General features: G+C 70.5%; 100 protein-coding genes, 1 pseudogene and 7 riboswitches (2 of these 108 cut by a window edge). Of the genes and pseudogenes, 52 read left to right on the forward strand and 49 right to left on the reverse strand.

From position 1 onward, the window contains the following. The 4 genes in view from YWM_RS0100530 to YWM_RS0100545 are tightly spaced (each overlapping or abutting the next) and all read left to right on the forward strand, a layout consistent with a single transcriptional unit that may run on beyond the window. A protein-coding gene (locus YWM_RS0100530) for an ArsA family ATPase (RefSeq protein ID WP_028849067.1) crosses the window boundary here: on the forward strand, positions 1–63 show its 3' portion. Its footprint begins 1,116 nt before the window's first position; only the last 63 of its 1,179 coding nucleotides appear in the window; its start codon lies beyond the left edge, outside the window; its stop codon occupies positions 61–63. Further along, on the forward strand, positions 60–554 hold the full coding sequence (locus YWM_RS26355; RefSeq protein ID WP_169720943.1) for a hypothetical protein: 495 nt from the start codon (positions 60–62) through the stop codon (positions 552–554). The genes YWM_RS0100530 and YWM_RS26355 overlap by 4 nt, the downstream gene beginning before the upstream one ends. Beyond that, on the forward strand, positions 551–1,543 hold the full coding sequence (locus YWM_RS21525; protein WP_211232412.1) for an ROK family protein: 993 nt from the start codon (positions 551–553) through the stop codon (positions 1,541–1,543). Before YWM_RS26355 ends, YWM_RS21525 begins: the two co-directional genes overlap by 4 nt. Beyond that, on the forward strand, positions 1,536–2,408 hold the full coding sequence (locus tag YWM_RS0100545) for an NUDIX domain-containing protein (protein ID WP_028849069.1): 873 nt from the start codon (positions 1,536–1,538) through the stop codon (positions 2,406–2,408). The genes YWM_RS21525 and YWM_RS0100545 overlap by 8 nt, the downstream gene beginning before the upstream one ends. On the opposite strand, the gene YWM_RS0100550 is transcribed toward YWM_RS0100545, so the two are convergent. Then, positions 2,409–3,305 carry a pseudouridine-5'-phosphate glycosidase gene (locus YWM_RS0100550; protein WP_043659238.1) on the reverse strand — a complete coding sequence of 299 codons (897 nt, stop codon included), beginning with the start codon at positions 3,303–3,305 and terminating at the stop codon, positions 2,409–2,411. 256 nt (positions 3,306–3,561) lie between these two features. On the opposite strand from YWM_RS0100550, the gene YWM_RS0100555 reads away from it, so the two are divergent. Further along, complete coding sequence (locus tag YWM_RS0100555) at positions 3,562–3,819, forward strand: DUF3039 domain-containing protein (protein WP_028849071.1); 258 nt, start codon at positions 3,562–3,564, stop codon at positions 3,817–3,819. On the opposite strand, the gene YWM_RS21530 is transcribed toward YWM_RS0100555, so the two are convergent. After that, entirely contained in the window at positions 3,780–4,994 is a 1,215-nt protein-coding gene (locus tag YWM_RS21530) for a YihY/virulence factor BrkB family protein (protein WP_245565867.1), read from the reverse strand. The two genes, YWM_RS0100555 and YWM_RS21530, sit on opposite strands and share 40 nt — an antisense overlap. A gap of 265 nt (positions 4,995–5,259) precedes the next feature. Between YWM_RS21530 and YWM_RS0100565 the strand changes: the two genes are divergently transcribed. Continuing rightward, the gene (locus tag YWM_RS0100565) at positions 5,260–7,011 is read left to right on the forward strand and encodes a DEAD/DEAH box helicase (RefSeq protein ID WP_245565868.1); all 1,752 of its coding nucleotides are present in this window, start codon (positions 5,260–5,262) and stop codon (positions 7,009–7,011) included. A 551-nt stretch (positions 7,012–7,562) separates the two neighbouring features. On the opposite strand, the gene YWM_RS0100575 is transcribed toward YWM_RS0100565, so the two are convergent. Further along, a complete protein-coding gene (locus YWM_RS0100575) occupies positions 7,563–7,745 on the reverse strand; it encodes a DUF7455 domain-containing protein (RefSeq protein ID WP_028849073.1) in 183 nt (60 codons plus the stop codon). Positions 7,746–7,956: 211 nt separating this feature from the next. Between YWM_RS0100575 and YWM_RS0100580 the strand changes: the two genes are divergently transcribed. Further along, positions 7,957–8,844, forward strand: a complete 888-nt coding sequence (locus YWM_RS0100580; protein WP_052344410.1) for an EamA family transporter — start codon at positions 7,957–7,959, stop codon at positions 8,842–8,844. Here YWM_RS0100580 and YWM_RS0100585 read toward each other — a convergent pair. The 4 genes from YWM_RS0100585 to YWM_RS0100600 all read right to left on the reverse strand — a co-directional run bounded on the left by YWM_RS0100585 (position 8,841) and on the right by YWM_RS0100600 (position 14,544). Beyond that, positions 8,841–10,910, reverse strand: coding sequence for an AMP-binding protein (locus YWM_RS0100585; RefSeq protein ID WP_028849075.1), 2,070 nt, complete (start codon positions 10,908–10,910; stop codon positions 8,841–8,843). The two genes, YWM_RS0100580 and YWM_RS0100585, sit on opposite strands and share 4 nt — an antisense overlap. Before the next feature lie 111 nt (positions 10,911–11,021). Continuing rightward, a complete protein-coding gene (locus YWM_RS21535) occupies positions 11,022–12,506 on the reverse strand; it encodes an APC family permease (RefSeq protein WP_052344411.1) in 1,485 nt (494 codons plus the stop codon). A gap of 119 nt (positions 12,507–12,625) precedes the next feature. Next, positions 12,626–13,318, reverse strand: coding sequence for a response regulator (locus YWM_RS21540; protein ID WP_052344412.1), 693 nt, complete (start codon positions 13,316–13,318; stop codon positions 12,626–12,628). Beyond that, positions 13,315–14,544: a sensor histidine kinase gene (locus YWM_RS0100600; RefSeq protein WP_043659020.1), complete on the reverse strand. Its 1,230-nt coding sequence runs from the start codon at positions 14,542–14,544 to the stop codon at positions 13,315–13,317. The genes YWM_RS21540 and YWM_RS0100600 overlap by 4 nt, the downstream gene beginning before the upstream one ends. Before the next feature lie 109 nt (positions 14,545–14,653). Between YWM_RS0100600 and YWM_RS26705 the strand changes: the two genes are divergently transcribed. Next, the gene (locus tag YWM_RS26705; protein WP_245565870.1) at positions 14,654–15,733 is read left to right on the forward strand and encodes a hypothetical protein; all 1,080 of its coding nucleotides are present in this window, start codon (positions 14,654–14,656) and stop codon (positions 15,731–15,733) included. Positions 15,734–15,825: 92 nt separating this feature from the next. On the opposite strand, the gene YWM_RS0100610 is transcribed toward YWM_RS26705, so the two are convergent. Together YWM_RS0100610 and ppgK are read right to left on the reverse strand one after the other, a co-directional pair. Continuing rightward, positions 15,826–17,127, reverse strand: a complete 1,302-nt coding sequence (locus YWM_RS0100610; protein WP_028849077.1) for an RNA polymerase sigma factor — start codon at positions 17,125–17,127, stop codon at positions 15,826–15,828. A 218-nt stretch (positions 17,128–17,345) separates the two neighbouring features. Further along, positions 17,346–18,095 (reverse strand): polyphosphate--glucose phosphotransferase, encoded by a 750-nt coding sequence (gene ppgK, locus YWM_RS0100615; protein ID WP_028849078.1) that lies wholly within the window; start codon positions 18,093–18,095, stop codon positions 17,346–17,348. A 202-nt stretch (positions 18,096–18,297) separates the two neighbouring features. Here ppgK and YWM_RS0100620 point away from each other — a divergent pair, with 202 nt between their 5' ends. After that, entirely contained in the window at positions 18,298–19,134 is an 837-nt protein-coding gene (locus tag YWM_RS0100620) for an inositol monophosphatase family protein (RefSeq protein WP_028849079.1), read from the forward strand. 292 nt (positions 19,135–19,426) lie between these two features. On the opposite strand, the gene cei is transcribed toward YWM_RS0100620, so the two are convergent. Continuing rightward, on the reverse strand, positions 19,427–20,104 hold the full coding sequence (cei, locus tag YWM_RS0100625) for an envelope integrity protein Cei (protein ID WP_028849080.1): 678 nt from the start codon (positions 20,102–20,104) through the stop codon (positions 19,427–19,429). A 475-nt stretch (positions 20,105–20,579) separates the two neighbouring features. On the opposite strand from cei, the gene YWM_RS0100630 reads away from it, so the two are divergent. Then, a complete protein-coding gene (locus tag YWM_RS0100630) occupies positions 20,580–20,888 on the forward strand; it encodes a DUF4193 domain-containing protein (RefSeq protein WP_028849081.1) in 309 nt (102 codons plus the stop codon). 135 nt (positions 20,889–21,023) lie between these two features. On the opposite strand, the gene YWM_RS0100635 is transcribed toward YWM_RS0100630, so the two are convergent. Beyond that, positions 21,024–21,551: a DUF3093 domain-containing protein gene (locus tag YWM_RS0100635; protein ID WP_084612110.1), complete on the reverse strand. Its 528-nt coding sequence runs from the start codon at positions 21,549–21,551 to the stop codon at positions 21,024–21,026. Positions 21,552–21,610: 59 nt separating this feature from the next. On the opposite strand from YWM_RS0100635, the gene dut reads away from it, so the two are divergent. Both dut and YWM_RS0100645 read left to right on the forward strand, forming a co-directional pair. Continuing rightward, positions 21,611–22,105 carry a dUTP diphosphatase gene (gene dut / locus YWM_RS0100640; RefSeq protein ID WP_028849083.1) on the forward strand — a complete coding sequence of 165 codons (495 nt, stop codon included), beginning with the start codon at positions 21,611–21,613 and terminating at the stop codon, positions 22,103–22,105. Between the two features lie 3 nt (positions 22,106–22,108). After that, positions 22,109–22,771 (forward strand): DUF3710 domain-containing protein, encoded by a 663-nt coding sequence (locus tag YWM_RS0100645; RefSeq protein WP_028849084.1) that lies wholly within the window; start codon positions 22,109–22,111, stop codon positions 22,769–22,771. On the opposite strand, the gene YWM_RS0100650 is transcribed toward YWM_RS0100645, so the two are convergent. After that, positions 22,762–23,478, reverse strand: coding sequence for an alpha/beta hydrolase (locus YWM_RS0100650; RefSeq protein ID WP_028849085.1), 717 nt, complete (start codon positions 23,476–23,478; stop codon positions 22,762–22,764). The two genes, YWM_RS0100645 and YWM_RS0100650, sit on opposite strands and share 10 nt — an antisense overlap. Before the next feature lie 326 nt (positions 23,479–23,804). Here YWM_RS0100650 and YWM_RS21550 point away from each other — a divergent pair, with 326 nt between their 5' ends. The 6 genes from YWM_RS21550 to YWM_RS0100680 all read left to right on the forward strand — a co-directional run bounded on the left by YWM_RS21550 (position 23,805) and on the right by YWM_RS0100680 (position 29,814). Next, positions 23,805–24,461, forward strand: a complete 657-nt coding sequence (locus tag YWM_RS21550) for a DUF3159 domain-containing protein (RefSeq protein ID WP_084612155.1) — start codon at positions 23,805–23,807, stop codon at positions 24,459–24,461. Positions 24,462–24,474: 13 nt separating this feature from the next. After that, complete coding sequence (locus YWM_RS0100660) at positions 24,475–25,704, forward strand: class I SAM-dependent RNA methyltransferase (RefSeq protein WP_028849086.1); 1,230 nt, start codon at positions 24,475–24,477, stop codon at positions 25,702–25,704. Positions 25,705–25,749: 45 nt separating this feature from the next. Continuing rightward, positions 25,750–25,942: riboswitch (cobalamin riboswitch) on the forward strand. Positions 25,943–26,000: 58 nt separating this feature from the next. Beyond that, positions 26,001–26,846: a nitrite reductase gene (locus YWM_RS0100665; RefSeq protein ID WP_028849087.1), complete on the forward strand. Its 846-nt coding sequence runs from the start codon at positions 26,001–26,003 to the stop codon at positions 26,844–26,846. Positions 26,847–26,897: 51 nt separating this feature from the next. After that, entirely contained in the window at positions 26,898–27,524 is a 627-nt protein-coding gene (locus tag YWM_RS21555; protein ID WP_052344413.1) for a precorrin-8X methylmutase, read from the forward strand. Continuing rightward, complete coding sequence (locus tag YWM_RS0100675) at positions 27,521–29,050, forward strand: precorrin-2 C(20)-methyltransferase (RefSeq protein ID WP_043659022.1); 1,530 nt, start codon at positions 27,521–27,523, stop codon at positions 29,048–29,050. Before YWM_RS21555 ends, YWM_RS0100675 begins: the two co-directional genes overlap by 4 nt. Further along, positions 29,047–29,814: a cobalt-precorrin-4/precorrin-4 C(11)-methyltransferase gene (locus tag YWM_RS0100680; protein WP_211232397.1), complete on the forward strand. Its 768-nt coding sequence runs from the start codon at positions 29,047–29,049 to the stop codon at positions 29,812–29,814. Before YWM_RS0100675 ends, YWM_RS0100680 begins: the two co-directional genes overlap by 4 nt. Before the next feature lie 33 nt (positions 29,815–29,847). Here the strand turns inward: YWM_RS0100680 and cbiE are convergent, their stop codons facing one another. Beyond that, positions 29,848–31,047, reverse strand: coding sequence for a precorrin-6y C5,15-methyltransferase (decarboxylating) subunit CbiE (gene cbiE, locus YWM_RS0100685; protein WP_245565872.1), 1,200 nt, complete (start codon positions 31,045–31,047; stop codon positions 29,848–29,850). A gap of 68 nt (positions 31,048–31,115) precedes the next feature. Further along, a riboswitch (cobalamin riboswitch) is annotated at positions 31,116–31,259 on the forward strand. A gap of 40 nt (positions 31,260–31,299) precedes the next feature. Here cbiE and YWM_RS0100690 point away from each other — a divergent pair. The 5 genes from YWM_RS0100690 to YWM_RS21565 are packed head-to-tail and all read left to right on the forward strand — an operon-like array spanning position 31,300 to position 38,243. Beyond that, the gene (locus YWM_RS0100690; RefSeq protein ID WP_028849091.1) at positions 31,300–33,405 is read left to right on the forward strand and encodes a VWA domain-containing protein; all 2,106 of its coding nucleotides are present in this window, start codon (positions 31,300–31,302) and stop codon (positions 33,403–33,405) included. Then, entirely contained in the window at positions 33,405–34,178 is a 774-nt protein-coding gene (gene cobA / locus YWM_RS21560; protein WP_051485421.1) for a uroporphyrinogen-III C-methyltransferase, read from the forward strand. Before YWM_RS0100690 ends, cobA (YWM_RS21560) begins: the two co-directional genes overlap by 1 nt. Beyond that, on the forward strand, positions 34,178–34,792 hold the full coding sequence (gene cobO, locus YWM_RS0100700; protein ID WP_028849092.1) for a cob(I)yrinic acid a,c-diamide adenosyltransferase: 615 nt from the start codon (positions 34,178–34,180) through the stop codon (positions 34,790–34,792). The genes cobA (YWM_RS21560) and cobO (YWM_RS0100700) overlap by 1 nt, the downstream gene beginning before the upstream one ends. Next, positions 34,789–37,266, forward strand: coding sequence for a bifunctional hydrogenobyrinic acid a,c-diamide synthase/histidinol phosphate aminotransferase CobBC (cobBC, locus tag YWM_RS0100705; protein WP_245565873.1), 2,478 nt, complete (start codon positions 34,789–34,791; stop codon positions 37,264–37,266). Before cobO (YWM_RS0100700) ends, cobBC (YWM_RS0100705) begins: the two co-directional genes overlap by 4 nt. Continuing rightward, entirely contained in the window at positions 37,263–38,243 is a 981-nt protein-coding gene (locus YWM_RS21565; protein ID WP_052344415.1) for a cobalamin biosynthesis protein, read from the forward strand. The genes cobBC (YWM_RS0100705) and YWM_RS21565 overlap by 4 nt, the downstream gene beginning before the upstream one ends. 15 nt (positions 38,244–38,258) lie before the next feature. Here YWM_RS21565 and YWM_RS0100715 read toward each other — a convergent pair whose 3' ends face one another. From YWM_RS0100715 to YWM_RS0100730, 4 genes are read right to left on the reverse strand one after another with little or no spacing between them, the layout of a single operon-like run. Then, positions 38,259–38,948 (reverse strand): (2Fe-2S) ferredoxin domain-containing protein, encoded by a 690-nt coding sequence (locus tag YWM_RS0100715; RefSeq protein WP_028849094.1) that lies wholly within the window; start codon positions 38,946–38,948, stop codon positions 38,259–38,261. Continuing rightward, a complete protein-coding gene (locus tag YWM_RS0100720) occupies positions 38,945–39,760 on the reverse strand; it encodes an ABC transporter ATP-binding protein (RefSeq protein WP_084612112.1) in 816 nt (271 codons plus the stop codon). Before YWM_RS0100720 ends, YWM_RS0100715 begins: the two co-directional genes overlap by 4 nt. After that, on the reverse strand, positions 39,757–40,761 hold the full coding sequence (locus YWM_RS0100725) for a FecCD family ABC transporter permease (RefSeq protein WP_028849096.1): 1,005 nt from the start codon (positions 40,759–40,761) through the stop codon (positions 39,757–39,759). The genes YWM_RS0100720 and YWM_RS0100725 overlap by 4 nt, the downstream gene beginning before the upstream one ends. Positions 40,762–40,796: 35 nt before the next feature. Further along, positions 40,797–41,795, reverse strand: a complete 999-nt coding sequence (locus YWM_RS0100730) for an ABC transporter substrate-binding protein (protein WP_028849097.1) — start codon at positions 41,793–41,795, stop codon at positions 40,797–40,799. A gap of 26 nt (positions 41,796–41,821) precedes the next feature. Continuing rightward, positions 41,822–42,009: riboswitch (cobalamin riboswitch) on the reverse strand. A gap of 184 nt (positions 42,010–42,193) precedes the next feature. Here YWM_RS0100730 and YWM_RS0100735 point away from each other — a divergent pair. Next, entirely contained in the window at positions 42,194–42,427 is a 234-nt protein-coding gene (locus YWM_RS0100735; RefSeq protein ID WP_028849098.1) for a CbtB domain-containing protein, read from the forward strand. A 148-nt stretch (positions 42,428–42,575) separates the two neighbouring features. Further along, positions 42,576–43,397, forward strand: coding sequence for a CbtA family protein (locus YWM_RS0100740; RefSeq protein ID WP_028849099.1), 822 nt, complete (start codon positions 42,576–42,578; stop codon positions 43,395–43,397). 1 nt (position 43,398) lies between these two features. Here the strand turns inward: YWM_RS0100740 and YWM_RS0100745 are convergent, their stop codons facing one another. The 4 genes from YWM_RS0100745 to cobN (YWM_RS0100760) are packed head-to-tail and all read right to left on the reverse strand — an operon-like array spanning position 43,399 to position 49,971. After that, on the reverse strand, positions 43,399–44,124 hold the full coding sequence (locus tag YWM_RS0100745; protein ID WP_028849100.1) for a cobalt-precorrin-6A reductase: 726 nt from the start codon (positions 44,122–44,124) through the stop codon (positions 43,399–43,401). Then, positions 44,121–45,617: a cobyric acid synthase gene (locus YWM_RS0100750; RefSeq protein ID WP_028849101.1), complete on the reverse strand. Its 1,497-nt coding sequence runs from the start codon at positions 45,615–45,617 to the stop codon at positions 44,121–44,123. The genes YWM_RS0100745 and YWM_RS0100750 overlap by 4 nt, the downstream gene beginning before the upstream one ends. Further along, a complete protein-coding gene (gene cobF / locus YWM_RS0100755) occupies positions 45,614–46,366 on the reverse strand; it encodes a precorrin-6A synthase (deacetylating) (protein WP_028849102.1) in 753 nt (250 codons plus the stop codon). The genes YWM_RS0100750 and cobF (YWM_RS0100755) overlap by 4 nt, the downstream gene beginning before the upstream one ends. Continuing rightward, positions 46,363–49,971, reverse strand: a complete 3,609-nt coding sequence (gene cobN, locus YWM_RS0100760) for a cobaltochelatase subunit CobN (RefSeq protein WP_028849103.1) — start codon at positions 49,969–49,971, stop codon at positions 46,363–46,365. Before cobN (YWM_RS0100760) ends, cobF (YWM_RS0100755) begins: the two co-directional genes overlap by 4 nt. Positions 49,972–50,009: 38 nt before the next feature. After that, positions 50,010–50,140: riboswitch (cobalamin riboswitch) on the reverse strand. On the opposite strand from cobN (YWM_RS0100760), the gene YWM_RS25000 reads away from it, so the two are divergent. From YWM_RS25000 to bluB, 6 genes are all read left to right on the forward strand, one after another. Beyond that, positions 50,140–50,679, forward strand: coding sequence for a histidine phosphatase family protein (locus YWM_RS25000; protein WP_169720945.1), 540 nt, complete (start codon positions 50,140–50,142; stop codon positions 50,677–50,679). (Overlaps the previous riboswitch by 1 nt.) A gap of 573 nt (positions 50,680–51,252) precedes the next feature. Beyond that, positions 51,253–51,436: riboswitch (cobalamin riboswitch) on the forward strand. 56 nt (positions 51,437–51,492) lie between these two features. Next, positions 51,493–52,338, forward strand: coding sequence for a sulfite reductase subunit beta (locus tag YWM_RS0100775; protein ID WP_211232398.1), 846 nt, complete (start codon positions 51,493–51,495; stop codon positions 52,336–52,338). Continuing rightward, the gene (locus YWM_RS0100780) at positions 52,335–53,000 is read left to right on the forward strand and encodes a precorrin-8X methylmutase (protein WP_028849105.1); all 666 of its coding nucleotides are present in this window, start codon (positions 52,335–52,337) and stop codon (positions 52,998–53,000) included. Before YWM_RS0100775 ends, YWM_RS0100780 begins: the two co-directional genes overlap by 4 nt. Beyond that, entirely contained in the window at positions 52,997–54,526 is a 1,530-nt protein-coding gene (cobJ, locus tag YWM_RS0100785; RefSeq protein ID WP_028849106.1) for a precorrin-3B C(17)-methyltransferase, read from the forward strand. The genes YWM_RS0100780 and cobJ overlap by 4 nt, the downstream gene beginning before the upstream one ends. Beyond that, positions 54,523–55,296 (forward strand): precorrin-4 C(11)-methyltransferase, encoded by a 774-nt coding sequence (cobM, locus tag YWM_RS0100790; RefSeq protein WP_028849107.1) that lies wholly within the window; start codon positions 54,523–54,525, stop codon positions 55,294–55,296. Before cobJ ends, cobM begins: the two co-directional genes overlap by 4 nt. After that, the gene (gene bluB / locus YWM_RS0100795) at positions 55,296–55,937 is read left to right on the forward strand and encodes a 5,6-dimethylbenzimidazole synthase (protein ID WP_028849108.1); all 642 of its coding nucleotides are present in this window, start codon (positions 55,296–55,298) and stop codon (positions 55,935–55,937) included. The genes cobM and bluB overlap by 1 nt, the downstream gene beginning before the upstream one ends. On the opposite strand, the gene YWM_RS0100800 is transcribed toward bluB, so the two are convergent. Beyond that, a complete protein-coding gene (locus YWM_RS0100800; RefSeq protein ID WP_028849109.1) occupies positions 55,912–57,123 on the reverse strand; it encodes a bifunctional cobalt-precorrin-7 (C(5))-methyltransferase/cobalt-precorrin-6B (C(15))-methyltransferase in 1,212 nt (403 codons plus the stop codon). The two genes, bluB and YWM_RS0100800, sit on opposite strands and share 26 nt — an antisense overlap. Before the next feature lie 56 nt (positions 57,124–57,179). Next, a riboswitch (cobalamin riboswitch) is annotated at positions 57,180–57,326 on the forward strand. A gap of 29 nt (positions 57,327–57,355) precedes the next feature. Between YWM_RS0100800 and YWM_RS0100805 the strand changes: the two genes are divergently transcribed. The 5 genes from YWM_RS0100805 to YWM_RS26710 are packed head-to-tail and all read left to right on the forward strand — an operon-like array spanning position 57,356 to position 64,275. Next, positions 57,356–59,419: a VWA domain-containing protein gene (locus tag YWM_RS0100805; RefSeq protein ID WP_028849110.1), complete on the forward strand. Its 2,064-nt coding sequence runs from the start codon at positions 57,356–57,358 to the stop codon at positions 59,417–59,419. After that, entirely contained in the window at positions 59,419–60,033 is a 615-nt protein-coding gene (gene cobO, locus YWM_RS0100810; protein ID WP_028849111.1) for a cob(I)yrinic acid a,c-diamide adenosyltransferase, read from the forward strand. The genes YWM_RS0100805 and cobO (YWM_RS0100810) overlap by 1 nt, the downstream gene beginning before the upstream one ends. Next, on the forward strand, positions 60,027–62,459 hold the full coding sequence (gene cobBC, locus YWM_RS0100815) for a bifunctional hydrogenobyrinic acid a,c-diamide synthase/histidinol phosphate aminotransferase CobBC (RefSeq protein WP_028849112.1): 2,433 nt from the start codon (positions 60,027–60,029) through the stop codon (positions 62,457–62,459). Before cobO (YWM_RS0100810) ends, cobBC (YWM_RS0100815) begins: the two co-directional genes overlap by 7 nt. 8 nt (positions 62,460–62,467) lie before the next feature. After that, on the forward strand, positions 62,468–63,508 hold the full coding sequence (cobT, locus tag YWM_RS0100820; protein ID WP_028849113.1) for a nicotinate-nucleotide--dimethylbenzimidazole phosphoribosyltransferase: 1,041 nt from the start codon (positions 62,468–62,470) through the stop codon (positions 63,506–63,508). Next, on the forward strand, positions 63,508–64,275 hold the full coding sequence (locus tag YWM_RS26710) for an adenosylcobinamide-GDP ribazoletransferase (RefSeq protein WP_028849114.1): 768 nt from the start codon (positions 63,508–63,510) through the stop codon (positions 64,273–64,275). The genes cobT and YWM_RS26710 overlap by 1 nt, the downstream gene beginning before the upstream one ends. A gap of 158 nt (positions 64,276–64,433) precedes the next feature. On the opposite strand, the pseudogene YWM_RS21575 reads toward YWM_RS26710, so the two are convergent. The 3 genes and pseudogenes from YWM_RS21575 to cobN (YWM_RS0100840) form a co-directional block, all read right to left on the reverse strand. After that, positions 64,434–65,525, reverse strand: a pseudogene (locus YWM_RS21575) (cobyric acid synthase); the annotation flags it as partial. Beyond that, positions 65,522–66,250 carry a precorrin-6A synthase (deacetylating) gene (cobF, locus tag YWM_RS0100835; protein ID WP_028849115.1) on the reverse strand — a complete coding sequence of 243 codons (729 nt, stop codon included), beginning with the start codon at positions 66,248–66,250 and terminating at the stop codon, positions 65,522–65,524. The pseudogene YWM_RS21575 and the gene cobF (YWM_RS0100835), both read right to left, overlap by 4 nt. Before the next feature lie 7 nt (positions 66,251–66,257). Beyond that, positions 66,258–69,878, reverse strand: coding sequence for a cobaltochelatase subunit CobN (gene cobN / locus YWM_RS0100840; RefSeq protein ID WP_028849116.1), 3,621 nt, complete (start codon positions 69,876–69,878; stop codon positions 66,258–66,260). Between the two features lie 35 nt (positions 69,879–69,913). Further along, a riboswitch (cobalamin riboswitch) is annotated at positions 69,914–70,022 on the reverse strand. Positions 70,023–70,080: 58 nt separating this feature from the next. Here cobN (YWM_RS0100840) and YWM_RS21580 point away from each other — a divergent pair. After that, entirely contained in the window at positions 70,081–70,605 is a 525-nt protein-coding gene (locus YWM_RS21580; protein ID WP_052344419.1) for a histidine phosphatase family protein, read from the forward strand. A 53-nt stretch (positions 70,606–70,658) separates the two neighbouring features. After that, positions 70,659–71,420: a uroporphyrinogen-III C-methyltransferase gene (cobA, locus tag YWM_RS21585; protein WP_052344420.1), complete on the forward strand. Its 762-nt coding sequence runs from the start codon at positions 70,659–70,661 to the stop codon at positions 71,418–71,420. Positions 71,421–71,499: 79 nt separating this feature from the next. Here the strand turns inward: cobA (YWM_RS21585) and YWM_RS26715 are convergent, their stop codons facing one another. The 3 genes from YWM_RS26715 to YWM_RS0100860 are packed head-to-tail and all read right to left on the reverse strand — an operon-like array spanning position 71,500 to position 72,148. Continuing rightward, the gene (locus YWM_RS26715; RefSeq protein WP_245565874.1) at positions 71,500–71,679 is read right to left on the reverse strand and encodes a PIN domain-containing protein; all 180 of its coding nucleotides are present in this window, start codon (positions 71,677–71,679) and stop codon (positions 71,500–71,502) included. Then, positions 71,654–71,929 carry a hypothetical protein gene (locus YWM_RS26720; RefSeq protein ID WP_245565875.1) on the reverse strand — a complete coding sequence of 92 codons (276 nt, stop codon included), beginning with the start codon at positions 71,927–71,929 and terminating at the stop codon, positions 71,654–71,656. Before YWM_RS26720 ends, YWM_RS26715 begins: the two co-directional genes overlap by 26 nt. Positions 71,930–71,932: 3 nt before the next feature. Next, positions 71,933–72,148 (reverse strand): hypothetical protein, encoded by a 216-nt coding sequence (locus YWM_RS0100860; RefSeq protein ID WP_028849117.1) that lies wholly within the window; start codon positions 72,146–72,148, stop codon positions 71,933–71,935. Positions 72,149–72,684: 536 nt separating this feature from the next. Between YWM_RS0100860 and dxs the strand changes: the two genes are divergently transcribed. The 3 genes from dxs to YWM_RS0100880 are packed head-to-tail and all read left to right on the forward strand — an operon-like array spanning position 72,685 to position 76,459. Then, on the forward strand, positions 72,685–74,583 hold the full coding sequence (gene dxs, locus YWM_RS0100870; RefSeq protein WP_028849118.1) for a 1-deoxy-D-xylulose-5-phosphate synthase: 1,899 nt from the start codon (positions 72,685–72,687) through the stop codon (positions 74,581–74,583). Positions 74,584–74,640: 57 nt separating this feature from the next. Next, positions 74,641–75,318 carry a response regulator transcription factor gene (locus YWM_RS0100875; RefSeq protein WP_028849119.1) on the forward strand — a complete coding sequence of 226 codons (678 nt, stop codon included), beginning with the start codon at positions 74,641–74,643 and terminating at the stop codon, positions 75,316–75,318. A gap of 25 nt (positions 75,319–75,343) precedes the next feature. Continuing rightward, positions 75,344–76,459: a sensor histidine kinase gene (locus tag YWM_RS0100880; protein WP_043659277.1), complete on the forward strand. Its 1,116-nt coding sequence runs from the start codon at positions 75,344–75,346 to the stop codon at positions 76,457–76,459. Positions 76,460–76,717: 258 nt separating this feature from the next. Here the strand turns inward: YWM_RS0100880 and YWM_RS21595 are convergent, their stop codons facing one another. The 3 genes from YWM_RS21595 to YWM_RS0100895 form a co-directional block, all read right to left on the reverse strand. Continuing rightward, complete coding sequence (locus YWM_RS21595; RefSeq protein ID WP_052344421.1) at positions 76,718–77,986, reverse strand: ribonuclease D; 1,269 nt, start codon at positions 77,984–77,986, stop codon at positions 76,718–76,720. A gap of 66 nt (positions 77,987–78,052) precedes the next feature. Beyond that, entirely contained in the window at positions 78,053–78,769 is a 717-nt protein-coding gene (locus YWM_RS21600; protein ID WP_043659027.1) for a LuxR C-terminal-related transcriptional regulator, read from the reverse strand. Between the two features lie 567 nt (positions 78,770–79,336). Further along, positions 79,337–79,900 carry a DUF3000 domain-containing protein gene (locus YWM_RS0100895; protein ID WP_028849122.1) on the reverse strand — a complete coding sequence of 188 codons (564 nt, stop codon included), beginning with the start codon at positions 79,898–79,900 and terminating at the stop codon, positions 79,337–79,339. 292 nt (positions 79,901–80,192) lie between these two features. On the opposite strand from YWM_RS0100895, the gene hemE reads away from it, so the two are divergent. Genes hemE through hemQ form a run of 3 tightly spaced genes read left to right on the forward strand, consistent with a single transcriptional unit; the run spans position 80,193 to position 83,371 of the window. Next, complete coding sequence (gene hemE / locus YWM_RS0100900; protein ID WP_028849123.1) at positions 80,193–81,260, forward strand: uroporphyrinogen decarboxylase; 1,068 nt, start codon at positions 80,193–80,195, stop codon at positions 81,258–81,260. 4 nt (positions 81,261–81,264) lie between these two features. After that, positions 81,265–82,662 carry a protoporphyrinogen oxidase gene (gene hemG, locus YWM_RS0100905; RefSeq protein WP_028849124.1) on the forward strand — a complete coding sequence of 466 codons (1,398 nt, stop codon included), beginning with the start codon at positions 81,265–81,267 and terminating at the stop codon, positions 82,660–82,662. A gap of 4 nt (positions 82,663–82,666) precedes the next feature. After that, positions 82,667–83,371, forward strand: a complete 705-nt coding sequence (gene hemQ / locus YWM_RS0100910) for a hydrogen peroxide-dependent heme synthase (protein WP_028849125.1) — start codon at positions 82,667–82,669, stop codon at positions 83,369–83,371. 380 nt (positions 83,372–83,751) lie between these two features. On the opposite strand, the gene msrB is transcribed toward hemQ, so the two are convergent. From msrB to YWM_RS0100940, 6 genes are all read right to left on the reverse strand, one after another. After that, positions 83,752–84,177 (reverse strand): peptide-methionine (R)-S-oxide reductase MsrB, encoded by a 426-nt coding sequence (gene msrB / locus YWM_RS0100915; RefSeq protein ID WP_028849126.1) that lies wholly within the window; start codon positions 84,175–84,177, stop codon positions 83,752–83,754. Between the two features lie 3 nt (positions 84,178–84,180). Beyond that, a complete protein-coding gene (locus YWM_RS0100920) occupies positions 84,181–84,471 on the reverse strand; it encodes a hypothetical protein (RefSeq protein ID WP_028849127.1) in 291 nt (96 codons plus the stop codon). Positions 84,472–84,524: 53 nt separating this feature from the next. After that, complete coding sequence (locus tag YWM_RS0100925) at positions 84,525–86,078, reverse strand: protein kinase domain-containing protein (RefSeq protein ID WP_084612113.1); 1,554 nt, start codon at positions 86,076–86,078, stop codon at positions 84,525–84,527. 103 nt (positions 86,079–86,181) lie between these two features. Next, on the reverse strand, positions 86,182–87,939 hold the full coding sequence (locus YWM_RS0100930) for a metallophosphoesterase family protein (protein ID WP_028849129.1): 1,758 nt from the start codon (positions 87,937–87,939) through the stop codon (positions 86,182–86,184). Positions 87,940–87,965: 26 nt separating this feature from the next. After that, on the reverse strand, positions 87,966–89,534 hold the full coding sequence (locus tag YWM_RS0100935; RefSeq protein ID WP_156914571.1) for an alpha/beta hydrolase: 1,569 nt from the start codon (positions 89,532–89,534) through the stop codon (positions 87,966–87,968). Positions 89,535–89,591: 57 nt separating this feature from the next. Further along, positions 89,592–90,338 (reverse strand): pyrimidine reductase family protein, encoded by a 747-nt coding sequence (locus YWM_RS0100940; protein ID WP_425426448.1) that lies wholly within the window; start codon positions 90,336–90,338, stop codon positions 89,592–89,594. Between the two features lie 71 nt (positions 90,339–90,409). On the opposite strand from YWM_RS0100940, the gene zapE reads away from it, so the two are divergent. After that, positions 90,410–91,432 (forward strand): cell division protein ZapE, encoded by a 1,023-nt coding sequence (gene zapE / locus YWM_RS0100945; RefSeq protein WP_028849132.1) that lies wholly within the window; start codon positions 90,410–90,412, stop codon positions 91,430–91,432. Here the strand turns inward: zapE and YWM_RS0100950 are convergent. Both YWM_RS0100950 and rocD read right to left on the reverse strand, forming a co-directional pair. Continuing rightward, positions 91,392–91,964 carry a phosphatase PAP2 family protein gene (locus YWM_RS0100950; protein ID WP_169720946.1) on the reverse strand — a complete coding sequence of 191 codons (573 nt, stop codon included), beginning with the start codon at positions 91,962–91,964 and terminating at the stop codon, positions 91,392–91,394. The genes zapE and YWM_RS0100950 overlap by 41 nt on opposite strands. A gap of 19 nt (positions 91,965–91,983) precedes the next feature. Then, on the reverse strand, positions 91,984–93,177 hold the full coding sequence (gene rocD, locus YWM_RS0100955; RefSeq protein ID WP_156914605.1) for an ornithine--oxo-acid transaminase: 1,194 nt from the start codon (positions 93,175–93,177) through the stop codon (positions 91,984–91,986). Positions 93,178–93,367: 190 nt separating this feature from the next. Between rocD and YWM_RS21605 the strand changes: the two genes are divergently transcribed. Then, on the forward strand, positions 93,368–95,521 hold the full coding sequence (locus tag YWM_RS21605; RefSeq protein WP_052344423.1) for a S9 family peptidase: 2,154 nt from the start codon (positions 93,368–93,370) through the stop codon (positions 95,519–95,521). On the opposite strand, the gene YWM_RS0100965 is transcribed toward YWM_RS21605, so the two are convergent. The 4 genes from YWM_RS0100965 to YWM_RS0100980 all read right to left on the reverse strand — a co-directional run bounded on the left by YWM_RS0100965 (position 95,438) and on the right by YWM_RS0100980 (position 98,589). Next, positions 95,438–95,791 (reverse strand): fluoride efflux transporter FluC, encoded by a 354-nt coding sequence (locus YWM_RS0100965; protein ID WP_028849135.1) that lies wholly within the window; start codon positions 95,789–95,791, stop codon positions 95,438–95,440. The genes YWM_RS21605 and YWM_RS0100965 overlap by 84 nt on opposite strands. Beyond that, entirely contained in the window at positions 95,788–96,168 is a 381-nt protein-coding gene (gene crcB, locus YWM_RS0100970; RefSeq protein ID WP_028849136.1) for a fluoride efflux transporter CrcB, read from the reverse strand. The genes YWM_RS0100965 and crcB overlap by 4 nt, the downstream gene beginning before the upstream one ends. Further along, a complete protein-coding gene (locus tag YWM_RS21610; RefSeq protein WP_043659035.1) occupies positions 96,165–97,421 on the reverse strand; it encodes a glycosyltransferase 87 family protein in 1,257 nt (418 codons plus the stop codon). The genes crcB and YWM_RS21610 overlap by 4 nt, the downstream gene beginning before the upstream one ends. A 103-nt stretch (positions 97,422–97,524) precedes the next feature. Then, on the reverse strand, positions 97,525–98,589 hold the full coding sequence (locus YWM_RS0100980) for an alcohol dehydrogenase (protein WP_028849137.1): 1,065 nt from the start codon (positions 98,587–98,589) through the stop codon (positions 97,525–97,527). A 125-nt stretch (positions 98,590–98,714) separates the two neighbouring features. On the opposite strand from YWM_RS0100980, the gene YWM_RS0100985 reads away from it, so the two are divergent. Continuing rightward, positions 98,715–100,088, forward strand: a complete 1,374-nt coding sequence (locus YWM_RS0100985; RefSeq protein ID WP_342664919.1) for an NAD-dependent succinate-semialdehyde dehydrogenase — start codon at positions 98,715–98,717, stop codon at positions 100,086–100,088. A gap of 268 nt (positions 100,089–100,356) precedes the next feature. Here YWM_RS0100985 and YWM_RS0100990 read toward each other — a convergent pair whose 3' ends face one another. After that, on the reverse strand, positions 100,357–102,087 hold the full coding sequence (locus YWM_RS0100990; RefSeq protein WP_028849139.1) for a sigma-54-dependent Fis family transcriptional regulator: 1,731 nt from the start codon (positions 102,085–102,087) through the stop codon (positions 100,357–100,359). A gap of 313 nt (positions 102,088–102,400) precedes the next feature. On the opposite strand from YWM_RS0100990, the gene YWM_RS0100995 reads away from it, so the two are divergent. After that, the gene (locus YWM_RS0100995; RefSeq protein ID WP_043659041.1) at positions 102,401–103,330 is read left to right on the forward strand and encodes an alpha/beta hydrolase; all 930 of its coding nucleotides are present in this window, start codon (positions 102,401–102,403) and stop codon (positions 103,328–103,330) included. Between the two features lie 34 nt (positions 103,331–103,364). Next, positions 103,365–104,990 carry a flavin-containing monooxygenase gene (locus YWM_RS0101000; protein ID WP_028849141.1) on the forward strand — a complete coding sequence of 542 codons (1,626 nt, stop codon included), beginning with the start codon at positions 103,365–103,367 and terminating at the stop codon, positions 104,988–104,990. Here YWM_RS0101000 and YWM_RS0101005 read toward each other — a convergent pair whose 3' ends face one another. After that, on the reverse strand, positions 104,991–105,911 hold the full coding sequence (locus tag YWM_RS0101005; RefSeq protein WP_028849142.1) for a LysR substrate-binding domain-containing protein: 921 nt from the start codon (positions 105,909–105,911) through the stop codon (positions 104,991–104,993). Between the two features lie 75 nt (positions 105,912–105,986). On the opposite strand from YWM_RS0101005, the gene YWM_RS0101010 reads away from it, so the two are divergent. The 3 genes from YWM_RS0101010 to YWM_RS0101020 are packed head-to-tail and all read left to right on the forward strand — an operon-like array spanning position 105,987 to position 109,565. After that, entirely contained in the window at positions 105,987–107,165 is a 1,179-nt protein-coding gene (locus YWM_RS0101010) for an acyl-CoA dehydrogenase family protein (protein ID WP_028849143.1), read from the forward strand. Next, positions 107,162–108,337, forward strand: a complete 1,176-nt coding sequence (locus YWM_RS0101015; protein WP_028849144.1) for a CaiB/BaiF CoA transferase family protein — start codon at positions 107,162–107,164, stop codon at positions 108,335–108,337. The genes YWM_RS0101010 and YWM_RS0101015 overlap by 4 nt, the downstream gene beginning before the upstream one ends. A 7-nt stretch (positions 108,338–108,344) precedes the next feature. Further along, positions 108,345–109,565, forward strand: coding sequence for a thiolase family protein (locus YWM_RS0101020; protein ID WP_028849145.1), 1,221 nt, complete (start codon positions 108,345–108,347; stop codon positions 109,563–109,565). Positions 109,566–109,882: 317 nt separating this feature from the next. Here the strand turns inward: YWM_RS0101020 and YWM_RS0101025 are convergent, their stop codons facing one another. From YWM_RS0101025 to YWM_RS0101040, 4 genes are all read right to left on the reverse strand, one after another. Then, complete coding sequence (locus YWM_RS0101025) at positions 109,883–112,306, reverse strand: GH92 family glycosyl hydrolase (RefSeq protein WP_028849146.1); 2,424 nt, start codon at positions 112,304–112,306, stop codon at positions 109,883–109,885. 102 nt (positions 112,307–112,408) lie between these two features. Continuing rightward, positions 112,409–113,989, reverse strand: coding sequence for a beta-N-acetylhexosaminidase (locus YWM_RS0101030; protein WP_028849147.1), 1,581 nt, complete (start codon positions 113,987–113,989; stop codon positions 112,409–112,411). A gap of 156 nt (positions 113,990–114,145) precedes the next feature. Then, positions 114,146–115,297 (reverse strand): hypothetical protein, encoded by a 1,152-nt coding sequence (locus YWM_RS25005; RefSeq protein WP_052344424.1) that lies wholly within the window; start codon positions 115,295–115,297, stop codon positions 114,146–114,148. Continuing rightward, on the reverse strand, positions 115,294–115,343 hold the end of the coding sequence (locus YWM_RS0101040) for a hypothetical protein (protein WP_043659044.1). 313 nt of this gene lie beyond the right edge of the window; 50 of the gene's 363 nt are visible here — the last part of the coding sequence; its start codon lies beyond the right edge, outside the window; its stop codon occupies positions 115,294–115,296. The genes YWM_RS25005 and YWM_RS0101040 overlap by 4 nt, the downstream gene beginning before the upstream one ends.

The raw sequence follows: 115,343 nt of genomic DNA on the forward strand, positions 1-115,343 counted from the left end.
GGCGCGGAATCCGACGCCGAAGGCATAGTGGTCCACTTGGGCGAACCGGAGGAGATCCGATGAGCACTGCTGGGTCCGACGAAACGGACACCGCGGCCGCGGGGACCCTCGGTCACGAGTTGCGGCTGCTCATCGAGATGATCATCGAGCGATCCGCGCCATGGCTGGAGCGGCTCCGCACGGGTGAGTCCGACGGCTTGGAGCACTCGGCGGAGCGGCACTGTGTTGGTTGGTGTCCCATCTGCACCGCGGCCACCATTGCCAAGAGCCAGGGTCCGGAGTTCAGCGCTCGGGCGTGCGAACAGGCTGCCCAGGCCGTCTCCCTGCTCCGCGCGGTGTTGGCCGACCGCTGGCATCCGGAACAGGGTGTGCACATGCCGGGATTCGACCCGCGGACTTCCGACGGCCCCACGGCGACGGACGCTGCGCCGGAGTCGGAGCCGGAGGCCACGCCTGCCGCCGAGGCGTCGGCGAACGGAAGCCGGCGCCGTTCCTCCCCGCGCGTACAGCGTGTCGCGGTGCGGAAGTCCGAGAACGGGGAGCGACTGCGCTGAACACAGTCACGATTGGGGTCGACGTCGGAGGAACGAGCGTTCGGGCCGGAGTTGTCGATGAGCGGGGTGCGATCATCGACAGTTGCCGGGTCGCGACGCCGGACGACGAGACCGCGTTGGAAAAGGCCATCGTCGGGGTCATCGCGAAGCTGCGCCGGGAGCACCCGGTCGCCGCGGTCGGCCTGAGCGTCGCCGGGTTCGTCGCGCCGGACGGCAAGACCGTGCAGTTCGCGCCGCACCTGGCCTGGCGGCAGGTGCCGGTGGCGGCACGGATCTCGTCCCGCACCGAGCTTCCGGTGACGCTGGAGCACGACGCGAACGCCGCGGCGCTGGCCGAGTACGTCTACGGAGCAGCAGCGGGAGCGTCGGTCGTCACGCTGGTGGCGTTGGGGACCGGAATCGGATGCGGCCTGCTGCTCGACGGCGAGATCTATCGCGGGGCCCATGGGGTGGCCCCCGAACTGGGTCATCTGCGCCTGGTGCCGGACGGCCGCCAGTGCTCGTGCGGCAAGCGCGGCTGCTGGGAGCGGTACTGCAGTGGGACCGCGCTGGCCATGACGGCGCTCGAGCTGCTGTCGCGCTACCCGGGCCGGTCGACCGTGCTGGCCAGGGAAGCCGCCGGCGATCCAGGTGCGGTCACCGGGCGGCGGGTCGCCGCGGCGGCACGGGACGGCGACGAGATCGGCATGATGGCGATGGCCGACCTGGCCAGATGGCTGGGGGAGGGGCTGGCGCTGGTCGCCGACATCTACGACCCTGAAATCGTGGTGATCGCCGGTGGCGTGTCGGAGTCGGCGACGTTGTTCCTGGACGAAGCGCGGGAACACTACGCCAGGGTGGTGACAGGGGCGGGTAACCGGCCGCTGGCCAGGATCCGCACGGCGCAGCTGGGTGACGACGCCGCCATCGTCGGCGGGGCGCTGCTGGCCAGGGAGGCGGTCACCGGAGAACCGGGTGCGTGGAGAGGGCGAAGACTGCGGAATGGATGACGGCGACGGCTTCGTCCGGTGTTCGTGCGGCCAGTGGCACTGGGGCAGGCACGGCGCCGCGGGGCTGTTGCTGAGCGATCCGAAGCGCGGCGTGCTGCTGCAGCACCGAGCGCGCTGGGTGCATCAAGGCCGCACGTGGGCGTTGCCCGGCGGTGCCATGCGGAGCACCGAGACGCCGTGGGACGCCGCGATCCGCGAAGCCCAGGAGGAAGCCGGAGTGCCGCCGGACGCGGTGCGGCCGACCGCGAGCGTGGTGGTCGATCACGGAAACTGGCGGTACACCACCGTGCTGGCCACGGTCCGTCGCCCGATTGCCGCTCGCGCGGTGTCCGCGGAAGCGGCAGGCATGCGCTGGGTGCAGCCGGACGAGGTCGCGGATTACCCGCTGCACAGCGAGTTCGCCAAAGCGTGGCCGACGCTGCGCGAGCAGCTCGGCCGCAAGCTGGTGCTGGTGGTGGACGCCGCCAACGTGGTGGGCTCGCGACCCGACGGTTGGTGGAAGGACCGGGCAGGAGCGGCCGCGCGTCTCCGGGACGAGCTGGCGCTGCTCGCTCGCTGCGGCGTACCCGCCGGCCACGACGCCCTGCCGGGTTGGGGGCAGTTCGGCTGGTGGCCGCACGTGACGCTGGTGGTGGAGGGAGCCGCACGCTCGACCGATCCGGTCGATGGCGTCGAGGTCGTCTCCGCTCCTCGCGACGGTGATTCGGCGATCGTCGACGAGGTCGAGCGGATTCGGGGCGAATGCGCAGACGATCACGTGGTCGTGGTGACCGCCGACCGGCAGCTGCGCGACCTGGTCGGCCGGGCAGGCGCGGCCGTCGTCGGGCCGGGGACGCTACACGCGATCCTGGACGGAGTGCGCTAGCTAGCCGGCCAGCTCGACGGCGACCTGCGCGGCCACCCGCGCGTTGGACAGTACGAGCGCTTCGTTCACCGCGACGCTGACGCCGTCGCTGGCCCGGTGGAAGTGTTCCAGCATCACCGGGGTGACGTCCGATCCACGGACGTCGCGGCTGCGCAGGATCTCCATCGCCTCGGCGAGCAGGCGGTCGTGCAGCCGGTGGTCCATCTCGGCATCCGTGGGCACCGGGTTGGCCAGCAGCATCCCGGAGTCACTGAGCTCGCGATGCGCCGCGAAGACGGCCGCCGCCTCCGCGGGACTGTCCACTCGCCACGGCACACGGTGCCCGGAGGAGCGGAGGTAGAACGCCGGGAAGTCGTCGCTGCGATAACCGACCACCGGGACCGATCGTGTCTCGAGGGCTTCCAGCTTGGCCGGAATGTCGAGCACCGACTTCACGCCCGAGCTGACCACCAGCACTCCGGTAGCGGCCAGAACGCCGATGTCCGCCGACACGTCCCAGCTCACCGGGTCGTCGCCCGCCGGGAGGTGCACTCCGCCGAGGCCACCGGTGGCGAACACGCCGATCCCCGCGGCGTGTGCCAACGCGGCCGTGCCGGCCACGGTGGTGGCTCCGGTCCGGCCCAGACCGATTGCCGGGCCGAGGTCACGCAACGACAGCTTGGCCACGTCGTCGCTGGTGCACAGCGTGTGGATCTGGTCGGCCGTGAGCCCGACCGTGGGCTTGCCGTCGAGGACGGCGATCGTGGCCGGGACGGCGCCTTCCTCGCGGACGGTCCGCTCCAGCTGGGCAGCGATGGCGAGGTTGTCGCCCGGCGGGAAACCATGAGCCAGCAGCGTGGACTCCAATGCGACGACGGCGCGTCCGGCGGAGATCGCGTCGGCCACTTCGTTCGACATCTCGATGCGCACGCACGCATCATGGCCCACCGCGCGAAAGTGCCGCTGTGCCACCCGACCGTGGGGACCGGGTCCGGCCGGCGATGATCTTCGCGTTCGGGTAGCGAGCCGGCTGGGACCACCCGTACCGGCCGGACCCGGGGCAACCCGCCCGACCGCTGCGCCGATGCACCGCCCCGCCACCGCGCGGGCCCGCGATCGCCGTACCGGCACGGGGCGCTGTCGACCATCCCCCGAGGTGCGGCAAAATGGACTCGTGGCTACTACTCAGGTTCTCCCCGACGTCGACACACGACCGGAAGGCACCGACGCCACCGACGACGACTCGCCGGAAGTATTCCACTACGTGCGCAAGAACAAGATCGCCGAGAGCGCGGTCCTCGGTACGCACGTGGTGGCGCTGTGCGGTGAGGTGTTCCCGGTGACCAAGTCGCCCAAGCCGGGGTCGCCCGTGTGCCCGCGGTGCAAGGAGATCTACGAAGGCTTGCCGCCGGGCGGCGACGACAACGACTGAGTCTGCCCGCCGCGGCCGGGGTCGTCCCCGGGCGGCGTGTTGTCGTCCCGGCGCGGTGACCCCTGGTTGTCAGTAGCCGCTTCGCGCGCCGTGGCTTGTTGGCTGGTGTCCTGTGCGTTCGTCTCGGGCTGCGCGTTGGTGTCGCGTTGCGCTCCGTGATTCGGCCTGCGCAGCGGTGCGGTGGTCCGCTCCCACAGGGAGCGGTTGCTGTCCGCCTTGAGTTTCTCGTTGGCGCGTTCCAGCTCGAGCTTGCGCCACCGTCGGCGCTGCCGCCGGGTCGGCTTGGCCGGCCACAGCTCCTGGATGGCGCTGTTGAAGTACGCCCCCACGACGATGGCCATGCCGATGAAGAACAAGAACAACAAAAACGCCACGAACGTGGCCAGCGCGCCGTAGGTGTAGCCGGTCGCGGTGATCACCTGCAGGTAGAACCGCAGGCCCGAGCTGGCCAGCAGGAAGATGGCCATGGCCAGGATCGCGCCGGGCAGTCCGCGGTGCCAGGGCAGTTTGCGGGGCAGCGCGAGTTTGTAGAGCGTGGCGAGGGCGAGCACGATCAGCACGCCGAGGGTGGGGAAGTACAGCACCGACACCCAGGTGGCGATCTCGTCCCGCACATCGGCCGGGAACAGCTCCGGCAGCAGCTCGGGTCCGATGGCGATCAGTGGCAGGCCGATGAGCAGCAGGATCAGGCTGGCCACGTACAGCAGCAACGCGAAGATGCGCTGCCAGACACTGTTGCGCACCCCGTACTGGTCGTGCGCGACCGTGATGGCGTCGACGAACGACGACATGGCCGACGAGCCGGCCCACAGGGCGATCACGAAACCGACCGAGGCGATCGCGCCCTTGCCCTCGGTGAGCATGTCCTCGACGGTGGGCGCCACGATGTTGCGGACGACTTCGTCGCTGAAAATGTTCTCGCAGAACGCGAGGATCTGCTCACCGACCCGGTCGGCCACGTCCCGGCCGAACCAGTCCTCCACGTAGCCGAGCAGCCCGAGCAGACCGAGCATCAGCGGGGCCAGCGACAGCGCTTGCCAGAATCCCGCTTCCGCGGATTCGGAGAAGAAGTTGCCGTCCCACGCCTTCTGCAACGTGCGCCCGATGAGCCTGCCTATGCCTTTGCGGCGCGCGGGCGGCTGGTCAGCCGAATTCTGCTCGCCCTGTGTCGTCATAGCGGGTCTAGCATGCTCCATTCGAGCCACTTTGGCTCGGTGACATTCTCGGCGTGTCCACCCCGGCCCCTCGGTGGGGGTGCCAGGTACGCTCGTCGAGCGCCCTCACGCGCGTGCTCGACAGGCCGGTCGATCGAATCAAGCGACCGGGCGAGCCGCCGCAGTGTGCCCGTCACCGTCGACGGTACCCGGTTCGTGAGGGTCTTCGTGTGTCCTACGTGTGTTGTTGCGCCCTGACGGGCACGAGCCTGCGAGGAGGATCGGCTTGTCCCAGGACGCGTTCGTCGCGCCGGAAGCAGCCAACGACGCCACCGTCCGCCCGTTGCGTGCCTGGCAGCGGCGCGCCTTGACGAAGTACCTGGCCACCAAGCCGCGGGACTTCCTGGCCGTGGCGACGCCCGGTGCCGGTAAGACGGTGTTCGGTTTGCGGATCGCCGGCGAGCTGCTGTCCGATCGCACGGTGGACGCCATCACCATCGTCACGCCGACCGAGCACCTCAAGCACCAGTGGGCGGCGTCCGCGGCCGAGGCCGGGATCGCCATCGACGCGAACTTCCGCAATTCCGACGGCGCCGTCTCGTCGGACTTCCGCGGGGTGGCCCTGACCTACGCGCAGGTGGCCGCCCATCCGACGTTGCACCGGGTGCGCACCGAGAATCGTCGGACGCTGGTCATCCTGGACGAGATCCACCACGGTGGAGACGCCCGCTCGTGGGGCGATGCCATCCGCGAGGCGTTCACGCCCGCGGTGCGGCGGCTGGCGCTGACCGGTACGCCGTTCCGCAGCGACGACTCGCCGATTCCGTTCGTCCGCTACGAACCGACCGGGGACGGCTCACTGCGCAGCGTCGCCGACCACACCTACGGCTACGCCGAGGCGCTCGCGGACGGCGTCGTGCGACCGGTGGTCTTCCTGGCCTACTCGGGCGAGGCGCAGTGGCGCACCAGTGCGGGGGAGGAGTTCACCGCGCGCCTGGGGGAACCGCTGACTGCCGAGCAGACCGCGCGGGCGTGGCGGACCGCGCTGGACCCCGCGGGCGAGTGGGTGCCGTCCGTGCTGCACGCCGCCGACGTGCGACTGGAGCAGCTGCGGGCGTCGGGCATCCCGGACGCCGGCGGACTGGTGATCGCCAGCGACCAGGAGTCGGCGCGCGCCTACGCGAAGCTGCTGCGCCGGGAGACCGGTGTGGACCCGGTGCTCGTCCTGTCCGACGACCCGAGCGCCACGCGCAAGATCGGTGAGTTCGCCGAGTCCGACGACAAGTGGATGATCGCCGTCCGAATGGTGTCCGAGGGCGTGGACGTGCCGCGCCTCGCCGTCGGCGTCTACGCCACCAGTGCGTCGACTCCGCTGTTCTTCGCGCAGGCCGTCGGGCGTTTCGTGCGGTCGCGGCGACCGGGGGAGACGGCCAGCATCTTCCTGCCGAGCGTGCCGGTGCTGCTCGAGCTCGCCAGCGAGCTGGAGGCGCAGCGGGACCACGTGCTCGGCAAGCCGCACCGGGAGAAGGACGGCTGGGACGACGAGCTGGTGGCCGCCGCGAACGCGCGCCGGGACGAGCCGGGGGAGCAGGAGAAGGGCTTTCAGTCGCTGCACGCTTCGGCCGAACTGGACCAGGTCATCTACGACGGGAACTCGTTCGGCACGGCGGCGTTCGCCGGATCCGAGGAGGAACAGGAGTACCTGGGGCTGCCGGGCTTACTCGAGCCGGAGCACGTGCGGGCTCTGCTGCGTAAGCGGCAGGAGGAGCAATTGGCGGCGGAGCGGCGGAAGGCCAAGCAGGCCGCCGAGGCCAAGCCGGAGCCTGCGCCGCGCAATGCGGGCCCGGCCAGCGCGAGCGAGCGCCGGAAGGCCCTGCGCAAGGAGCTGAACGCTCTGGTCGGGGTGTATCACCACCGGACGGGCAAGCCGCACGGGCAGATCCATGCGGCGCTGCGCGCGGCGTGCGGTGGACCTCCGACCGCGATGGCGACGATCGAGCAGCTCGAGGAGCGGATCGCCACGCTACGCAGCTGGTAGGGGACAGGGCAGGGCGAGCTGAGTGCCGCACAGCGCGCAGCGCCGGCAGGACCGTCCGCTGGACCTGATCGTGGGAATCCCCGCGGTCGATCGCAGCACCGCGGTCGCGGCGTGTTTGGTGGTGCCGGGCGCAACGCGTCTGGCGGTGCGACAGCACCCGTGGCGCGTCTCGCGATGCCGGCGGCAGAAAGTCTGACGGTACGGCCGCGGCACGTCCGGCGGTTCGGCCGCTACGGCAGCGCGTCCGGTAGTGCCGCCCGCAACACATCTTGCGGTACGGGCGCAGCCGCAGCCCGTCTGGTGGTCCAGCCGCAACGGCAGCGCGTCCGGTAGTGCCGCCCGCAGCCCGTCTGGCGGTGCGTCCGGCGGCGTCGGCGACTACGCGTCTCGGCGTCGGCCACAACGCGTCTTGGTGCAGGCCGCAGCCACCCTGTACCCGACCATGCCGCATCCGCCCGGGCGACCACCGTCAGCGCCCCCTCCGGGCAAATGCCGCGGGGCGGGGACCCTGGCTGGATCCCCGCCCCGCGGTAGGCCTTACTGTCCGGTTGTCAGCCCCGCTGAACCTCGGCTTCCAGCTCCTTGAGCTTGGACTCGTGCTGGCGCGCGTGGTGGCCGCAGAAAAGCAGCTCGCCGCCCGTGGGCAGGACGGCGCGAACCTTCGCGGCCGCTCCGCAGCGGTCGCAACGGTCGAGGGCGGTCAGGGCGGGGCGGGTGAGTGTCGATGGGGTCATTGAGGTCTCCCTCCATCCGTCCCGGCATCGGCGATGCCAGCGCGTAACGCGGGGGTGCGTTACCTCTACTCTTGCAGACGAATTTCGTGGGGCAAGTGTTCCCACAAAGCTGGGACGATAGTCACGCGTGAGCAGGCCGTGAGCCTTCCGTGATACTCCGAACAGCCGGATTCTTACCCCGCCGATCGGCTGTTTGCGCACGTCAGGCACCATGCGCAGGGTGAGGCGTATACCGGTGAAACATGCCTTGGCCCAGGCTCCGGCACCGGCTCTGTTCGTTATCAGCGGAATCTCCCTCTACCTCGGCGCGGCGTTGGCGGTGTTCCTGTTCGACGTCGTTTCGCCCGCAGGCGTCGCCTGGTTACGGTGTCTCGGCGCCTCGATCGTGCTGCTCGTGTGGCGCAGGCCGTCCCGCGCCGCCTGGCGCGGCAAGGCCCTGCTGCTTGCCGGAACGTTCGGCACCGTGACCGCGGGCATGAACGTGGTGTTCTACGAAGCGATCGCCCGGCTGCCACTGGGGACCGGAGTGGCCGTGGAGTTCGCCGGGCCGGTCGCCGTCGCCGCCCTCGGCTCGCGGCGCCTGCGTGACGTGGGGGCACTCGGCCTGGTTGCCGTCGGCGTGGTGCTCATCGCGGACGTGCAGCTGCGCGGCAGCCCGCTCGGCGTGGTGTTCGCGCTCGCGGCCGCGGCGGCCTGGGCGGCTTACATCGTTCTCGGCAAGCGGGTGGCTCTCGCGCCGCAAGGGGTGTCCGGTCAGGACAGCCTCGCCGTCGGGCTGACGGTGGCGACCGTGGTGCTGTCGCCGCTGGCCATCGGCACCGGCCCGGTCTGGGGATCGGCCGAGTTGCTGCTCGTCGGCGTCGGGGTCGGCGTGTTGTCCACCGTGGTGCCGTACGGCCTCGACCAGGTCGTGCTGCGGCGGGTCGGGCAGACGTCGTTCGCCCTGCTTCTTGCCCTGCTGCCGGTGACGGCCACGGTGATCGGACTCGTCGTTCTCGCGCAGGTCCCGTCGGCGGTGGAGGCGGTGGGAATTCTCGCCGTGGTGTGCGGACTGCTGGTTCGGTCCCGTGCGGACGACGGGCCGGGCGAGCCGCCCTAGTGCGAGACGCGGTCCACCAGGAGCCGCTTGAGGATCTTGCCGGTGGTGTTGCGCGGCAACCGGGTCAGGAACGTGACGTCGCGCGGCACGGAGAACCGGGAGAGTCGCTGGTGGATGTAGGAACGCACCATTGCCGGATCCAGCCGGGCACCGGGCTTGGGCACGATGAACGCCGCCAGCCGCTGGCCGTACTCCTGGTCCGGCACCCCGACCACCGCGACCTCGGCGACCTGCGGCAGTGCCGCCAACGCCTCCTCGACCGGGCGCGGGAAGACGTTCTCCCCACCGGAGATGATCATCTCGTCGTCGCGGCCGGAGACGAACAGTCTGCCGTCGGCGTCCAGATAACCGACGTCGCCGGTGTCCATCAGAGCGTCCTTGACCTCCGGCGGCTCGTCGGTGTCCGCGGTGTAGCCGTGGAACGGCTGTTCGTTGCCGACGAAGATGCGGCCGACCGCGCCGCGCGGAACGAGCAGCCCGTCGCGATCGAGGATGGCCACGGTCGACCCCAGCGGGGGATGGCCGGCCGTCGTCGGAGCGACCCGGAGATCCGTCGGTCCCGCGGTCGCGGCCTGGGACACCTCGGTCGAGCCGTAGAAGTTGTAGAGGATGTCGCCGAAGGTGTCCATGAACTCGGTGACCAGGCTGCCCGGCATGGCCGATCCGCTGCTGGCCACGATGCGCAAGCTTGACGTGTCGTACTTGGCGCGCACCTTCGCGGGCAGGTTGAGGATGCGCTGCAGCATGATCGGCACCGCCATCAGCGCGGTGACCCGATGCTCGTCGATCGCTTGCAGGCACTTCTCCGGGTCGAAGCGGTCCTGCAGGACGACGGTGGCGCGCAGCGGCGTGCTGATCTGCAGCGCGCCGAGACCCCACGTGTGGAAGATCGGCGCGGAGATCAACATGGTGTCCTCGGCCCGCAGCGGCAGCACCGACAGCATCGCGGCGATGCTGATCCAGCCTGCCGGGGTCGCGCGCTTGGCGCCCTTGGGGGTGCCGGTCGTGCCGGAGGTCAGCACGATCAGCAAACCTTCCCGCTCCGGTGCGCGCAGGTGACCTTTCGGGGCGTTCTCGATCAGCTCGTCGAGCGTCGTCCTGCCCTCGATGTCGGTGGGGGAGATGGTGCTGATCCTGCGCACCGTCGGTGGCAGGTACTGCACCAGCGGTTCGAACTCGTCGTCGGTGAACAGCACCCGGATGTCATGGCGATCGACCAGCTGCTCGATCTGCCTGCTGGCCAGCCCGGTGTTGAACAGCACGGCGTCGCAGCCGATCATCGCGCACGCGATCGCGGCCTGCACGAATCCGCTGTGGTTGCGCGCCATGATGCCGACCGTGGCCTGGCAGTCCACCCCCATCTCGGCGATGGCCTTGGCGAGCCGCTGCGACCGGTCGTACAGCTCGGCGAACGTCAGCGTGGTGCGGTCGTCGATGATCGCGATGTTGTCCGGGTTGCGCGCGGCGGCGGAGGCGTAGCCGCCGGCCACGGTGAATCCCCAGCGACGCAGCCTGCTGAGCTGACGCAGCCCGCGGATCGGATGCGACGCTTCGACGACACCGGCCTCCACCAGCGTGGAGAGGATCTTGCGCTGCAGACCTGCCGCCGAGCCGCCGGTGGTGATCGGAAAGTCCGGGACCCCGGACAGGTAGTCGTCGATCCGCTTCAAGCCCTCGCGGACCCAGCGCTGGATCGCGGTCCGACCGTGCTGGCCACCGAACTCCACACCTTGCGGCTTGGCCAGTACGACGGTGATCTTGGTGCCGCCGGAGTCGGCCTCCGACAGCGTCACGGACACCCAGCTGTCCGCCTCGCCCACACCGGCCAGCACCAGCTTCTCCTCGGGCCGGTTGGTCACCAGGCGGCCCAGGTACTCGGCGGGATGCCCGCCTGCGGACACCGCGGAGATCGAGTAGTGCGGGTCGCCCGTGTTGTTGGACAACCGCGTGATCGTGCCAAGGCCACGGAAGAACCGTGGGTACAGCTCAGGCTGGCCGAGGACCTCCCACAGCGCAGAGCATGGGTGGTCGGCCACCACCTCGACCGTCACGTAATCGGACGGCACCCCATGATGCTCCGGTCCAGTCACGCCTCACCCATCCGTCGCTTGGCAAACCACATTCCTAGCGAGAATGCACGTGCAAGGTCAAGTGCGGATGGGTGAGGCGTCGACCGGTCAGCCTGCTGAAACGTTCTCCTCTTCGGCCACGTCGCCGCCGTTACCCGGGGCGAGCCGCGAGTGCCGACGGCTGTAGGTGAAGTAGATGACCATCCCGATCACCAGCCACGCGCCGAACCGCAGCCACGTGATGACGTCCAAGTTGAGCATCAAATACAGGCAGGACACCGCCGCCAGCACCGGGACGACGGGGGAGAACGGCACCTTGAACGGGCGCTCCAGCTCGGGCCGCTGCCTGCGCAGGACCGGCACCGCGACCGCCACGATGATCATCGCGGACAGCGCGCCGATGGAGACCATGTCCGCCAGCTCGTCGATCGGCACCAGCGCGGCCAGCGCGCCGACCAGGACGGCGGCACCGATGGTCACACGGTGCGGCGTGCCCCACTTCGGGTGCACGGTGCCCAGCTGGCGCGGCAGCAGACCGTCGCGGCCCATGGAGAAGCCGATCCGCCCGATGGTGACCAGCTGGACCAGGATGACCGAGGTCAGGCCGGTGACCGCACCCAGCGAGATGATGCCGCCCACCCACGACAGGCCGACGGCGTCGAACGCCTTGGCCAACGGCGCGCCGGAGTCGATCTCGGCGTAGGGGACCATGCCGGTCAGCACCAGGGAGACCCCGATGTAGAGCAACGCGCAGATGCTCAGCGCGCCGAGCAGACCGATCTTCATGTCTCGTTGCGGCCGCCGCACTTCTTCCCCGAGGTTGGCCAGCGCTTCGAAGCCGGTGTAGGCGAAGAACACCACGGCGGCAGCGGTCAGCAGACCGATCGCGCCGTACATGGTCGGCTCGATACCCAGTCCCGCTTCGATGATCGGTTGCTTGAGCACGTCCGGTGACTCGGCCGTGCGGGACTCGGGGATGAACGGGCTCCAGTTGGCGGACGTGACGAAGAAGGCGCCGATACCGATCACCAGCACGCACACGGTGAGCTTGACGACCACCAACGTGTTGGTGAACAGCGCCGACATCTTGATACCCACCACGGCCACCACGGTCAGGACGGCCAGGATCAGCACCGCGCCGATGTTCACCACGGCTTCCTCGCCGAACAGCTCAGGCGGTAGCCCGAACAGATCGGCCAGGTAGCCGGACCAGCCACGGGAGACCACCGCGGCGCCGAGGGAGAACTCCAGCAGCAGGTCCCAGCCGATGATCCAGGCGAACCCCTCGCCGAGGGTGGCGAACGCATACGTGTAGGCGCTGCCCGCGGTCGGCACGCTGGAGGCCAGCTCGGCGTAGCAGACCGCGGCGAGACAGGCGACCACAGCGCCGATCAGGAACGACAGCGTCACCGCGGGCCCGGCATGTTGTTTCGCCTCGACACCGGCCAGGGTGAAGATGCCGGTGCCGATGATGATGCCGACGCCGAAGCCGATCATGTCCTTGGCTCCGAGGCGTTTGCGCAGGCCGTCGGGGTTTTGCCCTCTTTTCAGCACGGTGGAAACGTTGATCGTGCGGCGAAACGCGCTTGTCATGCGGGGAACGCTAGAAGATCCCCGGGTCCACCGCATCCCCGATGGCGAAATGTGTCATGACACGTCCGAATTGGCAGGCGTGGCGTTAGTTACACCTGGGTGCCGAGCTGATCGGTGAGTCATGTGGGGTCGCTCGACGAGCCACCCGTATCGGCATGCGGGGTGGCGGTCACCGCGCCGATCTCGCTGGCCAGGATGGCCGCCTGCACCCGGGACCGCACGCCGAGCTTGGCCAGCACCCGCGACACGTGGGTTTTCACCGTGGTCTCGCCGATCATGAGTTTTCTGGCGATCTGCGCGTTCGACAGCCCGGCCCCCAGACACTCCAGGACGTCTCGTTCCCGCTCGGTGAGCTCGTCCAGTCCGGTGGGTGGTGCGGGCTCAGGGCGGCTGTTCGCGGCGAACGCGTCGATCAGCGTGCGGGTGACCTGCGGCGCGAGGACCCCGTCACCCGCGGCCACCGAACGGATGGCTTCGACCAGCCGCGCAGGCTCGACCGACTTGAGCAAGAATCCGGCCGCGCCCGCACGCAGCGCGCCGTAGACGTACTCGTCCAGGTCGAACGTGGTGAGCACCAGAACCTGGCAGCCACCGAGCGCGGTGATCTCCCGGGTGGCCGCGATGCCGTCGAGTCCGGGCATCCGGACGTCCATCAGCACCACGTCCGGTCGCAGCGCGCGCACTTGCCGGATCGCGGCATTGCCGTCCGCGGCCTCACCGACCACGGTGATGTCGTCGGCCCCGTCCAGGACCATCGCCAGTCCTGCGCGAATCGCGCTGTGGTCGTCGGCCAGCAATACCCGGATGGTCATCGGGCACCTCGCGCCTCGGCGAGGCCCGAGGCGTTCAGCGGGAGCTGGGCCGACACCATCCAGCCCCGCCCGCCGGGCCCGACGCGTACCGTGCCGCCGACCGCCTCCGCGCGCTCACGCATGCTGATCAGCCCGACGCCGTCGGTGGCTGATGCGCCGATCTTGCCGGTCGCCTCGGACAGCTCGTTGGTCACCGTGATGTCCACCTTCCCGTCGCGTTGCCGCAGCATCAGCTCGGTATGGCACCCGGGCGCGTGCTTGACCGCGTTGGTCAGCGCCTCTTGGGCGATGCGGTAGGCCGTGAGGTCGACCGCGGCGGGCAACTCGGCCGACTCGTCCAGCTCGATCCGGACGTCGACCGTCGAGCCGCTGGCTCGCGCCGACTCCACCAGCTTGGTCAGATCGGCAAGGCCCGCGGGCACGGCCATGCCGTCGGCTTCCGCTCCTTCGGCGCGGAGCAGTCCGATCATCGCGCGCATCTCGGCAAGGGCGGCCACGCTGTTGTCTCGCACTGCCTGCAGAACGGTGGTCACCTGGCCCGCCCGATCAGGTCGTTCCGCCATGTCCAGTGCCGCGGCGGACTGGATGGCGATCGCGGAGAGGTGGCCTGCGACGACGTCGTGCAGGTCGCGCGCCATACGAGCCCGCTCGGCAGCCACCGCCGCTTGCCGGTCCAGTTGCGCGATTCGCGCCAGCTGCTCGGCGTTGGCGCGCTCCGTTTCGGCGACCTCCCGCTGCTGCCGGATGTTCATCGCCCACCAGACCGGGACCACGACGAACGGCACCGCCGCCACCGCCGCGGCCACCGCGGTGCGCCAGTCCGGCGCCACCATCAGCGCCAGGGCCAGCCCGCCGATGGTGGTCACCGCTGCCGCCGGCACCATCGCTCGGCTGAGTTGCCGCGAGCCGTACAGGGTCGCCGCATACAGCAGGTCCGAGAACGCCACCACGGCCGGCAGGGTCAACCCGAGTGCCGCGTCGACGGCCAGCAGCGCCACGCCGATGGCCAGCCCGGTGCCGGGGGCTCGGCGCCGCATAAACTCGACAAGACACAACAGGCCGAAAACCACGACGTGCCACCGAGGCAGCGGTTGCTCGGGCGGGCTGAACAGCCGATAGAAGTCGGTCGCGTAGAGCAGGCAGCCGAGCAGGAACGTGCTCGCGGCGATGACCGCGTCCTGCTGCCACGAACTGAGCGTGCGGTAGATGGACAGCGGGCTGGGCACGCCCCTATCTCAGCACACGACGCTCATCCGTCACGTCCTACGAAATGATGACCCCGATCTCGTGCCACTGACCGATGGCAAATGATCACAGCGCGTCATCATGGACGGCGTGCAGAAAATCGCCGAGTTCATCGCCGCGAACCCCATGGCCGCCGTCATCGCTGCCGGGGAGATCGGTTTCTGGGTGTGCATCCTGGCCGGTCTGATCAGTCGTTACGTGCTTCGCATGCGCCGGACGAGTACTGCGCTGCTGGCCGCCACGCCGCTGATCGATCTCATGGTGCTGATCGCCACCATGGTCGATCTGTCGCACGGTGCGCAGGCGTCGCTGGTGCACGGCCTGGCCGCGGTGTACCTGGGATTCAGCGTGGTGTTCGGCCCCGCCATGATTCGCTGGGCAGACGTGCGCTTCGCCCACCGGTTCGCCGGCGGGCCCGCGCCGCGCAAGCCCTACAGCAACCGGCACGAACGCCTCCGGTACGAGTGGCGCGAGTGGGGCAAGTGCCTGCTGGCGTGCGGTATCGCGGCGGCCGTCATGCTCGTGCTGATCTTCGCCGTGGGCACGCCGGAGCAGACCCGGCCGTTGTGGGCCGACGGCGGATGGTTGCCGAAACTGGGTTTGGTCGTGGTGATCTGGTTCGCCGTCGGACCGCTGTGGGCGTCGCTGTCGGGCCGATCCGCGGGTGAGGACGCCGCCGAGCACGAGGACACCGGCCGCGCGGTCGATTCCGCGGGTCGTGCGGAGGTCGACCTCGACCACGCGGCCTCCGGTTCGTCCCCCGAGACCGGGTACCGTCCGGGGCCGATCGAGCGCATCCCGGACACGGCCCTGCCCGCAGACACCACGCAGCCGGCCACCGCGCGGCTGGCCACGGCCACCTCACGTCGTGCTACCGAAACCGTCGACGGCTCCGGCCGGGCGGCCGCACAGCCCGCCGACCGCCCGTCGCGCCGCGATGCTCCAACGCAGAGAAAGGACAATTCGATGGCAGAACTGCTGGGGATTCTGGTGCTGATCCAAGGTGTAGGCGGGTTGATCAACCGCGTGGCGGGCAGCGACGCCAACAGCTGGTTCCTGCAGTTGCACCTGTTGCCGCCGAGTTGGCACATCGCGGCCAGCGCGGTGATGACGCTGATCGGTGCAGCGGTCGTGTTCCCCATATGGGCGAAACGGAAGCGACGCGCCTGACCACGCGGACCAGGCGACGCGCGTGCCCCGGACACGACACAGGGCCGGCGACCTTGCGGGTCGCCGGCCCTGTTGTCGATGCCTTCGTCCGGTCAGTCCAGGTAGTCGCGCAGTACCTGGGAGCGCGACGGGTGCCGCAGCTTCGACATCGTCTTCGACTCGATCTGCCGGATCCGCTCTCGGGTGACCCCGTAGACCTGACCGATCTCGTCCAGCGTGCGCGGCTGGCCGTCGGTGAGACCGAAGCGCAGCCGAACCACGCCCGCCTCACGCTCGGACAGCGTCTGCAGCACCGACTGCAGCTGATCCTGCAGCAGCGTGAACGACACCGCGTCGACCGCGACCACGGCCTCCGAGTCCTCGATGAAGTCGCCCAGCTGCGAGTCGCCCTCGTCGCCGATGGTCTGGTCCAGCGAGATCGGCTCGCGCGCGTACTGCTGGATCTCCAGGACCTTCTCCGGCGAGATGTCCATCTCCTTCGCGAGCTCCTCCGGGGTGGGCTCGCGACCCAGGTCCTGCAGCAGCTCGCGCTGGATGCGGCCGAGCTTGTTGATGACCTCGACCATGTGCACCGGGATGCGGATGGTGCGGGCCTGGTCGGCCATCGCGCGGGTGATCGCCTGGCGGATCCACCACGTCGCGTACGTGGAGAACTTGTAGCCCTTGGTGTAGTCGAACTTCTCCACCGCGCGGATCAGACCCAGGTTGCCTTCCTGGATCAGGTCCAAGAACGCCATACCGCGGCCGGTGTAGCGCTTGGCCAGCGAGACCACCAGCCGCAGGTTGGCCTCCAGCAGGTGGTTCTTGGCGCGCTCACCGTCCCGCACGATCCACATCAGGTCGCGGCGTAGCTGGGTGGGGAGCTTCTCGCCCTCCTCCTCGGCGACCCGCAGCCGTTCGGCGGCGTACAGCCCGGCCTCGATCCGCTTGGCGAGGTCGACCTCTTCCGCCGCGTTCAGCAGCGCCACCTTGCCGATCTGCTTCAGGTAGGCGCGCACCGAGTCGGCGGAGGCGGTCAGCTCGGCGTCCTTGCGTGCCTGCCGCAGCGCCTCGGACTCCTCCTCGTCCCAGACGAAGTCGTCGCCCTTGCCTTTCGACTTGGGCGTCTCCTCTTCGTCGACATCTTCCGCCAAGTCGCCTGCGACGACGTCGACCTCGACCTCGGCTTCGAGATCGGCGAGGTCCGGAGACTCGTCCTCGACGAAGTCGCCGTCGGCCACCTCGGGCTCGGTCGACTTCGCGGCCTTCCGGCTCTTGGCGCTCGATTTGCTCGTACGCTTGCGGCCCTTCGCCGCGCCGGACTTGCCGGCTTCGACGTCGGCGACGCCCTTGACGGCCTCGTCCTCCGTCGACGCCTTGGTCCCGCGCCTGGTTGCGGTCTTTGCGACAGCCACTGACACCCTTTCGCAGCTTCGTGATCTGCTACGCCGAGGAAAACGACCTCAGCTGCATCAGGTTTCGGGGTGGGCACCCGCCTGCGGCATGACATTCGACCGGTCCACCCGCCGACAGGGCCGTGTTCCATTGTAACGACGAACTGGTGTTCGTCTGCACTCCACGTGATCTCGTGGTCATCCTGCGATGTTGCCGCCACGGCTGCGGCATGGGGAAGCTAGTGGGCAATCCCTTCGGCGACCGCCGCCGCGGCTCCGATGATGCCCGCTTGGTTCTGCCGTGTCGCCACCGTGATCGGTGTGCGAATCTGCAACAACGGTACCCATTTTTCCGCTTTTCGGCTGACCCCGCCACCGACGATGATCAGATCCGGCCACACCAGGTTCTCCAGCACGGACAGATACCGATTGACCCGCCTGGCCCAGTCGGGATAGCTCAGGCCCTCGTTGTCCTTGGCCGACGCGGCCGCCCTCGACTCGCCGTCGTGCCCGTCGACCTCGATGTGGCCGAACTCGGTGTTCGGCACCAGCTGTCCGTCGACGAACAGCGCGCTGCCGATCCCGGTGCCGAACGTGAGCAACAGCACCACGCCCCGGCCGAAGCGCTCCTCGCCGAACCGGACCTCGGCGATGCCGGCCGCATCGGCGTCGTTGAGCACCCCGACGTCGTCCGGGTCCCGGCCCAGCCTGCGCGCGAACAACTCGTCGGCGTCCACTCCGACCCACGCGGGATCGATATTGGCCGCGGTGTGCGTGATGCCGCCCTTCACCACGCCGGGCACCGTGATGCCGATCGGGCCCTGCCAGTCGAACGTCTCCACGATCTCGGCGACCACGTCGGCGACCGCGTCCGGGGTGGCGGGGTGCGGTGTCGGGATCTTCAGCCGCTCCCCGTGCAGCCGGCCGGTGGACAGGTCGACCAGCGCACCTTTGATGCCGCTGCCGCCGATGTCGACGCCGAACCCCATGCCACCGTCGGCGGACGTGCCGTGCGCCTGTCTCGCGGCGGCAGCTGTCGTGCTGTGTCGGGCCATCCGGCCGGTCCTTTCCCGCTCCAGAGCTGAATGGATTCACTGCAGGTAGCTAAACCCGTCTGCTCGACTTTAGCCACACTCCCGGTGTGTCGGACGCGAGGTGTACGGCTGCGCGGTCGTGTGGTCCGATATCAGGGTGAGCACTGACGTATGGGCGGAACTCGCCACGATCGCCGAGCAGGTCGCCACCGAAGCCGGGCTTCACGTGTTGCGCGCACACCGCGAGCGGATGGAATCCGACGCGGAGGCCGCCGGGGCCGGGTTGGAGATCGGGACCAAGTCGACCATCACCGACCTGGTGACCGCGGTGGACAAGGAGTCCGAAGAGCTCATTCGTGCCCGGCTGAGCGAACTGCGGCCAGGGGAGCCGGTGCTGGGGGAGGAACAGGGCGCCGACGGCGAGGCCGAGCCCGGCCAGGTGGCGTGGGTGGTCGACCCGATCGACGGCACCGTCAACTTCGTCTACGGCCTGCCGCAGTTCGCGGTGTCCGTGGCCGCTCAGGTCGACGGCAGGTCGGTGGCAGGCGCGGTCGTCGACCCGGTCAGCGGCCGGACGTGGACCGCCTGGCGCGGCGGCGGCGCGTGGCTGGAGGGCAGGAAGCTGCAGGTCTCCTCGCCGGGGAAGCTCGAGCTGAGCCTGGTGGCCACGGGCTTCGCCTACGATCCGCGACGCAGGCTCAAGCAGGCCGATCTGGTGCGCGAGATGATCGGGCGGGTGCGCGACATCCGGCGCGGCGGCTCGGCGGCCCTGGATCTGTGCGCGGTCGCCACCGGCTGGGTGGACGCCTACTTCGAGAACGGGCTGTCCCGGTGGGACTGGGCGGCGGCCTCACTCATCGCCGAGGAAGCGGGCGCGAAGGTGATCAATCCGGGGCAGGATCCGCAGCTCGGGGACGGCACGTTCGCCGCGGCACCGGACATCGCCGACAAGCTGTACGAGCTGGTGGTGGCAGCGGGCGCGGCCGAGATCTGACCGCTGCACGGTCGACCCCGCCAGGTCGAGATCGCCGATGCCTGCTCGAGATCTGACGGTCGGACTCGCCGCCGCGGCGCACACGAGGACCGACGGCCGGGCTCGCGCTACAGCGCACGAGGACCGAGGACGGAATCTCCGCTGCCCGGCCGAGGCTCGAGGGGCCTCTCCTGCCGGTCGCGGTTAGCCGGCACTCGCTACTTCCCGGGGAAGGACCGACGGTCGGCATTCGCTACTGCCCGGGCGAGGTCGAACTGTCGGCACCCGCCGCCGGCCGGGCCGAGTCCGACGGTCAGCAGTCGCCGCTGCGGGCCGCATCCAGCAGCTCCTCGCTCAGCTGCGGGCCGTTGTCGTTCGCCGACAACTCGCTGGAGCGGCTGCGGTACTTGTCCGCCCACTGGCTCAGCGCCTCGAGGGCGGTCAGCGCTTCCCGGCGCGGCCTTACGTCGACGAAGTCCTCACCGATCGCGAGGTCGACGCTCGCGCCCTTACGGCCGTCCTTGACCAGCTCGAGGCACGGGTCGATCAAGCTCAGCGTGCGGGCCGCGGCCTCGCCGTTCTGGCCGAACCGGATCTGCCCACGGCACGCGGGCTTGTCGCGGTTCTCGTACGCCTTGTCGTTGGCGGGCTTGCCGGTCTTGGTGAAGCCGATGTTGCGCAGCGCCTCGGTCACCAGCGCCGCCTGTCCGCGCTTGCCGCTGGCGTTGAGCACCCGCACCGGGACCTCTTCCGGCGGGATCGGATCGACGTGGTCCAGCGCGTCATGGCTGAGCGAGGTGTAGATCATGCCGGGTGGGGCGGACGCGGGCGGATAACACCGGATGGCCTCGTCGATGTTGCTGCTGTCGTTGAGGACTTTGAACCAGATCAGCGCCGACGCGCCGCCGAGAATGGCGATCAGGATAAGCGCGGGCAGTGGTCGGTACTTCCGGTACGGGCGACTGTAGCCCCCTGAGATCCCCGACCGCACTGGTCCGCTTCCCTTCCGCCCGATCGCCTTGAACCCACCCACAATGTCTCTCTTCCTAGGGTATGCGTTACCGGCCGCAATTGCTGATGCGGACACCACGTGTCTCGCCAGTGATGTCGATCGCTTCCGCGATCGTGGGCGGTTGTGGCGTTGACCACGATATTGATCGGCGCAAGGGGGGCCACCGCGGGTCCGGATCACCGTCCGTGACCCCGTTTGTCGGCGCTCCGTAGTCACCCACCAGGGCTAATGTCGACGTGACACGGCTATCACTGCTGGGTGTGGCCTTGCCCAGCTCGAGCGGGCGTGAGCTACCCTCTGCTGGCTCCGGAGGGGTCGAGCGGAAATTTTCTGGTGGGCTCCGGGCACAAAATCGGGTACTGGAACGTTATCCAGCGCACGGGCATGACCCGAACGTCGGACGGGCCTGCCGCCGAAACGAGACGAGACAACGAGCAGCGCAGGGGTGAGAACAATGGCGACCGACTACGACGCTCCGCGCCGCAGTGAAGCCGACGAGCTGGCCGAGGACTCGTTGGAGGAGCTGAAGGCGCGCCGCAACGAGACCCAGTCGGGCGTGGTGGACGTCGACGAGGACGCGACCGCAGAGGGCTTCGAGCTTCCGGGTGCGGATCTTTCCGGACTGTCCGGCGAGGACCTCACGGTCAAGGTGGTGCCGAAGCAGGCCGACGAGTTCACCTGCTCGGTGTGCTTCCTGGTGCATCACCGCAGCAGGCTCAGCGAGGAACGCAACGGGCAGCCGGTCTGCCGCGATTGCGCCTGACGGCCCCGGCAACGCTGTGACGGCGGTTGGCTCGCGGGCCTGCTGAGCGAGGCCTGACGTCGAACGTTCCGGTCCCTCGGCCTCGTGGCCGGGGGACCGTCGCACGTCAAGAGAACTGTGTCGCGTCGAATCGCGTCAATCCGACGAACGGCTCGTCGAGCGGAGCAGCTCGGCGAGCCGTTCCGGTTTCCGGGTGCTGAACAACCAGTACGGGGTGGGGTCCCGCGGGTCGGTCAGCCGCACCCGCAGCATGGTGCCGACCCAGCCGCGGTGCACCACGTAGGCGGCCGGGTCCAGTTCGGGGCCCATGGCCTTGCGCTTGTGGTCCTTGTCGATGACCTCGACCTCGCCGACGAACCGCACCGGCAGCCGAGCGTCGCCGACGTGCAGCACGGTGTCGTCCGCGGTGCGTACCAGGGCAACTCTGGTGCGCCCCATCCGCAACAGCACCAGCACCGCCAATGGGATCAACACCGCGTACGGCAGCCACGCGCGCACACCCGGGTAGCCCTGGTGTATCGACGCCGACAGCACCGCGGCAACGGCCAGCGGTAACGGCCATGCCCACCAGGCGACGTACAGGCGCTCGAAGTGCAACGCCTGTCCCGCGTCGGCGGTGGCCACCGCCTTGTCCTCGCCCGGGGTGTGTGCGGAGTCGGCCATGGCGTTCAGAGTAATGTCGTGGCGAGCCAGCAGCCGAAGTGGTGTTCGAGGGAGTGTCTGTGTCGTCGGTAGAGGTCCGTCTGACCCGTCTGGACCCAGATGCTCCGCTTCCGACGTACGCGCGCCCGCACGACGCGGGTGCCGACCTGGTGACGATGACCGACGTGGTCATCCCGCCCGGCGAACGCGCCGTGGTCGGGACCGGCATCGCCATCGCGCTCCCGCCCGGATACGCGGCGTTCGTGCACCCGCGGTCCGGACTGGCGGCGCGGGCCGGTCTGTCGGTGGTCAACACGCCGGGAACGATCGACGCGGGCTACCGCGGTGAGATCAAGGTGTGTCTGATCAACCACGACCTGCGCGAGCCGATCACACTCTCCCGGGGGGATCGCATCGCGCAGCTGGTGGTGCAGAAGGTGGAGCAGGCGCGGTTCGTCGAGGTTCCGGCGGAGCAACTGGGCGAGAGCGAACGAGGCACCGGCGGTTACGGGTCGACCGGCGGGCACGCCAGCCTGTCCACGAGCAGCAGCTCGGGTAACGGAGAGGTGGGATAGCAGGTGGTCGGACGCAGGCGTCGCGGGCAGCATCGCCGGGGACGGCACGCGCTGCCGGAGAGCCAAGAGCCGACCTTCCGTCCGCAGGAGGCTCCCGACGTCGACGAGGACGAGGAGTTCGTCCCGGAGGAAGGGCCGTACGACGTCGAGGTCGCGCCGGAGGACGACATCCCACGGATGGATCTCGGCTCGGTGCGCGTTCCGGTGCCGGAGAACTGCCAGGTTCAGGTCGAGATGGACCAGGAGACCGGCAATGTGCGCGCGGTGCACGTGGTGACGCCGCACGGCCAGGTGACGATCAGCGCCTACGCCGCGCCGAAGACCTCCGAGCTGTGGCCCGAGGTGTGCGCCGAGCTCGCCGAGCAGCTGCGCTCGGACGGCGCGATCGTGCGGCAGTTGACCGGGGACTGGGGCAAGGAACTGTCCGCGAAGATGGGCGACGTGTCGCTGCACTTCGTCGGCGTCGACGGCCCGCGGTGGATGCTGCGTGGTGTCATCGCCGGTCCGCAACACGTGTCCGAAGGGGCGCCCGCGCAACTGCGCGCGCTGGTGCGGGAGACGATCGTGGTGCGGGGGAGCGGTCCGATGCCGGTGCGCACCCCGCTGCCGATCACGCTGCCACCTGCGATGGCCGAGGCGATCGCGGAACAGCGCGGTCAGGCCTGAGCGTCGCTCGCGTGGGCCAGGGCGTTCACCGCCGCGTGCCCGAGCGTCGAGCGGTCGGCGCCGAAGTCTGCGAAATCGATCTCGGTCAGTGCTGCTCGCGGGATGACCGACGCCCACTCGCGCGCGACCTGCACCGGATGCACGGCGTCGCCGGCGCAGCCGACCAGCCCAACCGGAACGTCCAGCCGTCGCAACTCGGCGAGTTCCGGACCGGGGTGCTCGGCGGCCGCGTCGAGCCCGTCGAGCAGCACGTCCTGCTGCCTGCGCCACGCACGGGTCAGTTCCTCCGCAAGCCACGCCGGAACGTCGGACGTGGCCACAGACAGCGCGTGGTCCAGGCCCTCGTTTCGCACCAGGTCGGCGGAGATGCGCGCGGCGACCGCAGCGGGCGCCGTAGGGGAGCGCCCGGTATAAGCGGGCAACACGGCGAGGACGCCGAGGCATTGTTTCGGGTGTCTTGCCGCCCACTGGGTGGCCACGTGCGCGCCCAGGGACACGCCGCCGACCAGCAGCCGGCCGTTGGTGGCGCCGGCCGCGTCGTCGAGCGCCCGCAGATAGTCCGACACGACCGACGGCCCGGGCCGGTGAGTGCGCAGCTCGATACCGGCGGCGGCCAGTGCGGGACCGAAGGCCTCCCGGATGAACACGTCGTCGGACCCGCTGCCGGGCAGCACGAGGGCGACCCGAGCGGGTGGCAATGCGGTCACGATGGCCGTCCGGTCGTCAGCACCGCCCTATTGTGCGCAATGCCGACCGGTCAGGACGGCGCGTGCCCGGCCGTCCGGCCAGGTCGTACCCTGAAGGTGCACCAGGCCGCCGACGCCCAGAGCCCGCGGCGCCCACCCCGGTGCCGCATCACGATCGACGACGAGCTGCAGGTAACTACGTGAGTGCTGACCCCGAGGCCACGCCCTCGAAGCCGGAACGACCGGACTCCTCCGACGAGGTGAGCGAGCAGGCGGAGAACCCCTCGACGGCCGCCCGCCCGGGTCCCGACGAGCAGGGCGAGCAGGAGCCGACGCTGTTCGAGCAGATGGGCGGCGTCGCCGGGATGATCTACTCGGCGGTCCCGGTCGTGGTGTTCGTGCTGGCCAATTCGCTGTGGGGACTCACCGCAGCCATCTGGTGCGCGCTCGGCAGCGCGGTCGTGATCACCATCGTGCGACTGCTGCGCAAGGAGTCGCTGCAGCCCGCGGTGTCGGGGTTCTTCGGGGTGGCCATCGCCGCGTTCATCGCCTACCGCACCGGCACGGCCAAGGGGTTCTTCCTGTTCGGCATCTGGCAGAGCTTGGTCTACGGCGGGGTGCTGGTGCTGTCGGTGCTGCTGCGCTGGCCGTTGGTCGGGGTGTTCTGGAACTTCATCAACGGCGCGGGGACTCGGTGGCGCAAGGATCGCCGCTCGGTGCGTGACTACGACATCGCCACGCTGGCGCTGGCGGCGGTGTTCGCCGCCCGGTTCGTGGTGCAGCGCTGGTTGTACGAGGAAGACCTGACCGGGTGGCTGGCGGTGGCCAAGATCAGCATGGGCTTCCCGCTGTTCGCGCTGGCGTTGCTGGTGATCGTGTGGGCCGTTCGCCGGTCCGACAAGCGGCTGGCGGAGGCGATCGCCGCCGAGCGGCGCACCGAGGCGGAGATCGAAGCCGACCTGCGGGCCCGCTACGGGGAAACACCGGCGCAAGAGCGCGGCTGAGCGCACCCGTCCGATGACCGAGCACGAGGACTGGACCGGTAGGCGGTTCGAGGTCGAGGTCGGACCGGTGGCGCACGGTGGCCATTGCGTCGCGCGCCACGAGGGACGAGTGGTGTTCGTCCGGCATGCACTGCCCGGCGAGCGCGTCGTCGTCGAGGTGACCGAGGACCGGCACAAGTCGTACTGCCGGGCGGACGCGGTGGACATCCGGCAGCCCGACGAGCGGCGGGTGCAGCCGCCGTGCCCGCTGGCCGTGCCGGGTGGGTGCGGCGGATGCGACTGGCAGCACGCCGACCCGTCGCTGCAGCGCGAACTGAAGGCCGCCGTGGTCGCCGAACAGCTGCACCGGCTCGCCGGTATCGACACCGACGTCGTGGTGGAGCCGCTCGAGCCCACGCCGCTGGAGTGGCGTAGCCGGGTGCGGCTGGCGGTCGGCCGCAACGGCAAGGCAGGGTTGCGGGCACACCGCAGCCACCAGGTCGTCCCGCTGGACGGCAACGGATGCCCGATCGTCGTCCCGGGGATGCTGGACGATGTTCTGACGCGCACGTGGCGGCCGCGAGCCGAGGTCGAGGTGACCGCGGACGGCGCGGGTCAAGTCCACGTGCAGGTGATCGAGCAGGTGCGCGGACGGCCGCGACGCAAGCAGCTGTCCGGCGGCCGGGCACGCGAGCACGCGGCGGGCCGGGACTGGCAGCTGTCGGCGCACGGTTTCTGGCAGGCGCACCCGGCCGCTGCGGACACCTACGCCCGCGTGGTCGCCGAATACGCGAAGGCCGAGCCCGGAGCGCAGGCATGGGACTTGTACGCGGGAGTCGGGCTCTTCGCCTCCGTGCTCGCCGAGCAGGTCGGGCGGACCGGGGGAGTGCTCGCGGTGGAGTCCTCGCGCTCGGCGGCGGCCGACGGCGAGCGGAACCTGGCTGATCTCCCGCACGTCCGGTGGCGCGCCGAGCGCGTCGAACGAGCGCTGCAGAACGAGACCAGTGAGCCGAACGTCGTGGTGCTGGATCCTCCACGCAAGGGCGCCGGCATCCCCGTCGTGCGGGCGATCGCCGAGCGCCGGCCGCAGCGTGTGGTGTACGTCGCTTGTGATCCTGCCGCCCTGGCCCGTGACGTGGCGACGTTCGCCGAGTCCGGCTATCAGCTCGCTGAGCTGCGCGCATTCGACGCGTTCCCGATGACCAGTCACACGGAGTGCGTTGCGCTGCTGGAGCCTGCGGACGTCTGCGCCCGGCCGCGCTGAACGATCGTGCAACAGGCCCGACAGCGGGCCGTCGTGCCGGCGCGGTATCGTCACGATCAGCCAGTCGTACTCCCACGTGGAGTCAGGGAATCCGGTGAGAATCCGGAGCTGACGCGCAGCGGTGAGGGGACGGGACGGACATGCCGGCAACGGCAGCCACTGGGGTCTGCGGATCCTGGGAAGGCGTCCGCGCCCGGTTGATCCAAGTCCGAAGACCTGCTGGCCCTGACGACAACCGTCGTCGGGTCATGGTGGGTCCCGCGTACGGACCCGGACTCGAAACATGGTGATCTCCGGTGACTCGTTCACGGCCCGACCGTTGCCCCGGCGCTCTGCGCCCCTGGTCCGCTGATGATGGACTCCTGGTCCGGTTGCGACTCCCCGGCGGCAACGTCAGTGCGGACGCGTTGCTGGCCCTGCTCGACGTGGCCGAGCGTCATGGCGATGGACACGTGCACGTGACCACGCGGACCAACCTGCAGATTCGGGGTCTACCCGCCAAGCCCGGCACCACACAGCTCGCCGAGCCCGCGCTCGCGGCCATCGAGGACACGGGCCTGCTGCCCAGCCGAACCCACGACCTGGCGCGCAACGTCATGGCGTCGCCCCAGACCGGGCTGGCCGGCGGGCGTGCAGACCTGCGCCCCGTGGTAGGTGCGCTGGACGCTGCGCTGCTGGCCGCACCTGCCCTCGGTGCACTCCCCGGGCGGTTCCTGTTCGTGCTCGACGACGGGCGCGGCGACCTGCTCGACCGCACCTGCGACCTCGGACTGGTCGCGCTCGGTCCCGACGAGGCGCAGCTGCGGATCGGCACCGGCTGGGGTCCGGTCGTCCCACTCGAGGGCGTCCAGGAGCGGCTGGTCCACCTGGCTCTGCGTTTCCTCGAGGTGCGCGGCGCGGGGCCGGGGGCTGCGTGGCACGTCCACGAACTGGCGTCGCAGCTGGTCGCCCCGGTGCCTGCCTCGGCGCAGTTGCCGGACCGGTCGCCCCCGCTGCCGTACGGCTCCGTCCCCGGCGGGGAGCACGTCCCCGTGCCGGAGGACGGCCTCGACCGTCCCGCCGTGGAGCGCCTGTGCGCCGCGGCGCCCGAACTCGTCGTCACCCCCTGGCGTGGCGTTCTCGTCCCCGAGGAGTCCTCATGAGCAACCTGTCCACGTTCCAGCTCTCGTCGTCCGGGGCGCCACTACCCGTACATCGACCGGGGTGCGGCGATCTACGTCGACTCGTTCGCCACGATCCGACGCGAGGCCGACCTCTCCCGGGTACCGGTGAGCGCCGAGAAGATGGCTGTGCGGATGATCCACGGCAGCGGACAGGTGGACCTGGTCGGTGACCTCGTGGTCCACCCGGACCTCGTCCCGGCGGCCCGCGCCGCCCTCGAGGCGGGTGCGCCCGTGCTCTGCGACGCGACGATGGTGGTGAAGGGCGTGACGCGTAGCCGCCTCCCCGCGGACAACGACGTGATCTGCACCCTCAACCACCCTGAGGTGCCTGCCCTGGCGGAAGAGTGGGGAACCACCCGCACCGCGGCGGCGGTCTCGCTCTGGGAGCCGTACCTCGAGGGTTCGGTGGTCGCCATCGGGAATGCGCCGACCGCCCTCTTCCACCTGCTGGAGATGCTCGTGGACGGCGCCCCGCGCCCTGCGGCGATCGTCGGCTGCCCGGTGGGGTTCATCGGTGCCGCCGAGTCGAAGCAGGCCCTCGAGGACTTCCGCGTCGACCACGGCATCGACATCCCGTTCGTCACCGTCCGCGGCCGCCGAGGTGGATCCGCCATGACGTCGTCGGCCCTCAACGCACTTGCCCAGGAGCAGGAATGAGCACGTCCACCTCCGCCATCGGCCACTTCGCCGGCGTCGGCGTCGGTCCCGGGGACCCCGAGCTGATCACCCGCAAGGCCGCGCGCCTGATCGGGGATGCAGACGTCATCGCCTACCACGCGGCGCGGGGCAAGCAGTCCAACGCGCGCCGCATCGCCGCCGAGCTCTTCCCGGCCGATGTCCCGGAGGAGGAGCTCATCTACCCGGTCACCACCGGCACGACCGACCACCCGGGCGGGTACGCCGGGGTCTTGGCGGAGTTCTACGAGGAGTCGGCCGACCGCCTGGCCGCCCACCTGCTCGCTGGTCGCAACGTCGTCCTGCTCTCGGAGGGGGACCCGCTCTTCTACGGCTCGTACATGTACATGCACGACCGCCTCGCCGACAGCTTCCCGACCGAGATCGTGCCCGGCGTCCCGGCCTTCCTGGCGGCCACAGCCGCGACCGGGAGTCCACTGGTCCGTCAGACCGACGTGCTCACCGTGTTGCCCGGCACGCTGCCCGAGCCCGAGCTCGCGCGACGGCTGGCCGACACCGACGGCGCGATCATCATGAAGCTGGGGCGGACGTTCCCCGCCGTACGTCGCGCGCTCGCCGCGGCTGGTCGCCTCGAGCACGCCTTGTACGTGGAGCGGGCGTCGATGCCGGAGGAACGCTGGATCCCGGTGACCGAGGTCGACGAAGCATCGGTCCCGTACTTCTCACTGATCGTGGTCACCGGGGACAGCCTCAACGGACGGCGCTCCCGCGAGACGAGCGACCTAACGGCGGTCGCGGCAACAGCCGACCAGGCCGGTCCGGCCGAACTGCTGGTCGTCGGCCTCGGCCCCGGCCCCGACGGTTGGTTGACCCCCGAGGTGAGCGCCGCGCTCGCCGACGTCGACCACGTCGTGGGCTACGCGCCGTACGTCAGCCGCGTGTCGCAGTGTGCCGGGCTGACCCGTCACGCCTCCGGCAACACGGTCGAGGTCGACCGGGCCGCGTTCGCGCTGGACCTGGCCAGGCGCGGTGAGAAGGTCGCCGTCGTGTCGGGTGGTGACGCCGGCGTCTTCGGCATGGCAGCAGCCGTCTTCGAGGCTGCCGAGGACCCCGCGTACGCCAAGGTCCCCGTCCGGGTGCTCCCGGGGGTGAGCGCCGTGCAGGCCGTGGCGGCCCGCGCCGGCGCCCCGGTCGGGGCCGACTTCGCGGTGATGAGCCTCTCCGACCGCCTCAAGCCCTGGGAGGTCGTCGAGAGGCGGCTGCGAGCCGTGGCCGAGGCCGACCTCGTCCTCGCCATCTACAACCCGGCCTCGCGCAGCCGCACCGAGCAGGTCGCCACGGCGCGCCGGGTGCTGCTGGAGCACAAGGACCCCGACACGGTCGTGGTGGTGGGCCGTGACGTCGGGAGGGCCGAGGAGGCGCTCACCGTGACTACCCTGGGCGCGCTCGATCCAGCCACGATCGACATGAAGTGCCTGCTGATCGTGGGCGCCTCATCGACCCGCGTTTCCTCGGCCGGCGTCTGGACCCCGAGGTACGTGCGGTGACCGTCCACTTCGTCGGTGCGGGTCCGGGGGCCGCCGACCTCCTGACGGTCCGCGCGACGCGACTGCTGGCTGACGCCGACGTCGTGCTCTACCCAGGGACCTACCTGGACCCCGAGGTCCTTTCCCACTGCGGTCCGCAGGCGACCCTGGTCGACACCCAGGACCTGGACCTCGACCAGATCACCGCGCACCTCGTCGACGGCTTCCACGCCGGCCACCAGGTCGTGCGCCTCACCTCGGGCGACCCGTCGCTGTACTCCGCCCTGCACGAGCAGACGAGTCGGCTCGACGCTGCCAGGGTCACCTGGCAGGTGACGCCCGGAGTCCCCGCGTACGCGTCGGCGGCCGCCCGGGTGGGCAGTGAGCTGACGGTGCCGCTGGTGGCGCAATCGGTGGTGCTGACCCGGACGCAGGCAAGGTCTACCCCGATGGGAGATGGCGAGTCGCTGACCCAGTTCGCCGCCACCGGCGCCACCCTGGTGCTGCACCTGGCGATCACCCGGACCCGGTCCCTGATGGCCGAGCTCGGACCGGTCGTCGGGGGAAGCTGCCCGGTGGTGATCGTCTACCGGGCCAGCCAGCCGGAGGAGCTGGTGCTGCGCGGAACCGTCGACACCATTGCCGATCAGGTGGATGCGGCTGGGCTGCGTCAGGCGGCTGTCATCCTGGTCGGACGCGCGCTGGCTGAGGCGCCTGCCCTTGCAGGAGGGGAGTCGTACCTGTACAGCCGCGAGCGGGACCGCCTCACGAAGCGACCCTCGTAGACCATGGTCGTTGCGTGACGCGTCCCTACGGGTTCAGAGGCGCAGGCTCCACTGCGTCACGGTCCGCAGGGGCGTCCAGCCGGTGAACGTGCCGACTGGGTGCGTCGTCTCGACCGCGAGGCGGGTGAGCTCGCCGCCGTGCGTCCGGTAGGCCTCGGCGAGGAGTGACTCCGTCTCGAGCGTCACACCGTGCACGACGAGGCGTCCGCCCGGACGCAGCGCAGCCAGGCACGCGTCGAGGACGCCGGGGCGCGTGGCTCCGCCGCCGATGAAGATCGCGTGCGGAGGCTCGAGACCTGCGAGCGCGTCAGGCGCGCGACCCTCCACCACACGGAGGTCGGGCACGCCGAGACGCGTCGCATTGCGTGCCACCCGTGCCGCCCTCTCCGAGTCAGCTTCCACCGCGGTCGTGCGGCAGGTGGGGTGGGCGCGCATCCACTCGATGCCGATCGAGCCGGCGCCTGCGCCGACGTCCCACAGGTGCTGACCGGGTGCCGGGGAAAGACGAGCCAGGGCCGAGGCCCGAAGGTCGCGCTTGGTGAGCTGCCCGTCGTTCTCGAAAGCCTCGTCGGGCAGGCCTGCCACCCACGACGAGCGCCACGCCGAGGCGCCCGCGGGGATCTCGATCGCCAGGACATGCAGCGGCGGGACGGTGTCGACGGCCGTCGCAGCCCACTCCTGGGCGGTCTTCGTGTACCGCGACTCGGTGTCGGTCCCGAGGTTCCCGAGCAGGGTGATGACAGCGTCAGGATGGCCCGCCTCGGTCAGCAGCCGGCCCACGCTCGCAACTGTCTGCGACCCGGACGTCAGGACGAGGATCCGTTGCCCTGGAGCGACCTCCCGCAGCACCCGTGCCTCGTGTCGTCCGACCAGCGTCACGACCACCGACTCCTCGGCTGACCAGCGCATACGTGCGCGTGCCAGGGCCACGGAGGAGATCGATGGGAGGACGTGGACGGCCTCGGCGCCAAGAGTGCGTACAAGCGTCGTTCCGATGCCCGAGAGCATTGGGTCGCCGGAGGCCAGCGCGACCACCTGGCGTCCGCGCAGCTCCGCCATCAGGGCGGGTAGTGCCGGGCCCAGGGGGGCGGGCCATAGACGCCGTTCCTGGCCCGCCACGGGAGCCACGAGCTCAAGATGGCGTCGACCGCCGAGGACCACGTCCGCCTCCCGAAGGAGCGTCTCCGCAGCTGGCTGGAGTGACCCGTCGGCCCCCACTCCGACCACGGTCACGAGGTGTCCACGGGGAGGGGCCGTCACGTCATCCACGAGTCGAGAGGCTATCGTCAGCCCAACACGTGAGGTGCCCCCGCGCCCCAGCCATCGGAAACGGTGGGGACGGGCAACGGGGAGAATCTGGGAAGCCGGTGAGAGTCCGGCACAGGCCCGCTGCGGTGAGTCGAGCACTCCGTCAGGAGTGACTCGGCAAGTCCGAAGACCGGCCTCGCGTGAGCCAATCCACGGCCTACGAGCGGGAGCCTCAACGTGCCACTGAAGTACCCATTTTCTGCCGTCGTCGGCTGCGAGTACGACCCCACGACCGCCTCCGGTCTCGACGACATGGGCCTCGCCCTCGTGCTGAGCTCGATCAGTCCGGAGATCGGCGGCGTGCTCGTCCGCGGCGAGAAGGGCACCGCCAAGTCGACGACGGTCCGGGGGCTGGCCGAGGTGCTGCCCTGGATCGACGTCCGCGACGGCGACCGGTTCTCCGCCGACCCGCACGACCCGGCCGCGACCTCGCCCGACCTCCTCGCCAGCTCCGGTGCGGTCGTGAGCCGTCCGGTCCGTCTGGTGGAGCTGCCGGTCGGGGCCACGGAGGACCGGGTGCTCGGCTCGCTCAACCTCGAGAAGGCGCTCACTGCCGGCGCCGTCGAGTTCGAGCCCGGGCTCCTGGCTCGCGCCCACCGCGGCGTCCTGTACGTCGACGAGGTCAACCTGCTCCACGACCACCTCGTCGACCTGCTGCTCGACGCCGCCGCCACCGGCCAGGTGACGGTCGAGCGGGACGGCGTCTCGATCGGCCACAGCGCCCGGTTCGTGCTGATCGGCACGATGAACCCGGAGGAGGGTGAGCTTCGCCCCCAGCTGCTCGACCGCTTCGGCCTCACCGTCGAGGTGGCCGCCCCACGCGATCCCGCCCTGCGCGTCGAGGTGGTGCGGCGCCGCCTCGACTTCGACCGCGACCCCGCGGGCTTCGTCGCGCGGTACGCGGCCAGCCAGGCCGAGCTCACCCGACGGATCGCGCTGGCTCGCGAGCGCGTCGAGGAGGTCACCCTGGGGGAGGCGGCGATGCTCAAGGTCGCCGAGGTCTGCGCCGCCTTCGAGGTGGACGGCCTGCGTGCCGACATCGTCACCGCCCGAACGGCCGTGGCGCACGCCGCCTGGGCCGGCCGTCGGTTCGTCACTCGAGCAGACATTCGCGCCGCGGCCCTGCTCGCACTTCCGCACCGCCGTCGCCGCAACCCCTTCGACGCCCCCGGCCTGGACGAGAAGCTGCTCGACGAGGTCCTTGGCGACGACGAGCTCCCCGAGCCGCCGCCGGAACCGGACGGGCCCACGGACCCCACCGACGGTCCCGAGGACAGCCAGGACCCGTCCGAGGACCCCGCGTCGCCGTCCGACGGCTCCGGGGCCGACGCCGGCAGCCCCGGCAGCCCCGACGAGGTCCCGACCGACGGCAGGGACGACGTGCCCGAACCGACCGGTGCCGAGGCGGACGTCCAGGCGCCATCCGCGCCGCCGGCGCCGCACCCCCCGGGGGAGGGCAGCTCCAGCACCGTGGCGGCCGAGTCCGCGTACCGACCGCGTCTGTTCACCGTCGACGGGGTCGGCCGAGGTACGCCGGGGCGCCGTAGCCGCGCCTTTGGCGCCAGCGGCCGCCGGGTCGGCGCCACCCGAGCTGGTGGGACCGGGACGCTCCACCTGGTGGAGACCCTGCGAGCCGCGGCGGAACGCTACGCCACCGGATCGACGCGTGGGCCGGGTGGGCGCTTCGCGCTCGCGGCGGTCGACCTGCGCACCGCCGTACGCGAGGGGAGGGAGGCCAACCTCCTGTTGTTCTGCGTGGACGCGTCCGGCTCGATGGCTGCCCGGCGTCGCATGGTCCAGGTGAAGACCGCGATCCTGTCGCTGCTCACCGATGCGTACCGACGCCGGGACAAGGTGGCGATGATCAGCTTCCGCGGCACTGACGCGGACGTGACCCTGCCACCCACCGGGTCGGTCGAGGTGGCCGCAGCCCTGCTCGACGAGCTCCCGGCCGGGGGGCGCACCCCTCTGGCGGAGGGTTTGCTGACCGCGGCGGACGTCGTCCGGCGGGAGCGGCTCCGGGACGACCGACTGCGGCCGCTGCTCGTGGTCGTGACGGACGGCCGCGCCACCTCCGGGGCCGACGCCGTCGACCGCTCCCGGCTGGCGGCGGCCCACGTCGCGGCGATGCGGGTCCCCAGCGTCGTCGTCGACTGCGAAGAGGGGCCGCTGCGGCTCGGGCTCGCGCGCATTCTCTCCGGCCACCTGCAGGCCGAGCACGTCCCCATGGCCCGGGTCAGCGCGACCGGCCTCGTCGACGTCGTGAACGGGCGGGTGGCCTGATGGGCTCGCTGGCGCCCCTGCTCCCCGGCACCGTCGCGCTGGTCGGCGGTGGCCCCGGCGACGCCGGCTTGATGACGGTCGCCGGACGGTCCGCCGTCGAGCAGGCAGACGTCCTGCTGGTCGACCATCTCGCGCCGGAGGAGGCGCTGGCCTGGGCCCGACCCGACGCGCTCGTCGTGGACGTCGCGAAGCTGCCGCGCGGGGCCTTCACCCCGCAGGAACGCATCAACGACCTCCTGGTGGAGCACGCTCGACGCGGTCGCCGCGTCGTCCGTCTCAAGGGTGGCGACGGGTTCGTCTTCGGCCGCGGGATGGAGGAGGTCCTCGCCTGCACCGAGGCGGACGTCCCGGTGCGTGTCATCCCCGGCGTCACCTCGTCGGTGGCCGTCCCCGCGCTCGGCGGCATCCCGGTCACCCACCGCGGAGTCGTCCAGGGCTTCAGCGTCATCTCCGGCCACGTGCCGCCCGGGCACCCCGCCTCCACTCTCGACTACGGCGCCCTCGCTCGCTCCGGCACCACGCTGATCGTCCTCATGGGCGTGGCCACCCTGCCGGCGATCACCGAGGCACTGATGGAGAACGGGCTTGACCCAGCCACGCCTGCGGCGGTCATCGCACGTGGGGGCCACCCGGACCAGCAAGTGGTGAGCGGGTCCGTCGCCGACATCGCCGTCCGGGCAGCCCATGTCGAACCGCCTGCCATCACCGTCATCGGAGAGGTCGCCTCGTTCGCGGCCGCCACCGACACCCACGTTCTGGAAGAGGTCATCTGATGCCCCAGGGCCAGCCGCTCACCGTCCCTGATGACGGTCTCTCCACGCGCCAGCGCCGCAACCGCCCGCTCCTGATGGTCCACACCGGGGATGGCAAGGGGAAGTCCACCGCCGCCTTCGGGCTCTCCATCAGGGCGTGGAACCAGGGCTGGAACATAGGCGTCTTCCAGTTCGTGAAGTCCGCCAAGTGGCGCATCGGGGAGCAGACCGTCCTCGAGCGCCTCGGTCGCCTGCACGAGGAGAGTGGCGAGGGCGGACCGGTCGAGTGGCACAAGATGGGCGCGGGCTGGTCCTGGACGAAGAAGCAGGGCGCCGCCGAGGACCACGCACGGACCGCAGCCGAGGGATGGCAGGAGATCAAGCGCCGTCTCGCCGCCGAGACGCACGACCTGTACGTCCTCGACGAGTTCACCTACCCGATCGCCTGGGGCTGGGTCGACCTCGAGGACGTCGTCACCACCCTGCGTGACCGCCCCGGCAAGCAGCACGTCGTCATCACCGGCCGCCGCGCCGCCCCTGAGCTGATCGAGGTGGCCGATCTCGTCACCGACATGGGCAAGATCAAGCACCCCATGGACGTGGGCCAGAAGGGCCAACGGGGAATCGAGTGGTGACGGTGCCCGACCTCACGAGATCCCAGCCGGGATCGTCGGGCCCGACCACCCTGCCGCGCGTTGTGGTGGCCGCCCCGTCGACGGGCCAGGGCAAGACCACCATCTCCACCGGCCTCATGGCCGCCTTCCGGTCCCGCGGCCTGGAGGTGTCTGGCCACAAGGTCGGGCCCGACTACATCGACCCCGGCTACCACGCCCTGGCGACCGGACGCCCCGGCCGCAACCTCGACCCGCACCTGGTGGGGGAGGAGCGCATCACCCCGCTGCTGCTGCACGGCGCCCGAGGCGCCGACGTCGCGGTCGTCGAAGGGGTGATGGGGCTGCATGACGGCCGGATCGGCACCGACGGGTTCGCCTCGACGGCCCACGTCGCGAAGCTCACCCGTACGCCGGTGGTGCTGGTCGTGGACATCGCCCGGATGTCGCGCTCCGTGGGGGCCGTCGTCGCGGGCATGGCCGCCTACGACGCGGAGGTCGACGTCGTCGGCGTGATCCTCAACCGGGCCGGTTCCCCGCGCAACGTCGCCGAGGTCGAGCGAAGCCTGCGCCTGCCCGTGCTCGGCGTCGTCCCTCGTGACGACTCGATCTCCTCACCGTCACGCCACCTCGGGCTGGTCCCGGCAGGGGAGCGGCACGAGTCCGTCGAGGTGGTCGCCCGCCTCGGGGAGCAGGTGGCACGCCACGTCGACCTCGACGCCGTGCTCGAAGTCGCGCGTCGAGCCCCCGACCTCACCGACGCGGTGTGGGACCCGTTTCGCGAGGTACGCCGGGTGGAGGGCGAGTCTCCGGTCGTGGCCGTTGCTGGCGGACGAGCGTTCACCTTCGCGTACGCCGAGACGGAGGAGCTGCTGCGGGCAGCCGGCTGCACCGTCGTCCCGTTCGACCCCCTGCGTGACCGCTCGCTCCCCGAGGGGACCAGGGCTTTGCTGCTCGGCGGCGGGTTCCCCGAGGTGCACGTTCAGCAGCTGGCCCGGAACCGGGCCCTGCTCGACCAGGTGCGCGACGCCGTGCGGGGCGCTCTCCCGACGGTCGCCGAGTGCGCCGGACTGCTCTACCTCCTGGACGACCTGGACGGGTCCACGATGGCCGGTGTCATCGGGACCGGTGCCGCCATGTCGAAGCGCCTGACCCTGCGTTACCCGGCGGCAGTCGCTGCCGGCGACAACCTGCTCACGCGGGCCGGCGAGCGGGTGCACGGCCACGAGTTCCACCGCACCACCCTGACCGCCCCCACCCGGGGGTGGGCGCCCGCCTGGGAGGTCGACGGCGAGCTCATCGGCGTCGCCACCCCCACCCTCCATGCCTCCTACCTCCACACCCACTGGGCCGGGCACCCGGTGATGGCCGAGCGGCTGGCGCACGCGGCGTCCAGGGCAACGCCGGTCGTGGCTCCCGCCCCCCAGGCCGCGGCCGTGCCTCGCCCGAGGTCGGACGACGCCGTCGTTGATCCGCTGCTCCACCACGGGGATGTCGAGACCGGACGTGGACTGCTCGACTTTGCGGTGAACGTCCATCCCGAGCCTCGGCCCTCGTGGCTCGAGGCGGCGTTGCGGGACGGCCTCGAGCACTCGACCAAGTACCCGGACGTGACCCCGGCCCGCGAGGCCATCGCGGACCTGCATCACCGACGCGCCGACGAGGTTCTCGTGACTGCCGGCGCGGCCGAGGCGTTCGAGCTGATCGCCCGGTGGAAGCAGTGGCGGCACCCCGTCGTGGTGCACCCCCAGTTCACCGAGCCCCACGCCGCGCTCGAGCGCGCAGGTCACCAGGTGACCGTCGTCAGCTGCCGCCCCGAGGACGCCTTCCGTCTCGACGCCTCGGCCGTCCCCGAGACCGCCGACCTGGTGTTCGTGGGCAACCCGACCAACCCCACGGGGGTCCTGCACCCGGCCGAGGAGATCCTCAAGCTGCGCCGGCCCAAGCGCGTCGTCGTCGTGGACGAGGCGTTCATGGACGCCGTGACCGACCAGGGCCAGTCACTCTCGACGGACCGCCGGCGGGGCCTCCTGGTCGTGCGGAGCCTGACCAAGCACTGGTCGATCCCAGGCATCCGGGCCGGCTACGTGCTCGGGAACGAGCGCGCCATCGCGGGGCTCGCTGCCAGGCAGGTGCCTTGGTCGGTCTCCACGCCAGCCATCGCCGCGGCCATCGCCTGCACCGCCGGGGAGGCCGCGGCCGAGGCGGCGCGTCGGGCAGAGCGGGTCGAGCAGTGGCGCACCGGGCTCGTCGCAGCCCTGAAGCATCGGGGGTACGAGGTCGTGGACTCACGCACGTCCTTCGTGCTCGCGCGCCTGGGCTGCGGAACGCGCGAGGCGCTGCGCGCCCACGGCGTCGCCGTACGCCGCGCCGACACCTTTCCCGGGCTGGACGGCGCGTGGGCCAGAATCGCTGTCCGACCGCCGGACACGATGGCCGAGCTGCTCCGGGCGCTCGACGACGTCCCGGTGGGCCAGCCGTCCGCCATCGGCGCATGAACGGGTCGCGAGGCCTGTCCAGGTCGTCGGGCCTGTTGCTCGGCTTCGCCGCAGACCGCCTCCTGGGCGACCCGCGTCGGGGCCACCCCGTGGCGGCTTTCGGCACGGTCGCAGCCCGTCTCGAGCGGAGCCTGCACGCCGACTCTCGAGCGCGCGGGGTGCTGTACACCTCGCTCCTCGTGGGTGGGTGCGCGGCGCTCGGGGTCGGAGTCGAGCGGGCCACACGGGGCCGGCCCGTGCTGCACGCCGCGGTCACGGCCGCGGCCACCTGGACCGTCCTGGGCGGACGCAGCCTCGAGCGGGAGGCCCTGGCGGTGCACCGGTTCCTGGACGAGGACGACCTCGACGGCGCACGCCACCGGCTGACCTACCTGGTGGGACGTGACACCAGCTCGCTCTCGCCGCAGCAGATCACCCGGGCGGTGGTCGAGTCGGTCGCCGAGAACACCTCGGACGCCGTCACGGCCCCGCTGGTCTGGGGCGCCGTGGCAGGGGTACCGGGCCTGCTGGCCCACCGGGCGTCGAACACCCTGGACGCGATGGTGGGGTACCGCAACGCCCGTCACCAGAACTTCGGCTGGGCCTCGGCCCGGCTCGACGACCTGCTCAACCTTCCCGGTTCACGGCTTGCGGGTCTCGCCGTGCTGGGCGCAGCGCCCTCGCACGCCCGGGAGGCGTGGCGGGTCTGGAGGCGGGACGCAGCCGGCCACCCCAGCCCGAACGGCGGCGTCGTGGAGTCAGCCTTTGCCGGTGCGCTGGAGATCGTGCTGGGTGGTACGAACAGGTACGGCGAACGCGTCGAGCACCGTCCCACGATGGGGGACGGGCCGCCGCCGACCCCCGGGGACATCCCGAGGGCCACGGACCTGGCGACACGCGTCGGCGCAGCGGCCGCCGTCGCGACGAGTGCGCTCGCGGCGGTCACCGGTCGCTCGTCGTGGCGGTGGCGTGCCGGCGGCGCACGCCCAGCCGGCTGACGTCGAGCGCGACCGTCACTCCTTGCGGCGGCGGGGGAGTCGGAGCCGCTCCACCGGCACCCCGGCCACCAGGTGCTGCGAGACGATGGCGCCGGCTGCCTCCTCGTCGACGCTCCCGTACCAGACGTCGTCCGGCTGGACAGTGACCACCGGAGCGTGGTTGCACGGAAACTGGCACCCGGTCTGGGTGACGAGGACGTCGTCGTCGCCGAGACCGGCTCCCATGAGCCCCAGCACGACTCCCTTCCAGGCCGGCTCCGCGCCGGCCGCCGTGCAGCGCGGGCCACGGCAGACGAACACCTGGTGACGGTGCTCGGGGACGTCCTCCCACGCGGCCGACGTCAGTCCCGGGCCGCCGTGGGTGATCGGGCGTGCCAGCTCGACCAGCGCCCGCCACTGCGAGGTCTCCTCCATCAAGGCGGGCGCGGTGCTGACCCGGGGCGCGCCATCGCCGAACGCCCGCCACCAGTCGGCCGCGACCCGTCGCAGCCAGGAGACTCCCGGACCACCCGGGCCGCCAGAGACACCGACGAGCACCACCTCGGCCTCGCGGCTCCTCGCGAGTCGTTCGAGGACGTCTCCCAGCGTGGGGGAGGCCAGCTGCAGGAACGCGAGCTCGGCGTCGAGCTCGTCGGCGAGCGCCGCCAGCTCCGCGCGCCGGGCGGCGTCGGCAGGCGATGTGCCCACGAGGACGTGGACAGTCATGAGTTCTCCTCGACATGGCCGTCCCAGACCAGGTGATGACGGTCCAGGCGGGGGTGGGGGTCCAGCGAAGCGTCGACGTGGTAGACCTCGCGCAGCAACGAGGCGGTGAGGGTGGAGGTCACCGGCCCCTGGCCGTGCACACGGCCGTGGTTGAGCACGACCACGTCGTCGCAGAAGGCCGTCGCCAGCTCGAGGTCGTGCAAGGCGGCGACCGTGGTCAGACCGAGGTCTCGAGCCAGAGCGAGGAACCGCAGCTGCTGCCCGAGATCCAGATGGTTGGTCGGCTCGTCCAGGAGCAGGACCGCCGGCTGCTGGGCCAGGGTGCGGGCCAGGTGGGCGCGCTGGCGCTCACCGCCAGACAGCGTGGTCCACCCGCGGTCGGCAAGGTGCGTGAGCCCGACGAGGTCCATGACCGTGTCGACGACTTCGGCACCCGAGTCGCCGCGCGCGCCCAGCATCCGTCGGTGGGGGAGGCGACCCAGCGCGACCACCTGGCGCACGGTGAGGTCCGTGGTCGTGGTCGCATGCTGCTCGACCAGGGCGACGGTCTGGGCACGGCGGCGGTGCGACAACGAGCGGATCGCAACGTCTCCGACCAGGACGGTGCCGCGGTCGGGCTTCCGCAGGCCGGCGAGAACGTGCAGCAGGGTCGTCTTGCCGGACCCGTTGGGCCCCAGCAGTGCGGTGACCCGGCCGCCCCGGGCGAGGACGTCGACGTCGTCGAGCACGACGTCGACGCCGAGCCGGACGACGATTCCGCTCGCGCGCAGGTCGGGGGTCGATGAGTGCACGCACAGGTCGCGATGTGTCATGCGCGAGGCCTCCTTGCCATCAGCCAGACCAGGACGGGTGCGCCGAGCAAGGCGGTCAGCGCACCCACGGGGACTTCTTGACGGTCGACCAACGAGCGTGCGGCGGTGTCGGCCCACATCAGCAGGAGAGATCCGCCCGCTGCCGACGCGAGCAGGACGGCCCTGTGCCGGTTGCCCACCAGGGGGCGGACGAGGTGAGGAACCACCAACCCCACGAAGCCGATCACTCCGACGTAGGCAACCGTGGTCGCGGTCACCACGGCGGTGCCCACCATGAGCACCCAGCGCGTCGAGGTGACGGGCACGCCCAAGGACTGCGCGGACACCTCCCCGAAGGTGAAGGCGTCCAGCCGCTCGGCATAGGCGAAGAACCAGACCAACGCCACCAGCGCCGCGCCCAGCAGCACGAGGGTGCTGTCCCACCGGAGCCCCGCGAGCGAGCCGAGCGTCCAGCTCAGAACCCTGCGGGCGGCATCGCCCTCGCCGTGCATGATGACCACGACCGAGGTGTAAGCGCTGCACAGGTAGGCCACCGCGACGCCGGCCAGCACGGTGCGGTGCGGGCTCAGCCCCCGACCGCCGGCGGACGCGATCACCAGGACCACGGCGAGCGCGGCCAGCGCCCCGGCAAATGCGGCCACGGACACGGCCGCGCTGGCGACGAGCCCGCCTACTCCGATGCCCAGGACCATGATGGTCACCGCGCCCACCGTGGCGCCGCTCGAGACGCCGAGGAGGAAGGGGTCGGCCAGGTCGTTCCGCGTGAGGGACTGGAGGACGGCCCCGCACAGGGCGAGGACCGCCCCTGCCGCTATCGCCCCCATCACTCGTGGCAGCCTCAGCTGCCAGACGAGCTGGTCCTCCAGGACCGTGACCTCCCCGCCCGCCCCGAGCCGGCGCAGGAGAACGGCCAGGACGCGTGCCACGGGCACGTCCACCGATCCCAGGGAGAGCGCCACCGCAGCGCTGGCCACGAGTGCCGCCGCCGTGAGCGTCACCACGACGACTGCCCGGCCCGCTGCGAGGCGGGCCACACTCACGGCCGGAGGTCGAGATCCGCCAGCTGGCTGGCCACCGAGGCCGCGCCGTCGACCATGCGAACTCCGGGCGTGGCCTCGGAGTAGGCCACGGTCACGAACGCGCCCTTCTTCACGGCGGTGAGCTCGCTCAGCACGGGGTCCTTCTCCAGGTAGGCCCTCTTCTCCTCGGCCGACGACCAGCTGGCGTCCGCCAGGACGATGACGTCGGGGTCGGTTGCCAGAACGTCCTCCCAGCTGCCCTCGCCCCAACCCCGCTCGATGTCGTCGAACATGTTCTCGGCACCGACCGCGTCGAGGATCAGCTGTGGTCCGCTCTGGCCGCCGCCGACCAGCGGCGTCTTGTCACCTGAGTCGTACCACAGGGCAGTCAGGCCCTGACCGGGTGCAGCGTCGCGGATGCTCTCGAGCGTCTCCTTCTGCTCGGACACGAGCGCCTTCGAGGTGCCGGGCTCGCCGAGCAATTCCGCGACGTCGTCCAGCTCCTGCCACACGGCGTCGAAGGTCGGGGCCGGGCGCTGGCTCTTGTCCGGGCAGCCGAAGGGGGACAGGTACGACTGGATTCCCGAGCCAGCCAGGACGGTGCGGTCACCCGCCACGCCCTTGTCGAAGGCGGAGGCGTACGACGCGTACACCAGGTCGGGTTCTGCCTCCAGGAGAGCCTCGTTCGTGGGGTACTCCGCGGCCAGCACCGGTACCTGCTCGTACTCCTGGGCCCACCGGTCCGAGATCGCGTCGTCGAGGTAGGCGGTGCCGACGAGGCGGTCACCCAGCCCGAGGGCGAGCACCACCTCGGTGGCGCCCTGGTTCAGAGTCACCACACGCTCGGGCGTGGACGCCACGACGACCTCGTGGTCGCAGTTGACCAGCTCAACAGGGAAGCGGTCGCCGCTCTCAGCGGTCGCCGTCTCCTTCTCTGGCGCGCCGGCGCAACCGGCGAGGAGCAGGACGGCGCCTGCGGCGAGTGACAGTCCGGGCATGGCGGCACGGCGAATCATGGGATCTTTCTCCAAGGACCTCGTTGGATACGAAACGCGCCGTGGCCGGTCTCCTGGCTCGCGCATCGCCGTCCTGCGACCGACCTTCCCAGGTGTGCACCCAGTGGTCCCGACACCGGAGTGTCGGTGAGGTCGCGGAACTCCGCGCTCACAGTGGCGAGGGCCGCGCCGGTCTTCCACCGGCTTCCCGTGCACCACGGCACCGGCACCGTACCAGTCCGTGGGTCGGCGTCCTCAGGGGGCGGCACGCCGCGTACGCTGGCCCCAGCGAATGCCATGGAAGCCGGTGAGAGTCCGGCACAGTCGCGCTGCTGTGACACCGTCCTCGGAGGGTGAAGTCAGACCCGGGCGTTCGTCCATCCCCACATCACCAGGGCGCAGAACCCTGAGGAGGAAACATGTCGCACGCTGTTGCCGCGCCATTGTCCGGTGCCACCGCCATTCCCGCCGTCGAGATCCCGACGGTCGACCTTCGTGAGCTCGCCCCGTGGGCACTGTTCTTCGGCCTGCTGTCCGTGCTGGTCGTCTTCTTCGTCAGCATCGACCAGGGTGCGGTTTCACTCTTCGCCGGCACCGCCGTGCACGAGTGGGTCCACGACGGTCGTCACCTGCTTGGCTACCCCTGCCACTGACCCCTCGCTGGGTCAGCACAGCTGAGCTCCGACCGCCCTTGAGTGCGGTCTCCCTTCCCGACCCCTGCGCCGATCACGGCGCTGGGGCGTCGGGCGCGTCGTGCTGCGTGCACGGCTCATTCGACGACCACAGAAACAGGAATCACAAGTGAACGCACGTACTTTCCTGGTCCGCGGCCTGCTCGCGGGCCTCATCGCCGGCATCGTGGCCTTCGGCGTGGCCTTCACGGTCGGCGAGCCGCCGATCGACACCGCCATCGGCCTGGAGGAGGCCGCGGCAGCGGAGGTTCCGGCCGAGAGCGGCGCGGACGAGGTCCACACCCACGCCGAGGGCGACGGCGACCACACGCACGCCGCGGCTGCCACGGAGGAGGGGCACGCCCACTCGCACGGTGACGAGGAGGAGGGCGGCATCACCCGCACCACCCAGAAGACCTGGGGCCTGGCCACTGCGACGATCGCCATCGGCGTCGCCCTGGGCGGGATCATCGCCCTCATCGCCGCCGCCGTCGCTGGACGTCTGGGACGTCTGACGATCGTCGGCTCGACCGCACTGGTCACCGCACTCGGCTTCGTCGCCTACGCGCTGGTGCCCTTCCTGAAGTACCCGGCTGCTCCGCCGGCCGTGGGCAGCGGTGACACCATCGGGTCGCGCACCGCGTACTACTTCGCCTTCGCGCTGATCTCCATCGTCGCGATGGTCGCAACGGTGTTCCTGGGCCGCTGGCTCGCCGCCGCACGTGGCGCGTGGACCGGTGTCGTCGTGGCCGGGGTCGCCTACGTCATCGTGGTCGCCGTCGCGGCACTCGCCATGCCGACGGTCAACGAGCTCGGTGCCTTCCCCGCCGACGTGCTGTGGGAGTTCCGGATCTCCTCGGTCCTCACCCTGGCCGCGCTCTGGGGCGCCCTGGGCGTGGCCCTGACGTGGCTGCTCGGGCGGGTCGACACCACCGCGAAGGCGGTCGTCTGAGTCAGCGGTGCGACAGCACCCACTCGAGAGCCGGGCCCACCGCGTGCACGACCTGCGCGCGGGGGTCCGGCTCCGGCCGTTCCACGACGACCACAGGGACACCGAGCTGCGCAGCGGCCTGCATCTTGGGCCAGGTGTACGTCCCGCCGGAGTCCTTGGTGACCAGGACGTCGCTGCCGTGGTCGGCCATGACCGCGAGGTCGCCCTCGAGCGTGTACGGCCCGCGGCTGGTGAGCAGCCGCCACCGCGCAGGGAGGTCGACGTCGGGGGCGTCCACGACACGGGCCAGGACCGGAGCCTCGCGCAGCTCGGGCACGAAGCGGGCGAGCTCCTGCCGTCCGACGGTCAGGAAGGGACGTTGCCCCAGTGTTGCCGCCACCTGCGCTGCTTCGGCGTGTGTGCGCACGTACCGCCAGGCCGGATCCGGCTCCCAGCCGGGACGCTCGAAGCGCAGCAGCGGTACCTGCTCGGCCGCGCAGGCCTCGACGGCGTTGGCGCTCATGCCACGGGCGAACGGGTGGGTGGCGTCCACGACCAGGTCGTAGTCGGCCAGCGCGGTCCGCAAGCCCGCGACGCCGCCGAAACCGCCGATGCGGACCGGTCCCACCGGTAGGCGCGGACGTGCCACGCGCCCGGCGAGCGACGAGGTGACGTCCACCCGGGCCTCCACCAGGAGCTGGGCCAGGTCGCGCGCCTCCGCAGTGCCTCCGAGCAGCAGGACCCTCATCGTGCACCTTCCTGTGGGAGAGCGGGGACGGTGAGCACCGGCAGCGAAGCAGGCGCTCCGTCACGGGCCAGCGCCAGCAGCATCTCGACGTCGAGGTGCTCCTCGACGAGGTCGGCGAGGAGCTCCATCCGGCGCTCCCGTGCGGCCGGGAAGCTGGCGCCGGAGGGGGCCAGGGCGGCGACCTCGGCGAGGAAGGCGGCCCGGAAGGCGTCCCCCTCCAGGCTGCCGTGCCACATCGTGCCGAACACCTGACCGGAGCGGGCCCCGCCGAGGAACTCCTCAGCGCCTGCGTCGCGGCTGATCCGCCCGTGGTGGATCTCGTAGCCGGTCGTGGCCGCCCCGAGCGCCTCGCCGACGGGCAGGCGCAGCGCCTTCTCCACGGCGAACGTGGTGGTCACGGGGAGCAGGCCCAGCCCCTCGGCGTGCGCGCCGACGGCCCCCTCGACGCCGTTGGGGTCGCTGACCGTGCGGCCGAGCATCTGGAAGCCGCCGCAGATGCCGAGCACCGGACGACCCGCCGCGGCGTGGGCCTTGATCGCGGCGTCGAGCCCGCGCGAGCGCAGCCACGCGAGGTCGGCGAGCGTGGCGCGCGTACCCGGCAGCACCACGAGGTGAGCGTCGGCGAGGTCGCGGGGGTCGGAGACGAAGACGACGTCGAGGTCCGGCTCCAGACCCAGGGCGTCGACGTCGGTGAAGTTGCTGATCCGGGGGAGCCGTACGACCGCGACCCGCACTCGGGCGCCGTCCTTGCCGCGGCGACCCTCCAGGTCGAGGGCGTCCTCGGAGTCGAGCCACAGGTCGGGGTGCCACGGCAGCACTCCGTGCACGGGACGACCGGTCATCCGCTCCAGCTGGTCCAGGCCCGGGCGCAGCAGTCCGAGGTCGCCGCGGAACTTGTTGACCACAAAGCCAGCCAGCAGCGCCTGGTCCGCCGGCTCCAGCAACACCAGGGTGCCGAACATCGAGGCGAAGAGGCCGCCCCGGTCGATGTCGCCGACCATGACCACCGGGAGGTCGGCGTGGCGGGCCAGGCCCATGTTGACGTAGTCGCTGGAGCGCAGGTTGATCTCGGCCGGGCTGCCCGCTCCTTCGGCCACGACAACGTCGAACCGTTCCGCGAGGTCGTCGTACGCGGCGTGCGCCGCCGCAGCGAGGTGCCGTCGCCCGGTGGCGAAGTCGGTGGCGGAGACCTCCCCGGCGGGTTGCCCCATGACCACGACGTGGCTGCGTCGGTCGGAACCGGGCTTGAGCAGGACGGGGTTCATGGCGGGCTCGGGAGTCACCTGGGCGGCGAGCGCCTGGACCCACTGGGCCCGGCCGATCTCGGCGGTGCCTCCCGCGGGGTCCTGGCAGACCATGGAGTTGTTGGACATGTTCTGCGCCTTGTACGGCGCCACCCGGACCCCGCGGCGCGCGAAGGCCCGGCACAGCCCGGTGGTCACCACCGACTTGCCGGCGTCCGAGGTGGTCCCGGCTACCAACAGCCCGCTCATGCGGGGCCCTCCGGGGCGCGGAGCAGGTACACGTCCATCACCCAACCGGCGAGCTCTCGGGCTCGGGCGCGGGCCTCGCGCACCTGCGGCAGGACGTGGCGGACCGTGCCGGCCACCAGCTGTTCGCCGTCCGAGCCGAGATTGGCGCCCCACCAGATCTGCCAGCCGGGGAGCTCCTCGAGCTGGTCGAGGCTGGCCTCGGAGCCAAGCATGACCAGCACGTTGCGCTGGCCCGCAGCGACGGTGTCGCGCAGGCGACGGGCGGTGGTGACGTGCACTGGCGTGCCGACCGGGTGCAGCACGATGCGGTGCCGGGCGGCCAGCAGCTGGGGAGCGCTGATGCCGGGCACGACGTCCCAGGTGAGACCGGCCAGGCGGGGATCGGCCGCCATGCCCTCGACCACGCGCAGGGTCGAGTCGTACAGCGACGGGTCACCCCACACCAGGAAGGTCGCCCGCCCACCCCGCTCGGCCACCGCGTCGGCGAAGGCCGCCACCCGGGCGGCGTGCCAGTCGCGCACTGCGGCGGGGTAGTCGCTTGGGTCGTCCCGGTCACGCTGCGGGTCGGGCACCTCGACCAGCTCGACCTCGAACTCCTCGCAGATCGCGCGGCGCACCTGCAGCAGCTCGTCGTCCTCGTGCTTGCGCACGGCGAGCACGTAGTCGGTGTCCAGCAGGGCGCGGACGGCGTCCCGGGTCAGGTGGTCGGGACCCGTGCCGAAGCCGACAACGTGCAGGTGGGCACTCACGCCTCGTCCTCCAGGTCCCCCTCGACCTCGAGGTACACCTTCTGCAGCTGCGACAGCGTCTCCGGGTCGGGCTCCGCCCACAGGCCACGCTCGGCGGCCTCGTGCAGCCGCTCGACGATGCCGCGCAGGGCCCACGGGTTCGAGGTACGCAGGAACGCTTGGTTGGTCTCGTCCAGCACGTATGAACTGGCGAGCGACTCGTACATCCAGTCGTGGACGACCCCGGCGGTGGCGTCGAACCCGAACAGGTAGTCGACGGTGGCTGCGAGCTCGAATGCGCCCTTGTAGCCGTGGCGCTGCATCGCCCCGATCCAGCGGGGGTTGACCACGCGAGCCCGGAAGACCCGGTTCGTCTCCTCCTGCAGCGAGCGCGTCCGGACGGCGTCGGGGGAGGTCGAGTCGCCGACGTAGGCCTTCGGGTCGGAGCCGGTGAGCGCGCGCACGGTGGCCACCATGCCGCCGTGGTACTGGAAGTAGTCGTCGGAGTCCGCGATGTCGTGCTCAGCGCTGTCGACGTTCTTCGCAGCCACCTTGATCCGTCGGTACGCGGTGCGCATGTCCTCGGCCGCGGCGATTCCGTCCAGGCCTCGGCCGTATGCGAAACCGCCCCACGCGGTGTACACCTCGGCCAGGTCGTTGTCGTCGCGCCACGAGCCCGACTCGACCACCTGGAGGATGCCCGCACCGTAGGAGCCGGGCTTGGAGCCGAAGATGCGAGTCGTGGCCCGGCGCTCGTCCCCGTGCTCAGCCAGGTCGGCCCGGCTGTGGGCGCGGACGAAGTTCATCTCGTCCGGCTCGTCCAGGGCGGCGACCAGCTGCACCGCGTCGTCCAGCATCGACACCACGTGCGGGAAGGCGTCGCGGAAGAAGCCCGAGATGCGGACGGTGACGTCGATGCGCGGACGGCCGAGTTCGGCCAGGTCGATCACCTGCAGGTTGTTCACCCGGCGGGACATGTCGTCCCACTCGGGCCGTACACCGAGCAGCGCGAGCACCTCGGCCACGTCGTCACCGGAGGTGCGCATCGCGCTGGTGCCCCACACCGACAGGCCGACGGAGCTCGGGTACTCGCCGGTCTCGTCCAGGTAGCGCTGCACGAGGGACTCGGCCATCGCCTGACCGGTCTGCCAGGCCAGGCGCGAGGGGATGGCGCGGGGATCGACTGTGTAGAAGTTGCGGCCGGTCGGCAGCACGTTGACCAGGCCGCGCAGCGGCGAGCCGGACGGGCCGGCGGGCACGTAGCCGCCCTCGAGGGCGTGCAGCAGCACGTCCATCTCATCGGTCGTGCTGGCCAGGCGCGGCACCACCTCGGTGGCGGCGAAGCTCAGCGCGGCCCGCACGTCGGCGTCCTCGTGGAGCTGGGGCACCACTGTGGGGTCCCAGTTCGCTGCGGCCAAGGCCTCCACGAGACCCCGTGCCTCGGCCTCGAAGGCGTCCACCTGCGCGGTCGAGGCGCCGTCGGAGAGGCCGAGTGCTGCTCGGAGCCCGGGGACGGCGTTGCCGACCCCGCCCCAGACCTGCGAGGCGCGCAGCACCGCGAGGACCAGGTTCACCAGGGCCTCGTCGGAGGGTGCCTGACCCAGGACGTGGAGTCCGTCGCGGATCTGGACGTCCTTGATCTCGCACAACCAGCCGTCGACGTGCAGCAGGAAGTCGTCGAACTCCTCGTCGCCGGGGCGCTCGTCGAGACCGAGGTCCCGGTGCATCTCGGCGGCCTTCATCAGCTGCCAGATCTCCCCGCGGATCGCGGGCAGCTTGGCCGGGTCCATCGCGGCGATGTTGCCGTACTCGTCCAGCAGCTGCTCCAGGCGGGCGATGTCGCCGTACGTCTCGGCGCGCGCCATCGGCGGGATCAGGTGGTCGACGATGGTGGCGTGGGCGCGTCGCTTCGCCTGTGCGCCCTCGCCGGGGTCATTGACGAGGAACGGGTAGAAGAGGGGCAGGTTGCCCAGCACCGCGTCGGTGCCGCACTCGGCGGAGAGCGCCGCGTTCTTGCCCGGCAGCCACTCCAGGGAACCGTGCTTGCCGACGTGCACGACGGCGTGCGCGCCGAAGCCGCCGGACTCCGGGGACTCCTCCAACCAGCGGTAGGCCGCCATGTAGTGGTGGGTCGGGGCGAGGTCGGGGTCGTGGTAGATCGCCACGGGGTTCTCGCCGAAGCCGCGGGGCGGTTGGATCATGATGACCACGTTCCCGGCGACGAGCGTGGCGATCACGATCTCACCGGCGTCGTTGACGAAGAGGGAACCAGGAGCCTCCCCCCACGCCTCGGTCATGGAGTCGCGCAGGGCCTGCGGCAGGTGGGCGGTCCAGCGGCGGTAATGGTCGGCGTCGATGCGCACGTGCGCATCGGTGAGCTGTCCGGACGTCAGCCACTCCTCGTCCTGCCCACCCGCGGCGATCATCGCGTGGATCAGGGCGTCACCCGCCTGTGTGTCGTCCTCGAGGTCGAGGCCTGGTACCGCGCCGGGGCCGCCCAGGTCGTACCCGGCGTCTCGGAGTCGTCGGAGCAGGCGGATCGTGGAGACCGGGGTGTCCAGTCCGACGGCGTTGCCGATACGGGAGTGCTTGGTCGGGTACGCCGACAGGACGAGTGCGACCTTCTTCTCTGCGTTCGGGACGTGACGCAGTCGCGCGTGGTTGACCGCGATGGCGGCCACGCGGGCGCAACGCTCGGGGTCGGCGACGTAACGGGGGAGACCTTCGTCATCGATCTCCTTGAAGGAGAACGGTGCGGTGATGATGCGCCCGTCGAACTCCGGAATGGCGATCTGGTTCGCGGAGTCGAGCGGCGTGACGCCGTCGTCGTTGGCTTCCCACTCCTCACGGCTGCTGGTCAGGCACAGTCCCTGGAGGACGGGGATGTCGAGGGCGGCGATGCGCTCGACGTCCCAGGTTTCGTCGTCGCCGCCGGCACTGACCGAGGCCGGGACGCTGCCGCCGGCGGCCAGGACGGTCACCACGACGGCATCGAGCTGGCCGAGAGCTTCGAAGAGCTCGTCGGGCGCACTGCGCAGCGAGCCGGCGAAGATGGGTACGCCCACGGCCTGACCGGTGGCGTCGACGGCGTCCGCCAGGGCGTGCGCGAAGGCGGTGTTCCCGCTGGCCTGGTGGGCGCGGTAGTAGAGGATGCCGACCTTCGGCAGTGAGGGGTCGGAGGGTGCGCCTCGCTCGGCGAAGCCCCATGACGGCACGACCGCCGGGGGCTCGAAGCCCTCACCGGTGAGCAGGACGGTGTCGGAGAGGAACGCGTGCATCTGGGCCAAGTTGGCCGGCCCGCCCTCGGCCAGGTAGCGGTGCGCCTCGGTCGCGACGCCGATCGGGACGGTGCTGAGCTCCATCAGCTCGGCGCTGGGCTGCTGCTCACCGCCGAGGACCACCAACGGTGTGCCGGCGGCGCGGACGGCCGCCAGTCCCTCCCACAGGTCATGGGGCGAGCCCAGATGACGTACGACGACGAGGTCGGCACCCGCGAGGACCGCATCCAGCTCGCTGCTCGTGCTGCGCGACGGGTTGGCGAGCGCGAAGCTCGAGCCGCTGGCCCGGGCCGAGAGCAGGTCGGTGTCGGACGTGGAGAGCAGGCAGATGTGTGCGGACGCGGCCATGTGCCGGGTTCCTCCTCCGGGGTTCTCGCCCCGTGTAGCGGTCGGATTCACCCACGGCCAGTGTCTGGCTTCGAGCACGCGTGCTCGATCACAGTGGCGGAACCGCCCCGGAGTCTCACCGGGTTCCTGCGCCGTGGATCTTCCGCAGCCTACGGGAGAATGGCGCGCGTGAAGCAGCCGGTCTACCTCCTGAGGCACGGAGAGTCGGAGTGGAACGCGCAAGGCGTTACACAGGGACAGACGCCACATCCGCGGCTCACAGGTGCTGGGCGTGCCCAGATGGTCGAGGCCGCTGATTTCCTCGCCCTATGTCTGACGTCCACAGACGCGGTGCGCGTGACCTCGAGCGACCTCACCCGGGCGGTCGAAGGGGGCGAGGTGGTGGCGGCCCGTCTGGGAGCCAGCCAACTTGTCGACGAACGTCTTCGGGAACGGCACTTCGGCCTCTTCCAGGGGACGAACCACCGACGCACGGTCTCCTGGACCGGACGGGCCTCGGCTGTCGCGCTCGCCCATGGTGGCGTGGAGCGCCGAGCTGAGGTCGTGCGCAGGACATTGGCTGCCCTTGCCGACCTCGACCCGGCGATGACGCACGTCGTGGTGGCGCACGGTGAGCTGTTCCGTCTCCTGCCCGGGGGCTCCGCGGTGGGGGAGGTCGCCAACGGCCAGGTCCTCCTCTGGGACGGCCGATCCGTCCAGCGGCTGTGACGTCGACGATCGGGGAGGGGCGTGTGACGGCCGTCGGGGGCTCGTCGCGCGCACCTCACGCGGACCATGAAAATCGGTCAGAACCGACCGACCTGCGGTACGGATTGGGTTCCAGATTCGGTGGCGAGTCGAGGGCCTGATCGAAAGGCTCCGAGAGTGCGTCGCTGCGGCGCTGCAACCGCGGTTTGGGTGCCCTCGTAGGCAGCTGTCGACGGGAGGGCTCGGATTGGGCTCGCTTTGATTCGCAAAGGTCTGCGACCCCGCGCCGACGCCCACAAGGGTCGAGAACGACATCGCTGCAGGTCAGGTGCGGTTTCTGGGATACGAAGGCGTCCGATCGCAAATGATCGCGTTGACGCTCAGGGGGCCGAACCTGTTCCCGATGACCGGTCACGTGGAGGTCGTCGCGCTCCTGGAGAAAGCGGGTTCTGACCTGCAGGGGAGCGACCTGACCTGACGGTCCCAACGCCCTCCGAATGCACCTTGGAGCGCACCTCGGGCTCGCTTTGCGCGACACGCGGTGGTCGGGACCAGCTTGGTCACAGGCGCCAGTTCTCCCCGTCGTGGCGAGGTGCTAGTGTGCTCGGTGCCAGTCGTACTTCACTCGTGGAGTCAGGGAACCCGGTGAGATTCCGGGACTGACGCGCAGCGGTGAGGGTGACGGGCGAGGCAACACGCCACTGGAGCAGTGCTCTGGGAAGGTGCCTCGCGCCGGTTGATCCCGAGTCCGAAGACCTGCTGGCACTGGTGACAACCGTCGCCAGGTCGTACGTGGACTCCGCGACAGGGTCCCTGACCAGATAGGTCCTGGCAGTGTCAGCCTCCCGCACTCGCGCCGACCGGTGTCCTGGCGCCCTCCGACCATGGCAGGCGGCCGACGGCCTCCTCGTCCGGCTTCGGCTGATCGGGGGCCGAGTTCCCTCGACAGCGCTGAGGTCGCTCGTCGAGGTTGCTGAGGAGTACGGCGACGGAAGCGTGCACACGACGTCGCGGGCGAACCTTCAGGTGCGTGCCTTTCCCGGCTCCGAAGGCCGGCTGTCGTCCGAGGCGCTCGCCGCCCTCGAGCGAACCGGCCTCCTGCCGACCAGGACCCACGAGCTGGCCCGCAATGTGATGGTGTCCCCGCAAACCGGCTTGGCCGGGGGCCGCGCCGACCTCCGGGCAGTCGCACGCGAGCTCGACGACCGGTTGTGCGCCGACCCGGATCTCGCGGCCCTGCCGGGACGGTTCTTGTTCGTGCTCGACGACGGACGCGGCGACCTTCTGGCTCGAAGCTGCGATCTCGGGCTGGCGGCACTCGACTCGACGCGGGTTCAGCTGCGGATCGGGACCGGGTGGGGGACGATCGTGCCGCTCGAGGAGGCGGCAGGGCGGATGGTCGATCTGACGCAGGAGTTCGTCGTACGCCGGGGCAACGGCCCGGACGCGGCCTGGCATGTATCCGAGCTGACGGAGCCCCTCGTCCCACCGAGCCCGCCCGACCCAGGCCTGCCCGACCCGGCGGAGCCGCTGCCATTCGGACTGGTGGCCGGCGGGCGTCATGTCGAGGTTTCCGAGACCGGTCTCGACCGCCAGGTCATCGAAGACCTGACCGCAGCAGTCGATCACGTGGTCGTCACACCGTGGCGTGGCGTGCTCATTCCCGAGGAGAGCAGATGACCAACCTGCGCAGGCCACCGCGCCGTTACGAGTACGTCGACTCCGGACCCGCGATCTATGTCGACTCCTTCGCCACCATCCGGCGAGAGGCCGACCTGCGAGCGGTTCCGGCTGATGCCGAGAAGCTCGCGGTCCGCATGATCCACGGCAGCGGGCAGGTCGACCTCGCTGATGACCTGATCGTGCATCCGCTGATGGTGTCGACTGCCCGGGCCGCGCTGGAGTCGGGCGCGCCGATCCTGTGCGATGCAACCATGGTCGCGACCGGCGTCACCCGCAGTAGACTGCCGAAGGACAACGACGTCGTCTGCCTGCTCAACGACCCGCGGGTGCCCGGGCTGGCCCGCGAGTGGCGCACCACCCGTACCGCCGCCGCCGTTTCGCTGTGGGAGCCGCGCCTGGACGGTGCCGTTGTAGCCATCGGCAACGCTCCGACTGCACTGTTCCACCTGCTGGAGATGATTATCGACGGTGGCCCGCGACCTGCGGCGATCGTCGGCTGCCCGGTCGGCTTCATCGGCGCCGCCGAATCCAAGCAGGCTCTCGTGGACCTCCACGCCGAGCACGGCATCGACATCCCCTACGCCACGGTCCGCGGCCGTCGCGGGGGATCGGCGATGACCTCCTCAGCACTCAACGCACTCGCCCAGGAGACAGAATGACCGGCCGTTTCACGGTCGTCGGCATCGGCCCCGGCGACCCGGAGCTCATGACGCTCAAGGCAGCTCGGATCATCGGCGCGTCCGACGTCGTCGCGTACCACGCGGGCGTGAAGAAGAAGTCCCACGCGCGCCGCATCGCCGACGGCGTCATTCCGGCCGACGCCATCGAGGAGGAGCTGCGCTATCCGGTCACCACCGGCACCACCGACCACCCCGGCGGGTATGTCGGGGCGATGGCCGAGTTCTACGAGTCCTGCGCGGTGCGGCTCTCGGCTCACCTCGACGAGGGTCGCGACGTGGTCCTGCTCTCGGAGGGCGACCCGCTCTTCTACGGCTCGTCGATGTACCTGCACGACCGGTTCAAGGAGATCTACCCGACCGAGGTGGTGCCGGGCGTGCCCGCGTTCGCGGCGGCGGCAGCGGCGATCTCTGGCAGCTCAGGCCCGCTGGTCCGACAGACGGATGTCCTGACCGTCCTCCCCGGAACGCTGCCCGAGCCGGAACTCGCGAGACGGCTGGCCGACACAGAGGCCGCGGTCATCATGAAGCTCGGCCGGACGTTCCCGGCCGTGCGCTCCGCGCTGGCGCAGGCCGGGCGGCTCGAGGGCGCCTGGTACGTCGAGCGGGCGTCGCAGTCCGAGGAGCGTTGGCTGCCGGTCGCCGAGGTCGACCCGGACTCCGTGCCCTACTTCTCCCTGATCGTCGTCCCCGGCGACACCGCCAGCCGGCCGACCGCTGACCGGCTGCGCGCTCGCGACGCGGAGCCGAGTGGATCCGCCGCGACGGACGACGAGCGGACCGCTGAGCTCCTGGTCGTCGGCCTCGGTCCCGGCCCCGACGACTGGCTCACGCCGGAGGTCTCGGCGGCGTTGGGCGAGGTCGACCACGTGGTCGGCTACGCCCCGTACGTGGCTCGCGTCCCGCAGCGTGCCGGACTGACCCGCCACGCGTCGGGCAACACCGTCGAGGTCGACCGGGCTCGTGTCGCGCTCGACCTGGCCAAGGCGGGGGAGAGGGTCGCGGTCGTCTCGGGTGGCGACGCTGGCGTCTTCGGGATGGCGGCAGCCGTCTTCGAGGCGGCCGAGGACCCGGCGTACGCGGGCGTGCCGATCCGGGTGCTGCCGGGGGTCAGCGCCGTGCAGGCGGTGGCCGCCCGTGCCGGTGCGCCCATCGGGGCGGACTTCGCCGTCGTCTCGCTCTCCGACAGGCTCAAGGCGTGGGAGGTCGTGGAACGGCGCCTCCGCGCCGTCGCCGACGCCGACCTCGTGCTAGCGATCTACAACCCGGCCTCCCGCTCCCGGACCGAGCAGATTGCCACCGCCCACCGTGTCCTGCTGGAGCATCGCAAGCCGGAGACCGTCGTCATCGTCGGGCGCGACGTCGGGCGCGACGAGGAGTCGCTGACCGTCACGACGCTGGCCGACCTGGACCCGGAGACGATCGACATGAAGTGCCTGCTGATCGTGGGTGCCGAGAGCACGCGGGTGAGCCGCGCCGGCGTGTGGACGCCGAGGTACGTGCGGTGAGTGCTGCCGTCCACTTCGTCGGCGCCGGTCCGGGCGCGGCCGACCTGCTGACCGTGCGCGCGACGCACCTGCTGGCGCAGGCGGACCTGGTGCTCTATCCCGGCACCTACCTCGATCCCGACGTGCTCGCCCACGTCGGCCCGAGCGCAGAGCTCGTCGACACCCAGGACCTCGACCTCGACACGATGGTCGCGCGGATGGTCGGCGCAGCTGGCGCGGGGCAGACGGTGGTGCGGCTGACGTCCGGCGACCCGTCTCTCTATTCCGCGCTGCACGAGCAGACCCGCCGGCTCGATGCTGCCGGGGTTGCCTGGTCGGTGACGCCCGGGGTGCCCGCCTATGCTGCCGCTGCTGCGCTGGTCGGGAGCGAGCTGACGGTGCCGCTGGTGGCGCAGTCGGTGGTGCTGACCCGCACCCAGGCCCGCTCTACCGCGATGCCGGAGTCCGAGTCGCTGGCGGCGTTCGCTGCGACCCGCTCGACGCTCGTGCTGCATCTGGCGATCACGCGGGTGCGCGAGCTGATGGCCGAGATCGAGCCGGAGTACGGCGGGGACTGCCCGGTGGCCGTCGTCTACCGAGCGAGCCAGCCCGGGGAGCAGGTGCTGCGTGGCACGGTGGCGACCATCTCGGAGGTGGTGGAGGCGGCAGGGCTGCGCCAGGCGGCCGTGATCCTGGTCGGCTGGGCGCTGGCCCGCGAGGGCGGCGAGTCCTATCTCTACGACGCGGCCCGCGACCGGAGCTCGAAGCGACGCGGTGATCGGGGGCTCTGATGGAGCTCTACGACGTCATCAACCGTCGTCGTGACACTCGCCGAGAATTCACGGGTGAGCCGTTGGCGGCCGAGGTGCTGGAGCGGCTGCTGTCGGCGGCTCACTGTGCACCCAGCGTCGGCATGAGCCAACCGTGGGACTTCGTGCTGGTCCGCTCGCCAGCCACGCTCAGCGCTTTCGCCGACCACGTCGCGCTCGAGCGGGACGCGTTCGCGGCGACGCTCAGCGGTGAGCGCGCCGAGACGTTCTCGCGGATCAAGGTCGAAGGGATCCGTGAGTCGCGGCTCGGGATCGTGGTCGGCTACGACCCGACTCGCGGCGGGCCGAGTGTGCTCGGGCGACACGCCATCGCCGATGCCGGGCTCTACTCGGTGGTTTGCGCGATCCAGAACCTGTGGCTCGCCGCGACGGCCGAGGGCCTCGGGGTGGGGTGGGTCAGTTTCTACCGCGAGGAGTTCCTGCGCGATCTCGTCGGCATGCCGGAGCACGTGCGGCCGGTGGCGTGGCTCTGCGTCGGTGCCGTCTCGGAGCTGCCGGAGGTACCTGATCTGGAGCGCTACGGCTGGCGGCACCGCTCGCCGTTGGCGAGTGTCTTGCATGAGGAGAGGTACGGCTTCAGCGCGTCAGTGCCCACTGGGTGACGGTACGGGCCGGAGTCCAGCCGGTGAAGGTGCCGACAGGTGCGCTGGTCTCGACCGAGACTCGGGTCAGTTCGCCGCCGTGCTGCAGGTAGAGCCGACCGAGCAGCATCTCGGTCTCGAGGGTCACGCCGTGCGCGACCAGCCGGCCGCCCGGCCGGAGCGCCGTCAGGCAGGCGTCGATCACGCCGTCGCGGGTGGCGCCTCCGCCGACGAAGATCGCGTCGGGCGTGCGCAGTCCGGCGAGGGCGTCGGGGGCGCGGCCGTGCACGATTTCGAGTCCCGGCACGCCGAGACGCGCGGCGTTGCGGCTGATCCTCGTGGCGCGGTCGGCGTCGGCCTCAACGGCGGTGGTCATGCAGGACGGGTGGGCGCGCATCCACTCGATCCCGACCGAGCCGGCGCCGGCCCCGACGTCCCACAGGTGCTCGCCCGGGACGGGGGCGAGCCGTGCGAGGGCGCTGGCACGCAGGTCGCGCTTGGTCAACTGGCCGTCGTGCTCGAAGGCGTCGTCGGGCAGACCGGCGACCCAACCGCCGAGGGCCGGGCCGACGCAGTCGATCGCGACGACGTTGAGCCGAGGCAGATCGAGCTCAGTGCCGGTGAGGATGACGGCGCTCTCGAACCGGAACGAGCTCTGCTCCGGCCCGCCGAGGTCACCGAGCACGGTGACCTCGCTGTCGCCGTACCCCTCGGCGACCAAGAGCCCCGCAATGTCCCTCGGGGTCTGCTCATCGGACGAGAGCACCAGGATCCGACGGCCAGGGGCGAGCTCGCGGCGCACCAGCGCGACGTCTCGACCCACGACGCTCACGACGGCATGGCTCTCTGCCGGCCAGCGCATCGCCGCCCGTGCGAGGGCGACTGAGGAGATCGCCGGGACCACTGTCACCTCGTCGGTCCCGAGGAGGTCGATGAGGGTCGTGGCGATCCCGGACACGAGCGGGTCGCCGGAGGCGAGGGCGACGACGTGTCCGGCGGCTGCTTCTTCGGCCAGGGATGCGAGCAGTGCTGGCAGCCGGTCACGCATCGGGGAGGGCCAGGGCTCGCGGCGCTGCCCCGGCACGTCGGGCAGGAGGTCGAGGTGCCGGGGTCCACCGAGCACCACGCGGGCGCTCTCGACCAGGGTGCGGCCCGCCTCGCAGATGCCGTCCCATCCGTCGGCGCCGATACCCACCACAGTGATCACGCGAGCAGATGCTATCGTGAGCCCCGCAAGGCGAGAGGTGCCCCAACGGCCCATCCATCGGAAACGGTGGGGACGGTGGACGGGGAGAATCTGGGAAGCCGGTGAGATTCCGGCACAGGCCCGCTGCGGTGAACCGAGCCTCCACTCACGAGTTGAGCGGAGGACTCGGCAAGTCCGAAGACCGGCCTCCCGCCCGACCAGTCACTGCTGGCGAACAGAGCGGGAGCCTCACATGCCACAGTACTACCCATTTTCAGCCGTCCTCGGTTGCGAGACCGACGCCCTGGACGACATGGGCCTCGCGCTCGTCCTCACGACGATCTCGCCGGAGATCGGTGGCGTCCTCGTCCGCGGCGAGAAGGGCACCGCCAAGTCGACGGCCGTGAGGGCGCTAGCGGCCGTGCTGCCGCCGATCGAGGTGTACGCGGCCGACAGGTTCTCCGTGGACCCTGCCGACCCGGCAGCCACATCGCCCGACGGCCCGTTCGGCACCGAGACGGAGACCATCGTCCGTCCGGTGCGGCTCGTCGAGCTCCCCGTTGGCGCGACCGAGGACCGGGTCCTCGGCTCCCTCCACCTCGAGCGGGCGCTGTCGCACGGCAAGGTGGAGTACGAGCCCGGACTGCTCGCGAGAGCACACCGCGGCATCCTCTACGTCGACGAGGTCAACCTGCTGCACGACCACCTCGTCGACCTGCTCCTCGATGCTGCGGCGATGGGTCAGGTCACCGTTGAACGCGACGGCGTCTCGGTCGAGCACGCGGCCCGGTTCGTGCTGATCGGCACGATGAACCCCGAGGAGGGGGAGCTGCGCCCGCAGTTGCTCGACCGCTTCGGGCTCACCGTCGAGGTCGCTGCCCCGCGGGAGCCGGCGCTCCGCGCCGAGGTCGTGCGGCGGCGGATGGCCTACGACGCCGATCCGGTCGCGTTCGCCGCGCGCTACCGCGACGCCGACCGGGCCCTGACCGAGCGCGTCGAATCGGCCCGCGAGCGTCTCGCCAAGGTGCGGCTCACGGAGTCTGCGCTCATGAAGATCGCCGAGGTCTGTGCCGCGTTCGAGGTCGACGGGCTTCGCGCCGACATCGTCACCGCCCGCACCGCGGTCGCCCACGCCGCCTGGGAGGGCCGCGACGAGGTCACCCGCGCTGACATCCGACGCGCCGCATTGCTGGCGCTGCCGCACCGGCGCCGCCGCAACCCCTTCGACGCTCCCGGTCTCGACGAGGACCTGCTCGACCAGGTCCTGGGCGACGACGAGCTACCGCCCGAGCCGCCGGAGGGACCGGCGCCCGATGACCCGCAGAGCCCACCCGAAGACCACACACCAGATCAGGCGCACGCTGACGGACCGCGGGACGAGGCCGGTGAGGGCGACAGTGGTCAGGCGCCGACCGACAGCCTGGCGGAGACTCCGGCCGAGCCTGACCTTGAGCAGCCGATGACGCCGCCCGCAGGCACCGAGGCGGGTTCGACGGTTCGTGCCACCGCGCCGTACCGACCCCGGCTGCTCAAGGTGCAGGGGCTCGGGGAGGGCGAGGCCGGACGACGCAGTCGAGCCCTCGCGAGCACCGGTCGCCGTGTCGGCGCCCGGCGACCGGACGGACCCACGGGATCACTCCACCTCGTGGAGACTCTGCTGGCGGCCGCTGGCAAGCAGTCCTCGCGCGGACGCACGACCGGACGCGTGGAGCTGCGCAACGAGGACCTCCGGGTTGCCGTGCGGGAGGGGCGGGAGGCGAATCTTGTGCTGTTCTGCGTTGACGCCTCCGGGTCCATGGCCGCGCGTAAGCGGATGACCCAGGTGAAGACCGCGATCCTCTCGCTTCTGCTCGATGCGTACCGCCGCCGTGACAAGGTCGGCCTGGTCACCTTCCGGGGCACCGAGGCGACGGTCGCGCTGCCGCCCACACATTCCGTCGACATCGCTGCCGCGCGGCTCGATGAAGTTCCGGCAGGGGGACGCACGCCGCTGGCCGAAGGGCTGCTCGAAGCCGCTCGCGTGCTGACCCGTGAGCGAATGCGCGATCCACGGCTGCGACCACTCCTGGTGGTGGTGACGGACGGTCGCGCGACGGGCGGAAGGGACGCTGTCGCGCGGTCACAGCAGGCTGCGGAGTACGTCGCCGGGCTCGGTGTGACGACGGTCGTCATCGATGGCGAGGGCGGCCCCCTGCGTCTTGGCCTCGCACTGCGACTCGCGGAGCTGCTGGGCGCCGAACACCTGCCCGTGGCCGAGGTCAGTGCTGAGGCGCTGGCCGGCACGGTCCGATCCCGCACGCAGAAGGGAGCGGCCTGATGCCCCAGGGCAAGCCTGCTGTCGTTCCCGACGACGGCCTGACGACGAAGCAGCGCCGCAACCGGCCTCTGCTCGTGGTGCACACCGGCGACGGCAAGGGGAAGTCCACCGCCGCCTTCGGGCTCGCGCTTCGCGGGTGGAACCAGGGCTGGAAGATCGGTGTCTTCCAGTTCGTGAAGTCGGCCAAGTGGCGCATCGGCGAGCAGACCGTTCTGGAGCGACTGGGCCGGCTGCACGAGGAGACGGGCGAGGGCGGCCCGGTCGAGTGGCACAAGATGGGTTCCGGCTGGTCGTGGACCCGAAAGCAGGGTGACGCCGAGGACCACGAGACCGCGGCTCTGCAGGGATGGCAGGAGATCAAGCGCCGCCTGGCCGACGAGAGCCACGACCTGCTGATCCTCGACGAGTTCACCTACCCGATGAAGTGGGGCTGGTTCGACGTCGACGACGTCGTAGAGACGCTGCGAAACCGGCCGGGCTTCCAGCACGTGATCATCACGGGCCGCAACGCGGATCCCCGCCTCATTGAGGCTGCCGACCTAGTCACGGAGATGAGCAAGGTCAAGCATCCGATGGACGTCGGCCAGAAGGGCCAGAGGGGCATCGAGTGGTAGCCCTGCCCCGGCTGGTCGTCTCCGCGCCGTCCACCGGCCAGGGCAAGACCACGATCGCCACCGGGCTCATGGCCGCTCTCCGGATGGCCGGCCACGAGGTGAGCGGTCACAAGGTCGGTCCGGACTACATCGACCCCGGCTACCACGCCTTGGCGACCGGCCGCCCCGGCCGCAACCTCGACCCGCACCTCGTGGGCGAGGAGCGGCTCGTCCCGATGTTGCTGCACGGTGCGTCCGGCGCGGACATCGCGGTGATCGAGGGCGTCATGGGCCTGTACGACGGACGACTGGGCACCGACGGATTCGCCTCCACCGCGCACGTCGCCACCCTCACCCGGACGCCAGTCGTGCTCGTGATCGACGTCGCCAAGCTGTCCCGCTCCGCGGGCGCGATCGCCCTCGGCATGGCGAGCTTCGACGCCGGAGTCCGGGTGGCCGGTGTCGTCCTCAACCAGGCGGGATCGGACCGCAACACCGCCGAGATCATCGGCTCGCTCGAGCAAACGGGTCTACCGGTCCTTGGCGTGATGCCGCGCGACGTCCGGCTCTCCACACCCTCACGCCACCTGGGGCTCGTCCCCGCCGCCGAACGGGACGGCTCCATCCGGATGATCGAACAGCTCGGGGAGCAGGTGGCCCGCCATGTGAACCTCGACGCGATCGTCGAGGTGGCCCGCTCGGCGCCGGATCTGGACGACGAGGCGTGGAACCCCGCGCGAGAGGTGATGTCGGTCGGGGCCAGCGAGCACAGGCCAGTCGTCGCGATGGCCGGCGGGCGCGCCTTCACCTTCCGCTACGCGGAGACCGAAGAGCTGTTGACCGCTGCCGGCTGCGAGGTCGTCACCTTCGATCCGCTCGCTGACCGGGCGCTCCCGGCCGGCACGCAGGGCATCTACCTCGGCGGCGGGTTCCCCGAGGTGTACGCCGCCGAGCTCGCCGCCAACCGCGGTCTGCTGGAGGATCTGCGTAGCGCCGTGGCCGCCGGGATCCCGACGGTCGCCGAGTGCGCCGGGTTGCTCTATCTGGCCGAGTCGCTCGACGGCGTACCCATGGCGGGCATTGTCCCGACCACAGCTGCGATGGCAGAGCGGCTCGTGCTGCGTTACCCGGCTGCGATCGCCGCGACCGACTCGCTCCTCACCAAGGCAGGGGAGGAGGTCACCGGTCACGAGTTCCACCGCACCCGGACCACCCCGGCCGCCGGGGCGAGCGCGGCCTGGACGATCGACGGCGAACCCGTCGGCTATGCCAGCGGGAACCTCCACGCGTCCTACCTCCACCTCCACTGGGCCGGGCACCCTCAACTCGCCCAGCGATTCGCCGACGCCGTCCATGCTGCGCCGACGCACGTGGTCTCGCCCGCTCCGCCTGCGGCGTCCGTAAAGCGGCCCCGCAACCGTGTGGCCGACCCTTTGCGCCATCACGGCGACGTCGAGACGGGAGAGGGCCTCCTGGACTTCGCGGTCAATGTCTTCGACGGCGACCGGCCTGGGTGGCTGGATCGTGCGATGCGCGACAGCCTCGCCGCGGCCGCGGCCTATCCCGACGCCGAGCCGGCTCGCGCCGCGATCGCCCAGCGGCACGGACGTAAGCTCGAGGAGGTCCTTCCGACCGCCGGCGCTGCCGAGGCGTTCACGCTGATCGCCCAGCTGCGCCCGTGGCGGCGCCCGGTCGTCGTGCACCCGCAGTTCACCGAGCCACATGCCGCGCTCGAACAGGCCGGACACACCGTGACGACGGTCGTGTGCCGACCGAGGGACGGCTTCGCCTTGGATCCCGACGCGATCCCCGAAGACGCGGACCTCGTCGTCATCGGGAACCCCACCAATCCGACCGGTGTCCTTCACCCCGCAGAGCTGCTCCGCGGTCTGCGCCGGAGAGGTCGACTCGTCGTGGTCGACGAGGCGTTCATGGACGCGGTGCCCTGCGAGACCGGCTCCCTGGCCCGCGAGCAACTCAAGGGCCTGGTGGTCGTCCGGAGTCTCACCAAGCACTGGTCCATCCCGGGAATCCGAGCCGGCTACATCGTCGGCGATCGCACGCAGGTCCGTTGGTTGGCCGACCGGCAGACGCCTTGGTCCGTCTCGGCACCGGCCATCGCGGCAACGATCGCGTGCACCAGCCGGACAGCAACCCCTGAGGCCCGCGACCGCGCGGCCACACTGGCGCGCTGGCGCGACTTCCTCGAAGGCGGTCTTCGCGGACGCGGGATCGACTACGCGCCATCGGCGGCGCCCTTCGTCCTGGCGCGGCTGGGACGGGGCGCTCATGCGGCGCTGCGGGAGCGCGGCGTCGCCGTACGCCGGGCCGACACGTTCCCGGGGCTCGACTCCACCTGGGTCCGCATCGCCGTGCGTCCACCGGGGATGACGAACCAACTCTTCACCGCGCTCGACGCGGTCCGCCTTCTCCAGCCCACCTCGTGAGGTCCGCCATGCCCTACGTCTCCGCCCCGTCCGACATCGCCCGCGATCATGCGGCCAAGCGCTTGGCGGCGCTGGCCACCCCGCCCGGTGCCCTCGGCCGCCTCGGCGAGCTGGGCATCTGGCTCGCGTCCTGCCAGGGCCATGTACCTCCGAAGCCGGTGAATGACGTCCGGCTGGTCATCTTTGCCGGCGACCATGGCGTCGCCTCGCACGGTGTCTCCGCGTTCCCGCCCGCGATCACCGGTGCGATGGTCCGCACCTTCCTAGCCGGCAAGGCGGCTGTGAATGCCTTGGCAGCCACCCACGGCGTCGCGGTCCGCGTGCTAGACCTGGGAGTCGACGACGACTTCGCCGATCTCGACGAGGCGACTCGCGCGGCGCTGACCGTCCACAAAGTCCGTCGGTCCAGCGGCGCCATTCATCTCGAGGACGCCCTCACGTCGGAGCAGACCCGGCAGGCCCTCGACGCCGGAGCGGCGATCGCACGCGAGGAGATGCGGGCGGGCGCCCAGCTGCTGCTCAGCGGAGACATGGGCATCGGCAACACCACCCCCGCTGCGGCCCTGGTCGCCGCCGGCCTGGGGCTTCCCGCTCGCGAGGTGGTCGGCCGCGGTACGGGGATCGACGACGCGACGCTGGCGCACAAGACCGAGGTCATCGACATCGCCCTCCGGCGTGCCGGCACCCGGGCCGGCGACCCGGTCGAGACACTGACAGCCTTGGGAAGCGCAGACCTGGCCGCCACCACCGGCTACCTCCTTGCCGCAGCCCAGGACGGCGTACCGGTGCTGCTCGACGGACTCATGAGCGTGGCCTGTGCCCTCACCGCCGACCGGATCGAGCCCGGCGCCGCCGCCTGGTACGCCGCCGGCCACCGGTCGACCGAGCCCGCCCAGTCGCTCGCGCTCGCCAAGATGGGCCGAGAACCGCTGCTCGACCTCGGCATGCGGCTGGGGGAGGGATCGGGCGCTGTCGCGGCCGTGCCGATGGTGCGCAGCGCCTCCGCCGTGCTCCGCGAGGTGGCGTTGCTGTCCGAGCTCCGGGCGTGATGCTGCTCGACGCGTGGCGGCTGGCCCTCGGCACACTCACCGCTATCCCCGTCGCCCCACCGGCCCTCGTCGACCGACGCCGGGCCGGCATGGCCATGGTGCTCGCACCGCTGGCAGTCCTGCCGCTCGCGGTGGCGGTGACTCTGGTGGCCCTGGCCGGGCATGGCCTCGACCTGCCGATCCCCGTGGCGGCTCTGCTGGCGCTGGGCGCAACCATCCTCGGCAACCGCGCCTTCCACCTCGACGGGCTCTCCGACACCGTCGACGGCATGGCGGCCTCCTACGACCGCGAGCGGTCGCTGGAGGTGATGAAAAGCGGTATGTCGGGCCCGGCTGGTGTCGTCGCGGTCGTGCTCGTCCTCGGGCTGCAGGCTGCCGGCCTGGGCGCCGTACTTGCCTCGCCGCACCCTGTGCGCGCCGCCGTCCTCGCCGGCTGCGCGCTCTGCGTCTCGCGTGTCGCGCTCGCCACCTGCTGCGCCCGAGGTGTGCCGTCCGCACGACCCGGTGGGCTCGGTGACACCTACACCGGCACCGTGGCCCTGGCAGTCGTGGTGCTCATGTGGCTGACGTGCGCCGCCGTTCTCTCGCTCGCCGGCGCTTGGTCCGGACTCGCCTGGTGGCGAGGAGCGCTGGCCAGCGCGACGGCGTTCGCCGTGGGCGCCGTCGTCGTCGCTCGCGCGGTACGGCGGCTCGGCGGCGTCACCGGCGACGTCTTCGGCGCAGCGATCGAGCTGTCGCTCGCTGCCCTTCTTGTGGCTCTCTCGTGAGCGCCCGAGCCGTCGGTCTCTTGCTCGGGTTCGCCGCGGACCGCGTGCTCGGAGACCCACAGCGTCTCCATCCCGTTGCCGGCTTCGGCAACGCGGCCGCAGCGCTGGAGCGTCCGCTCTACGCCGACTCCCGGCCGCGGGGCGCGGCCCACACGGCGGAGCAACCCCAGGCCCTCGACCTCGGCACCCGCCACGCCCTCGACACCGGCAGGGTCGCTGATGGTGCGGCCGAGCATCTGGAAGCCGCCGCAGATGCCGAGCACCGGGCGACCTCGGCGGGCGTGGTCGAGGATCGCGGCGTCCAGTCCCCGTGCGCGCAGCCAGGCCAGGTCGCTGATCGTCGAGCGGGTCCCCGGCACCACGATCACGTCGGCATCGGCGACGTCGCGGGGGTCGGAGACGAAGACGACGTCGAGGTCGGGCTCCAGACCGAGCGCGTCGACGTCGGTGAAGTTGCTGATCCGCGGCAGCCGCACGACCGCGATCCGGAAGGCGGCCTCACCGCTGGAGCGACGACCGTCGAGGTCGAGGGCGTCCTCGGAGTCCAGCCACAGGCTCGGATCCCACGGCAGTACGCCGAACACGCGACGGCCCGTCAACCGCTCCAGGGAGTCCGGGCCGGGAGAGAGGAGCGCGAGTTCGCCACGGAACTTGTTGACCACGAAGCCGGCCACCAGCCTCTGGTCCGCGGGCTCCAGGAGCGCGACCGTGCCGTACATCGCGGCGAAGACACCGCCGCGGTCGATGTCGCCCACAACCACGGTGTGCAGCGATGCGTGCCGGGCCAGCCCCATGTTGACGTTGTCGCCGGCGCGCAGGTTGATCTCGGCCGGGCTCCCTGCTCCCTCGGCCACGATGACGTCGAAACGCGCCGCCAGGTCGTCGTATGCAGTGTGTGCGGCCGTGGCCAGGTGACGTCGGCCCGTCTCCCAGTCCGCCGACGAGAGCTCGCCGGCTGGATGGCCCATCAGGACGACATGACTGCGCCGGTCGCTGCCGGGCTTGAGCAGCATCGGATTCATCGCCGGCTCAGGGGCAACGCGGGCAGCCAGTGCCTGGACCCACTGGGCTCGGCCGATCTCGGCGGTCGTGCCGTCGGCGGCGGCGCAGACCATCGAGTTGTTCGACATGTTCTGGGCCTTGTACGGCGCCACCTTCACGCCACGTCTCGCGAAGACGCGGCACAGGCCGGTGGTGACGACCGACTTGCCGGCGTCCGAGGTCGTCCCGGCGACGAGCAGACCGCTCACGGCTGCGCCTCCCGAGCCCGCAGCAGGTAGACGTCCATCACCCAGCCGGCCGCTGCCTTCGCCCGCTCGCGCGCTGCTTCGATCGAGGGCAGCACCTCGGCGACCCGCCCCGCGACGAGCTCCTCGGAGTCGGTGCCGAGGTTGGCACCCCACCAGATCGACCAGTCGTCAAGCCCGGCCAGGTCGAGGGTGCCGGTGAGCATGACGCACAGGTTGGTCTGGCCGGCCGCGACGTCCTCGCGGAGCCGCCGGCCGGTAGTGATGTGGACGGGCTGGGCGACCGGGTGCAGCACGATCCGGTGACGGGCGGCCAACAGCTGCGGTGCGCTGATGCCCGGTAGCACGTCGTACTCCAGCGGCATCCGCTCGGCGAGCCGGTCCACGACCCGGATCGTCGAGTCGTAGAGCGACGGATCACCCCACACGAGGAACGCTGCCGTGCCATCCCGCTCGCGCAGGACCCGCTCGTAGGCCGTCACACGAGCCTCGTGCCAGTCCTTGACTGCCTTCGCATAGTCGACCGGATCGGCCCGATCCCGCTCGGGATCGGGGACGGCGACCACCTCGAGACCATGCTCGACCGCAATGGCTCGGCGGACCGAGAGCAGGCCATCGTCCTCGCGCTTCTCGGCGGCGAGGACGTAGTCGCACGACCGGAGCGCGTCGGCCACTTCCGGGGTGACATGCTGCGGCCCCATTCCGACGCCGAGAACGCGGACCCTCACCGGGCGCTCACTCGCGGTCCTCCAGGTCGCCCTCCACCTCGAGGTAGACCTGCTGCATCGCGGCCAGGGTGTCGGCGTCGGGCTCGGCCCACAGGCCGCGCTCGGCGGCCTCGTGGAGTCGCTCGACGATGCCGCGCAGTGCCCACGGGTTCGACTTGCGCAGGAACTCCTGGTTGGTCTCGTCGAGGACGTACTCCTGGGCGAGCTTGTCGTACATCCAGTCGTGCACCACACCGGCGGTGGCGTCGAATCCGAAGAGGTAGTCGACGGTGGCGGCCAGCTCGAAGGCGCCCTTGTAGCCGTGCCGCTGCATGGCGGCGATCCAGCGCGGGTTGACCACCCGGGTGCGGAAGACGCGCGCGGTCTCCTCCGACAGGGTGCGGGTGCGGATCGCGTCCGGCGAGGTTGAGTCGCCGACGTACGCCTTCGGATCGGCACCGGTCAGCGCGCGGACCGTGGCGACCATGCCGCCGTGGTACTGGAAGTAGTCGTCGGAGTCGGCGATGTCGTGCTCGGCGGAGTCGACGTTCTTGGCGGCGACCTTGATACGGCGGTAGTTGGCGCGCATGTCGTCGGCGGCCGGTACACCGTCGAGGTCGCGGCCGTAGGCGAAGCCGCCCCAGGCGGTGTAGACCTCGGCGAGGTCGCTGTCGTCGCGCCAGGTGCCGGACTCGATGACCTGCAGGATGCCGGCGCCGTACGACCCGGGCTTGGAGCCGAAGATGCGGGTCCTCGCGCGGCGGGCGTCGCCGTGCTCGGCCAGGTCGGCGGCGAAGTGGGCGCGCACGTAGTTCGCCTCGGCCGGCTCGTCGAGGTCGGCCACCATCCGCACCGCGTCGTCGAGCATCGCCACGACGTGGGGGAACGCGTCGCGGAAGAAGCCCGAGATCCGGACGGTGACGTCGATGCGCGGGCGGCCGAGTTCCTCGAGCGGAACGACGGCCAGTTCACGGACCCGGCGGGACTCCGCGTCCCACTCCGGGCGCACCCCGAGCAGCGCCAGCACCTCGGCGACGTCGTCACCGGAGGTTCGCATCGCGCTGGTGCCCCACACCGACAGCCCGACCGAGGTGGGGTAGGTGCCGGTCTCGTCGAGGTACTTCTGCACCAGCGAGTCGGCCATCGCCTGGCCGGTCTGCCAGGCCAGCCTGCTGGGGACGGCCCGCGGGTCGACGGTGTAGAAGTTGCGGCCCGTCGGCAGCACGTTCACCAGACCCCGCAGGGGAGAGCCGGAGGGCCCGGCCGGCACGAACCCGCCGGCGAGCGCGTGGAGGACCGCGTCGAGCTCGCCGGTCGTTCCGGCCAGGCGGGGGACGACCTGCTCGGCCGCGAACCTCAGCACCTGCTGGACCTCCGGCGCGTCATGCAGTCTGGACGCTTCCGTCGGGTCCCAGCCGGCCACCTCCATCGCCTCGACCAGCGCCCGCGCCCGCGCCTCCGTCTCATCGACCGCCTGGAGATCGGCGCCATCCTTGAGGCCGAGCGCGGCCCGCAGGCCGGGGACCGCGTTGCCGACGCCGCCCCAGACCTGCGCGGCGCGCAGGATGGAGAGCACCAGGTTGACCCGGGCCTCCCCGGTCGGTGCCGCGCCCAGGACGTGGAGGCCGTCGCGGATCTGGGCGTCCTTGATCTCGCACAGCCAGCCGTCGACGTGGAGCAGGAAGTCGTCGAACTCCTCGTCGTCGGGGCGTTCCTCCAGGCCGAGGTCACGGTGCAGCTGGGCAGCGTGCATGAGCTGCCAGATCTCACCCCGGATGGCCGCCAGCTTGGCGGGGTCCATCGCGGAGATCTTGTCGTACTCCTCGAGCAGGCCCTCGAGTCGTGCGATGTCGCCGTAGGACTCCGCGCGCGCCATGGGCGGCACGAGGTGGTCGACGATGGTGGCGTGCGCGCGGCGCTTGGCCTGCGCGCCCTCGCCGGGGTCGTTGACCAGGAACGGGTAGATCAGCGGCAGGTTCGCGATGGCGGCGTCCGGGCCGCAGGCGGCGGACAGCGCGGCGTTCTTGCCGGGCGGCCACTCCATCGAGCCGTGCTTGCCCAGGTGTACGACGGCGTGTGCCCCGAAGCCCCCGGTCTGGACATCCGCCCCGAGCCAGCGGTAGGCCGCGAGGTAGTGGTGGCTGGGCACCAGGTCGGGGTCGTGGTAGATCGCGACCGGGCTCTCGCCGAAGCCGCGCGGGGGCTGGATCAGGATCACGACGTTGCCGGCCTGCAGGGTGGCGAGCACGATCTCGCCGTCATCGTTCACGAACAGGCCGCCCGGTGACTCGCCCCACGCCTCGACCATGGCATCACGCAGAGACGCCGGGAGGTCGGACGTCCAGGCGTCGTACGCCGCCTTGCCGATGCGCACATGCGCGTCGGTGAGGTGTGCGCTGGTCAGCCACTCCTCGTCCTGCCCACCGGCGGCGATGAGGGCATGGATCAGGGCGTCGCCGGCCCGGGTGTCGCCTGGGTCGTCGGGCAGGTCCAGGAGCGGCAGCACCGGGTTGTCGGTGCCAAGGTCGTAGCCGTCCTCACGCAGACGGCGCAGCAGCCGGATGGCCGAGACCGGCGTGTCGAGGCCGACCGCGTTGCCGATCCGCGCGTGCTTCGTGGGATAGGCGCTCAGCATCAGCGCGATCCGCTTCTCGCCGTTGGGCACCCGGCGCAGGACGGCGTGGTTGACCGCGATGCCGGCGACGCGGGCGCAGCGCTCGGGGTCGGCGACGTAGGACGGAAGACCCTCGGCGTCGATCTCCTTGAACGAGAACGGTGCCGTCGTGATCCGGCCGTCGAACTCCGGGATGGCGATCTGGCTGGCGTAGTCGAGCGGGCTGATCCCGTCGTCGGACGCCTCCCACTCCGCCCGGCTGTTGGTCAGGCACAAGCCGTGCAGCACCGGGATGTCGAGGGCTGCCATCCGCTCCACGTCCCACGCCTCGTCGTCACCGCCGGCACTGGCCGTGGCCGGAGCGCTGCCACCGGCCGCAAGCACCGTCACCACGAGGGCGTCGAGCGTCCCGAGCGCCTCGTAGAGGTCATCGGGCGCCGAGCGGAGCGACCCGGCGAAGATCGGGACGCCGACCGCTCGGCCGGTCGCGTCGATCGCGTCGGCGAGGGTGTGCGCGAACGCGTTGTTGCCGCTGGCCTCGTGCGCGCGGTAGTAGAGCACGCCCACGCGCGGCAGGTCGCCGTCGCCGGCCGTAGGTCGGTCGGCGTACCCCCACGCCGGGATGGCGACCGGAGGCTCGAACCCCTCCCCGGTCAGCAGCACGGTGTCGGAGAGGAAGGCGTGCAGCTGGGTGAGGTTGGCCGGACCGCCCTCGGCCAGGTAGCGGTGGGCTTCGGCTGCCGTCCCCATCGGCACAGTGGAGAGCTCCATCAGCTCGGCGTTGGGCTGCTGCTCCCCGCCGAGTACGACCAGCGGCTTCCCATCCTCACGCACGGCGGCGAGGCCGGGCCACAGGTCGTGAGGCGAGCCGAGCAGGCGTACGACGACGAGGTCGACCCCGGCGACGAGCGCCGTGAGCTCGGCGTCGGTGCTGCGGGCGGGGTTCGCCCAGACGTAGCCGGCGCCGCTGGCGCGAGCAGACAGCAGGTCCGTGTCAGAAGTCGACAGCAGTGCGATGCGGGTAGGCGCAGCCATGGGCCGGTTTCCTGCGGGGTTCTCGCCCCGTCAATCGGTCGGATCAGCCCATGGCCAGTGTCTGGCTGCGTCTTGTCGACGTCACAGTGGCGGAACCGCCCCGAACTCCCACCGGGTTCCTGCACCACGAGCAGTCCGCAGCCTACGGGAGAATCACCGCCATGCCTCACCCGGTCTACCTCGTCCGCCACGGCCAGTCGCAGTGGAACCTCCGCCGCCTGACCCAAGGACAGACGGCATTCCGCCACTGACCGAACTCGGCCGTTCGCAGTCGGCCGCGGCGGCAGAGCTGATCGCAGCCGACCTGGACGACTTGGGACTGGCCGCCGAGCGCCTCGTCAGCAGCGACCTGACCCGCGCCGTCGAGACCGCGGAGATCATCGGCGTCCGACTGCAACTGACCGTGGAGACCGACTCGCGGCTGCGTGAGCAGCATCTGGGCGAGCTGGAGGGCCGCTCCTACGTTGAGACCTGGGCGGCAGCGGAAGAGTTCGACTGGTCCGACCCGACACTGCCCATCGCGGGTGGTGAATCTCTGATGGACGTCTACGACCGGATGGCCGCCGTCCTCGAGGAGATCGACCCCGCCGGGGTTGCCATCCTGGTCTCGCACGGGGACGCGATCCGCGCCGCAGTCGCCTACCTCAATGGAGTCAAGCCCCATGAGTCCGACTGGGTCGAGGTCGCGAACGGTGCGGTTGCGCGCATCGACGGCACGATCACCTAGCTGGGTTGAGCACCGATTCGGGAACGACGCCCGGGCCCCTGCAAGATCTGCCCATGCCTCGCAGTAACACGATCACGCTCGCCCCCTCGGACTTCCGCGGCGTCACCCTCGTCGGTGGAGGGCCGGGGGACGCCGACCTGATCACTGTGGCAGGCATCAAGGCACTCCTGGCCGCAGACGTGGTCGTCACGGACCGGCTCGCGCCTCGCGAACTCCTCGCCGATCTCGACCCCAGCATCGAGGTCATCGACGTCGCCAAGGTGCCCCGCAGCCGGTTCACCGCTCAAGAGGAGATCAACCGGCTCCTCGTCGAGCGGGCTCGCGCGGGCAAGAACGTCGTGCGACTCAAGGGTGGCGATGGCTACGTCTTCGGGCGCGGCTTCGAGGAACTGCTCGCGCTCCAGGAGGCGGGGGTCCCGGTCCGTGTCATCCCCGGGCTCTCATCATCGATCTCCGTGCCGGCGCTCGCCGGCATCCCGGTCACCCACCGAGGCGTCGTGCACGAGTTCACCGTCGTCTCCGGGCACCTCCCACCCGACCACCCCGGCAGCCTGATCGACTGGCCCGGCCTGGCGCAGATGCGCGGCACCCTCGTGCTGTTGATGGCTGTCGAGAACGCCGGCGCCATCGCCGCGGCGCTGATAGATGGTGGTCGGAGTGCCGATACTCCCGCGGCGGTGATCTGCGACGGTTCGCTGCCGACGGAACGCACCATCATCTCGTCCCTGGGCGGACTCGGCTCCGACATCGCAGGAGAGAACATCGAGCCACCCGCAATCATCGTGATCGGCGAGGTCGTGACCTTGGCGGGCTGACTCGCCCGTGCCCGTTCAAGCCGCGGGTTCGCCGGTGCCGATCGACGCGGGCGTCCTGGGGCGGGAATGAGGGAAGGGATCAGCCAAGCCGCTCGGGGAGCAGGGTCAGGTGATCGACGTGGTGGACGCGAACGGCAGCGAAGTGACGGCGGTCGGTGGTCGCAATCTCGGTCACGTCCAAGCGTTCAGCGAGGGCGAGGACGGATGCATCGGTCGTACCGAGCGGGAAATCGTCATAGCGTCTGGCGAGCTCGGCCATTCGCGTAGTCCTCGGGCAGGAGGTCAACCGGCTCGAAGTCGCCGTCGGCGACACTCGCCAGGAATCGGGCTTCCTCACCGGACCCGGCGTAGTGGCTGATGAGGTACCCGGCTTCGGCGGCGACCGTAGCGGGGAGGAGCAGGCGACGGTTGGCCAGCCGCGCGCTCGAGAGCAACTCGGTGCATGAGTGGTGGTTCGCGTCGCGGTCCACAGCGGGCGCGACGATGACGCCCGAGTCGATCAGGATCATCGATCAGCGGCCGAAGCCCTGGGCCAGTACCGCGTCGATCGCCTCCGGAGACGAGGCGTTCCTCGGCCCGTCCTTGATCATCCCGAACCACTCGAACGGCTCGGTGGTTCGCGGCGGCCGCGGAGTCGCGCGCCGCTTCACGTCGGCGAGCACGGCAGCAACCTGATCGTCGGGCAGGTCGTCGATCAGGTCGTGAAGTTCATCGCGACTCGTGCTCATGCGAGCAAGTCTAGATCGCGTGTCCGACGTGGCACTGGACCTTCGTTTGCGCGGCGACGCGCCTGTCGGCCAGCGGGGAACGAGCATGGGCGTTCCTCGTCATGCGGCCGGGAGCCTCGGCAACAGTGACCCCCGGCGGCAGCAGCCGCACAGTGCGCTTGTCGGGGCAGCTCGCTGCGCTCGCTGCGGACGTTTGCGACCGTCGGTGGGAGGGCTCGGTTTGGGCTCGCTTTGATTCGCAAAGGTCTGCGACCCCGCGCCGACGCCCACAAGGGTCGAGAACGACATCGCTGCAGGTCAGGTGCGGTTTCTGGGATACGAAGGCGTCCGATCGCAAATGATCGCGTTGACGCTCAGGGGGCCGAACCTGTTCCCGATGACGCACCACGTCGAGTGCATCGCTCTGCTCGCCGCACGTTGATCACGGGTAGCGTGGTGCCGGACCGGACGAATCCGCGCTTCTACACTTGGGGGAACTGCCGGGGCGAGGTATCGCGCGCTACGCCTGGCGATCGGCACGAAGAGCGAGGTGGGACATGACGCTGCTGGACCAGGTACGCGGCCCGGGCGACCTGAAGCGCATGAATCAGGTCGAGCTGGCCGCACTGGCCGCCGAGATCCGCGCTTTCCTGGTGGACAAGGTCTGCCAGGCGGGCGGGCACCTCGGCCCGAACCTGGGCGTCGTGGAGCTCACCCTGGCGCTGCACCGGGTGTTCGACTCGCCGCGTGAGCCGCTGCTGTGGGACGTCGGGCACCAGAGCTACGTGCACAAGATCGTCACCGGCAGGCAGAAGGGCTTCGACCTGCTGCGGCAGCGCGGCGGTGTGAGCGGCTACCCGGCGCGGGCGGAGAGCGAGCACGACTTCGTCGAGAACAGCCACGCGTCCACCGCGTTGTCCTACGCCGACGGGCTGTCCAAGGCGTTCGAGCTGCGCGGTGAGCAGCGCTGCGTGGTCGCGGTCGTCGGCGACGGTGCGCTGACCGGCGGCATGTGCTGGGAGGCGTTGAACAACATCGCCGCGGCCGACCGCCCGGTGGTCATCGTGGTCAACGACAACGGCCGCTCCTACCTGCCGACCATCGGCGGGTTCGCCGAGCATCTGGCGTCGCTGCGGCTGCAGCCGTCGTACGAGAAGGTGCTGCAGCGTGGCAAGGACATGCTGCGGCACACCCCGGTGGTCGGCAAGCCGCTGTACGCCGCGGCGCACGCGGCCAAAGCCGGCCTGAAGGACGCGCTGAGCCCGCAGGCGATGTTCTCCGATCTCGGCCTGAAATACCTCGGGCCGGTCGACGGACACGACATCCAGCAGCTGGAGTCGGCGCTGACCAAGGCGAAGGCCTACGGCGGCCCGGTGATCGTGCACGCGGTCACGCAGAAGGGCCACGGCTACCCGCCCGCGGTCAACGACGAGATCGACCAGATGCACCAGACCGCGCCCGCGGCGTCCGGGTCGGGCAAGTCCGGCAAGAGCTGGACGTCGATCTTCAGCGACGAGCTGGCCACGCTGGCGGACGAGCGTCCGGATCTGGTGGCCGTCACGGCGGCCATGCTGCACTCCACCGGCCTGCACGCGTTCGCGGAGAAGTACCCGGAGCGGGTTTTCGACGTCGGTATCGCCGAGCAGCACGCGGCCACGTCCGCGGCCGGCCTGGCGATGGGCGGCCTGCACCCGGTGGTGGCGATCTACGCGACGTTCCTCAACCGCGCGTTCGACCAGGTGTTGATGGATGTCGCGCTGCACCGGCAGGGCGTGACGTTCGTGCTGGACCGGGCGGGCATCACCGGGCCGGACGGCCCGAGCCACCACGGCATGTGGGACCTGTCGCTGCTGGGTGTCGTCCCCGGCATGAAGGTCGCCGCGCCGCGTGACGAGGCCACGTTGCGGGAGGAGCTGCGCGAGGCGGTCGCCGTGTCCGACGGCCCGACGGCGCTGCGGTTCTCCCGCGGCAGTGTCGGTGCGCCGATCAAGGCCGAGCGCCGCGTGGGAACGGTGGACATCCTGCGCACGCCGGCAGGCGACGCCGAGGCGGACGTCCTCCTGGTGGCCGTCGGAGCGTTCGGCGAACTGGGCGTGCGGGCCGCGGAGAAGCTCGAGGACCAGGGCATCGGCGTGACGGTGGTGGACCCGCGATGGGTGCTGCCCGTGCCGGAGGAGCTGGTCGAGCTGGCCGGCGAGCACCGGCTGGTGGTCACCGTCGAGGACGGTGGCAGGCACGGTGGCTTCGGCTCGGCACTGGCCGCGTTGCTGCGCGACCACGAGTGCGACGTCCCGCTGCGTGACATCGGTGTGCCCCAGCGCTTCCACCAGCACGGCACCCGCGGCGAGGTGCTCGCCGACCTCGGGCTGACCGCCCAGGACGTGGCGCGGCAGGTGACCGGTTGGGCCGCGTCACTGCAGGACATCGACGTGCCGGAGACCGCGGAGCACCACTAGCGCGCGATCACCCAGGGTTGTCAGCATCTTCTCAGGCTGTTGTGGCACGGTGAAAACGTGCGAGTTCTGGTAGTTGAGGACGAAGAACCCCTTGCCGACGCGGTGGCCCGCGGCCTGCGGCGGGAAGGCATGGCCGTCGACGTGGCGTTGACCGGCGACGAGGGCCACGAGAAGGCCATGATCACCCGCTACGACGTGGTGGTGCTGGATCGCGACCTGCCCGGCATGTCCGGCGACCAGCTCTGCGAGGAGATCATCGCCTCCGGCGAACTCACCCGCGTGCTGATGCTGACGGCCAGCGGCACCGTGGCGGACCGGGTCGACGGCCTGTCCCGCGGGGCCGACGACTACCTGGCCAAGCCGTTCGCGTTCCCCGAATTGGTCGCGCGCGTGCGCGCGCTGGCTCGGCGCGCCACGCCCGCGACCCCACCGCTGCTGAAGGCGCGGGACGTGACGCTGGATCCGGCCAAGCGGACGGTGACGCGTGCCAGCGGACCGATCGAGCTGACCCGCAAGGAGTTCGGGGTGCTCGAGGTCCTGATGGCGGCTGGGGGATCGGTGGTCTCCAGCGAGGAGTTGCTGGAGCGAGTGTGGGACGAGAACGCCGACCCGTTCACCACCACGGTGCGGGTGACGGTCATGACGTTGCGCAAGAAGCTGGGCGAGCCGGGCATCATCGACACGGTCGTGGGCTCCGGGTACCGGATCCCAGAGGCCGGTACCGTGTCCCAGTGATCCGGTCGTGATCGTCAAGCGCGCGATGTCGCAGCTGCGCGGGCTGCGTGGGCGCTTCACGCTGCTCGCCGTGGTGTTGACCGCGGCGACCAGCATCGTGCTGCTGACGCTGGCGTGGATGCTGGTGCGCGACGCCGCCGCCGGGGTGCCGCAGCTTCCGCCGGGCACGACCGTCCGGGTCAACGGGTCCAAGGTGGACGCCGCCGTGCTGACTGCGCAGCTGCAGGAGCAGGCGCAGGACAACGTGATCGTGGCGGGCGTCATCGCGTTCGGTTGTGTCGTGCTGGCCGCCGGCATCTTGGCGTGGGCGCTGACCTCGCGCGTGCTGAGGCCGCTGGCGGAGATCAGTGCGACCGCGCGTCGGCTTTCGGCCGAATCGCTGGACGAACGCATCGGGCCGATCCGGCCGCGGGACGAGCTGGCTCAGCTGGCCGAGACGATCGACGACATGCTGGACCGGCTGGCCAACGCGTTCGACGCGCAGCGCCGGTTCGTGGCGAACGCCTCGCACGAGCTGCGGACCCCGTTGACGGTCATCCGCACCGAACTCGATGTCACGCTCTCCGACCCGGACGCCGACGAGGCGGAGTACCGCAGGATGGCCGAGGTGGTGCGGGCTGCCGTGCAGCGCGCGGAGCACCTGGTGGGCGCGCTGCTGCTGCTGGCGAGGACGGATGCGGCGGGGTTGGCGGCGCGCGAGCCGGTGGACCTGGCCGCGGTCGTGCGTGACGCGTGGGACGCCACCCGGCCGGAAGCCGAGGAGCGAGGGCTGCGGGTGGAGATGAACATCGAGCCGGCGCCGACGATGGGTGATCCAGCGCTGCTGGAGCGCGTGGCGGGCAACCTGCTGGAGAACGCGGTGCGGCACAACGTCGACGGCGGCTGGCTCTCGGTGAGCACGGCGGCGGACGCTGCTTCGGCGCAGCTGACCGTGCGTTCGTCGGGCCGGATGATCGACCCGGAGACGGTGCACGAACTGTTCGAGCCGTTCCACCGCGGGACCGAGCGGGTCGGCAAGTCCGGCGCCGGGCTCGGGCTGTCCATCGTGCGGGCGGCCGTCGAGGCGCATTCCGGCACGGTGCGGGCCGAGCCGGTGGTGGGTGGCGGCCTGGCCGTGACCGTCACCGTGCCCAGTACTTGAGGCCCGGTCCGCCGGTCGGTTCGGCCGACGCCGATAGTTGGCGCCTGGTCCGCGGGTCAGTTCGGCCGGTGCCGGTACTTGGCGCCTGGTCCGCCGGTAGTTCAGCCGGTGCCCTGTACTTGAGGCCCGGTCCGCCGATCGGATCGGCCGGTGCCGGTACTTGGCGCCTGGTCCGCAGGTCGGTTCGGCCGGTGCCCAGTAGTTGAGGCCCGGTCCGCCAGTTGGTCCAGTGCCCGGTGCTTGGGGTCCGGTCCTCAGTCAGCCCTGGCCGGTACCTGAGGCTCGATCGGCCGGTCGGTCAGCCCTGGCCTGCAGTGCGTCGCTGAGCAGCCCGGCGGTCAGCTCGACCTGCCACGGCCGAGCGCCCCACTCGGACAGCAACCTCGCCACCGAATCGGCGTCGGTCTCCGCGGGCGGCTGCCAGCACAGTCGGCGCACGAACTCCGGCAGCACGAGGTTTTCCACCGGGATGCGGTGCTTGTCCGACAGTTCGGCCAGCCCCGCGCGTGCGGCAGCCAGCCGGGCGGCCGCTTCCGGGTCCCGATCGGCCCAGCGGCTCGGCGGTGGTGGTCCACCGTTGGGCTGGCTCGGGCTGGGCAGCTGGTCCGCAGGCAGGCGGCGCGCCTGTTCGATGTGGCGCATCCAGAGCGCGGACAGCGCTCGCTGTCGCTTGCCGCCGAACGTGCCGAGTGCGCGCAGCTCTTCGATCGTGCGTGGGTTGTTCTGCGCCGCGGCCACGATGGCGCTGTCCGGCAGCACCCTGCCCGGCGCCCGGTCGCGGTTCCGCGCCAGCTCGTCGCGGGCCTGCCACAAGGCACGTACCACGGCCAGCGCGCGCGGGGAGCGGATCTTGTGGATGCCCGACGTTCGCCGCCACGGCTCCGGGCGCGGCTCGGGCGGGGGAGCGGTCAGGATCGCGGCGAACTCCTGCTCGGCCCAGTCCAGCTTGCCCTGCTCGGCCAGTTCGGCGGCGAGCTTGTCGCGCAGCGGCAGGAGCAGCTCGACGTCCAACGCTGCGTAGCTCAGCCACGCAGCGGGAAGCGGCCGGGTGGACCAGTCCGCCGCGCTGTGCCCCTTCTCCAGCCGGTAGCCGAGCAGCTGCTCGACCATCGTGCCCAGCGCGACACGGTGGTATCCGGCCAGTCTGGCGGCGAGTTCGGTGTCGAACAGACCTCTCGGCCGCAGCCCGAGCTCGGTCAGGCACGGCATGTCCTGGGATGCCGCATGCAGCACCCACTCGGCGTCGTTGAGCACCGCACGCAGCGGGTCCAGCTTGCCTGCCAGCGCGATCGGGTCGATCAGGTGCGTGCCCGCGCCGTCCCGGCGCAGCTGGATCAGGTAAGCCTTCGGCCAATAGCGGTAGCCCGAAGCGCGTTCGGTGTCCACCGCGATGGCTCCGCTGCCGCCCGCCAGCGCAGCACAAGCTTCGGCCAGGGCTTGCTCGTCCGCGACGACGTCGGGGACGCCTTCGCGGGGTTCGCGAAGCAGAACGGCCTCGGCCGGTGGCTCGTCAGCTGTGTCACTCACGGCCCGCAACCCTACGCCGACAGCGCACTGTCGGCGTAGGGTCCGGCCGTATCGACAAGCACGATGTCAGCGGATGACCCCCGCCCGCATGGCCAGCGCGACCATTTGGGCCCGGTCACCGGTGCCGAGCTTGCGCCCGATCCGCGACAGGTGGGATTTCACCGTCAGCGCGGACAGGTTCAGCGCTTCACCGATTTCCTTGTTGGACTGGCCATCTGCCACGAGCTGGAGCACCTGCACCTCACGCGAGGACAGCTCGCGCGGGGTGTTGTCGGTGCCCGGTACCCGCGTTCCGGTGGCCAGTACCGGCGCGACGCCCGGGTCGGCGTAGACGCCTCCCTCGAGCACCCTGCGCACGCCGTCGGTCACCGCGACCGGTGACGCCGACTTGAGCAGGTACGCCTGAGCACCAGCCTGGAACGCGGCCCGTACGGCGTACGGGTCGTCCGACGACGCCAGCACGACGACCCGAGGCCAGCCGTTGCTGCGTAGTTCGGATACCAGCTCGATGCCGCTGCCGTCCGGCAGTCCGAGGTCGAGGATCGCGAGGTCGCACGGCCCGGTGGCCGCCGCCCTCAACCTCGCCTCGGCCACCGTGGCAGCCTCGTGAACGGTGCCCGCACCCATTTGTGCGAGCCGTGCCGAGATCGCTTCCCTCAACAGCGGGTGGTCGTCGACCACCNGCACCGAGAAAAGCTCCTCGCGCGGATGCGGAACCATGCTTGCTGGCAAGCTGCCAGCGGGCGTGGAACGAGCGGCCTGATTGAAGCCGACGGTAGCCACGTCACTACCTCCCTGGAGTCGGTCGTGCCCCCCGACCGGCACCGGCACTTTCGGCCGTTCAGCCGCGCCAGCTTTGAGCCGAAAGTGGTGTCGTGTGACGCACTCTAGCCGCCTGACGGGGTCAGTGGGGGGATCAAATGGGTAAGTATTTCGATCTGTTGACTACCCAGAGTCATGCTAATCACACGATCAGGCTACTAACCCGGAACCTGGTAACGCGATGCTCGCCCGAACCGATGAAATCTGGTTAACGGTTCACTCCGCGCGCCAAGTGGTTGTTACGAAGGGACGAGCGGTCGGCGGCCAAGTGGGCGAACGGGCACGGACCCGGCCGGCTGTATCACAGCCTCCATCGCGTCCCGATTCGGCTCCAATTCTTACCCTGCAGGGCTTCGCCGCGGGTCTTCGGCAAGGCGTGTCCGGGCCCTCGTCCGCCGGCCGTCACGGGCGGTGGCGCTCCGCGGGCTCGAATGGCCGTCGCGGGCAGATGTGCTTGAGCCGGCGGGGGATCGTGGCGTCCGAGCGTTCCACCGCTCGGCGGAGGGTCTGGAAGGACCGACGGCCGCCTCAGGACCCCTGCCGCTGGCCGAACAACGTGACGCCGACCGGGGGAAGCCCGACGACGCTGGCCATGACGCGGCAGAACGCCTCACCGTGCGGCCGGAGATCGGACGTCGTCGGCGTCCAGGACGCGCGAAGCTCCAGATCGTCGGTGCGAGCCGGGCCGGCAATGTCGCCGAAGCGCGCCGAGGAGGTCGCGGTGACCGTGCCGCCGAGCGCGGTGAACTCGGCCGAGGTGGCCTCGAGTGCCTCGGTCAGCCACGACCAGCCGACCGACGGCAGCAAGGGATCGGTGGCCAGTTCCTGGTCGATCTCCGCGGTGACGTAACCGACCAGCCGCAGCACACCGTGCCACGGTTCCGGGCCGTCCGGGTCGTGCAGCAGCACCAGGCGCCCGGACGCCATCACGTCGGCGGGACCGGTGACTTCGCAGCTCAGCGCGTAGGACCACGGAGCGAGCCGCCGAGGTGGCCGCACCGGCTCGAGGGTCAGCTCCGGGCGTGGGCGCACCTGGCGAAGTGCTTCCACGGCCGCCCGGAACACCTCGGGGGCGTGCGTCATCGCGGTCATCGACGATGACTGTAGGGCGGAAATGCCCCATTGAGCCGGTAGGCACGCCGATAATCTCGGTCGGGCGCGGTGACCCGGCATCCGATCGGCGCAGCGGGAGCGTCTGAGCGGGCCGCGACGAACCGGCATGGGACGGCGGTGGCAGGCGGAGACCCCACTTGCCACGGTCGAGGTGTGGCGGCCGAGTGGTCCGGGCGAGCTGTGAGCCGAACCGTTCGCTGCGACACCGCTCGGGGGCGCCCGGACGACGCGTGGGATCATCACGGTTGAGCCGTTTGTCGAGGAGAGCGCCGTGCGTGTTGCCGAACCCGTTGCCCGCCGAGATCTGTCGACGGCGCCGTTGCTGGTCGCTGCGCGGGGAGGCCGACCGAGCAGGCTGCCGGTGTGGTTCATGCGGCAGGCGGGCCGCAGCCTTCCGGAGTACCGCCAGGTCCGCGGCACCGTGCCCATGCTGCAGGCGTGCTTCGACCCGGAGATGATCGCCGAGGTCACGCTGCAGCCGGTGCGCAGGCACGGTGTCGACGCGGCCATCTTGTTCAGCGACATCGTGGTGCCGCTCAAGGCCGCCGGAATCGGCGTGGACATCAAACCGGGCGTCGGCCCGGTGGTCGACCACCCGGTGCGTACCAACAAGGACGTACAGGGGTTGCCGGCGCTCGAGCCCGCCCAGGTCGATGCCGTCCAGCGCGCCGTGCGGATCCTGACCTCGGAGTTGGGTCAGACACCGTTGATCGGCTTCGCCGGGGCACCGTTCACGCTCGCGTCCTATCTGATCGAGGGCGGACCGAGCCGCAACCACGAGCACACCAAGGCTCTGATGCATTCCGACCCGCAGACGTGGCACGGGCTGCTGGACAAGCTCGCCGACATCACGATCACGTTCCTGCGCGCGCAACTGGATGCCGGGGTGGACGCGGTCCAGCTGTTCGACTCGTGGGCCGGTGCGCTGTCGGAGCGGGACTACCGACGATTCGTGCAGCCGCATTCGGCGAAGGTGCTCTCCGCGGTCGCATCGGCCGGGGTGCCACGCATCCACTTCGGCGTCGGGACTTCCGAACTGTTGCCTGCCATGCGGGAGGCCGGGGCCGACGTGGTCGGCGTCGACTGGCGGATCTCGCTGGACACCGCGGTGCGGCGGCTGACCGTCGACGGGCGGCCGACACCCGTGGTGCAGGGCAACCTCGACCCGGCGGTGCTGATGGCCGACTGGCCGGTCGTCGAGGCGGAGGTGCGGCGCATCGTCGACGAGGGCCGCGTGGCCGCCGGACACATCGTCAACCTCGGACACGGCGTGCTACCTGCGACCGACCCGGGCGTGTTGACCCGGGTCGTGGAGCTGGTGCACAGCCTGACCCCGTGACGCGGTGAGCGAGCAGGTTTCGGTCGCCGTCGTCGGCGGGGGCATCTCCGGGCTCACCGCCGCGTTCCGGCTGCGCACGCTCCTCGGGCCGTCCGCCGCGATCACCGTGTTCGAGTCGACCTCGCGCTTGGGCGGCAAACTGCACACCACCGAAGTCGCGGGCCTGCCGGTCGACGTCGGCGCGGAGGCCTTCCTCCTGCGGCGACGGGAGGCGATCGAGCTCGTCGCCGAGATCGGACTCGAGGACCTGGTGGTTCACGCGGGCTCGGCCAAGCCGACGGTGCGAGCCGGCGGGCGGACCGTCGGTCTGCCGCGCCGGACGCTGATGGGCATCCCGGCCGATGCCGCGGAGGTCAGTGGGGTGTTGTCCGAGCGCGGCGTCGCAGCCGTCGCCGCCGAACGGGAGCTTCCCGCCGTGCAAATGCCTGCACACGATGTCGGCCTCGGCGCGCTGCTGCGGGAGCGGCTCGGCGATGAGCTGGTCGACCGCTTGGTGAGCCCGCTGCTGGGAGGTGTCTACGGTGCGCGGGCGGACGATCTGGGCCTGCGTGCCGTGCTGCCTGCGCTGGCGAACGCGCTCGACCGCGGCGCTGGTTCCATCACCGCAGCGGTGCAGTCGCTACTGCCGCCGGCGCGAAGTGGAGAGGCTCCACCGGTTTTCGGGACGCTGCGCGGAGGTCTGCAGCAACTGGTCCAGCGGTTGGCCGACAATGCCAAGGCCACGGTGAAGTTCGGCACTCCGGTGCGCGAACTGCGCCGTACGGCCGACGGCTGGCAACTGAAGGCCGCCGAGAGGCACGCCGTTGACGGCGTCATTCTGGCGGTCCCGCCGCCAGCAGCTCGACGCTTGCTCGCCGAGCCTGCGCCCGGTGCAGCGGCGGCGTACGGCCGGGCCGAGCAGGCCTCGATGGCGGTGGTGACGCTGGCTTTCCCCGCAGGCACGGAGTTGCCGCAGGCCAGCGGCCTGCTGATCGAGGAAGGCCAGCGGCGCTCCGACGGGTCGACGGTGCTGAGCAAAGCGATGACGTTCAGCAGCCGCAAGTGGCCGCACATCGGCGAGGCTGGTGTGATCATGCGAGCTTCGGTCGGCCGCTTCGGGCAGAACGAGCAGCTGCGCATGACCGACACCGCGCTGGTCGACGGCGTCCTGGCGGACGTCGCCGACCTCACCGGCGTGCGTGCCGAGCCGCTGGACGTCCACGTTCAACGCTGGGGCGGCGGGCTGCCCCGCTACGGCCCGGACCACGCCGAATGCGTCACGGCGATCGACAAGGCGGTCGCTGAACTACCGCGGCTCGAGGTGGCCGGAGCGTTGCTGAACGGGGTGGGCATTCCGGCCTGCATCGGCACCGCGGACGCGGCCGCCCGGCGGCTGGCGAGCCAGCTCACAGTGCGACACTGAAGTCATGACCGCCAACGCCAACGCCGCCCGGATCCGCGAACTCAACGAGACCATCCGGTACACGATGTGGTCGGTCTTCCGCGTCCAGCAGGGTGCGCTGGGCGAAGATCGCGGGCCGGTCGCCGACGAAACCCAGCAGTTCCTGGAAACCCTCGAGGGCAAGGGCGTCACGGTGCGCGGGGTGTACGACCTCGCCGGCCTGCGCGCGGACGCCGATTTCATGATCTGGTGGCACGCCGAGGAGATCGAGCAGTTGCAGGCCGCCTACAGCGGCTTCCGGCACACCGCGCTCGGCCGTGCCAGCGTCCCGGTGTGGAGCCAGACCGCGCTGCACCGGCCCGCCGAGTTCAACAAGAGCCACATCCCGGCGTTCCTCGCGGGCGAGCCGCCACGCAAGTACGTGTGCGTCTACCCGTTCGTGCGGTCCTACGAGTGGTACCTGCTGCCGGACGAGGAGCGCAGGCGCATGCTGGCCGAGCACGGCATGATGGCGCGCGACTACCCCGACGTGCGGGCGAACACGGTCGCCTCGTTCGCGCTCGGCGACTACGAGTGGATGCTGGCTTTCGAAGCCGACGAACTGCACCGCATCGTCGACCTCATGCGCGCGCTGCGGGCCGCCGAAGCGCGGCGCCACGTGCGCGTGGAAATCCCGTTCTACACCGGCACCCGGGTGGCCGCGCCGGAGCTGGTCGGCACGCTGCCGTAACCAGCTCCGGGCAGCCTTGCCCGCTTGGTCCGCGCCGGCGACTCGGCGCCGGCGCGGGTCTGGCCCGGTGTCCGACCAGTTCGACTGCGCCAGGTCGGCCTTGGCGCGGCTCTGCGAAGCCTGGCCAGCTCGGCCGCGCCAGTTCGGTCCTTGGCACGACGTCGGACCAGCGTGGCCCCCGGCGCGGCACCAGACGTCAGCTCGGCCCCGCCATCAGGTCGACCCCACCACGGCGCTGGACCAGGCTCGGCCAGGCGCGCCAGACATCAGCTCGGCCCGCCAGCTCGGTCCTGGCGCGGCGACGACGGGTCATCGCGGCCCCTGGGCATCAGAGGCAAGCTCACGCCTGCTCGGCCCCGGCGGCATGCCGCCGAACCAGCTCAGTCCTCCTCGGGCACCAGACGCAGTGCGATCGAGTTGATGCAGTAGCGCTGATCGGTGGGGGTGTCGTAGCCCTCACCGGTGAACACGTGGCCCAAGTGGCTGTGGCAGCTCGCGCACAGCACCTCGACCCGCTTCATGCCCAGGCTGAAGTCGTCCCGCAGCAGCACCGCGTCGGAGTCCTTCGGGTCGTAGAACGACGGCCACCCGCAGTGGCTTTCGAACTTCTCGTTGCTGGTGAACAGCTCCGCCCCGCAGGCGCGGCAGGAGTAGACACCCTTGGTCTTGGTGTTCTCGTACTCACCGGTGAACGGCTTCTCGGTGCCCGCTTCGCGGAGCACGTGGTACTCCTCCGGGCTGAGCTGCTCGCGCCATTCGATCTCGGACTTGACCACTTTCGGCGTGGCACCGACGACTGGCTTCATGACCTACCATCCCAAGAATCGGCTGATCGTGTCCCACACACTCACCACGACACCGAGCAGGATCAGCAGCACCACCAGCACGGCCATCGCGCGGTAGTGCCCACCGATGCGGTTGCTCGACTCGGCGAAGTCCGCGATACCGTCCAGCGCCCCTTCCACGGTGAACGACGGGCCGGAGCGCTCGATCCGGTCGAGATGCTCGGCGAAGGCCCTGGCCTCCGGGTCGTTCGGATCCAGACCGACGAGATCGTCGTGGAACCGAGCGTCGGGGCCCTCGGGAGTGCGCGGGGTCATGGCATCAACGGTATGTCAGCTTGCCGTGGACGTCGATGTTCCACGCGGCGTGGCTACCTCGTGCCGGAGTCCACGCGCAGCTCGCCGTCCTGCCGGATCACCCGCACCTGGTGTTGCTCGGTGCGCTCGGTGCCGTCGGTGAGGAACGTGACCTGGATGGTGATGGTCACCGAGCCGTCGGCGTTCTGCTTGCCGACCGCGTCGTTGGACCACACCTGGTCGTACTGGGACCAGTACTTGCGGAACTCGTCCTCGCTGCCGTACTCCTGCTTGGCCTCCTCGCTGAGCATCTGCCACGACGCGGCCATGCCCTTCGGGAAGGTGTAGAAGTCGACCACCAGGTTGCCTGCGTCCCCGAACTGGATCGGCCCACCGGACTTGTCGTGCCCGCCCTGCTTCGGCTTGCTCGACGGCGGCGGCTTCTCCGCTGTCTGGCTGCTCGGCGGCGGGCCCGCGGCCTGCGGATCCTCGCCGTCGTTGTTCAGCAGCAGCACGAGGCCCACCGCGATCACCGCGATGAAGGCCAGCAGGCCGGCGATCAGCTTGGCATTGCCGGACTTGCCGCGCTGCGGGTCCTTCGGCTTGTCGTTCCGCGGCGGCGCGGGCTGGTGCTCGACGGCGTCGAACACCGCGGTGCCTTGCCGCTGCGAGCCACGGGAGCGGTGCCACGAGGACCGCTGCTCAGCGGCGGGTTGGCTGGGCACCGGCCCGGTCGGCGGCAGCGCAGGCATCGTCGCCGCGGGCGTGTCCGGAGCGCCCGCGCTGGCCGCGACCTGGGCCAGTCGCCGTGCCGCCTCCGCCATGCCGATGCGCTCGCTCGCCTCCGGGCGCAGCATCGACATCAGCAGCGCGGTGGCCTTGCCGGCCTGCATCGGCGGCCGGACCTTGCCGCTGGCCGCGGTGTGCAGCAATGCCAGCTGGTTCGGGTTGTCGCCGTACGGGCAGTGCCCCTCGATCGCGTGGTACAACGTGGCGCCCAGTGCGAACACGTCCGACGCCGGAGCGGGGTCCGCGCCTCGCGCCAGTTCGGGCGCCAGATAGGCCGGGGTGCCGCCGACCAGCCCGGTGGCGGTCAGCGTCATGTCCCCTTGCGCGCGGGAAATGCCGAAGTCGGTGAGTTTGGCGACCCCGGCGTCGTCGATCAGGATGTTGCCCGGCTTGACGTCGCGGTGCACGATGCCCGCCTCGTGCGCGGCCTGCAACGCCGCGGCCACCTGTTCACCGATGCGCGCGACCTCCGGCACCGGCAGCGTGCCGCGCTCGGCGATCAGCTGCGAGAGGCTCTTGGACGGCAAATACTCCATCACCAGGCACGGGTCGCCCTCGTGCTCGGTGATGTCGAACACCATGATGGCGTTCGGGTGTTGCAGGCGGGCGGCGTTTTTCGCCTCGCGCATCGCCCGGGCGTGCAACTCGGCGCGGTCGGCGGGCGACAGGCCGTGCTGGCCCACCACCTTCTTGACCGCTACCGAGCGTTCCAGGCGCTCGTCGACGGCACGCCAGACCACGCCCATGGCGCCTGCCCCGATGTATTCGACGAGGCGGTAGTACCCAGCGACAAGCTGCCCGGCTTCGATGGCGAAATCTCCTTGGCGCGATGAAGACACATGATGGTGAACTGCCCCCCGACGACGGATTCGAGTGTACTTGCGTGCGGCCCGACGGTGGCAGCGTGTCGGCCGTCGTCGCGCCTTCTCGCCCGAACGGCCGTCAGGTCTCCGGCTGGTCGTGCTTGGCCACCACGACGGGGTCCTCGATCAGCCGCGGGCGCAGCTGGAAGTTGCGTGGCCGCAGCAGGGGATCACCGGCTTCGCCGCGCGGATCGGCGACCCAGCGACGACACACCTTGTCCACCTTGATCGGGTAGATCCGCAGCGTGCCCTCGGCGTCGATGTGCATGCGCAGGAAGCCTTTGTGGTCCTCGATGCTCTGACCGGCCATCAGCTCGTTGAGGTTGATGCCGAAGCGGCTGGCGATCATCAGGTAGACCGCGACGACCTCACTGTGCACCAGGCCGAGCACGACCGGCAGGCCGATCACGATGCCGAGCAGGAAGCCCCAGTTGCCCAGCACGTCGTCCGGGATGACGTCCCGGTACAGCGTGGTGATCAGCCAGGCCCACAGCAGGCTCAGGCCCAGGTGGACGGCCGCGTGACAGACACCGAACACCGTCCCACGTAACGCCGATGTTCGGGTGTCGAGTCTGGCGAAAGCGACCCAGCCGACGACGACCAGCACACCGATCAGCACCGCGGGCGTCCAGCTGGCGACCAGGGCGAAGAAACCTCGAGGGCTGTTACCGAACGGTCCGCTCAGCCCGTACAGGGCCGCCAGCACGATGATCGACTGCAGGATCCCGGCCACACCCCAGAAACCGGGGTTGCGGAACGGCAACCGGAGGATGCCCGCGGCGAAGCGTCGTGACTGGCGCTTGTCCGGATACCGGGCGGCCAGGTCGTAGCGCGTGCTCGGCCCCGCGGCTCGGATGCGGGTGGTCGGTGGGGGCAGCACGACGGACTTCGGTAGTTCGTCGGTCGTGGTCAAATAGGCCCCGCCCAGGCCGCACGTCACCTTCTGTCGGCCGCCACCGCGTTCGACGTAGCGCGAGTAGTGGTGCTTGTCCCCGGAGAGCATGACCCGGATGGATGCCCCTGCGGGTCGGACGATGTTCGCGTCGAAGTACTCGATGGTGTCCCACGCCTCGGCGCCGTGCTCGGTGTGCGCGTTGACCCAGGACGGCGACGGTGTGCACAGGATGACCGTGTCGCCTTCCTCGAGGTGCTTGGCCGCTTCGGTGAAGTACTCCAGCTGCGGAGCGTCGATGTGGTCGTCGAACTGGGTGTCCAGCGCGTACAGCCACCAGCCTTGCGGCAGCTGGATGGCGAAGTAGCTGCGCGTCTGGGCGGTGTCCCAGCCACCGAACGGCCTGCCCTGGGCGAATACGCGCAGAAACGCCGTCAGTCCGTCGTACCAGTCGTGGTTGCCGGGCAGTGCGTACAGCGTCGGCCGTTTGCCGTCGGCGTGCGGCAGGGCCGCGGAGTAGACGCCTTTGGTGCGGTCTCGATATGCCTTGACCGACGCGGCCGGGTAGACCTGGTCGCCGCCCATGATCAGCATCTCGCCGCGGGGAAGTGTTCCCGCCGAAGGGACCTCCAACTCCCTTCTGGCCAGCAGCGACGCGATGGTGTAGGTGGCGTTGAACCCGTCTCCGACGTCGGCGACGAAGTCGAACCAGACCTCACCGGTTTCCTCGTCGCCGTGCCGGTAGATGCGGGCCGGCAGGCTGCCCTGGAGTTCCCGCTTGTCGGCATAGGCCCCGAAGATCGTGGCCAGCAGTGCCTTCAGGCCGGTCGCCACCAGCACCGCGGGGGCCAGCCACCGCACCGCGGGTTGTGGGGTGAACCCGAGTTCGGCATGGGTGATGTCCAGCGGCCGGTCGGTCTGCGCGTCGACTCCTTGGGAGGCCATGGGGCCGCATGGTAGCGATCACCCGATCATGCCGGGCACGTCACGTCGGTCCCGGGAATCTTTCCGTCCAGCAGAAAGTTCGTCACGTTCTTCGTGACGCAGTCCGAGCGGCCGACGGCGCCGTGCCCCGCGCCCTCCCAGGAGACCTTGCGAGCTCCCGGCAGCTGGTCCGCGGTACGCGAGGTGCCCTTCTCCGGTGTGGCCGGGTCCGCCTTGGTGGCGATGATCAGCGTCGGCGGGATGCCGTCGATGTTCAGGTCGGGTTGTTTCTCGGTGCGCACCGGCCACTGGCTGCACCACAGCAGGCGTTGTGCGACCAGCCCGCCGAACACCGGGTACTTGTCCCGCCAGGACGCGGCGAGTTGACCGATCCGCTCGGTGGGCAGCCGGGTCGAGGTGTCGTTGCAGATGGTGGCCAGCGTGGCGTCGATCGTCGGGGGTGTCCGGTCCTGGTGCTCCAGCATCGGCCGGACCAGTTCGACCAGGCGGTTCGGCTTGCCCTGACGGGCCTGGTCGATCGCGGTGGCCAGCTGCTGCCACTGGTGCGGTTCACGCAGCCCGAGCCACGCGGCGTACAGCACCATCGCAGGGGTGACCTCCCCGCCGTCGTCCGTCAGTGGGTTGTTCCGGGCGCGCTCGGCGGCGTCCTCCAGCGCGGCCGCGGCGTCGGAGTCGATCGGACACGAGGGACGGGCGGCGCACTCGGCACCGAACTCCTTCAGGGTGGCCTCGGCCCCTTCGGCCATGTCGGCCAGCGTCGCGGTGGCGTCCGTATTGGGGTCCGGGGCGCCGTCGAGCACTACGCGACCCAGCTTGTCGGCGTTGGCGTTGGCGTAAGCGATCAGGACCCGGGAGCCTTCTCCGCGGGCGATGGCGTGCAGCCGGGGTGCGCCGATGGCTCTGCGGACCTCTTCCAGATCTTCCGCGGTGTGCACCGAGTCGTAGGCACTTTGCTCGTTGCCCAGCGCGATCGAGCACTCCTGGCCCGACTTGCGCACGGCCTCCACCAGCGGTTCGGGATCGCTGCTGTCCGGATCGACGCCGAGCAGGCCTTGCCTGGCCAGACTCGGGATGCAGTCGATGGGGTTCGAACCGCCGGTACCGCGCCGGTCGAAGCCGACCAGCGCCACCTTCTTGAGCAGCTCGGCGGGCAGTTGGGTGGCGAGTTCGGCCGCCAGCACGCTGCCGGGCGGGCCGTCGACGTCGCCGACCACCACGACCGGCACCCGTTGGCGCAGCTCGCCCTTACCGGCACGCAGCAGTGCGACGTCCTGGCCCGGTCCGGTGCGATCGAGGGACCGGCTGGGCACGGTGGTGCATTCCAGCGTGAGCTTGCGCGCTGCCGCGGACAGTTGGTCGGTGATGCTCGGTGCACACTCCGGCCAGACCGACCAGCCGACGATGTCCGGTTGTGGTTCGCCGAGCGGGGGTAGCGGGGCCGGGCCCTTGGTGTCCTGCGACGTCTCCTGGCCGGGGTTGTCCTGCATCAGCACGGCGGGACGCTCCGAGGGGCCGACCGTGCACCCGGCGACCAGTGTTGCGGTCAGCGCGCCGACCACCGCACTCGTCGTACGCGCGCGCCGCGAAACCCTCACCGACACTCCCTTCGGCTCACGGTGGTCCAGTGTGCTCAGCACGTGGTGAGACTGCGGTCAAGCTCTCCGGTACCGCAGCATCAGGAAGCCGTCGGCGGACAACACCGACACCAGGTGCAGTGAACGCGGGGCGCATGCGGGGCCGGTGACGATGCGATCGGCGCCGGGACCGGCGAGGATCGGCGACACCGTCAGACACAACTGGTCGATCAGGTCGGCGGCGAGCATTCCGCCGAGCAGGCGCGGCCCGCCTTCGCAGTCGATGCGATACAAGCCCCGCTCGCCGAGATGCCGCACGACGGCCGGAAGGTCCACGCTGTCCTCACCCACGACGACGACGTCGGCCCCCGCCTCGCTGAGCGCGTCCCGACGGTCAGCCGGGGCCGCCGAGCAGGTCAGCACGATCGGCGGGACGGTCGTGTCGGCCACCAGCGGGTCGTCCGGGCTCAGCGAACACCGATCGGTCACCACCGCGATGGGCGGCAGCGGCGACAGCCCGCGGGCCTGGCGGCGGGCCGTGCGGAGCTCGCGCGGTTTGATCCCGGCATACCGCTCGGCTTTGGCCGTGCCCGCGCCGACCAGCACCACGTCGGCAAGGTCACGCCCCAGCGCGAAGACCTTCTTGTCCGCGGGGTGGGACAGTCCGGCGGAGCGGCCGTCGACCGTTGCCGCGCCGTCGGCCGAGCTGACCATGTTGGCCTGCACCCAGGGGGTGGTCAGCTCGGGCGGGTAGTCGTAGAGCCGTTCGAGCTCGGCGTCGGTGACTTCGATGGGCTCACCATCGGTCGGCCACAGTGCGTACACGCTGCCCAGTTCATCACATCCGCGGTCCCCTCAGCCGGTGGGTGCGGCGGCCTGCCCGTAGGGTTTGTCGCATGCCAGCGTCCCTCGTCGACCGGTTCCCCGAGGTCGAGCCAGCGGAGCTGATCGCGGGGCTGGTGCCACCACCGCGATTCGACGCGGTGCGGTTCGACACCTACGTCCCCAATCCCGACGAACCGACCCAGGCGGCCGCGGTCGAGGCCGCGCGGGCCTTCGCCGAGCAGATCGAGCGCGGCGCATCGCCCCGGAAGTCCCGGCTACGGAGCCTGTTCGGTGGTTCCGGCCTGCCCGAGGGCAGCAGAGGACGTTATTTCGACGGCGGATTCGGTGTCGGCAAGACGCACTTGCTCGCCTCGTTGTGGCACGCCGTGGCGGGACCGAAGGCGTACGGGACGTTCGTCGAGATCACGAACCTGGTCGGCGCACTCGGGTTCGCCGAGACCGTGCGCAGGCTGTCCGGGCTGCGGTTGCTCGCGGTCGACGAGTTCGAGCTGGACGATCCGGGCGACACGATGCTGGTGACCCGGCTGTTGTCGGAGTTGATGGACGCCGGGGTGTCCGTCGCGGCCACGTCGAACACGCTTCCGGACAAGCTGGGTGAGGGCCGGTTCGCCGCGGAGGACTTCCTGCGCGAGATCCACTCGCTGGCCGCGCGCTTCGAAGTCATCCGGATCGACGGGCCGGACTATCGGCACCGTGGACTACCGACGCCGCCTGCGCCGATGTCCGACGACGAACTGGCGGCCGCGGCGCAGGCGCGACCGGGCGCGACCCTGGACGAGTTCGACAAGCTGTGCGAGCACCTGGCGTCGGTCCACCCGGCCCGGTACGGGCATCTGGTCGACGGGGTCACGGCGGTGTTCGTGCAGGGCGTGCGGCCGGTGACGGACCAAGCGGTGGCCCTGCGGCTGGTCGCGCTGGCGGACCGGCTCTACGACCGCGCCATCCCGGTGGCGGTGAGCGGGCAGGACGTGAGCAAGCTGTTCCCGGAGGACATGCTCGCGGGCGGCTACCGCAAGAAGTACCTGCGCGCGATCAGCCGGTTGACGGCGCTGGCGCGCGACGCCGGCGAATGATCTCGGCCAGCAGCACGACACCGACGCCCACGGCGCAGCCGCCGACGATGTCGAGCGGGTAGTGGTAGCCGTAGGCCACCATGCCGACGCCGGCCGCGGCGACGACAACCACGCCGACACCGACGCTGATCGCCCGCGCCACGCCCGGCCGGGCCAGCAGAACCAGCACCGTGCACACCGCCACCAAACTCGTGGTGTGCCCGCTCGGGTACTCCACAGCGTTGTCGGAGTAGGCGCGGAAGACGGGCTTGAGAACCAGCGAGTTCAGTGTCACCGCGACGGCCGGGCCCGCCACGGCCAGCACCGCGGCGGATCGGTCGCGGTCCAGCAGGCACAGCAGCGCGATCCCGGCGATCGCGGGCAGCAGGACGACCGCCTCGGACGGCAGCACGAGCAGCCGGAGCAGCTCGTGATCGCCGTCGAACGTTGTGGCTGCGCCCTGCTGCCACGCAATGTCGACCGGCCACGGCGCCTGCCGCACGAAGCCCAGGGCGAGAGCGGCCAGCAGCGCCAGCAGCCCGGTGATCAGCACACCGGGCAGGATAGGCCGCTCAGCGGGAGACGACCGCGGCGATCGCGTCGATGCCCTTGTCGAGTTCCTCGGCCGTGATGACCAGCGGGGGAGCGATACGCAGCGTGGCGCCGTGCGTCTCCTTGCACAGCACGTCGCGGACCGCCAGCCGCTCGCAGGCCTGACGACCGGTCATGCCGTCGATGTCGATCCCGGCCCACAATCCGCGCCCACGCACCGCCGTCAGTCCGTTGCCGACCAGCTCGCCCAACCGTTCGTGCAGCCGCTTGCCGAGTTCGGCCGACCGCTGCTGGAACTCACCGGTGCTCAGCAGGCGTACCACTGCCCGGCCCACGGCGCACGCCAGCGGGTTGCCGCCGAACGTGGAGCCGTGCTCACCCGGGCGCAGCACGCCGAGCACCTCACGGCTGCCGACCACGGCCGAGACCGGCAGGATGCCACCGCCGAGTGCTTTGCCCAGCGTGTACAGGTCTGCGCGCACGTTCTCGTGGTCCAGCGCCAGGGTCTTGCCGGTGCGTGCCAGGCCGGACTGGATCTCGTCGGCGATCAGCAGCACGCCGTGCTCGTCACACAACTGGCGTGCGGTGGCCAAGTAGCCGGGCGGCGGCACGATCACGCCTGCTTCGCCCTGGATCGGCTCCAGCAGGATCGCGGCGGTGTGCTCGGTGATGGCGTTCCGCAGCGCTTCCGCGTCGCCGTAGGGAACCACGGTGAAGCCGGGGGTGTAGGGACCGTAGTCCGCCCGCGCGGTCTCGTCGTCGGAGAACGACACGATCGTGGTCGTGCGGCCGTGGAAGTTCGAGCCCGCCACGATGATGTGCGCCTGACCCTGCGGAACGCCCTTGACGCGGTAGGCCCACTTGCGTGCGACCTTGATGGCGGACTCGACCGCTTCGGCGCCGGAGTTCATCGGCAGCACCATCTCGGTGCCGGTCAGCTCGGCCAGCTCCTGGCAGAACGCGCCGAGCTGGTCGTGGTGGAACGCACGCGAGGTCAGCGTGACGCGGTTCAGCTGCCGGGTGGCCGCGGCGATCAGATCGGGGTGCCGGTGGCCGAAGTTCAGCGCCGAATAACCGGCCAGGAAGTCCAGGTAGCGGTTGCCTTCCACGTCGGTGACCCACGCGCCCTCGCCTTCGGCGATCACCACCGGAAGCGGGTGATAGTTGTGCGTCGACCAGCGCTCATCGGCCTCGATCAACTCGCGGCTGCGCATGGCGGGGCTAACGGGGCTCGGTGAAGCGGGAACCGTCGTGGTCATACCGCCAGGTTAAGGCAGCATCAGCGCCGCAATCATCCGCATAACCTTGCGCATTGCGATTGTTTGTTGCACAGTTTCGCGCCTCAACAGGTGAATCGTTGCGCAGCTGGATGCGCCGCTGGTGCCCGCGGGCGGTCGTGGCACAGTGCTCGGTGTGACGAGTGATCGACAGGACCTGCCGTTCTTGCGCAAGCTGGCCCGCACGCAGCGTTTCACGCTCGGTGCGCCGAAGGAATTCGCGGTCGCTCCCGATGCGTCGCGCGTGCTGTTCCTACGGAGTGCGGACGGCTACGACAACAAGCACAGCCTGTGGGCGTTGGACCTCGACACCGGGACCGAGTCGGTCGTGGTGGACGCGGGCGCTCTGCTACCAGGCGACGAGGACCTGCCCCCGGAGGAGCGGGCGCGCCGCGAGCGGGCGAGGGAGACCGGTGGTGGCGTGGTGCGGTACGCCGTGGACGCCGGACACACCACGGCTGCCTTCTCGTTGGCCGGCAAGCTCTACACGGTCGATCTGGCGTCCGGTGACGTGACGCTCCGGGTCGACTCGGCGGCGGTCGACCCGCGGCTCAACCCGACCGGCACGCATGTCGCCTACGCGGCCGGTGGCGCACTGCGGGTCGTCGATCTTGCCTCCGGGGAGGACACCGTCCTGGCCGACGAGCCGGACGACGACGTCACGTGGGGCCTGGCCGAGTTCATCGCGGCCGAGGAGATGCGGCGCTCGCGTGGGTACTGGTGGGCTCCGGACGGCAAGTCCGTGTTGGCTCAGCGCACCGACACCTCCGGCGTGCACCGGTGGCACATCGCCGACCCGGCCAACCCGAGCACGCCACCCGCCTCGGTGGCCTACCCGGCCGCCGGTACTCCGAACGCCCGGGTGACGCTGGCGTTCCTCGGTCTGGACGGGTCCAGGGTCGACGTCGATCTCGGCGCCTGGGAATACGTCGCCGCGGTGCACTGGTCGGCGGGCGGTCCGCCGCTGGTGACCGTGCAGACTCGCGACCAGCGCCGCACCGACGTGCTCGCGGTGGATCCGGAAACCGGGTCGACGCGCCAGCTGTACAGCGACACCGACGACGCGTGGGTCGAACTCGTCACCGGTGTACCCGCGTGGACCGAGGACGGTCGCCTGGTGCGGGTGGTCGTCGCCGATGACGCATACCGCTTGATGATCGACGGCGAGTTGGTGACCGAGCCGTCGCTGCAGGTGCGCTCCGTGGTGCACGTCGGACGCGAGGTGCTGTTCACCGCGTCCGCGGACGACCCGACGCAGATCCACGTGTATCGCACGGAGAACGGCTCGGTGCGTCAGCTGTCCTCGGTCAAGGGTGTGACCGTGGCGGCCGGGCGTGCGGATGCGTGCGTGCTGTCCGCGTGGTCGCTCGACCACGCCGGTCCGCGCGTCAGCGTCGTGCGCGACGGGCACGAGCCCGTGTCGATCGCCGTCCACACGGCGGATCCGGGTATCGAGCCACGCCCGAAGATGATGACCGTCGGGGAGCGCGGGCTGCGCGCAGCGCTGCTGCTGCCCACCGGATATCAGCCCGGCGACGGCCCGCTGCCGGTCCTTCTCGACCCGTACGGCGGGCCGCACGCGCAGCGGGTGTTGTCCACCCGGAATGCCTTCCTGACCCCGCAGTGGTTCGCCGACCAGGGCTTCGCCGTGTTGGTCGCGGACGGCCGGGGGAGCCCGGGGCGTGGGCCGGCGTGGGAGAAGGAGATCGGTGGCCGCTGCGCGGAGATCAGCCTGAACGACCAGGTCGATGCGCTGCACGCGGTGGCGGCCGAGCACCCGGAGCTGGATCTGAACCGGGTCGCGATTCGCGGCTGGTCCTACGGCGGCTATCTGTCCGCGTTGGCGGTGCTGCGCAGGCCGGACGTGTTCCACGCGGCGGTGGCCGGAGCGCCGGTGACCGACTGGGCGCTGTACGACACCCACTACACCGAGCGCTACTTGGGACATCCGGAGGAGAACCCGGATGCCTACCGCGCCAACTCGCTGATCGAGGACGCGCCGAACCTGCAGCGGCCGCTGCTGATCGTGCACGGCATGGCCGACGACAACGTGTTCGTGGCGCATGCGTTGCGGCTGTCGGCGGCGCTGCTCAAGGCGGGCAGGCCGCACGAGTTCCTTCCGCTGGTGGCCACCACCCACATGACGCCCGCGGACGAGGACGTCGCGGAGAACCTGCTGCAGCGGCAGGTGGACTGGCTACACGAGCAGCTGGGCGGCAAGGAGGCCACCGGCGGCGGCCGCGACGCCGGCCACGACGGTCAGGCCGACGTAGAGCAGTGACGTGGGCCTGCGGCCTTCCGCGAGCAGTTGCACGGCGTCGTAGCTGAACGTCGAGTAAGTGGTCAGTGAGCCGCAGAGTCCGGCGCCCAGTGCGGCGAACGTCGGTTCGTCCAGCGCCACTCCGGTGAGCACACCGAGCAAGGCACTGCCGACGATGTTGACGACGAGTGTGCCGAGCGGCAGGTGGCTGTGCTTGCGCAGCCAGAGGTCGGCTGCGTACCGCAGTACGGCGCCGACCGCGCCACCGAGTGCGACGAACGCGGCGGTCATTGCAGCAACGTCCTGGTCACGCGGTGCCCCGCGGCGGTCGCCGAGAGGGCCAGCAGGATCGTGGCGGTGGCGTACAGCAGCGCGAGTACGGCGCCGGTCTGCGCCGTGTCGACGACCTCGACCGCGTAGGTGGAGAACGTGGTGTAGCCGCCGAGCACCCCGATGCCCAGGAACGGGCGGAGCAGCGGGTGCGGGTCCGGCCGGGTGGCCAGCACCGCCATCAGCACGCCGATCAGCAGGCATCCGGTCACGTTGACCAGCAGCGTCGACCACGGAAACTCACCTGGTGGATGAGGGAATGCCGACGAGACCGAGTACCGGGCCAGGCTGCCCACCGCTCCACCGGCCGCGACGGCCGGCACCACGTGAGGTTTCATGCGGCGTGCGGCGCCTTCCCGGCCCGCTCGCTCCCGCGCTCGCGGCGCCGGGCCAGCAGTCCGGCGACGGCGACACCGACGATCCAGGCGATACCGAGGATCACGTAGACGTCGCCGATCAGATGCTGCATCGGGGTCCACAGCTGTTCGAGGTCGACCGGCGGGTTGTTCCAGTCGTCGTTCCCCGGGAGCTGGTGGAACGGCGCGAGGATGAACATCGCCACGGTGAATACGGTAGCGGGCAGCAGCACGAAGCGTCGCGGCTGCGCATCCCGCCAGGCCTGCAGACACCCGTAGGCCATGACCGCGACGGCGGGAGCGATCCACACCCAGTGATGCGACCACGACGTGGGGGAAGCCAACAGTGACAGCGCCGCGCACAGCATGAGGCCGGTCTCCGGGGTGTTGGTCCGCACGCCGACGACAACCAGCGCGAGCAGGATCAGCACCACCACGACGGTCACGACGGTCAACGCCGCGCCGTCCATACCGAGCCGGGCCAGCACCGCCTGAACGGTCTGGTTGGTGCGATACGTGGAGCCGCTCACATCGGCGGCCCCGGCCAGACCACCGAACCAGTAGGTGACCGATCCGCTGGGATTGACCACGAAGCCCAGCGCGGTCGCGGCCGCCCCAGTGGCGGCCGAAACCCAGAAGGCCCGGTAGTCCCGGCGGAGCAGGAAGTACAGCGCGAACACCGCAGGCGTCAGCTTGATCGCCGCCGCCAGGCCGACGCCGATGCCGCGCGGCCACCGGGTCCGCCTGGCGAGGCAGTCGATCGCCACCAGCCCCATCAACAGCAAGTTGATCTGACCGAAGGCGAACGTCTCGCGCAGCGGCTCGAGGCACAGCAGCACGACCAGCGAGGCACCCGCCGCGGCCATGGTCATCCGACGGCTGGCCTGCGGGTAGAGATGCCGCCCGACCAGGTACACGGTGCCGACGATGCAGGCGATCCCGAGCACGTAGAGCAACGTGTAGGACAGCGTCCAGGGCAGAACGGCGAACGGAATCGCGGTGACGGCCGCGAACGGGGGATAGATGAACGGCAGCACCAGCCCGCCGTTGACGGGGGGCAGGTCGCCGTAGATGTCGCCGCCTTCCCACCAGCGCCACACGGCGAAGCGATAGACCTCGAGGTCGATGTGGGCGAAGGGGATGTTGACCGCGTAGAAGTAGGCGATGCTCAGCGCCGCGACGACGGCGGAGACGACCAGGGTCACCCGCTCGCTGGTGGCTTTCCCCGACTGCACCGTCCGGAGCGTAACACCGGGTCCGGAGCGCTCATGCCGGGCGCCGGTGGTGCCGCGATGGACGAGATCAGGCGTCTGCGCGCAGCACGGTCCGGCCGTGAGGTCAGGAGCCCGCGCGCAGCACGATCCGGCCGCTCACGCCGCCCTGCTCCAGTTGGTCCAGTGCTTGTTGCACCGACTCGGCCGCGAACGGCACCTCGGTGATGGGAATGCGGGGAAGGACCCCTCGTTTGGCGAGGCCGACCAGGTCGTGCAGGTCGCCGGGAGTCCCGACGAAACTTCCGCGAATGGTGATCATCCGCAGTGCGGTCAGGGCGGTGGGTGCGATCAGTTCCCCGCCGAACAGCCCGACCTGGACCAGCTCGCCACCTTTGCGAACGGCTTGGTAGCCGGCCGTTGCGGTGGCCGAGTTGTTGACGAAATCGATCACGGCCGCCACCGGTTCGCCGACCGTTCTGACGATCTCCTTACCCAGGGCGTCGCTGCTGCCCGGAACCGTGACCGAGGCGCCGAGCTCGGTGGCGATCCGCAGATTCTGTTCGGACAGGTCGACAGCACAGATGGCGCGATGACCCAATGCCCGCAGCGTCGCGACAGCCGTCAGTCCGACACCCCCTGCGCCGATGACCACGACCGGATCGTCGGGGTCGGACAAGTCCACCTTCCGGACGGCGGCGAAGGCGGTCAGGCCCGAGCATGCCAACGTCGCCGCCCAGCTGGGGTCGAGACCCGCGATATCAACCAGGTACTTCTCGTCCGGCACCAGGACGTGATCGGCGTAGCCGCCGTAGCGGGCGACGCCGATGTTGCGGCCCGCGGCGCAATAGTTGTCCCGGTTGGCGGCGCACTGACGGCAGTCGCCACAACCGATCCACGGGTAGACCAGCCGCAGATCACCCGGCGCGGTGCCGGTGACGTCCTCGCCGACCTGCTCGACCGAACCGACCACCTCGTGACCCATGACCAGCGGGTAGGAGATCCCCCGATCGGCCAGCCGGAGCCGCCCGCGGCTGCCGAGGTCGTAACCGCCCTGACGCAGGTGGGTGTCGGTGTGGCAGACACCGGAGCGCTCGACCTTGAGCAAGACCTCGTTGCCCGCCGGGCGGGGCGTCGGCACCTGGATGTCGGTGATGGCCGAGCCTTCGGCGGTGACGGCGTACGCGTGCATGCCTACCTCGTTTCTGTCCGGGTCTGACCGACGTGTTCCTGGATATCGCGCCGCCGCCGAGGCGCCGGTGTGCCGATTCGGAACACCTCGGGGCGCGGGTCGGTGCGCCAGGCTGAGGACGACCGGTGTTCGAGCAGGGAAGCGAGGAGCGCATGTCGAGATACCGCACCGTCAACCCGGCGACCGGCGAGCTGATCGAGGAGTTCCCGACGGCTACCGACGAGCAGATCGAACAGGCGCTGGAGCGGGCCGATCGCGCTTACCGGCACTGGCGCTGGTCGGCTCTCGACAAGCGCGCCGACGTGTTGCGCCGGCTTGCCGAGCTGCATCGGCAGCGCGCCGACGAACTGGCCGAGATCCTGACGCTGGAGATGGGGAAACCGCTCGCGCAGGCGAAGGCGGAGGTCGCGCTGGTCGCGTCGATCTACGACTACTACGCGGACAACGGAGCCAGGTTCCTGGCCGACGAGAAGCTGGACATCGCCGGGAGCGGGGAGGCGATCGTGCGCACCGAGCCGATCGGTGCACTGGTCGGCATCATGCCGTGGAACTTCCCCTATTACCAGGTGGCCAGGTTCGCCGCACCGAACGTGATGCTCGGCAACACCATCCTGCTCAAGCACGCGCGCAACTGCCCGAAGGCGGCACTGACGATCGACACGCTGTTCGCCGAAGCAGGCGCCCCGGACGGCGTGTACCGCAACATCTTCGCCGACAACGCGCAGATCGAGCGGATGATCGCCGATCCGAGGGTGCAGGGCGTGTCGCTGACCGGATCGGAACGTGCCGGCTCGATCATCGGCGCGATCGCCGGCCGGAACATGAAGAAGTACGTGCTCGAACTCGGCGGCTCCGACCCGTTCCTCGTGCTCGACGCCGAGAACCTGGACACCGCTGTCCGGCACGGGGTCCAGAACCGCCTGTTCAACTGCGGGCAGGCCTGCACCGCCTCCAAGCGCTTCATCGTGCTCGCCGACGTCTACCCGCAGTTCGTGGAGAAGTTCGTGCAGTCGATGCGCGAGTTCGCTCCCCGGCTGGGCCCGATGTCGTCGCAGAGCGCTGTCGACGACCTCGCAGCACAGGTTGACGACGCCGTCGCGAAAGGAGCGACTGTGCACACCGGCGGCCGCCGCGGGGAAGGACCAGGTGCGTTCTACGAACCCACCGTCCTGACCGACGTGACGCCGCAGATGCGCGCCTACACCGAGGAGCTGTTCGGCCCGGTTGCCGTGATCTACCGGGCGGGTTCGGTCGACGAAGCCGTCGCGCTCGCCAACGAATCTCCGTACGGCCTGGCTGCTTCCGTGTACACCGCGGACGTCGAGCGGGCTCGCGACATCGCCGGGCAGCTGGAGTGCGGGATGGTGTGGATCAACAGCACCAGCAAGAGCGCGCCGGATCTGCCGTTCGGCGGCGTGAAGCGCTCGGGCGTCGGCCGCGAACTCGCTCAGCTGGGTATCAACGAATTCGCGAACAAGAAGCTCGTCCGGATCCCGTGAGGGCCGGGTAGCGGGGTCCCGTACTGGCCGGAGCGACCCGTGAGCGCCTGCCGGGCGGTCGTGTCGGGCTGGAAGGAGCGGTCAAGCATTCGGGGAGCGCGTCGGAGGACGCGTCCCGAGCTCGTGAGTTGCTGTCGGCGTGATCAGAAGCGTCGACAGGGACGGTGACCCGCGGGCCCGCGGTCACCGTGTGCCGATCCGGCGCGGTGGCTGCGGGCCGAGCGGCCGCACTGGCGTGGGCCGTGCAGTGAACGGCGCGCCTGCGACGTCACTGCAGGCCGAACTCGCGCATCTTGCGGTAGAGCGTGTTGCGGCCGATGCCCAGCGCCTTCGCCGCACGGCTTCTGTTGCCGCCCGCGGCCCGGAGTGCGTCGACCACTGCCTTGCGCTCGGCGCACTCCAGCAGGCTCATCGAGCGCCGGGGCGCGCGCAGTTCCGCAGGCAGGTCGTCGACCTCGACGATGCCGCCGTTGGCCCGGCGCGCCAGCGCGGTGACGGTGTTGTCGAGCTCGGCCACGTTCCCCGGCCAGTGCCACGCCATCAGCACGTCCCACACACCGGGGGCGAAGCGGGTCCGGGACGCGGGCTCTCCCAGATCGGTGACGATGCCACGGACCAGGGCGGGGATCTGTGCTTTGCACCTCGACAGTTCCGGCAGCTGCACGGTGGTGGCCACCTGCCGTACCAGACCGAGCACGGCCTCGTCGCCCTCGTCCAGGTCGACGGTGAGGGCGATGGGGCCGCCCGAGGCGGCCAAAGCCTGCACCTGAGCGACCGAGGGCACCGGTGCGAGGTGAACCCTGCGCAGCACCAGACCGCGACCCGCTTCGACCGCCGATCGCGCGTGGGCGAACCAATCGGGGTCCAGATGGGGCTCGACCACGGCCGGATCCGCGGCATCGAGCAGCTGCAGCGTGCGCAGCGCCGTCCGCAGTTTCCCGGTTCCGGCAGAGCCGGTGAGTGCCACCAGTTCACCGTGCTGAACAGCGGTCTGCAGCTCCCTGGCGACTCGGTCGTCGAAATGCAGCGGCTCGTCACCGAGCGGTGGAACCGGAGCCGACGGCGCGTCGAGGACGACCTGGCCGATCGGGCGACGAGACAGCAGGGTGACGCTGTAGGCGGGCTTGCCCGCATCATGCGCCGGCTCGACGACCGCGTCGTACATGCCGTCCGACAAGGGGACGGTCATCTGCTGCTGCTTACGCGGCGCGTGCTCGGTCAGGAACTGCCACAGCAAAGGATGCAGGTCCGGGCCGACGTGAGCCAAGGCGATGCGGTTGGCCAGCACCGTCTCCTGGTCGACCACGAGCGCGCCGGTGTCGGTGCGCTCGAGGGACAGGCACGCCTGCACGAAGCGGCGGCGTCGCTCACCCGCTTCGTCGAGGATCCGGGCTTCGATCTGCCTGCCGACGTCGCCGGCGAGCACCCCCATCAAAGGGTGGACGTCGTCGACCGAGCACGCCAGCGAGAACGTGCCCACCAGCTTCCCGGTGGCCGGCTCGATGATCGGGGTGCTGGCACACGTGAGGTGCTCCAGCAGCACGTTGTAGTGCTCCGGCCCGCGGACCAGCACGGGTCGTCGTTCCGCGAGCACGGTGCCGATGCCGTTCGTGCCGACGGACTGCTCGGAGAAGTCGAAGCCCTCGGCGGCGTAGGCGTTGTCCATGACGTCGCGCTGCGTGCGAACCTGGGCGCGTCGCGCGATGATCCGACCGCTCGCGTCGGACAACACCATGGCCACGGCGACGTCGGCCAGGCTGTCGGCGAGCCGGTTCATCACCGGTTCGGCGGCGCGATGGAGCACGGTGCGTTCGGGCTCGGCGAAGTCCACTCGGGTGGGCAGGACGGGAACCTCGCTACTGACGCACCGGCGCCAGCTTCGTTCGATGTGCTCGGGCACGCCGACGCGTCCGGGTGGCGCGGTCAGCAAGCCGCCCTCGACGAGCGCCTCGCGGCTGCGGCGTATCCGGTCCCAGTCGGTCCGCGACAGGACCGGCACGCCGGAAGGTTGGTCTGGACGCATGGTCGCCTCGCGTTCCGGCCCGGCTCACGCCTCGGCCCTCGCCAGCGCTGCCGGCCATCTCGTCAGGATGCCTGATGTCCATCACCTGCGCCAACGACGAAAGGCCGCCGTTGACCGTGCCGCGGGTGCCTCGATGGTAGCCCTCGGTAACCGCGCAGTGAGTGTTCCGTTCTGGAACACCTGGTTCGTTCCACATCGGAACAGTCACGGACCAGGCGCTCTCGTCACAGTGAGTCCTACGCCACACACCGGACCGGTCACGGTCCGTCACGACTCTCAGGAGGAACTGATGACCACGGCGCCTTCCGCCACACCGGCGGGCATCTCGGCCGAAGCGGACGCCCTGCGCGCGCTCTACGCCGACTGGAGCCAGCTGCTCACCAGCATGCCCGACCTGCCGATGCGGCTGCTCCGTTCGATCTTCGACGAGTGGCACCAACCCACCCGGGAGCCCGAGGACGTGAGCTACCGCGAAGACGACGTCGGCGGCGTTCCCGGCCTCTGGGCCCTCCCAGCCGGGGCGGACACCTCGCAGGTCCTGCTCTACACCCACGGCGGCGGGTTCGCCGTCGGGTCGGCGGCCAGCCACCGCAAACTCGCCGGACACGTCGCCAAGGCGCTCGGTGTCACCGCTTTCGTGCTCGACTACCGAAGGGCGCCGGAGCATCCCCACCCGGCGCAGCTGGAAGACGGTGTCGCGGCGTTCACCGCGCTCGTCGAGCGGGGGATCGAACCGGGCAACATCACGACCATCGGCGACTCCGCGGGTGGGAATCTCGCGATCGCGATCCCCCTCGCCCTGCGGGACAAGGGGCAGCCGATGCCCGGTCGGGTGATCGCGTTCTCGCCGTGGCTGGACATGGAGAACTCCGGCGAGACGCTGGTGACCAACGACGCCACCGATGCCCTGATCACCGTTCCGCTGTTGGCAGGCATGATCGCCGGTGTTCTCGACAACGGCCGGATCGATCCGACGAATCCGCTGGCCAACCCGCTCTATGCGGACTTCACCGGCTTCCCGCGCCTGTACGTCAACGCCGGCTCGGTCGAGTCATTGCTCGACAACGCCACCCGGGTCGCGGAGAAGGCGAAGGCCGCAGGCGTCGACGTGACGCTGTCGATCGCCGAAGGAATGCAGCACGTCTTCCCGTTCCTGGCCGGCAATGCGCCGGAGGCGGACGCCGAGCTTTCCGCCATCGCCAAGTGGTACGCCAACTGACCCCGTCCGACCTGCCGCTGCGGAGGAGCAACCCATGAGCACGACTCAGACACCCGACCTCGACGCCATCGTCATCGGTGCCGGCTTCGGCGGCATCTACATGCTGCACAAACTGCGCAACGACCTCGGCCTGTCGGTGCGTGTGTTCGAAAAAGGTGGTGGCGTCGGCGGAACGTGGTACTGGAACAAGTACCCGGGCGCCAAATCCGACACCGAAGGGTTCGTCTACCGCTACTCGTTCGACAAGGAACTGCTGCGGGAATACGACTGGACCACCCGCTACCTGGACCAGCCGGACGTGCTCGCCTACCTCGAGCACGTGGTCGAGCGCTACGACCTGGCCCGGGACATCCAGCTGAACACCGAGGTCACCGATGCGATCTTCGACGAGGAGACCGAGCTGTGGCGGGTCACCACGGCCGGGGGAGAAACGCTGACGGCGCGGTTTCTGGTCACCGCGCTGGGGCTGCTGTCCAGGAGTAACATCCCGGACATCCCCGGCAGGGACTCGTTCGCCGGTCGGCTGGTGCACACCAACGCCTGGCCGGAGGACCTGGACATCACCGGCAAGCGGGTGGGTGTGATCGGGACCGGGTCGACCGGCACCCAGTTCATCGTCGCCGCCGCGAAGATGGCCGAGCAGCTGACCGTCTTCCAGCGGACGCCGCAGTACTGCGTCCCGTCCGGCAACGGCCCGATGGACCCGGACGAGGTCGCGCGGATCAAGCAGAACTTCGACAGCATCTGGGACCAGGTCCGCAGCTCGACGGTGGCGTTCGGTTTCGAGGAGAGCACGGTCGAGGCGATGAGCGTGTCGGAAAGCGAGCGGCAGCGGGTGTTCCAGCAGGCATGGGACAAGGGCAACGGTTTCCGCTTCATGTTCGGCACGTTCTGCGACATCGCGACCAACCCGGAGGCGAACGCGGCCGCCGCGGCGTTCATCCGGAGCAAGATCGCCGAGATCGTCAAGGACCCGGAGACGGCGCGCAAGCTGACGCCGACCGACCTGTACGCGAAGCGCCCGTTGTGCAACGAGGGCTACTACGAGACCTACAACCGCGACAACGTGAGCCTGGTTTCGCTGAAGGAGACACCGATCGAGGAAATCGTCCCGCAGGGCGTGCGCACGTCCGACGGGGTGGTGCACGAGCTCGACGTGCTGGTGTTCGCCACCGGCTTCGACGCGGTGGACGGCAACTATCGCGCGATGAATCTGCGCGGTCGCGACGGCCGGCACATCAACGAGCACTGGACCGAGGGTCCGACCAGCTATCTGGGCGTCACCAAAGCGGGCTTTCCGAACATGTTCATGATCCTCGGCCCCAACGGCCCGTTCACCAACCTGCCACCGAGCATCGAGGCGCAGGTCGAGTGGATCAGCGACTTGATCGACAAGGCCACGCGGGAGGGGCTGACCACGGTCGAGCCGACCGCGGACGCCGAGCGCGAGTGGACCGAGACGTGCGCGGAGATCGCGAACATGACGCTGTTCCCGAAGGCCGACTCGTGGATCTTCGGCGCGAACATCCCGGGCAAGCGGCACGCGGTGATGTTCTATCTGGGCGGGCTGGGGAACTACCGCCGGCAGCTCGCCGACGTCGCCGATGGCGGCTACCGCGGCTTCCAGCTGCGGGGGGAACGAGCGCAGGCCGTCGCTTGATCAAGCGTGGGTGGCGCCGTCCTCGGTCGGGGCGGCGCCACCCAGTGCCAGCAACTCGGCGAGCACCGCGCGCAGCGCTGGGTCGCGGTCGCCGCGACGCCAGGCCGCCCGGAGATCGACTTTTTGCGCAGGGGCGTCGAGCGGCACGAACACCACGTGTGGGTCGGTGACGTTGCGTGCCACCGACGCGAGCGTGAGATGGCACCCGACCTCGGCGCTGACCAGGGCGATCGCCGTTTGCGTGTCGGGTGCGATCTGCGTGACGTCGGCGACGAAACCGGCTGCTTGCGCCAGCTGTCGCAACCGGTCCGGCAACACGGCACCCTCGTGGGGCGGCAACGAGACGAACGGATCCTCGGCGAGCTGATCGATGCGGACCGATCGTGCGGTGGCGAGACGATGTGTCCTCGGCAGCGCGACGGCGAGTTCGTCGGGCATGACCACCCGGGCCTCGATGTCCGCCGGGATCACGTCCCAGCGGCCGAGTGCGATGTCCGTTTCCCTCCTGACCAGTCTCTTCATCGCGGGTTGGGCGAAGTTCTGGCTGGACAGCTCCAACTCGATGCCGGGGCGGCGGGAGCGCACGGTGCGGGCCAGCCGCGCCACCAGATCGTGGGTCGACACTCCGGCGAACGCGATCCGCACCAGGCCCGCCTCGGATGTGCCCGCCGCACGGACCGCCAGCTCGGCCCGGCGCACCGCCGCCAGCACGTCCCGAGCGGGGTCGACCAGCGCCCGGCCGCTCGCGGTGAGGCTCACCGACCGGGTGTTGCGCTCGAACAGCCGGGATCCCAGTTCGCGCTCCAGCTGCTTGATCGTGCGGCTCAGCGGTGGCTGCGCCATGTGCAGCCGCTCTGCGGCCCGGCCGAAATGCAACTCCTCGGCCACGGCGAGAAAAGCGCGGAGCTGGTGGACGTCCATTAGTGACAAGAGAGTATCACTGATCGACACATTTGGTATTGGACTGATCTCAATCAAAGGTTGATAGTGAAAGCCATGTACACCGGCAATCCCGACGTCCCCGACGACGTCTTCGCGGACGTCCTCAGCCAGATCGACGACTTCGTGCGCAGCCGCGTCATTCCGCGCGAACGCGAGATCATGGAAACCGACGCCATTCCCGCCGACCTGCGCCGACAAGCGGCGGAGATGGGGCTGTTCGGCTACGCGATCCCGCAGAAGTGGGGCGGGCTCGGCCTCGACCTCGTGCAGGACGTCGAGGTTGCCATGACGCTGGGCTACACGTCGCTGTCGCTGCGGTCGATGTTCGGTACCAACAACGGCATCGCCGGGCAGGTGCTGGTCGGTTTCGGCACCGACGAGCAGAAGGCCAGGTGGCTTCCCGGAATCGCCTCCGGCGAGATCGTGGCGTCGTTCGCGCTCACCGAGCCCGGCGCGGGATCGAACCCGGCGAGCCTCCGCACCGCCGCCGAACCGGACGGTGACGGCTGGGTGATCGACGGAACCAAACAGTTCATCACCAACGCCACCGACGCCGGGTTGTTCGTCGTGTTCGCGCGCACGCAGCCGCCGTCGGAATCGGGCCCGGGGATCGCGGTTTTCCTGGTCCCGGCGGATGCTCCGGGCATCACGGTCGGCGCCAAGGACGCCAAGATGGGGCAGGAGGGCTCGAGCACCGCCGAGGTGACCTTCTCCCAGGTCCGGGTGGGGCCGGAGGCGCTGGTCGGGGGAGACGCGAACGCCGGCTACAAGGCCGCGATGACCTCGCTGGCCCGCGGCCGCATCCACATCGCGGGGCTCGCCGTCGGCACCGCGCAGCGTGCACTCGACGAATCGGTCAGCTACGCGGCCACGGCGACCCAGGGCGGCACGCCGATCGGTGATTTCCAGTTGGTGCAGGCGATGATCGCCGACCAGCAGACCGGGGTGCTCGCCGGGCGGGCGATGGTCCGTGAGGCGGCGCGCGCCTACGTCACCGGTGCGGACCGCCGGATCGCGCCGTCCGCGGCGAAGCTGTTCTGCACGGAGATGGTCGGCAGAGTCGCCGACCTCGCCGTTCAGGTGCACGGTGGCAACGGCTACATGCGCGGTGTGCCGGTCGAGCGCATTTATCGCGACGTGCGGCTGATGCGGCTGTACGAGGGCACCAGTGAGATCCAGCGGCTGATCGTCGGTGGTGGTCTGGTCCGGGCGGCCAAGAGGAACGCCGGATGACCCGGCCGCTGGACGGGATCACCGTCGTCGCGATCGAGCAAGCCGTCGCCGCACCGCTGGCCACCCGCCACCTGGCCGACCTGGGCGCCCGGGTGATCAAGGTCGAACGGGTGGACGGCGGAGATTTCGCTCGCGGCTACGACCACGCGGTGCACGGGACCGGAGCCCACTTCGTGTGGCTCAACCGGGGCAAGGAGTCGCTTGCGGTGGATCTCAAGGCGCCGGAAGGTCGCGACGCGGTCCGTCGGATGGTGGCGAAGTCCGACGTGTTCGTGCAGAACCTCGCGCCTGGCGCGCTGGCTCGTCTCGGGCTCGACGGCCTCCGCGCCGAGCAGCCGGATCTGATCGAGGTGAATCTGTCCGGATTCGGCATCGGCGGTCCGCTGGAGCAGCGCAAGGCGTACGACATGCTGATCCAGGCGGAAGCCGGGCTGATCGCCATCACCGGGACGCCGGACGCGCCTGCCAAGACCGGGATCCCGACGGCAGACATCGCGTCCGGGATGTATTGCGTGCAAGCGGTGCTGTCGGCGTTGGTGCGGCGGCTGCGCACCGGCGAGGGCGCCACGATCGAGGTGTCGATGTTCGAGGCCACCGTCGAATGGATGGGTTACGCGCTCTACACCTCGATGTACGCAGGCACTCAACCGGCACGGATGGGACTGAGCCACGCGTCGATCGCACCGTACGACGCGTTCCCCACACGCGACGGCCAGGTGCTGATCGGGGTCCAGAACGACACGGGTTGGCGCACCCTGGTCACCGAGGTGCTCGAGGCGCCGTGGCTTGCCGACGATCCCCGCTTCGTCACCAATGTGCGGCGGGTGGCCAACCGCGCCGAATGCGACGCCGAGGTCGCCGCTCGCACGGCCCGTTGGACGACCGAGCAGCTCGATGCCCGGCTGGCCGCGGCAGGCGTTCCGGCCGCGCAGCTGAAAAGCGTCGCCGAGGTGGTCGATCACCCGCAGCTGAAGGCGCGCGATCGCTGGCGCAAGGTGGGAACCGAGCACGCGCAAGTCCGCGCGTTACTGCCGCCGGTAACGTTCTCCGACGTCGAGGCGTCGATGGGCGACGTCCCGGCGCTGGGGCAGCACACCCGCGCCCTGCTCACCGAGGTGGGCATGGAAGCCGACGAGTTGATAGCCCGCGGTAAGGCCGCGCAAGCACAGTAGGAGAGCCATGTCGGACGTATTCATCGTGGACGGCGTTCGGACCGCGCAAGGCCGCTACGGCGGCGCGTTGGCCACCATCCGGCCGGACGATCTGGCCGCGCTGGTCGTGGGGGAGGTCGTGCGCCGGGCCGACATCGCCGGGGACGCGGTCGACGAGGTGATCCTCGGTGCGGCCAACCAGGCGGGCGAGGACAACCGCAACGTCGCGCGCATGGCGACGCTGCTGGCCGGGCTGCCGGACGAGGTCCCCGGCTACACCGTGAATCGACTGTGCGCCAGCGGCCTGACCGCGGTCGCGACGGCGGCCAACACCATCCGCGCAGGTGAGGCGGACGTCGTGGTCGCCGGTGGCGTCGAGTCGATGACGCGGGCGCCGTGGGTGATGGCCAAACCGGGCACCCCGTGGGCCCGGCCCGGCGAGGTCTCCGACACCTCGCTCGGCTGGCGGTTCACCAACCCGACCTTCACCGAGCACGACAAGGCCGTGCCCGCAGATGCCGGGCCGGAGGTGCGCAAGGTGACGCTGTCGATGGGGGAGACGGCCGAAGAGGTCGCCCGGCTCGACGGCATCACCCGGGAGGAATCCGACGAGTTCGCGCTGCGCAGCCACCAGCGCGCGGTGGCCGCGATCGACGCCGGGCGTTTCGAACGGGAAATCGTGCCGGTGGAGGTCGGCGACGAGCAGTTCGCCGTCGACGAAGGCCCTCGCCGCACGACCACGACGGAGAAGCTGGCCAAGCTTCGGCCGGTGTTCCGCAAGGACGGCATCGTCACGGCCGGATCGTCCTCTCCGCTGTCGGACGGCGCGGCCGCGCTGGTGTTGGCGAGCGAGGACGCGGTCAAGCGTCACGGCCTCACGCCGCGCGCCCGGGTCGTGGCCGGCGCGAGCGCCGGGGTCGCCCCCAACGTGATGGGGCTCGGTCCGGTTCCCGCCACCGAGAAGCTGCTCGACCGGGTCGGGCTGACCACCGACGATCTGGACGCGATCGAACTGAACGAGGCGTTCGCCGCGCAGAGCCTCGCGGTCATCCGGCGCCTCAAGCTCGACCAGGACAAGGTCAACGCCGACGGTGGAGCGATCGCCCTCGGCCATCCGCTGGGCTGCTCCGGAGCGCGCTTGGTCGTCACGCTGCTGGGCAGGTTGGAACGAGAGGACGCCCGCCGCGGCCTGGCCACGCTGTGCGTCGGCGTCGGCCAGGGTGTGTCGCTGTTGATCGAGCGGGCGTAGCGGTCCTGCTGCTGGTGGCTCACTCCCGCAAGGCGGGGTGAGCCACCAGCGCGCAGGTCACTGGTCCAGCCGCACCGTCAGCGCGTTGTTGCCGGGCGGGTTGCCGCTGGACCGTGCCGTCGGTGCGGCGCTGAAGCGGCCGGTCGCCGCTGGCCCGAGTCGACGGTGCGGCGCTGGTGGCGGCGCGTGGGTCACTGCCCCGAGCCGTCAGTGCGGCGATCGTGTCCGCCGGTCGTTGCTGGCCCGAGCTGTCAGTGTGGCGTTGTTGCCGCCGGTCGTTGCTGGCCCGAGCGGTCAGCATGTGGTCGCCAGTGCCATCAGCGCGGCAGCGCCGCCGGGTCGGTCGCCCAGTCGGTGTTCGGCTCGGCCGCAAGCTGGTGATCCAGCCTGCCCCCGCGCGTGGCCAGAACGCCGCCGTCCCACGAGCGGTCCAGCGCCTTGCCGTTGAGCTTCACCGACCCCACGTAGGGTCGCTCGTCGCCCGCACCGGGCGCGTTGATCACGATGTCCGGCCCCTGCGGTCGCTCGATGACCGCGTGCGGGAACAACGGGGCGCCGATCAGCAGGTTCGCCGACCCCGGCTTCTGGGGGTAGAGCCCGAGCGCCGAGAAGATGTACCAGGCCGACATCGTGCCGAGGTCGTCGTTGCCCGGCAGGCCCTTGGGGCCGGTGCCGTACTGGGTGTTGATGATCTCCCGCACGGTTTCCTGCGTCTTCCAGGGCTTGCCGAGCGCGTTGTACAGCCAGGGCACGTGGATACCCGGCTCGTTGGTCGGGTCGTACCGCAGCGGGTCACCGCCGCCGACCGCCCACGAGCCGTCCGGGTTGTGGAAGAACGCGTCGAGTCGCTCGGCCGCGCGCTCCCGGCCACCCATCGCCTTGGCGAGGCCCTGCACGTCGTGCGGCACCATCCACGTGTAGGTGGCGCTGGTGCCCTGCGCGAAGCCCGCCTCCGAGCCCGGGTCGAACGGCGTCACCCACGTGCCGTCGGCGTTGCGCGCCTGGATGTAGCCGGCCTTCTCGGTCGCATTCGGGTTGTAGACGTTGCGCCAGTAGCCCGCGCGCCGGGTCAGCTCCTTCGCCTTACGTGTCTCGCCCAGGTCGCGTGCCCATTGTGCGAGCGCGTAGTCGGCGAGCGCGTCCTCCAGCGTCTCGGCGGCGCCGCCCCAGCAGTGGCAGACGTCGTGTGGCGCATAGTGCTTCTTCAGATATTCCGCCAGGTTCGGCCGCTGGCCTTCACACTGGCCTGGGCAGCCCTTGTCCGACAGCCCGTCGGGGTGCGGCACGGTCGCTTGCCGATACAGCGACTCGAACGCGCCCTTCACGTCGAAGTTGCGCACGCCCATCGCATAGAACGTGGGCAGCGTCGCCGCGGACGGGTCGCCGGTCATCACGTGGGTCGCGCCGTTGATGTGCACCCACCGATCCCACACGCCGCCGTTCTGCCGCGCGAAGTTGAACAGCGACTGCGCGAAATCACCCGCCACCTTCGGCTTGATCAGTGCAAGCAACTGGACATGGGCCCGGTACTGGTCCCAGCCGGAGAAGTTGCTGTACTGCGCTTGTTGGCCGCGCTCGATCCGGTGGACACGGCCGTCCATACCGGGGTAGCGGCCGTCGGCGTCGCTGATGATGTTCGGCTGGAGCAGCGCGTGGTACAGCGCGGTGGTGAAGGCGACGCGCTGGTCAGCAGTGCCACCGTCGATCCGGATGCGCTGCAGCTCCCGATCCCATTTCCGCCGGCCGGCCCGCGCCACGTCGTCGACGGTCGCCGACGCCGGGATCTCCTGCCGCAGATTGGCCTCGGCGCCCGCGAGGCTGACGTAGGAGATGCCGATGCGCATCCGGACGGGCTCTCCGTCGGGGTCGAATCCGACGTAGCCGCCCGAGCCACGGCCCGCGCGGTCCGCGCCGGTCGCGTACCCCTCGCCGCCGCCGTTCGTGGTGGAGCCCGGCGCCAGCTCGTCGTCGCGCCACGTGCCGTAGCGGGCGAAGTCGTGGTCGAACGTCGCGCTGAAGTGCAGTTTGTAGTAGCTCTTGCGGTTGTTCTCCCCGCCGTTGGCGCGCCGGCCACAGAACGCTCCGGTCAGCACCCATCCGGTGACCTTGCGCTGCTTCGCGTGGATGTCGACGTGGGCGTCCTCGCTGCCGTTGAGCGAGTTGGACACCCGGAACAGCAGGTTCGCCGGTTTGTCGGTGGGGAAGTCGAACTCGGCGACGCCCGCGCGCTCGCTCACCGCGAGATCGGTGCCGATGCCGGAGGCGAGCTCGAGCGTGTAGCGGCCGGGTGTGGCGCGCTCGTCATCGTGCGAGAAGTCGTCGGCGTAGATCTCGTCGGTGGTGTCGGCGGTGGGCGACGATGTGACGTCCTTGGCGATCGGCATGATCGGTACGTCGCCCGCGGCTCCGGGATGGCAACCGGCGCCGTTGATGTGCGTCAGGCTGAAGCCGCGGATGCGCGTGACGTCGTAGGAATACCCGTTGGCCGCGCCGGTATCGGTCTGGTCGCCCTTGGTGCTGGTCGGTGACCACGCGATCATGCCGTGCGGCAGGACCGCGCCAGGGTAGGTGTTGCCCCCGTTGGCCGACCCGATCAGCGGGTCCACTTCGTTCGACGGCCGCACCTGGTCGGGCGGCTGTGCCGGGCTCGCGGTCGCCGTCAGCACCGAGCCGGCGGTCAGCGCCACGAGCGTTGCGATGACCCCGGCCTTGCCCGCCCGAACTCGTCGCCCCGTCCCCACTCGGCACCTCCCTGACCGGTTGTCTCCCGCGCCGCGGGCGACCGGACCGGGTCGCCCGCGGCGCGGACACGATAGCGGCAAATCGCGCGAAGAGGGCAGTAGCTACCAATCGATCTGCGGCGAGCGGTAGAAATTGACGCCCTCGGCCTCCCAGCGCTTGCCCTCCTCGGCCAGCCGCGCGCGGAACGACTCCCAGTCGTGGCTTTCCGCGGGGGACCACCCGAGCTCGGCGATCGCGGGCAGCCGGGGGAAGGCCATGAACTCGATGTCGTCGAGGCTGCGCAGCGTCTCCGACCACAGCGGAGCCTCCACACCGAACACGGCGTCCTCGCCGACTCCGCTCACGTGGCTGCCCGGGTCCCATTCGTAGGCGTCCTTGACCTCGATGTACCCGGCCCACGTCAAGCCGAGCTGGGTGTTCTCGTCGTACTTCATGTCGAGGTAGGCCTTGTTGGCGGGCGACATGATCACCTTGTTGCCGCGGGCCACGGCCTCGGCCAGGCTCGCGTTCTCCCGGTTGGTGTGCCAGAACTGCGGCACGACCGACGTGGGCGGCTCGGCCTTGGTCACCTCGGTCCAGCCGAACGCGCGCTTGCCGTACTTCTCCACCAGCGGCAGCACCCGCTGCATGAACGCGCGGTAGTCCTCGTCCGGGGTGGCGTGCGCTTCGTCGCCGCCGATGTGCAGGTACGGCCCAGGAGTCAGCTCGGCGATCTCACGGATGACGTCCTCGACGAAGCGGTAGGTGATGTCCAGGTCGATGCACAGCGAGCTGTAACCGACCTCGGTGTCGGTGCGCGGCGGCACCGGTTTGCCGTCGCAGTTCAGCTCGCCGTAGACGGACAGCGCGGCGTTGGTGTGACCGGGCATGTCGATCTCCGGCACGATCGTGATGTGCCTGCTCTCGGCGTAGGCGACCAGGTCGGCGTAGTCCTCCTTGGTCAGGTAACCACCGCCGACCCCGTCCACGCCGGTGCCTTCGCCACCACCTTCCGGCGCCAGCCGGGGCCACGAGTCGATCTCGATGCGCCAGCCCTGGTCGTCGGTCAGGTGCAGATGCAGGTAGTTGATCTTGTAGTGGGCGATCTGGTCGATGTAGGACTTGATCTCGTCCGGGGTGTGGAAGTGCCGGGCGATGTCCAGCATCGCGGCGCGGTAGGCGAAGCGTGGGGCGTCGACGACCCGGCCGGCGGGCACGGACCATTCCCGCGCACGAGGTGAGTCGGCCGCGATCTCCGCGGGCAGTAGCTGGCGCAGTGTCTGAACCCCGGCGAACAGGCCGTCCCCGGTGTTGGCGCGGATGGTGATCTCGTTGCGGTTGACGTCGAGCCGGTATCCCTGGTCACCGACTCGCGTGCCCGCGCCGCGGAGGAGCAGCGCGATGCTCGGCCCGTCCGCGGCCCGGTCGGTGACCTTGATCGGGTACCCGGTGGCGGGCCGCAGTTGTTCGGCCAGGTACTCACCGACCTGGCGGGCTTCGTCCGACCCGCGCTGCGTGCGGATGACGGTGTGCGGACCGAGCTCGAACGCAGGTCCCTGGTGCGCGTCGGCCTCGAGCGGTGCCGGGATCAGCGCCTCGTAGCGACTCGCCGGCTGTTGCGCCGCTGTGGTGGCTTGCTCGGCCATGGCGGGATGGGCGAGGGCGGTCATGGTGAGGGCGGCGGCGCCGAGGACGGCCGCCATTCGGGTTCGCTTCTGCACGGGAACACCTCCGGTAGCCCGGTCGACGTCGTTAAAGGTGTAGACCAATTACCGGGCTGTCCGACAGGTCCATTCGTGGTGTCCTCAGCACGAGGGGCGGCCGCCGTGCCGGCGACCGCCCCTCGTTCGTGCACCGTCTCAGACGTCGAGATTGCGCTCGGTTTCCTCGCGCGTGTACTTGGTGTCCTTGCCGTCGAACGCGACGTCGTCGATCTTCTTGTACTGGTCGTAGGCCTTGTCCGCCACGCCGGTCACCGTCTTGACCTTGCCGGTGGTGCTGGAAGTGCCACCGGGTGAGTACCCGGTGACGCTCGAGACGGCCTGCTTGCCGCCTTCCTTCAGCGCGTGGAGGCCGGCCTGCTTCAGCCCCATCTCGGACATCTTGCGGGCCTTCGAGCTCAACTCGAGCGGGTTAACCCCCGCCGCCTTGTAGGCCTTGAACGCGTCCCGGAAGCCTTCCAGGCGCTTGCCCCACTTCAGCAGGAACTCGGCGAACTCGTCCAGTAGCTTGCTGACCTTGCCGACCTTCTTCAGGATGCGGCCGAGCGCCGAGGCCACCTTGCCGACGGTGGCGGCCATCGCGGCGGCGACGCTGGCACCGAACGACACCACCGAGCTCGCCAGCGCGGGCAACCAGGTGTAGATCGCCCAGCTGACCAGCTCGCTGATGATGGCCTTGATGACATCCTCGAGGATCTGCATGACCATCGACCACATGGTCAGCGTGTCGGCCACGCCGTGCGCCGTCCCTGCGACACCCTCGATGCCCTTGGACAGCTCCTCGAGCTTGGTCTTGGCTGCCGTGCCCGCGTCCTCGGTCCAGTTCTGCAGCTGCCGGTCGCGATCCTTGAGCAACTCCTGGCCCATGGTCTCCATGCCGGAGCCGATCTCCTTGAAGTTGCCCGCCGCCTCGGACAGCGCGGGGCCGTCGCCGGTGGCCATGTGCAGCAAATCCTGCAGCGGCTGGATCAACTCGATGAGGAAGTTCAGCCCGTTGCTGACCAGCCAGTTGATCGGGTCCATGGCGAAGCTGACGACTTCGCCGGCGCACGAGGCGGCGAAGTTGGCGCCCTTGGTGACCAACAGAGCTGCTCCGGACTTGATGTCCTCCGCGCCTGCGATCGCGTTCACCGTGCTGTAGCCGGACCCGAGGATCGGGACCTTCTTGCCGGCGTTGCTGAAGTCGAGGAACGGGTCGTCCTGCTCGTGGGTCTTGAACTTCGAGCCCGCTTCCGCGGCGAAACTCGGGCGCTCCACCCGCGGCGCGTTCTCGCCGACACCACCGGTCATGACGGCTCCCTTCCCTGGATGCCGTCGACCTCGGCCCTGTGCTCAC

The sequence above is a fragment of the Thermocrispum municipale DSM 44069 genome, from assembly GCF_000427825.1.
Taxonomy (GTDB): domain Bacteria; phylum Actinomycetota; class Actinomycetes; order Mycobacteriales; family Pseudonocardiaceae; genus Thermocrispum; species Thermocrispum municipale.

Bases quoted from the DNA above. Each gene is read 5' to 3' on its own strand.
- YWM_RS26715 (WP_245565874.1), bottom strand. From the start codon at position 71,679: ATGGCCGAGCTCGCCAGACGCTATGACGATTTCCCGCTCGGTACGACC.
- YWM_RS0100780 (WP_028849105.1), top strand. From the start codon at position 52,335: ATGACCAACCTGCGCAGGCCACCGCGCCGTTACGAGTACGTCGACTCC.
- YWM_RS0100920 (WP_028849127.1), bottom strand. From the start codon at position 84,471: ATGACCCCGCGCACTCCCGAGGGCCCCGACGCTCGGTTCCACGACGAT.
- YWM_RS0101020 (WP_028849145.1), top strand. From the start codon at position 108,345: ATGTCGGACGTATTCATCGTGGACGGCGTTCGGACCGCGCAAGGCCGC.
- msrB (WP_028849126.1), bottom strand. From the start codon at position 84,177: ATGAAGCCAGTCGTCGGTGCCACGCCGAAAGTGGTCAAGTCCGAGATC.
- YWM_RS0100750 (WP_028849101.1), bottom strand. From the start codon at position 45,617: ATGAGCGGGCTGTTGGTAGCCGGGACCACCTCGGACGCCGGCAAGTCG.
- YWM_RS0100720 (WP_084612112.1), bottom strand. From the start codon at position 39,760: ATGACACATCGCGACCTGTGCGTGCACTCATCGACCCCCGACCTGCGC.
- YWM_RS0100630 (WP_028849081.1), top strand. From the start codon at position 20,580: ATGGCGACCGACTACGACGCTCCGCGCCGCAGTGAAGCCGACGAGCTG.
- YWM_RS0100735 (WP_028849098.1), top strand. From the start codon at position 42,194: ATGTCGCACGCTGTTGCCGCGCCATTGTCCGGTGCCACCGCCATTCCC.
- YWM_RS21530 (WP_245565867.1), bottom strand. From the start codon at position 4,994: ATGACGACACAGGGCGAGCAGAATTCGGCTGACCAGCCGCCCGCGCGC.
- YWM_RS21535 (WP_052344411.1), bottom strand. From the start codon at position 12,506: ATGACAAGCGCGTTTCGCCGCACGATCAACGTTTCCACCGTGCTGAAA.
- crcB (WP_028849136.1), bottom strand. From the start codon at position 96,168: ATGAAACCTCACGTGGTGCCGGCCGTCGCGGCCGGTGGAGCGGTGGGC.
- YWM_RS25005 (WP_052344424.1), bottom strand. From the start codon at position 115,297: ATGACCGGTGGTGTCGGCGAGAACGCGCCGCGGGTGGAGCGCCCGAGT.
- YWM_RS0100545 (WP_028849069.1), top strand. From the start codon at position 1,536: ATGGATGACGGCGACGGCTTCGTCCGGTGTTCGTGCGGCCAGTGGCAC.
- YWM_RS26710 (WP_028849114.1), top strand. From the start codon at position 63,508: ATGCTGCTCGACGCGTGGCGGCTGGCCCTCGGCACACTCACCGCTATC.
- dxs (WP_028849118.1), top strand. From the start codon at position 72,685: ATGACGCTGCTGGACCAGGTACGCGGCCCGGGCGACCTGAAGCGCATG.
- YWM_RS0100580 (WP_052344410.1), top strand. From the start codon at position 7,957: ATGCGCAGGGTGAGGCGTATACCGGTGAAACATGCCTTGGCCCAGGCT.
- YWM_RS0100660 (WP_028849086.1), top strand. From the start codon at position 24,475: ATGACCGAGCACGAGGACTGGACCGGTAGGCGGTTCGAGGTCGAGGTC.
- YWM_RS0100635 (WP_084612110.1), bottom strand. From the start codon at position 21,551: ATGGCCGACTCCGCACACACCCCGGGCGAGGACAAGGCGGTGGCCACC.
- YWM_RS0101010 (WP_028849143.1), top strand. From the start codon at position 105,987: ATGTACACCGGCAATCCCGACGTCCCCGACGACGTCTTCGCGGACGTC.
- YWM_RS0100880 (WP_043659277.1), top strand. From the start codon at position 75,344: ATGTCGCAGCTGCGCGGGCTGCGTGGGCGCTTCACGCTGCTCGCCGTG.
- YWM_RS0101015 (WP_028849144.1), top strand. From the start codon at position 107,162: ATGACCCGGCCGCTGGACGGGATCACCGTCGTCGCGATCGAGCAAGCC.
- YWM_RS0100965 (WP_028849135.1), bottom strand. From the start codon at position 95,791: ATGACCGCCGCGTTCGTCGCACTCGGTGGCGCGGTCGGCGCCGTACTG.
- YWM_RS0100675 (WP_043659022.1), top strand. From the start codon at position 27,521: ATGAGCACGTCCACCTCCGCCATCGGCCACTTCGCCGGCGTCGGCGTC.
- YWM_RS0101005 (WP_028849142.1), bottom strand. From the start codon at position 105,911: ATGGACGTCCACCAGCTCCGCGCTTTTCTCGCCGTGGCCGAGGAGTTG.
- zapE (WP_028849132.1), top strand. From the start codon at position 90,410: ATGCCAGCGTCCCTCGTCGACCGGTTCCCCGAGGTCGAGCCAGCGGAG.
- cobO (WP_028849092.1), top strand. From the start codon at position 34,178: ATGCCCCAGGGCCAGCCGCTCACCGTCCCTGATGACGGTCTCTCCACG.
- YWM_RS26720 (WP_245565875.1), bottom strand. From the start codon at position 71,929: ATGATCCTGATCGACTCGGGCGTCATCGTCGCGCCCGCTGTGGACCGC.
- YWM_RS0100730 (WP_028849097.1), bottom strand. From the start codon at position 41,795: ATGATTCGCCGTGCCGCCATGCCCGGACTGTCACTCGCCGCAGGCGCC.
- hemQ (WP_028849125.1), top strand. From the start codon at position 82,667: ATGACCGCCAACGCCAACGCCGCCCGGATCCGCGAACTCAACGAGACC.
- YWM_RS0100745 (WP_028849100.1), bottom strand. From the start codon at position 44,124: ATGAGGGTCCTGCTGCTCGGAGGCACTGCGGAGGCGCGCGACCTGGCC.
- YWM_RS26355 (WP_169720943.1), top strand. From the start codon at position 60: ATGAGCACTGCTGGGTCCGACGAAACGGACACCGCGGCCGCGGGGACC.
- YWM_RS0100995 (WP_043659041.1), top strand. From the start codon at position 102,401: ATGACCACGGCGCCTTCCGCCACACCGGCGGGCATCTCGGCCGAAGCG.
- YWM_RS0100550 (WP_043659238.1), bottom strand. From the start codon at position 3,305: ATGTCGAACGAAGTGGCCGACGCGATCTCCGCCGGACGCGCCGTCGTC.
- YWM_RS0101000 (WP_028849141.1), top strand. From the start codon at position 103,365: ATGAGCACGACTCAGACACCCGACCTCGACGCCATCGTCATCGGTGCC.
- rocD (WP_156914605.1), bottom strand. From the start codon at position 93,177: ATGCGCAGCCGCGAGTTGATCGAGGCCGATGAGCGCTGGTCGACGCAC.
- YWM_RS21540 (WP_052344412.1), bottom strand. From the start codon at position 13,318: ATGACCATCCGGGTATTGCTGGCCGACGACCACAGCGCGATTCGCGCA.
- YWM_RS0101030 (WP_028849147.1), bottom strand. From the start codon at position 113,989: ATGGCGGCCGTCCTCGGCGCCGCCGCCCTCACCATGACCGCCCTCGCC.
- cobJ (WP_028849106.1), top strand. From the start codon at position 52,997: ATGACCGGCCGTTTCACGGTCGTCGGCATCGGCCCCGGCGACCCGGAG.
- YWM_RS0100805 (WP_028849110.1), top strand. From the start codon at position 57,356: ATGCCACAGTACTACCCATTTTCAGCCGTCCTCGGTTGCGAGACCGAC.
- YWM_RS0100980 (WP_028849137.1), bottom strand. From the start codon at position 98,589: ATGCACGCGTACGCCGTCACCGCCGAAGGCTCGGCCATCACCGACATC.
- YWM_RS0100860 (WP_028849117.1), bottom strand. From the start codon at position 72,148: ATGAGCACGAGTCGCGATGAACTTCACGACCTGATCGACGACCTGCCC.
- cobN (WP_028849116.1), bottom strand. From the start codon at position 69,878: ATGGCTGCGCCTACCCGCATCGCACTGCTGTCGACTTCTGACACGGAC.
- ppgK (WP_028849078.1), bottom strand. From the start codon at position 18,095: ATGGGGTTCGGCGTCGACATCGGCGGCAGCGGCATCAAAGGTGCGCTG.
- bluB (WP_028849108.1), top strand. From the start codon at position 55,296: ATGGAGCTCTACGACGTCATCAACCGTCGTCGTGACACTCGCCGAGAA.
- YWM_RS0100895 (WP_028849122.1), bottom strand. From the start codon at position 79,900: ATGACCGCGATGACGCACGCCCCCGAGGTGTTCCGGGCGGCCGTGGAA.
- cobO (WP_028849111.1), top strand. From the start codon at position 59,419: ATGCCCCAGGGCAAGCCTGCTGTCGTTCCCGACGACGGCCTGACGACG.
- cobT (WP_028849113.1), top strand. From the start codon at position 62,468: ATGCCCTACGTCTCCGCCCCGTCCGACATCGCCCGCGATCATGCGGCC.
- YWM_RS0100715 (WP_028849094.1), bottom strand. From the start codon at position 38,948: ATGACTGTCCACGTCCTCGTGGGCACATCGCCTGCCGACGCCGCCCGG.
- YWM_RS21550 (WP_084612155.1), top strand. From the start codon at position 23,805: ATGGGCGGCGTCGCCGGGATGATCTACTCGGCGGTCCCGGTCGTGGTG.
- YWM_RS0100930 (WP_028849129.1), bottom strand. From the start codon at position 87,939: ATGGCCTCCCAAGGAGTCGACGCGCAGACCGACCGGCCGCTGGACATC.
- YWM_RS0100575 (WP_028849073.1), bottom strand. From the start codon at position 7,745: ATGACCCCATCGACACTCACCCGCCCCGCCCTGACCGCCCTCGACCGT.
- cobA (WP_051485421.1), top strand. From the start codon at position 33,405: ATGGGCTCGCTGGCGCCCCTGCTCCCCGGCACCGTCGCGCTGGTCGGC.
- cobA (WP_052344420.1), top strand. From the start codon at position 70,659: ATGCCTCGCAGTAACACGATCACGCTCGCCCCCTCGGACTTCCGCGGC.
- YWM_RS21565 (WP_052344415.1), top strand. From the start codon at position 37,263: ATGAACGGGTCGCGAGGCCTGTCCAGGTCGTCGGGCCTGTTGCTCGGC.
- cobN (WP_028849103.1), bottom strand. From the start codon at position 49,971: ATGGCCGCGTCCGCACACATCTGCCTGCTCTCCACGTCCGACACCGAC.